General features: G+C 51.3%; 106 protein-coding genes and 5 pseudogenes (1 of these 111 cut by a window edge). 54 read left to right on the top strand and 57 right to left on the bottom strand.

The genetic code is table 11. The annotated features are described in order from the left end of the window. The first annotated feature begins 603 nt into the window (after positions 1–603). The 3 genes from chvE (at position 604) to mmsB (ending at position 4,664) form a co-directional block, all read left to right on the top strand. Positions 604–1,665, top strand: coding sequence for a multiple monosaccharide ABC transporter substrate-binding protein (gene chvE, locus IEW12_RS17335; protein WP_308789145.1), 1,062 nt, complete (start codon positions 604–606; stop codon positions 1,663–1,665). A 187-nt stretch (positions 1,666–1,852) separates the two neighbouring features. After that, entirely contained in the window at positions 1,853–3,394 is a 1,542-nt protein-coding gene (mmsA, locus tag IEW12_RS17330) for a multiple monosaccharide ABC transporter ATP-binding protein (RefSeq protein ID WP_188567323.1), read from the top strand. 70 nt (positions 3,395–3,464) lie between these two features. Continuing rightward, on the top strand, positions 3,465–4,664 hold the full coding sequence (gene mmsB / locus IEW12_RS17325; RefSeq protein ID WP_188567565.1) for a multiple monosaccharide ABC transporter permease: 1,200 nt from the start codon (positions 3,465–3,467) through the stop codon (positions 4,662–4,664). A gap of 78 nt (positions 4,665–4,742) precedes the next feature. On the opposite strand, the gene IEW12_RS17320 is transcribed toward mmsB, so the two are convergent. From IEW12_RS17320 to IEW12_RS17300, 5 genes are all read right to left on the bottom strand, one after another. Further along, on the bottom strand, positions 4,743–5,723 hold the full coding sequence (locus IEW12_RS17320; protein WP_188567322.1) for a sensor domain-containing diguanylate cyclase: 981 nt from the start codon (positions 5,721–5,723) through the stop codon (positions 4,743–4,745). A 140-nt stretch (positions 5,724–5,863) separates the two neighbouring features. Then, a complete protein-coding gene (gene bla, locus IEW12_RS17315; RefSeq protein ID WP_188567321.1) occupies positions 5,864–6,772 on the bottom strand; it encodes a subclass B3 metallo-beta-lactamase in 909 nt (302 codons plus the stop codon). A gap of 113 nt (positions 6,773–6,885) precedes the next feature. After that, the gene (locus IEW12_RS17310; RefSeq protein ID WP_188567320.1) at positions 6,886–7,857 is read right to left on the bottom strand and encodes a PDR/VanB family oxidoreductase; all 972 of its coding nucleotides are present in this window, start codon (positions 7,855–7,857) and stop codon (positions 6,886–6,888) included. Next, positions 7,854–8,816 (bottom strand): pyridoxamine 5'-phosphate oxidase family protein, encoded by a 963-nt coding sequence (locus IEW12_RS17305; protein WP_188567319.1) that lies wholly within the window; start codon positions 8,814–8,816, stop codon positions 7,854–7,856. Before IEW12_RS17305 ends, IEW12_RS17310 begins: the two co-directional genes overlap by 4 nt. Before the next feature lie 61 nt (positions 8,817–8,877). Continuing rightward, positions 8,878–9,252 carry a DsrE family protein gene (locus tag IEW12_RS17300; RefSeq protein ID WP_188567318.1) on the bottom strand — a complete coding sequence of 125 codons (375 nt, stop codon included), beginning with the start codon at positions 9,250–9,252 and terminating at the stop codon, positions 8,878–8,880. A gap of 484 nt (positions 9,253–9,736) precedes the next feature. On the opposite strand from IEW12_RS17300, the gene IEW12_RS17295 reads away from it, so the two are divergent. Next, positions 9,737–11,002 (top strand): cyclic di-GMP phosphodiesterase, encoded by a 1,266-nt coding sequence (locus tag IEW12_RS17295; protein WP_188567317.1) that lies wholly within the window; start codon positions 9,737–9,739, stop codon positions 11,000–11,002. A gap of 25 nt (positions 11,003–11,027) precedes the next feature. Here IEW12_RS17295 and IEW12_RS17290 read toward each other — a convergent pair whose 3' ends face one another. Continuing rightward, positions 11,028–11,939 (bottom strand): LysR family transcriptional regulator, encoded by a 912-nt coding sequence (locus tag IEW12_RS17290; protein WP_188567316.1) that lies wholly within the window; start codon positions 11,937–11,939, stop codon positions 11,028–11,030. Between the two features lie 269 nt (positions 11,940–12,208). Next, positions 12,209–13,219, bottom strand: coding sequence for a GlxA family transcriptional regulator (locus tag IEW12_RS17285; RefSeq protein WP_188567315.1), 1,011 nt, complete (start codon positions 13,217–13,219; stop codon positions 12,209–12,211). Between the two features lie 265 nt (positions 13,220–13,484). Between IEW12_RS17285 and IEW12_RS17280 the strand changes: the two genes are divergently transcribed. The 3 genes from IEW12_RS17280 to IEW12_RS17270 all read left to right on the top strand — a co-directional run bounded on the left by IEW12_RS17280 (position 13,485) and on the right by IEW12_RS17270 (position 18,471). Next, positions 13,485–14,768, top strand: a complete 1,284-nt coding sequence (locus tag IEW12_RS17280) for a parallel beta-helix domain-containing protein (RefSeq protein WP_188567314.1) — start codon at positions 13,485–13,487, stop codon at positions 14,766–14,768. Between the two features lie 3 nt (positions 14,769–14,771). Beyond that, entirely contained in the window at positions 14,772–15,974 is a 1,203-nt protein-coding gene (locus tag IEW12_RS17275) for an SO2930 family diheme c-type cytochrome (protein WP_188567313.1), read from the top strand. Positions 15,975–16,041: 67 nt separating this feature from the next. Then, complete coding sequence (locus IEW12_RS17270) at positions 16,042–18,471, top strand: TonB-dependent receptor (protein WP_188567312.1); 2,430 nt, start codon at positions 16,042–16,044, stop codon at positions 18,469–18,471. A gap of 84 nt (positions 18,472–18,555) precedes the next feature. Here IEW12_RS17270 and lnt read toward each other — a convergent pair whose 3' ends face one another. From lnt to IEW12_RS17235, 7 genes are all read right to left on the bottom strand, one after another. Continuing rightward, the gene (lnt, locus tag IEW12_RS17265) at positions 18,556–20,109 is read right to left on the bottom strand and encodes an apolipoprotein N-acyltransferase (RefSeq protein WP_229751177.1); all 1,554 of its coding nucleotides are present in this window, start codon (positions 20,107–20,109) and stop codon (positions 18,556–18,558) included. Between the two features lie 92 nt (positions 20,110–20,201). Further along, complete coding sequence (locus IEW12_RS17260; protein WP_188567311.1) at positions 20,202–21,092, bottom strand: CorC family transporter; 891 nt, start codon at positions 21,090–21,092, stop codon at positions 20,202–20,204. A 155-nt stretch (positions 21,093–21,247) separates the two neighbouring features. Then, positions 21,248–21,700 carry an rRNA maturation RNase YbeY gene (gene ybeY, locus IEW12_RS17255; protein WP_188567310.1) on the bottom strand — a complete coding sequence of 151 codons (453 nt, stop codon included), beginning with the start codon at positions 21,698–21,700 and terminating at the stop codon, positions 21,248–21,250. Continuing rightward, entirely contained in the window at positions 21,684–22,766 is a 1,083-nt protein-coding gene (locus IEW12_RS17250) for a PhoH family protein (RefSeq protein ID WP_188567309.1), read from the bottom strand. Before IEW12_RS17250 ends, ybeY begins: the two co-directional genes overlap by 17 nt. A gap of 66 nt (positions 22,767–22,832) precedes the next feature. Continuing rightward, entirely contained in the window at positions 22,833–23,165 is a 333-nt protein-coding gene (locus IEW12_RS17245) for a DMT family transporter (protein WP_188567308.1), read from the bottom strand. Between the two features lie 19 nt (positions 23,166–23,184). Next, complete coding sequence (gene miaB, locus IEW12_RS17240) at positions 23,185–24,534, bottom strand: tRNA (N6-isopentenyl adenosine(37)-C2)-methylthiotransferase MiaB (RefSeq protein ID WP_188567307.1); 1,350 nt, start codon at positions 24,532–24,534, stop codon at positions 23,185–23,187. Between the two features lie 55 nt (positions 24,535–24,589). Then, entirely contained in the window at positions 24,590–24,973 is a 384-nt protein-coding gene (locus IEW12_RS17235) for a hypothetical protein (protein WP_188567306.1), read from the bottom strand. 203 nt (positions 24,974–25,176) lie between these two features. Between IEW12_RS17235 and IEW12_RS17230 the strand changes: the two genes are divergently transcribed. Both IEW12_RS17230 and IEW12_RS17225 read left to right on the top strand, forming a co-directional pair. Further along, complete coding sequence (locus IEW12_RS17230) at positions 25,177–25,692, top strand: flavin reductase family protein (protein ID WP_188567305.1); 516 nt, start codon at positions 25,177–25,179, stop codon at positions 25,690–25,692. Then, positions 25,692–25,952, top strand: a complete 261-nt coding sequence (locus tag IEW12_RS17225) for a SemiSWEET transporter (protein ID WP_188567304.1) — start codon at positions 25,692–25,694, stop codon at positions 25,950–25,952. Before IEW12_RS17230 ends, IEW12_RS17225 begins: the two co-directional genes overlap by 1 nt. Before the next feature lie 37 nt (positions 25,953–25,989). On the opposite strand, the gene IEW12_RS17220 is transcribed toward IEW12_RS17225, so the two are convergent. The 9 genes from IEW12_RS17220 to IEW12_RS17180 form a co-directional block, all read right to left on the bottom strand. Continuing rightward, positions 25,990–27,024: an L-threonylcarbamoyladenylate synthase gene (locus tag IEW12_RS17220; RefSeq protein ID WP_188567563.1), complete on the bottom strand. Its 1,035-nt coding sequence runs from the start codon at positions 27,022–27,024 to the stop codon at positions 25,990–25,992. Between the two features lie 31 nt (positions 27,025–27,055). Continuing rightward, entirely contained in the window at positions 27,056–28,264 is a 1,209-nt protein-coding gene (locus IEW12_RS17215; RefSeq protein WP_188567303.1) for a 5-(carboxyamino)imidazole ribonucleotide synthase, read from the bottom strand. Between the two features lie 207 nt (positions 28,265–28,471). Beyond that, on the bottom strand, positions 28,472–28,972 hold the full coding sequence (gene purE / locus IEW12_RS17210; protein WP_188567562.1) for a 5-(carboxyamino)imidazole ribonucleotide mutase: 501 nt from the start codon (positions 28,970–28,972) through the stop codon (positions 28,472–28,474). Positions 28,973–28,974: 2 nt separating this feature from the next. After that, positions 28,975–29,871 carry a phosphoribosylaminoimidazolesuccinocarboxamide synthase gene (locus tag IEW12_RS17205; protein WP_188567302.1) on the bottom strand — a complete coding sequence of 299 codons (897 nt, stop codon included), beginning with the start codon at positions 29,869–29,871 and terminating at the stop codon, positions 28,975–28,977. Between the two features lie 78 nt (positions 29,872–29,949). Further along, a complete protein-coding gene (gene fba, locus IEW12_RS17200) occupies positions 29,950–31,014 on the bottom strand; it encodes a class II fructose-bisphosphate aldolase (RefSeq protein ID WP_188567301.1) in 1,065 nt (354 codons plus the stop codon). Between the two features lie 129 nt (positions 31,015–31,143). Beyond that, positions 31,144–32,574, bottom strand: coding sequence for a pyruvate kinase (gene pyk, locus IEW12_RS17195; RefSeq protein ID WP_188567300.1), 1,431 nt, complete (start codon positions 32,572–32,574; stop codon positions 31,144–31,146). A 100-nt stretch (positions 32,575–32,674) separates the two neighbouring features. Next, a complete protein-coding gene (locus IEW12_RS17190; protein WP_188567299.1) occupies positions 32,675–33,865 on the bottom strand; it encodes a phosphoglycerate kinase in 1,191 nt (396 codons plus the stop codon). Between the two features lie 148 nt (positions 33,866–34,013). Beyond that, the gene (locus tag IEW12_RS17185) at positions 34,014–34,337 is read right to left on the bottom strand and encodes an AzlD domain-containing protein (protein WP_188567298.1); all 324 of its coding nucleotides are present in this window, start codon (positions 34,335–34,337) and stop codon (positions 34,014–34,016) included. Next, on the bottom strand, positions 34,334–35,080 hold the full coding sequence (locus IEW12_RS17180; RefSeq protein ID WP_229751176.1) for an AzlC family ABC transporter permease: 747 nt from the start codon (positions 35,078–35,080) through the stop codon (positions 34,334–34,336). Before IEW12_RS17180 ends, IEW12_RS17185 begins: the two co-directional genes overlap by 4 nt. Before the next feature lie 165 nt (positions 35,081–35,245). On the opposite strand from IEW12_RS17180, the gene IEW12_RS17175 reads away from it, so the two are divergent. From IEW12_RS17175 to IEW12_RS17160, 4 genes are all read left to right on the top strand, one after another. Continuing rightward, positions 35,246–35,446, top strand: a complete 201-nt coding sequence (locus IEW12_RS17175; RefSeq protein WP_188567296.1) for a zinc-finger domain-containing protein — start codon at positions 35,246–35,248, stop codon at positions 35,444–35,446. A 61-nt stretch (positions 35,447–35,507) separates the two neighbouring features. Then, a complete protein-coding gene (locus tag IEW12_RS17170; RefSeq protein WP_188567295.1) occupies positions 35,508–35,939 on the top strand; it encodes a YybH family protein in 432 nt (143 codons plus the stop codon). Between the two features lie 40 nt (positions 35,940–35,979). Continuing rightward, the gene (locus IEW12_RS17165) at positions 35,980–36,936 is read left to right on the top strand and encodes a YheT family hydrolase (protein WP_188567294.1); all 957 of its coding nucleotides are present in this window, start codon (positions 35,980–35,982) and stop codon (positions 36,934–36,936) included. Positions 36,937–36,978: 42 nt separating this feature from the next. After that, on the top strand, positions 36,979–37,611 hold the full coding sequence (locus IEW12_RS17160) for a DUF2946 family protein (RefSeq protein WP_188567293.1): 633 nt from the start codon (positions 36,979–36,981) through the stop codon (positions 37,609–37,611). A gap of 30 nt (positions 37,612–37,641) precedes the next feature. Here IEW12_RS17160 and IEW12_RS17155 read toward each other — a convergent pair whose 3' ends face one another. Then, entirely contained in the window at positions 37,642–39,177 is a 1,536-nt protein-coding gene (locus IEW12_RS17155; RefSeq protein ID WP_229751175.1) for a beta-barrel assembly-enhancing protease, read from the bottom strand. 85 nt (positions 39,178–39,262) lie between these two features. On the opposite strand from IEW12_RS17155, the gene moaC reads away from it, so the two are divergent. After that, positions 39,263–39,787: a cyclic pyranopterin monophosphate synthase MoaC gene (gene moaC / locus IEW12_RS17150; protein WP_188567292.1), complete on the top strand. Its 525-nt coding sequence runs from the start codon at positions 39,263–39,265 to the stop codon at positions 39,785–39,787. Between the two features lie 96 nt (positions 39,788–39,883). On the opposite strand, the gene IEW12_RS17145 is transcribed toward moaC, so the two are convergent. The 3 genes from IEW12_RS17145 to IEW12_RS17135 all read right to left on the bottom strand — a co-directional run bounded on the left by IEW12_RS17145 (position 39,884) and on the right by IEW12_RS17135 (position 44,648). Continuing rightward, complete coding sequence (locus IEW12_RS17145; protein WP_188567291.1) at positions 39,884–42,610, bottom strand: O-linked N-acetylglucosamine transferase, SPINDLY family protein; 2,727 nt, start codon at positions 42,608–42,610, stop codon at positions 39,884–39,886. A 126-nt stretch (positions 42,611–42,736) separates the two neighbouring features. Further along, positions 42,737–43,030, bottom strand: coding sequence for a hypothetical protein (locus IEW12_RS17140; RefSeq protein ID WP_188567290.1), 294 nt, complete (start codon positions 43,028–43,030; stop codon positions 42,737–42,739). Between the two features lie 118 nt (positions 43,031–43,148). Further along, on the bottom strand, positions 43,149–44,648 hold the full coding sequence (locus tag IEW12_RS17135) for a PglL family O-oligosaccharyltransferase (protein ID WP_188567289.1): 1,500 nt from the start codon (positions 44,646–44,648) through the stop codon (positions 43,149–43,151). Positions 44,649–45,285: 637 nt separating this feature from the next. On the opposite strand from IEW12_RS17135, the gene IEW12_RS28890 reads away from it, so the two are divergent. From IEW12_RS28890 to IEW12_RS17110, 5 genes are all read left to right on the top strand, one after another. After that, entirely contained in the window at positions 45,286–45,738 is a 453-nt protein-coding gene (locus IEW12_RS28890) for a pilin (RefSeq protein ID WP_188567560.1), read from the top strand. A gap of 122 nt (positions 45,739–45,860) precedes the next feature. Continuing rightward, a complete protein-coding gene (locus IEW12_RS17125; protein ID WP_188567288.1) occupies positions 45,861–47,816 on the top strand; it encodes a hypothetical protein in 1,956 nt (651 codons plus the stop codon). Between the two features lie 9 nt (positions 47,817–47,825). Continuing rightward, positions 47,826–48,683: a glycosyltransferase family 2 protein gene (locus IEW12_RS17120; protein WP_188567287.1), complete on the top strand. Its 858-nt coding sequence runs from the start codon at positions 47,826–47,828 to the stop codon at positions 48,681–48,683. Positions 48,684–48,692: 9 nt separating this feature from the next. Next, positions 48,693–49,877, top strand: coding sequence for a glycosyltransferase family 4 protein (locus IEW12_RS17115; protein ID WP_188567286.1), 1,185 nt, complete (start codon positions 48,693–48,695; stop codon positions 49,875–49,877). Further along, positions 49,874–50,899, top strand: coding sequence for a glycosyltransferase family 2 protein (locus IEW12_RS17110; protein ID WP_188567285.1), 1,026 nt, complete (start codon positions 49,874–49,876; stop codon positions 50,897–50,899). The genes IEW12_RS17115 and IEW12_RS17110 overlap by 4 nt, the downstream gene beginning before the upstream one ends. A gap of 126 nt (positions 50,900–51,025) precedes the next feature. Here IEW12_RS17110 and IEW12_RS17105 read toward each other — a convergent pair whose 3' ends face one another. From IEW12_RS17105 to IEW12_RS17095, 3 genes are all read right to left on the bottom strand, one after another. Then, complete coding sequence (locus IEW12_RS17105) at positions 51,026–51,988, bottom strand: glycosyltransferase (protein WP_188567284.1); 963 nt, start codon at positions 51,986–51,988, stop codon at positions 51,026–51,028. Next, complete coding sequence (locus IEW12_RS17100; protein WP_188567283.1) at positions 51,970–53,490, bottom strand: oligosaccharide flippase family protein; 1,521 nt, start codon at positions 53,488–53,490, stop codon at positions 51,970–51,972. The genes IEW12_RS17105 and IEW12_RS17100 overlap by 19 nt, the downstream gene beginning before the upstream one ends. 71 nt (positions 53,491–53,561) lie before the next feature. After that, a complete protein-coding gene (locus IEW12_RS17095; RefSeq protein WP_188567282.1) occupies positions 53,562–53,885 on the bottom strand; it encodes a hypothetical protein in 324 nt (107 codons plus the stop codon). Here IEW12_RS17095 and IEW12_RS17090 point away from each other — a divergent pair. The 6 genes and pseudogenes from IEW12_RS17090 (at position 53,884) to IEW12_RS17065 (ending at position 58,655) form a co-directional block, all read left to right on the top strand. Then, on the top strand, positions 53,884–54,906 hold the full coding sequence (locus IEW12_RS17090) for a 3-oxoacyl-ACP synthase III family protein (RefSeq protein WP_188567281.1): 1,023 nt from the start codon (positions 53,884–53,886) through the stop codon (positions 54,904–54,906). The two genes, IEW12_RS17095 and IEW12_RS17090, sit on opposite strands and share 2 nt — an antisense overlap. Positions 54,907–54,937: 31 nt before the next feature. Beyond that, positions 54,938–55,165, top strand: a pseudogene (locus IEW12_RS17085) (acyl carrier protein); the annotation flags it as partial. A 2-nt stretch (positions 55,166–55,167) separates the two neighbouring features. After that, positions 55,168–56,226 (top strand): ketoacyl-ACP synthase III, encoded by a 1,059-nt coding sequence (locus IEW12_RS17080; protein WP_188567279.1) that lies wholly within the window; start codon positions 55,168–55,170, stop codon positions 56,224–56,226. A gap of 14 nt (positions 56,227–56,240) precedes the next feature. After that, positions 56,241–56,999, top strand: a complete 759-nt coding sequence (locus IEW12_RS17075; RefSeq protein WP_371874554.1) for an SDR family NAD(P)-dependent oxidoreductase — start codon at positions 56,241–56,243, stop codon at positions 56,997–56,999. 10 nt (positions 57,000–57,009) lie between these two features. Further along, positions 57,010–57,639, top strand: a complete 630-nt coding sequence (locus tag IEW12_RS17070; RefSeq protein ID WP_188567277.1) for an acetyltransferase — start codon at positions 57,010–57,012, stop codon at positions 57,637–57,639. Continuing rightward, a complete protein-coding gene (locus IEW12_RS17065) occupies positions 57,636–58,655 on the top strand; it encodes an aromatic ring-hydroxylating oxygenase subunit alpha (protein WP_188567276.1) in 1,020 nt (339 codons plus the stop codon). The genes IEW12_RS17070 and IEW12_RS17065 overlap by 4 nt, the downstream gene beginning before the upstream one ends. A gap of 112 nt (positions 58,656–58,767) precedes the next feature. On the opposite strand, the gene IEW12_RS17060 is transcribed toward IEW12_RS17065, so the two are convergent. The 8 genes from IEW12_RS17060 to recA form a co-directional block, all read right to left on the bottom strand. After that, positions 58,768–59,385 (bottom strand): FHA domain-containing protein, encoded by a 618-nt coding sequence (locus tag IEW12_RS17060; RefSeq protein ID WP_188567275.1) that lies wholly within the window; start codon positions 59,383–59,385, stop codon positions 58,768–58,770. Positions 59,386–59,420: 35 nt separating this feature from the next. Beyond that, entirely contained in the window at positions 59,421–60,227 is an 807-nt protein-coding gene (locus tag IEW12_RS17055; protein WP_188567274.1) for a Stp1/IreP family PP2C-type Ser/Thr phosphatase, read from the bottom strand. Between the two features lie 23 nt (positions 60,228–60,250). Then, the gene (locus IEW12_RS17050) at positions 60,251–60,970 is read right to left on the bottom strand and encodes a TerC family protein (protein ID WP_188567273.1); all 720 of its coding nucleotides are present in this window, start codon (positions 60,968–60,970) and stop codon (positions 60,251–60,253) included. Between the two features lie 217 nt (positions 60,971–61,187). After that, positions 61,188–62,069 carry a succinate--CoA ligase subunit alpha gene (gene sucD / locus IEW12_RS17045; protein ID WP_188567272.1) on the bottom strand — a complete coding sequence of 294 codons (882 nt, stop codon included), beginning with the start codon at positions 62,067–62,069 and terminating at the stop codon, positions 61,188–61,190. Between the two features lie 15 nt (positions 62,070–62,084). After that, the gene (sucC, locus tag IEW12_RS17040; RefSeq protein ID WP_268237254.1) at positions 62,085–63,269 is read right to left on the bottom strand and encodes an ADP-forming succinate--CoA ligase subunit beta; all 1,185 of its coding nucleotides are present in this window, start codon (positions 63,267–63,269) and stop codon (positions 62,085–62,087) included. 53 nt (positions 63,270–63,322) lie between these two features. Beyond that, complete coding sequence (locus IEW12_RS17035; protein ID WP_188567270.1) at positions 63,323–63,895, bottom strand: DUF2889 domain-containing protein; 573 nt, start codon at positions 63,893–63,895, stop codon at positions 63,323–63,325. A 235-nt stretch (positions 63,896–64,130) separates the two neighbouring features. After that, positions 64,131–64,589 (bottom strand): recombination regulator RecX, encoded by a 459-nt coding sequence (gene recX / locus IEW12_RS17030; RefSeq protein ID WP_188567269.1) that lies wholly within the window; start codon positions 64,587–64,589, stop codon positions 64,131–64,133. A 111-nt stretch (positions 64,590–64,700) separates the two neighbouring features. Further along, the gene (gene recA / locus IEW12_RS17025) at positions 64,701–65,735 is read right to left on the bottom strand and encodes a recombinase RecA (protein WP_188567268.1); all 1,035 of its coding nucleotides are present in this window, start codon (positions 65,733–65,735) and stop codon (positions 64,701–64,703) included. 627 nt (positions 65,736–66,362) lie between these two features. Between recA and IEW12_RS17020 the strand changes: the two genes are divergently transcribed. The 8 genes from IEW12_RS17020 (at position 66,363) to IEW12_RS16985 (ending at position 73,782) form a co-directional block, all read left to right on the top strand. Then, positions 66,363–67,424, top strand: a complete 1,062-nt coding sequence (locus IEW12_RS17020) for an ABC-three component system protein (RefSeq protein WP_188567267.1) — start codon at positions 66,363–66,365, stop codon at positions 67,422–67,424. Next, positions 67,412–67,909 (top strand): ABC-three component system middle component 2, encoded by a 498-nt coding sequence (locus IEW12_RS17015; RefSeq protein WP_188567266.1) that lies wholly within the window; start codon positions 67,412–67,414, stop codon positions 67,907–67,909. The genes IEW12_RS17020 and IEW12_RS17015 overlap by 13 nt, the downstream gene beginning before the upstream one ends. Beyond that, positions 67,906–69,735 (top strand): AAA family ATPase, encoded by a 1,830-nt coding sequence (locus IEW12_RS17010; RefSeq protein ID WP_188567265.1) that lies wholly within the window; start codon positions 67,906–67,908, stop codon positions 69,733–69,735. Before IEW12_RS17015 ends, IEW12_RS17010 begins: the two co-directional genes overlap by 4 nt. After that, the gene (locus IEW12_RS17005) at positions 69,722–69,949 is read left to right on the top strand and encodes a hypothetical protein (protein ID WP_188567264.1); all 228 of its coding nucleotides are present in this window, start codon (positions 69,722–69,724) and stop codon (positions 69,947–69,949) included. The genes IEW12_RS17010 and IEW12_RS17005 overlap by 14 nt, the downstream gene beginning before the upstream one ends. Before the next feature lie 951 nt (positions 69,950–70,900). Continuing rightward, complete coding sequence (locus IEW12_RS17000) at positions 70,901–71,368, top strand: TIR domain-containing protein (protein WP_188567263.1); 468 nt, start codon at positions 70,901–70,903, stop codon at positions 71,366–71,368. Next, complete coding sequence (locus IEW12_RS16995) at positions 71,368–71,994, top strand: Nmad2 family putative nucleotide modification protein (RefSeq protein ID WP_188567262.1); 627 nt, start codon at positions 71,368–71,370, stop codon at positions 71,992–71,994. Before IEW12_RS17000 ends, IEW12_RS16995 begins: the two co-directional genes overlap by 1 nt. After that, positions 71,987–73,129: a nucleoside triphosphate pyrophosphohydrolase family protein gene (locus IEW12_RS16990; protein WP_229751174.1), complete on the top strand. Its 1,143-nt coding sequence runs from the start codon at positions 71,987–71,989 to the stop codon at positions 73,127–73,129. The genes IEW12_RS16995 and IEW12_RS16990 overlap by 8 nt, the downstream gene beginning before the upstream one ends. Further along, entirely contained in the window at positions 73,126–73,782 is a 657-nt protein-coding gene (locus tag IEW12_RS16985) for a uracil-DNA glycosylase (protein ID WP_188567261.1), read from the top strand. Before IEW12_RS16990 ends, IEW12_RS16985 begins: the two co-directional genes overlap by 4 nt. A 414-nt stretch (positions 73,783–74,196) precedes the next feature. On the opposite strand, the gene IEW12_RS16980 is transcribed toward IEW12_RS16985, so the two are convergent. From IEW12_RS16980 to IEW12_RS16970, 3 genes are all read right to left on the bottom strand, one after another. Next, positions 74,197–74,820: an HAD family hydrolase gene (locus IEW12_RS16980; RefSeq protein ID WP_188567260.1), complete on the bottom strand. Its 624-nt coding sequence runs from the start codon at positions 74,818–74,820 to the stop codon at positions 74,197–74,199. 114 nt (positions 74,821–74,934) lie between these two features. Next, positions 74,935–75,618, bottom strand: a complete 684-nt coding sequence (locus IEW12_RS16975) for a hypothetical protein (protein ID WP_188567259.1) — start codon at positions 75,616–75,618, stop codon at positions 74,935–74,937. Between the two features lie 17 nt (positions 75,619–75,635). Next, the gene (locus IEW12_RS16970; protein WP_188567258.1) at positions 75,636–76,046 is read right to left on the bottom strand and encodes a helix-turn-helix domain-containing protein; all 411 of its coding nucleotides are present in this window, start codon (positions 76,044–76,046) and stop codon (positions 75,636–75,638) included. A 1-nt stretch (position 76,047) separates the two neighbouring features. On the opposite strand from IEW12_RS16970, the gene IEW12_RS16965 reads away from it, so the two are divergent. The 8 genes from IEW12_RS16965 to IEW12_RS16930 all read left to right on the top strand — a co-directional run bounded on the left by IEW12_RS16965 (position 76,048) and on the right by IEW12_RS16930 (position 82,713). Further along, on the top strand, positions 76,048–76,359 hold the full coding sequence (locus IEW12_RS16965; protein ID WP_308789140.1) for a DNA-binding protein: 312 nt from the start codon (positions 76,048–76,050) through the stop codon (positions 76,357–76,359). A gap of 232 nt (positions 76,360–76,591) precedes the next feature. Next, complete coding sequence (locus tag IEW12_RS16960; protein WP_188567257.1) at positions 76,592–77,353, top strand: TnsA endonuclease N-terminal domain-containing protein; 762 nt, start codon at positions 76,592–76,594, stop codon at positions 77,351–77,353. Then, a complete protein-coding gene (locus tag IEW12_RS16955; RefSeq protein WP_188567256.1) occupies positions 77,301–79,169 on the top strand; it encodes a TnsB C-terminal domain-containing protein in 1,869 nt (622 codons plus the stop codon). The genes IEW12_RS16960 and IEW12_RS16955 overlap by 53 nt, the downstream gene beginning before the upstream one ends. A 3-nt stretch (positions 79,170–79,172) precedes the next feature. Then, positions 79,173–80,030 carry a TniB family NTP-binding protein gene (locus IEW12_RS16950; RefSeq protein ID WP_188567255.1) on the top strand — a complete coding sequence of 286 codons (858 nt, stop codon included), beginning with the start codon at positions 79,173–79,175 and terminating at the stop codon, positions 80,028–80,030. After that, entirely contained in the window at positions 80,030–80,992 is a 963-nt protein-coding gene (locus IEW12_RS16945; RefSeq protein WP_268237250.1) for a TniQ family protein, read from the top strand. The genes IEW12_RS16950 and IEW12_RS16945 overlap by 1 nt, the downstream gene beginning before the upstream one ends. Before the next feature lie 9 nt (positions 80,993–81,001). Further along, positions 81,002–81,835 carry a TniQ family protein gene (locus tag IEW12_RS16940; protein WP_188567253.1) on the top strand — a complete coding sequence of 278 codons (834 nt, stop codon included), beginning with the start codon at positions 81,002–81,004 and terminating at the stop codon, positions 81,833–81,835. 135 nt (positions 81,836–81,970) lie between these two features. Beyond that, positions 81,971–82,390, top strand: a complete 420-nt coding sequence (locus IEW12_RS16935) for a type II toxin-antitoxin system HicB family antitoxin (RefSeq protein ID WP_188567252.1) — start codon at positions 81,971–81,973, stop codon at positions 82,388–82,390. 5 nt (positions 82,391–82,395) lie between these two features. Further along, entirely contained in the window at positions 82,396–82,713 is a 318-nt protein-coding gene (locus IEW12_RS16930; protein WP_188567251.1) for a hypothetical protein, read from the top strand. Between the two features lie 188 nt (positions 82,714–82,901). On the opposite strand, the gene IEW12_RS16925 is transcribed toward IEW12_RS16930, so the two are convergent. Both IEW12_RS16925 and IEW12_RS16920 read right to left on the bottom strand, forming a co-directional pair. Then, positions 82,902–83,465: a DUF8453 domain-containing protein gene (locus IEW12_RS16925; protein ID WP_188567250.1), complete on the bottom strand. Its 564-nt coding sequence runs from the start codon at positions 83,463–83,465 to the stop codon at positions 82,902–82,904. Between the two features lie 99 nt (positions 83,466–83,564). Beyond that, the gene (locus IEW12_RS16920) at positions 83,565–86,468 is read right to left on the bottom strand and encodes a tetratricopeptide repeat protein (RefSeq protein WP_188567249.1); all 2,904 of its coding nucleotides are present in this window, start codon (positions 86,466–86,468) and stop codon (positions 83,565–83,567) included. 222 nt (positions 86,469–86,690) lie between these two features. Between IEW12_RS16920 and IEW12_RS16915 the strand changes: the two genes are divergently transcribed. From IEW12_RS16915 to IEW12_RS16900, 4 genes are all read left to right on the top strand, one after another. Next, positions 86,691–88,124 carry an SIR2 family protein gene (locus IEW12_RS16915; protein WP_188567248.1) on the top strand — a complete coding sequence of 478 codons (1,434 nt, stop codon included), beginning with the start codon at positions 86,691–86,693 and terminating at the stop codon, positions 88,122–88,124. Between the two features lie 52 nt (positions 88,125–88,176). Further along, positions 88,177–88,611, top strand: a complete 435-nt coding sequence (locus tag IEW12_RS16910; protein WP_229751172.1) for a TIR domain-containing protein — start codon at positions 88,177–88,179, stop codon at positions 88,609–88,611. A gap of 112 nt (positions 88,612–88,723) precedes the next feature. Next, on the top strand, positions 88,724–89,359 hold the full coding sequence (locus tag IEW12_RS16905) for a TIR domain-containing protein (RefSeq protein ID WP_188567246.1): 636 nt from the start codon (positions 88,724–88,726) through the stop codon (positions 89,357–89,359). 44 nt (positions 89,360–89,403) lie between these two features. After that, positions 89,404–89,979 carry a toll/interleukin-1 receptor domain-containing protein gene (locus IEW12_RS16900; protein WP_188567245.1) on the top strand — a complete coding sequence of 192 codons (576 nt, stop codon included), beginning with the start codon at positions 89,404–89,406 and terminating at the stop codon, positions 89,977–89,979. Positions 89,980–90,351: 372 nt separating this feature from the next. On the opposite strand, the gene IEW12_RS16895 is transcribed toward IEW12_RS16900, so the two are convergent. The 5 genes from IEW12_RS16895 to IEW12_RS16875 form a co-directional block, all read right to left on the bottom strand. After that, positions 90,352–91,233, bottom strand: a complete 882-nt coding sequence (locus IEW12_RS16895; RefSeq protein WP_188567244.1) for a plasmid partitioning protein RepB C-terminal domain-containing protein — start codon at positions 91,231–91,233, stop codon at positions 90,352–90,354. Then, positions 91,230–92,132, bottom strand: coding sequence for a plasmid partitioning protein RepB C-terminal domain-containing protein (locus IEW12_RS16890; protein ID WP_188567243.1), 903 nt, complete (start codon positions 92,130–92,132; stop codon positions 91,230–91,232). The genes IEW12_RS16895 and IEW12_RS16890 overlap by 4 nt, the downstream gene beginning before the upstream one ends. Next, positions 92,129–93,694, bottom strand: a complete 1,566-nt coding sequence (locus IEW12_RS16885) for a recombinase family protein (protein ID WP_188567242.1) — start codon at positions 93,692–93,694, stop codon at positions 92,129–92,131. Before IEW12_RS16885 ends, IEW12_RS16890 begins: the two co-directional genes overlap by 4 nt. A 124-nt stretch (positions 93,695–93,818) precedes the next feature. Then, complete coding sequence (locus tag IEW12_RS16880) at positions 93,819–94,262, bottom strand: hypothetical protein (protein ID WP_188567241.1); 444 nt, start codon at positions 94,260–94,262, stop codon at positions 93,819–93,821. Between the two features lie 676 nt (positions 94,263–94,938). After that, positions 94,939–95,802, bottom strand: coding sequence for a DUF4238 domain-containing protein (locus IEW12_RS16875; protein WP_188567240.1), 864 nt, complete (start codon positions 95,800–95,802; stop codon positions 94,939–94,941). A gap of 542 nt (positions 95,803–96,344) precedes the next feature. Here IEW12_RS16875 and IEW12_RS16870 point away from each other — a divergent pair. Together IEW12_RS16870 and IEW12_RS16865 are read left to right on the top strand one after the other, a co-directional pair. Then, entirely contained in the window at positions 96,345–98,300 is a 1,956-nt protein-coding gene (locus IEW12_RS16870; protein WP_188567239.1) for an LEM-3-like GIY-YIG domain-containing protein, read from the top strand. Between the two features lie 301 nt (positions 98,301–98,601). After that, positions 98,602–99,444 carry an AAA family ATPase gene (locus tag IEW12_RS16865; RefSeq protein ID WP_229751214.1) on the top strand — a complete coding sequence of 281 codons (843 nt, stop codon included), beginning with the start codon at positions 98,602–98,604 and terminating at the stop codon, positions 99,442–99,444. A gap of 81 nt (positions 99,445–99,525) precedes the next feature. On the opposite strand, the pseudogene IEW12_RS16860 reads toward IEW12_RS16865, so the two are convergent. Together IEW12_RS16860 and tnpA are read right to left on the bottom strand one after the other, a co-directional pair. Next, positions 99,526–99,984: pseudogene (locus IEW12_RS16860) on the bottom strand (IS66 family transposase); the annotation flags it as partial. A gap of 20 nt (positions 99,985–100,004) precedes the next feature. Continuing rightward, on the bottom strand, positions 100,005–100,376 hold the full coding sequence (tnpA, locus tag IEW12_RS16855; RefSeq protein WP_229751171.1) for an IS66-like element accessory protein TnpA: 372 nt from the start codon (positions 100,374–100,376) through the stop codon (positions 100,005–100,007). Between the two features lie 47 nt (positions 100,377–100,423). Between tnpA and IEW12_RS29120 the strand changes: the two are divergent. The 4 genes and pseudogenes from IEW12_RS29120 to IEW12_RS16840 all read left to right on the top strand — a co-directional run. Then, positions 100,424–100,624: pseudogene (locus tag IEW12_RS29120) on the top strand (hypothetical protein); the annotation flags it as partial. Positions 100,625–100,729: 105 nt separating this feature from the next. Next, entirely contained in the window at positions 100,730–101,197 is a 468-nt protein-coding gene (locus IEW12_RS28885) for a hypothetical protein (protein WP_229751170.1), read from the top strand. 14 nt (positions 101,198–101,211) lie between these two features. Continuing rightward, positions 101,212–102,117: a TniQ family protein gene (locus IEW12_RS16845; RefSeq protein WP_188567235.1), complete on the top strand. Its 906-nt coding sequence runs from the start codon at positions 101,212–101,214 to the stop codon at positions 102,115–102,117. 279 nt (positions 102,118–102,396) lie between these two features. Continuing rightward, entirely contained in the window at positions 102,397–102,714 is a 318-nt protein-coding gene (locus IEW12_RS16840; protein WP_188567234.1) for a hypothetical protein, read from the top strand. 71 nt (positions 102,715–102,785) lie between these two features. On the opposite strand, the gene IEW12_RS16835 is transcribed toward IEW12_RS16840, so the two are convergent. From IEW12_RS16835 to IEW12_RS29115, 7 genes and pseudogenes are all read right to left on the bottom strand, one after another. Next, positions 102,786–103,124, bottom strand: a complete 339-nt coding sequence (locus tag IEW12_RS16835) for a hypothetical protein (protein ID WP_188567233.1) — start codon at positions 103,122–103,124, stop codon at positions 102,786–102,788. Then, positions 103,111–103,608 (bottom strand): annotated as a pseudogene (locus IEW12_RS29195) (RHS repeat-associated core domain-containing protein); the annotation flags it as partial. The gene IEW12_RS16835 and the pseudogene IEW12_RS29195, both read right to left, overlap by 14 nt. A gap of 191 nt (positions 103,609–103,799) precedes the next feature. Beyond that, on the bottom strand, positions 103,800–104,171 hold the full coding sequence (locus IEW12_RS16825) for an ankyrin repeat domain-containing protein (protein ID WP_188567232.1): 372 nt from the start codon (positions 104,169–104,171) through the stop codon (positions 103,800–103,802). Positions 104,172–104,173: 2 nt separating this feature from the next. After that, positions 104,174–107,707, bottom strand: a complete 3,534-nt coding sequence (locus IEW12_RS16820) for an Ig-like domain-containing protein (protein WP_188567231.1) — start codon at positions 107,705–107,707, stop codon at positions 104,174–104,176. 104 nt (positions 107,708–107,811) lie between these two features. After that, the gene (locus IEW12_RS16815) at positions 107,812–109,227 is read right to left on the bottom strand and encodes an RHS repeat domain-containing protein (protein ID WP_188567230.1); all 1,416 of its coding nucleotides are present in this window, start codon (positions 109,225–109,227) and stop codon (positions 107,812–107,814) included. Continuing rightward, positions 109,224–110,666, bottom strand: coding sequence for an RHS repeat domain-containing protein (locus IEW12_RS16810; RefSeq protein WP_188567229.1), 1,443 nt, complete (start codon positions 110,664–110,666; stop codon positions 109,224–109,226). Before IEW12_RS16810 ends, IEW12_RS16815 begins: the two co-directional genes overlap by 4 nt. 465 nt (positions 110,667–111,131) lie before the next feature. Continuing rightward, positions 111,132–111,497: pseudogene (locus IEW12_RS29115) on the bottom strand (DUF6531 domain-containing protein); the annotation flags it as partial. Between the two features lie 636 nt (positions 111,498–112,133). Here IEW12_RS29115 and gspG point away from each other — a divergent pair. The 3 genes from gspG to IEW12_RS16795 form a co-directional block, all read left to right on the top strand. Beyond that, on the top strand, positions 112,134–112,559 hold the full coding sequence (gene gspG, locus IEW12_RS16805; RefSeq protein ID WP_188567557.1) for a type II secretion system major pseudopilin GspG: 426 nt from the start codon (positions 112,134–112,136) through the stop codon (positions 112,557–112,559). A gap of 87 nt (positions 112,560–112,646) precedes the next feature. Then, on the top strand, positions 112,647–113,849 hold the full coding sequence (locus IEW12_RS16800) for a type II secretion system F family protein (protein WP_188567228.1): 1,203 nt from the start codon (positions 112,647–112,649) through the stop codon (positions 113,847–113,849). Beyond that, a protein-coding gene (locus IEW12_RS16795) for a GspE/PulE family protein (RefSeq protein ID WP_188567227.1) crosses the window boundary here: on the top strand, positions 113,846–115,343 show its 5' portion. The gene runs 206 nt beyond the window's last position; the window shows 1,498 of its 1,704 coding nt (coding positions 1–1,498); it begins with the start codon at positions 113,846–113,848; its stop codon lies beyond the right edge, outside the window. Before IEW12_RS16800 ends, IEW12_RS16795 begins: the two co-directional genes overlap by 4 nt.

The following is a 115,343-nucleotide window of genomic DNA, read 5'->3' as shown; positions in this document are numbered from 1 at the left end:
TGTTTCCAAACTATTTTGTTTTATATTTCGGGTATTTGGCCTTGGCCAGGCCAACTTGCCCGGGCCCAATCACAGCCAGTGTGAAGCGTAAAGTGTACGGATACTAAACAGTCTGAAGATATCTTTCTAATGACTTTTTTCCCCAATTTGATACCGGATTTGATATCAAATTTCAGCCTATCGCCTGTTTTTGCCCAATAAACTGTCAAAAACACCACCCTCATGCCAAGTTTTGAGGCACGTTTGGAATGCTGGCAGCAAAGCTGCGGGCAAAGGTTCATAATTGGCGGCTTTTGCGCGGGGCTTTCAGCGCAGCAGATACCAAATTCGATATCAAATTTAGTTAAAAAGTCATTAGAAAGATATCTTTAGACAATTTAGTATCCACGCATCGAAATGAAGCCCAAAGTACAGGCTCCCTTCCGGCAATATCTGAAGGAGCCTACCGGGCAGTTCACATTGCGATCGCAAAAACAGGTGACGGAGCACAGCTACGCGCCGGTGTCGATGCGGGGGAAGGTAGGCAAGCCAGCTTGACCTGCGCTTGCCTGCTGCAACATATTTAAATGCAGGCATCAAAATAACAGGAGACAGTTTGTGAAAATGATCAAATTTATGGTCGCAGGACTTGCGATCGGTATCGTGGCGGCCGCCCCTCTGGCAGGCGCCCAGGAAAAAGGCCCGATCGGCATTTCCATGCCAACCAAGGCTTCCGCTCGCTGGATTGCTGACGGCGACAATATGGTCAAGGTATTCAAGGAACGCGGCTACAAGACCGATCTGCAATACGCAGACGACGATATTCCTAACCAATTGGCCCAGATCGAAAACATGATCACCAAGAACGTCAAAGTTCTGGTGATTGCTGCGATCGACGGCACCACTCTGTCCAATGCCTTGCAAAAAGCGGCCGACAAGGGCATCAAGGTCATCGCTTACGACAGGCTGATCCGCGGTTCCAAGAACGTGGATTACTACGCCACTTTCGACAACTTCCAGGTTGGCGTCATGCAGGCCAGCTATATTGAAACCGCACTGAACCTGAAAGCAGGCAAAGGTCCTTTCAATATCGAATTGTTCGGCGGTTCCGCGGACGACAACAACGCATTCTTCTTCTACAACGGCGCGATGTCGGTACTGAAGCCCTACATCGACAGCGGCAAGCTGGTCGTACGCAGCAAACAGCTCGGCATGGACAAAGTTTCCACGCTGCGCTGGGATGGCGCTGTTGCACAGGCACGCATGGACAATCTGCTGAGCGCCTATTACACCAACAGCCATGTGGACGCAGTATTGTCCCCATACGACGGCCTGAGCATCGGTATTTTGTCTTCGCTGAAAGGCGTGGGCTATGGCACACCTAAACTGCCTATGCCTATCGTCACCGGCCAGGATGCGGAAGTTGCTTCCGTTAAATCCATCCTGCGCGGCGAACAAAAATCCACCGTGTTCAAAGATACGCGTGAACTGGCTAAAGTCACTGTAGGCATGGTAGACGCTGTCCTGAGCGGTAAAACGCCTCAGATCAACGATACTAAAACCTACAACAACGGTGTGAAGGTAGTACCTTCCTACCTGTTGAAACCAGTCAGCGTGGATGCATCCAACTGGAAGCAGATCCTAGTCACAGGCAGCGGCTACTACACAGAAGCACAGTTCAAATAATAGCGGGCTAACAGCCACTACTATAATGTCCTGAAAACGGATGCAGTGCGCCGCTGCCACTGCATCCGTTGGGTCTGAGCCCAGTCTGCGTCTGATCCATTGTGGCAGGCAAAATAAAATCAAGAGTTTGAGACAAACTGTCCGCTTTCCCGCTATTGGGGAGAACGCGGACTTAAGAGGTTATAAGATGAATACTATCCTGGAAATGCGCGGGATAAGGAAGACCTTCCCCGGTGTGAAAGCGCTGGACAATGTCAATCTTCAAGTTCGTAGCGGCGAGATTCACGCGATAGTCGGAGAGAACGGAGCCGGCAAATCAACGCTGATGAAAGTCCTCAGCGGCGTCTATCCCCACGGCAGCTATTCCGGTGACATTCTGTATCACGGCGAAACAAGGCAGTTCAAGGATATCTCCGATAGCGAAAAAATCGGCATCATCATCATTCACCAGGAACTGGCTCTGGTACCGCTGCTATCCATTGCGGAGAACCTGTTCCTCGGTAACGAACAATCAAAAAACGGCATCATCGACTGGGCGCTGGCGTATACCAAGACACGCGAACTGCTGCAGAAGGTGGGCCTGAATGAATTGCCGAATACCCTGGTCAACAGCCTCGGTGTCGGCAAGCAGCAGCTGATAGAGATTGCGAAGGCGCTCTCCAAGGAAGTCAAACTACTGATCCTGGATGAGCCTACCGCCAGCTTGAATGAAAGCGACAGCGATGCCTTGCTGGAATTGCTGCTGGAACTGAAGCAGCAGGGTATTTCCTCCATCCTGATCTCGCACAAGCTGAATGAAATCTCCAAGGTGGCCGACGCGATCACGGTGCTGCGTGACGGCACGACAGTGGAAAGTTTTGACTGCCGCAAGGAGCCGATCAGCGAAGACAGGATCATCCAGAACATGGTAGGCCGCGAAATGGCGGACCGCTATCCGAAGCGCACTCCGCAGATAGGCGAAACCATCTTTGAAGTGCAGGACTGGCGCGTGCATCATCCCGAGCAGGCGGAACGGCAGGTCATCAAGGGCGTCAGCTTCAATGTCAGAAAAGGCGAGATTGTCGGCATCGCCGGCCTGATGGGTGCCGGCCGCACTGAGTTGGCGATGAGTATCTTCGGCCGCTCCTATGGCCGCAATATCAGCGGCAAGGTATTGAAAAACGGCCAGCAGATCGATGTCAGCAGTATACAAAAGGCCATCCGGCACGGCCTCGCCTATGCAACCGAAGACAGGAAAGGCCTGGGCCTGATCCTGGAAGACGACATCAAGCGCAACGTCAGCCTGGCCAACCTGCCAGGCGTGTCCAGCAAGCTGGTGATCGATGAAGGCCGCGAATACTCAGTCGCTGCAGACTACCGCAGCAAGCTGAAGATACGCAGCTCGAATGTATTCCAGAAGGTATTGAATCTTTCCGGCGGCAACCAGCAAAAGGTCGTGCTGAGCAAATGGCTGTTCTCCAATCCGGACATCCTGATACTGGACGAACCCAGCCGTGGCATCGACGTCGGCGCCAAATATGAAATCTACAGCATCATCAGCCAGCTCGCCGCAGAAGGCAAAGGCATCATCATGATCTCATCCGAGATGCCGGAACTGCTGGGCATGTGCGACCGCATCTATGTGATGAACGAGGGCAATTTCGTCGCGGAATTTCCTATAGCGGAAGCCAGCCAGGAAAAAATCATGCGGGCAATCGTCAAGAATGGAGAAGGCAATCATGGCAAATAAACTGGCTACGGCGGACTCCGCCGGCATTGCATCTGAAGCAGTATCGGAAATTACATCAGGAACGACAAGTATGAAAGACGTAAAGAATATCCCGGCAGAGCAGGATGCCCAAGGCAAGGGCTACGGCAGCTTCCTGAAAAACAATATGCGCGAATACGGCATGCTGATGTCGCTGATCGCGATCATGGCTTTCTTCCAGGTGATGACGGACGGCACGCTGATGCAGCCGCTGAACCTGACCAACCTAGTCTTGCAGAACAGCTATATCGTCATCATGGCGCTGGGCATGCTGATGGTGATCGTGGCAGGCCATATCGATCTGTCGGTGGGCTCGGTGGTCGGTTTTATCGGTGCGCTGGCGGCAGTACTGATCGTCAACTACAACATGAATTTCATGCTGGCCGCGCTGATCTGCCTGGTAGCAGGCGCCATTATCGGCGCTGCGCAGGGATATTTTGTCGCCTTCTTCCGCATACCCGCCTTCATCGTCACGCTGGCCGGCATGCTGGTCTTCAAGGGCCTGACGCTGGCGCTCTTGCAGGGACAATCGGTAGGCCCCTTCCCTGACGGATTCCAGCGCCTGAGCTCGGGCTTTATTCCAGAACTGATAGAAACCGGCGAGTTCCGCGTGACTTCATTGGTCGTTGGCGTGATCGTTGCGGCAATCCTGATCTTTGTCAAACTCCGCAGCCGCCTGAAACAGGCGCGCTATGGCATGGTGGATGAGCCGTATCAGTTTTTTTTCCTGAAGAATGCTGTTTTCGCTGCTGTGATCGTGTACTTCAGCTACCTGCTGGCCTCTTATAAAGGCATGCCTAACGTGCTGATCGTGATGTTTGTGCTGATGGTCGCGTACACCTTCATAGCCAACCGGACGGTACTGGGCCGCCGTGTATATGCAGTGGGCGGCAATGAAAAAGCAGCACGCCTGTCCGGCATCAAGACCGAGCGCGTATCTTTCTATACCTTCGTCAACATGGGCATGCTCGCAGCACTGGCCGGCCTGATCTTTGCGGCTCGCCTGAACACGGCTACGCCAAAGGCAGGTACCGGCTTTGAACTGGACGTGATTGCAGCCTGCTTCATCGGCGGCGCATCCGCATCCGGCGGCGTCGGCAAAGTAATGGGCGCGGTCATCGGCGCCTTTGTGATGGGCGTGATGAACAACGGCATGTCCATCATGGGCATAGGCATCGACTACCAGCAGGTGATCAAGGGACTGGTATTGCTGGCAGCGGTCTTTGTGGACGTGTATAACAAGAACAAATGATTTAGAACCCGAAGAACACAAAACAAAAAGGAGAGGCTGATTACCTCTCCTTTTTTTATGCATGAGGTGCACCGCGCTTCAATGCACCACTAAACGTTTCGCCTTCATTGCCTGCTTGTTGGCATACATGGCAGTATCCGCATCGGCCAGGAGGCTTGCAATGGAGGTATGCCGCTCTGCCGCATACTCGATCTGCCCCACGCTAAAGCGGATATCGTAGCCACGCGCATCTTCTGCATTGCGCGCATCCACCGCATGCTGCAGACGCTGTATGGCAAGCGATGCTTCTTGATAATTGGAATTGGTCAGCAAAGCCACAAACTCGTCACCGCCAAGGCGGCCCACAACATCGCTATCGCGAAACACACTTTGCAATAGGCCGGCAAACGTAGACAGGGCCCTGTCTCCTTCCGCATGGCCGTAGGTATCGTTGATTTTCTTGAAATCGTTCAAGTCGAAGAACAGCAGCGACATCGGCTTTTCCATGCGCTTGCAGACATTCAGCGCATGCTGTGCCAGCGATTCAAAACCCCGGCGATTGGACAAGGCGGTTAATTCATCGATGGTGGCCATCTGGATTGCGGCAATTTCCTGCTCCGCCATCGCGGCAAGATCGCGCAGCAGCTTGCGGTCTTCTTCATCCATGTCGCGCGGCTTGACATCGATCAGGCATAGCGTGCCTATCTTGCTGCCATTAGGCACCGACAATGGGCAGCCGGCATAAAAACGCACGTAAGGATCTCCGGTTACCAAGGGATTATCGTGGAAGCGATCATCGGCCAGTGCATCCGGGATAGTAAAAATGCCGTCATTCAGGATTGCATGCCCGCAAAATGAAATATCGCGCGGCGTCTCGCTGGCAGAGAGCCCGGCACATGATTTGAGCCATTGCCGGTCAGAATCAACCAGGCTCACCAGCGCAATAGGTACGCCAAACAGACGCTTTGCCAGCCGGGTTAGCCGGTCAAAGCGCTCCTCGGCCGGAGTATCCAGGATATTCAGCGAGTGCAGAGTATTGACGCGTAGCGCTTCGTTTTCGGGTTTGGCTGGCGCGAGCATTTGTGTCCTCTATCTAATTTATATTTCGACAATGGCGATCCTGCTGCAGGCATACACTTCCGGCATAACTATTCTACTGTGGAGACCTATTTTTGTGTGAGGTCCGCTCTCCCTGATCAACAACCGTAGCGGCTGGGCGCTCAGCTATGCTCCGCAGCTATCCGTTTGCGCAGGCTTTCTTTGAAAACGCCCACATATTTACGGCATGCCCGTGGAACAAAAAAGCCATTCTTTTCCGACGTCGTCCGAGCTAGTTTTGCCCACATGCCGGAAAACTCCGGATGTACCGATATCAGGATATCGCAGGGTAACTTGGAAAGGGTTGCAAAGCTCCCTTCCAGATCCCGGATCGCGTTCGGATAATTGTCGTTGTCGGTAAATTTGAAATCGGCAACAGATACCGGATTAATGCTGTCTGCATACACGATGCTGGCGCAGCGCTTGCCTTCGCAGGATTTCCAGGTCCAACTGGTTCCGCCTGGCGTATGGCCGGGAGTGAAGTGGGCGGTCACCGCCAGCGGTCCTACAGTCAGAGTTTCTCCGTCATGCACAGCGCGGGTGCCCACCACCGGAGGATAGGGAGTCGCATTGCCGGCTTGAGGATCGTCTTCGCCCACATGCCCCTGCATCATGGCCTGTATGGCCGAGGGGCTGGCGGCGACAGTCGCGCCACTCAAACGCTGCAATTTCGCTATGCCACCGGCATGATCAAAATGCGCGTGGGAATTGAGGATGAATTTGACATCTTCCAGCTTGAACCCCAGTGCGCGTATGCTGGCGGCGATCTTGTCCGCCGATTCCGGCAATGCACCATCCAGCAAGATATGGCCCTGGTCAGAAGTCACCAGCACCGAGCTGAGACCATGCACGCCGACGTAATAGCTATTGCCGAAAATGCGGAAAGGCTCCTGCGGCGTAGTCCAACTGTCCGGCCAGTGGGATGCATGGCCGGCATCGGCCCCAGACCCAGGGCCAGCATATGCCGTAGCGATGCACAACAGGCCGGATAGCAATAATGCTAAGGTCCTGAAGCGTGATTTTTGTGACATGACACAGAACCCCTGGCGATAAGCACCACAATGAATCTACAGTGAATCGACAGATTGTATGCCAAAAGCGGGCCGGTTTGATATACTTGGAGCCTGCCTTTCCCTGTAAAGAACTATAGGTCCAATACTATGCGCCCGCTATTCGCCCAGGACACGCAAGGGCACATTCCGACTGCACGCTGCTGTGCTGTCAGGCACACATCGCGATGCGCTATATCGCCTTCAACAAGCTGGGTGTAGCAATTGCCGCACTCCCCGCGCTTGCAATCAAATGACAAAAATGCACCTGCATCTACCAGGGCATCCAGAATGGATGTGCCTGGCGCCACGTCCACGGTGATATCCGATTGCGCCAGATGGACCTGTACAGGCTTGTCTTCCGTAGTGCCACGAACGCCGAAACTTTCCATGTGGATGGCGGAATCAGGCCAATCGAGTAATGCTGCAATGCGGCGTAGATCTTGCAATAACGAGACCGGACCGCAGGCGTAGACTTGCGCATTGCCGGTGTAATTGCCCAGGATAGCGGCCAGGTCCGCACGCTCTGCGTGACCAGCGTCATCCGTCGTGTCCGGATTGACCTGCGTCAGATGGGTAAACAACTGCTGTGACGGAAGCGCCTTCAAATCGTCCAGCAACACCAGACGCTCCTGGGAGCGGGCCAGGTAGTGAAACTCAAGCTCGGCCCTTTCCTTGTGAAATGCATGCGCTATCGAAACCAGGGGGGTCACGCCTATGCCGCCGGCAATCAACACCACGCGCCCTTGAGCGGGCTTGGCCGGAAAGCTGTTGAACGGTCCGGTGAGCGTGATCGTATCGCCAATCTGCAGTTGCTGATGCAAGTGGCGCGAACCACCCCTGCCTTTCTGATCCAGCAATACCGCGATGCGGTACTCTTGCGTTTCACCGGGGCTGCCTATCAACGAATACTGGCGCTCGACGATGCTGCCGTCAGGCAGCGTAAAACGCAACTGCACATGCGCACCGGCACTCCACGCGGGCAGTGCGCCGCCATCGGGCTTGCGGATGCGAAATTCCTTGACGGCGTCTCCATGCTCGATGATGTCTGAAATGATATGGCTCACGATGTTGCTCCCGGCTTGCCGGCAATAGCCGGATTGAACGGCGACGCATCCACATACTCCCAATGCAAGCCTTGCTTGACCGAGCGAAGCATCCATCGTTCTATTGTGAAATCCCAGTAGCGCCGCGTACCTCCGGTGGCGCCGTCCTGATCATCGACATCCCAGCGTATGACCGCATTTCCCACCAGTTGCAATTGCCTGTTACCGGTGAAATCCTGTATCAGCAAGCCTGTCTTTGGGTTGCTTTCCATATTGCCCAGCGTATTGAACATGCTGTTGCCGTGATAGTCCGGGACCCTGATGGTGCCGTCTTCCAGTATCTGTATGAAGCCGGGATTGCCGCCTCGATGCGATGCATCGCTGCCGCGCTCAGCATGCGAGCTGGCGACAAACAAAGTGTCGGCATTGCGTATCAAAGTATATGCAGCCTCATTTAATTGACGGCCACCGGTAATCATCGCGCTCGTGCTTGCATCCGGCTCCTGGGCAAAGTCCTGCAGGCTTAGCTGACGCCTTTGTATATATTTGGGGCAGTTCGGGTAAGCCTCGCCAACGTCCACTTCCAGGCCCTGGCCGTCAAGACGGCTGACCCTGCCGTTGACGCGATAGCGTCGACGGGTGCCTAGTTCAATAAACAGCATGCCGATCTGGGTACCGACTTCGATGTTGGACCAGAAGGGATCTGCTTGATCGCGCTCTTCTGCAGCGACCTGGATTTGTACCGAGCTTCCATTTTCCGTGCGCAGGAAACCCGGCTTTCCATACAGGACGGAAGCCCAGGCATAGTCATCCACATCGACACTACTGAGTACCACCATGAACTGTTTCTCTATGAAGCCGCGCGCGCCTGCAATGATGCTATCGGCCATCATCGTGCCATTGCGATCGGCAACCGCATCTTCTCCGGCGCGCACCTGCACCGTTCTCTCGCCTTCATGAAACCCTAGTCCTGCACCCATGATGTTCTCCTTCGTCGGTCGCCCGCATCCACCTCTTTGGCCAATGCGGGTCAACTCTTGTTTAGAACGTGAAGACTGTATAGCCGTCGACAGCCAGTTGGCCCAGGCTTGGCAAACCGGATGTGCCCGGCACGCTGTTATCAGTCACCAGATCAAAGCCGTTTTTTACCGCATCTTCACGCGCACCAAAAACATCAGCACAGCCGCAGGAAACGCCGGCTACTTTATCTTCAACGGCCTTGAACAAGGCATGCAGCGGATGTGCGGCTTTGCCCACTTCTGCGGCCCAGCGGGTGCCGGTGCCCTGGAAGTAGATAGCCACTTCGACGCCGCGTTGCTTGAAGTCATACGCGGCGGCAAGGCCATTAAAGGTGCGGCCCAGGGCTTCTTCGCTACCGGTTTTGGGGTCGGACAAGAGAATGATTGCTGCTTTCATGATGAGTATTCCTATAAAAAGTGGTGAGGGTAATTCGCAGATTGCGACGGCAACTAAATTTAGCGCCGTCTGTTGATCATGCTAACTACAACCATTTTTATTAACAATAATCACTATTTGCATTTATATATTCCGATAAATGGAATATTAATATTCAAGCAATCATATTATCGACGCCTGCTCCAGGTCCTACGCAAAGATGCCGGCACGTGTTGTATGCGTTTTGTTAAAGAATGCAAATAGGAAACGCACATTTACCTGTCTGTACAAGCGGAAAAGAAGGAATATCTTCAATGATTTCAATCTCTTAGGTGCCCGAAAGAATCTTGCCACCCACTCGCCTTGTCTATTCGGCAGGCGTCGCCAATATAAGCGACCCCATGTAGAATAAAAGCCAGCACGACAGATCCGCGAGAGCACAGCGTCCGGTCTTTTTATCTGCCTTCACCCGAGCTTCCTTTGGCTCCCGGAAGAAAATCAACAAATGCTGAAAAAAATTGAGGTTGCCCAGTTAAGAACCGGTATGTATATCCATGAGTTGTGCGGCTCATGGATAGACACACCTATCTGGCAAAAATCCTTGCTGCTGGAAGATCCTGCTGTCATAGAAAAAATCAAACGCAGCAAAATACAGCAGGCATGGATAGATACCAGCAAGGGCCTTGATGTCCTCAATGGCGAAGACAAAAAAATCAGCCGGCCACGTCCTGCCGCTGAAACTCCTCCCCCAGAAACTCTGCCTGTTGAAACCATAGCCGAGCCCGCTGCAAGCTTTGACCACATCGAGCAGGTGTCAATGGACGAAGAGATGGGCCGCGCGGCAAAAATAGTCGGTAAGTCCAAGCAGGCAGTGTTCTCAATGTTCAGCGAAGCCCGCATGGGCAAGGCCGTGAACTCTGAAGCGGCGATGGAACTGGTGGAAGATATCGCCACCTCGGTCATGCGCAATCCCGGTGCCTTGATAGGCCTGGCAAGATTGAAGAATGCGGACGACTACACCTACATGCATTCAGTCGCGGTATGCGCGCTGATGATTGCGTTGGCCAGGCAACTGAAGCTGGATGATGAGCAGACTCGCGCCGCCGGCTTTGCAGGCCTGCTGCATGACATAGGCAAGATGGCTGTACCTTCCACGATCCTGAACAAGCCAGGCAAGCTGACGGATGATGAATTCGTCTCTATCAAGGAACATCCGGCAGCTGGCCACAAGATGCTGCTGGATGCAAAAGGGGTAGGCGAGATTGCGCTGGATGTCTGCCTGCATCACCACGAAAAAATGGATGGCAGCGGCTACCCCGAGGGCCTGGCAGGGGAGCAGATCAGCTTGTATGCGCGCATGGGCGCTGTATGCGATGTGTATGATGCCATTACCTCCAACCGCCCTTACAAGGCCGGCTGGTGCCCCGCAGAATCGCTGCGCAAGATGGCGGAATGGAGCAAAGGACATTTTGACGAAAAGGTATTCCAGGCCTTCGTGAAAAGCATAGGCATTTACCCGGTGGGCACGCTGGTCCGCCTGGCCTCCGGGAAATTGGGCGTGGTGGTTGAGCAGCAGGTCGGCAAGTCCCTACTGCAACCCAAGGTAAGGGTATTCTTCTCCACCAAGTCACTGGCCTATATCACGCCCGAATTACTCGACCTGGCTGGCCCCGGCTTGCAGGACAAGATCGTGTCGCGCGAGGATGCGGCCAAATGGGGGCTGAAAGATATAGACCGCTACTGGCTGGGCGCTGCAGCAACACCGGCATAGCTCGTGTTGCTGCGCAGTCTACAGACTATGCTGCAGACTGCGCTACCGCGTGCATCTCGCGCTCAAACGCGGCAATGAAATGGCTGATCATCGCAGGTGCGTCGCGCCTGTAAATCAGTCCTACCACTGAACTGGATTCCTGGTCGGAAAGCGCAATAAAACGCACGCCCTTGGGTGCCACCTCTTGCATGCTGTCTGGAACAATGGCAATCCCCATATTCGCTTCCACCAGGTTCAATAACGAAGTCTTACGGGATATTGCTCTCGCTACCTTGGGGAAAAATCCCTGTTTCAGGCACAAGCTGGTGACCAGGTAACTGAGACCACCCCGGTCCTTATGCGGAATGGAAACAAAATATTCTTCGCGCAGGCTGGCGATGTCGGTGCTCTGCTTGCCGGCCAGAGCGTGCTGCTCCGATACCGCGACCATCAGCTTCTCAGTAAAGAATTCCTTGACGACGATGTTAGGATAATTGCGCAATATGGGGAAACGGATCATGCCGAGGTCTGCCCTTCCCTCTTCGATGTCCATCGCCTGATGGTCCGATGAAGCCTTGGACACATCCAGTGAAACTCCGGGAAACTCTGCCAGCAGGGTATTGAGTACCTTGCCTAGCTCTGCAGTGAGCGTGACAGAGCTGGAATGCAGCAGGCGTATCGTGCCTTGTTCACCCTTGCCTACCTGCTGCACTTGCTGCACGGTTTCAGCGATTTCTTCCAGTATGCGCTTGCTGCGCTCATACAGCAGCCTGCCGGCGTCGGTCAATTCCAGATGGCGCGAATCCCGCTCCATCAGCACTGCCTGCACTTCGCTTTCCAGTTCCTTCATTTGCCGGCTGAGTGCCGACTGCGCGATGTACAAGCGTTCCGACGCGCGCGAATAACTGCCTGCCTCGACGATCTCCACAAAGTACTTTATTTGCTTCAGAGAGATCATGCGTATGCCGTTTTGAGATAGATGAATGCCATATTTGCTATTGGAGTAAACACCGCGCCGGCTGCTACAGTTGGGTCATTGCTGCAGGCATTCCGCAGCACGGATACTTTTGAATGAAGGTGAAAGACCATGTTACTTTTGTTGGCAATAGGCGTCTGTGGAATCGCTGTCAGTATTGCGGTTAAATTACTTTTCGTCCAGAGCAAAGCTAGTGAATAAGCGGCTGCTGCGAAGGCTGGCGGCGCAAGCCAAAGGCACGCACAATACAGCTATGGAGTGGCCGAAGGTTTCTTTTTCATCATACTCGCCTTGCGGTATTGCATTGGGGTCTGTTCGCATATCTGATGAAAAGCGCGGCGGAAAGAGGCTTCATTGTTGAAGCCGCACTCCAGCGCCACCTGCAGTACAGGACCGCCCCTGAGTTCCAGCATTTTTTTTGCATGCTCTACCCGGCAGTGCGAGATATAGTTCAAGGCGGTCATGCCGACCGCAGTGTGAAACCGGCGCGTAAAATTTCGCAAACTCATCGCTGCGCGTCTGGCCGCATCTTCCACAGAAATATCCTGGTTGAAATGCCTCTCAATGAATTCCTGAGCTTGCCGGATGCGATGGTCCGCATGGTTTTTCAGTACAACATCGATCAACTCCGTACGTTCATACACGGGCCTGCGTACCGGATTGGTATAACGGGAAAATTTATGAGCGGCGGCCTCTCCATAAAAATGATTCACCAGATAGGCGCAGGCATCCATGCTGGGAGCGGTGCCGGTAGCAGTGACTATGCGTCCATCTGTCACCAGCGGCACATGCGGTGAAAAGCGTACCGGTGAATAGTGCTGCGCAAACGCTTTCTGATCAGAGAGATTACCGGTAACCTCATGGCCATCCAATAAACCGGATGCCGCCAGCACCCGCACTCCGCCATCAAATCCCAGCAAGATCGCGCCCCGCTCATAGGCACGTACCAGCCAACGCCGGAAATTGGCGCGCACCGGTACCGCCTGCGCATCGAAAAAATAATACGGGGGGATAACGATCACTTGTGGCGGCGGACCGCTATTGCGTATCGCCTGGTCAGGCGTAATCATCGTGCCGGTAAATGATCGCACTGCAGCCTCGCTTGGGCCAGCCAGCGTGATTTGGAATAACGCAGAAGCATCCAGGTCAAAATTGCGTGAGTGCAAGGTTCCTGCAATGACCAGCAATTCCTTGATCAGGATGGCGACGCCCGCCCAACATCCTTCATCCACATAGATACTGACTTGCACCGGCTTTCTCATCTTTCCTCCTGGCTGGCAGAGCGGACGACTGAACACGACAAAAACGCAACAAGACATGGCTGATTTTAACTACAAATTTGGCCGGTAATCACTTATATTTTCAGAAATTAATAGCATAGAATCGAAATGCTCTCAAAAAATAAAACCAATATATTTGAGCATGTGGCGGGCTTTGATTTGCTGTGATGCAACAATCATGCAATAGCGTCGCAGCAATTTCCAGCATATCCACTGCCGCAAAATGGAACACCTGAGGAGACATTCAATGCGTAAATTAGTGATGCCTTTGTCGTATGCTGCACTGCCCTTATTTCTACTATTAGGGGCATGCAGCAAGAGCCCGGATACAGATAGCGCAAAAATGCAGGCAGCCAGCGATGACGCTGCTTTCCAGAAGAAACTGCAGGAACAGTTGCTGGATGCCAAGCCAGGCAGCGTGATAGAAATTCCAGCCGGCAAGCATCACCTGACCAGCGGCCTGACATTGCGCGTGCACGGCGTCACGATACGCGGCGCCGGCATGGACAAAACCGTCCTGTCCTTCAAGGACCAAGTCACCGGGCCAGAGGGACTGCTGGTCTATGCCAATAACTTCACGATAGAAAACCTGACGATAGAAGACAGCAAGGGTGATGGGCTGAAAATCAATGACGGCGAAAACATCACGATACGCGGCGTCAAGGTGCAATGGACAGGCGGCCCCAAGGTAACCAATGGCGCCTACGGCATTTACCCTGTCAAGACCACAAACGTACTGATCGAAGACTCTGCTGCGATAGGCGCATCGGATGCAGGCATCTATGTCGGCCAATCCAAAAATGTAGTCGTGCGCCGTAATCGCGCAGAGCAGAATGTGGCCGGCATAGAAATAGAAAACACGATAGATGCTGACGTGTATGAAAATACAGCCACGAATAATACCGGCGGCATCCTGGTATTCAACATGCCCAACCTGTCGCAAGCCGGGTATGGCACCCGGGTCTACAAGAACAAGGTGTTCGCCAATAACCTGGGCAACTTTGCCGCCAAGGGTGCGGCCGTGGCCAGCGTACCGGCGGGATCCGGAGTCGTCGTCAATTCCAATTCCAAAGTGGAGATTTTCGATAACGACGTGTCCGATAGCCAGACTGCGAATGTGATCATCTCCAGCTATTTTTCCACCGGCTATTTCAGTGAAAAGGGCGTCAGCCCAGATTACGATCCCTACCCGCGCGCAATCTACGTGTATGGCAACCGCTTCAAGGGTGGCGGCGATTCACCGGATGGCCTTGACCTGAAAGCACTGAAGATTGCGATGTTCGGCTTGAACGGCCATTTCCCTGACGTGATCTGGGATGGCTATGTGGATACCAAAACTTTCGTCAACGGCGCAATCCCCGCCAATGACCGCCTGTGCGTGCAAAACGGCGACGTCAGTGTGTTGAACGTGGATGGCCCGAATAAATATAAAAATCCAAAAAACGATTCCGCTGCTTACCGCTGCGAATTGCCCAAGTTAAAACCGGTCAGCATTCCGCAATTGGCAGAGAATGCGACAGCAAAGGGATAGTGCATGTTTAAGAATTTAGTACGCAGCCATTTTTCCCCTTTCAAGAAACAAACGTTTGATTTTGTCCTGTACCTGGCCCTAGCAGTTTTAGTCCTAAGCTCAATTAGCGCCTGCTCTCGCAAGCAAGAGCCGGTCAGCTTCCATGCCGACGGCAGGCCGGAGCGCCTGAGTGAATGGCATCTGATGGCCGCCGACAGCGGCAGACTGATCTTGAACGAAGGAGTAACGCCTTACGATTTGAATACGCCGTTGTTCACCGACTATGCGCACAAGCTGCGCACGATATGGATGCCCAAAGGCACTCCCGCGAACTACAAGGCAGATGCCTCGTTTGATTTCCCGGTAGGCACCATCATCTCCAAGACTTTTTACTATCCGCGCCTGGCGGGAGAGGCGAAGGAATCGCATGCGGTCTTGCGCGTGACGGATACCTCGGGCGACTTTATCAATGCGGACCTGAACCTGGATGGCGTGCGCCTGATAGAAACCCGCTTGCTGGTGCACAGGGCGGACGGCTGGGTCGCCTTGCCCTACATCTGGAATGAAGAACAGACCGAAGCGATCCTGCAAAGGACGGGTGGACAAGTGGCCCTGCAACTAGCCTCGACCGACAGGGTAAAAGTACCTCTGACCTATGTGGTACCTAACGTTAACCAGTGCGCCAGTTGCCACGTCGCGGATATCAAGCTGCGCCAGTTTGAACCCATAGGCCCCAAGGCAAGACACCTGAATCGCAACTACACCTATGACGGCATCGATGAAAACCAGTTGCAGCATCTGGTCAAGATAGGCTACCTGACAGGGCTGCCGGATATCAAGACCGTGCCGCACAATGCCAACTGGAGCGACACCACCCAGACGCTGGACGCGCGCGCCCGGGCCTACCTGGATATCAATTGCGCGCACTGCCACAACTCGAAAGGAGCGGCGAACACCACTGCGCTGCATCTGGAAATCAGCGCGCCGGCCGACCTGCACCTGGGCATCTGCAAACCACCGGTAGCGGCAGGCCGCGGTACTGGCAATAACAAATTCGACATCCTCCCCGGCCAGCCGGAACACTCCATCATGCCCTTTCGCCTGAACTCGGATGAGACCGGCCTGATGATGCCTGAACTGGGAAGAAATAGCGTACACAAGGAAGGAGTTCAACTGATCAAGGAGTGGATCGCCGCCATGCCCGGGCAGTGCCAGCCACAAGACTAGAACTCATTTCATCAGTAGGAGCGAGATATTTTCAGCGTTTTCAAATGACAAAAACCGGAGACACCGTATGAAAATGAATAAGCGCAAACTGGTCATCAGTATTTCACAAGCTCTGCTAGGCTCCGGCATCGCCGGCGTGGCTAGCCTCGGTGTCTCCAGTGCAGCCCTGGCCGACGACGATATTGCTACCGTGGTCGTTACCGCCCAAAGCCGTTCGCAATCGGCGCAGGCCGTGCCGATTGCGATGCAAATTCTCAGCGCAGACCAGATATCCAAGCTGGCGGCAACCAATCTGTCTTCGATCAACGGCTATATCCCCGGCCTAAATGTGGACGGCAACCAGCCTACCCAGCCTTACTATACACTGCGCGGCATAGGCACTTCTGATTTCGGCATAGGCACGGATTCGCCGGTAGGCGTCTATGTGGACGGGGTGTATTCCGGCAAGACCGGCGGCGCGCTGATGACCTTCAATGATGTGCAAAGGGTGGAAGTGCTGAAAGGCCCGCAAGGCACGCTATTCGGCCGCAATAGTGCCGCCGGCGCGATCTCCGTCATCACCAAGGAGCCTACGCGTACTTTCGAAGCCGATATCACTGCCAGGCTGGGTAAATACGGCACGCAGTATGTGGATGGCGTCATCAATGTTCCGCTGGGAGACAAGGCCGCATTGCGCTTCAGCGCGGTCGGCAGCAAAAGCGACGGCTGGAATACTGATGCGGCTACTGGACAAAAGTATAAAGGCGATAACGACTGGGGCACTCGCGCTACCCTGCTGCTGAATGCGCCGGCGGAAACCAAACTGCTGCTTTCATGGGAACATGAATTCCTCAACACCAGGGCGCGCCCGGCGATTTCGCTGATACAGCCGGCAGCGCCCGGCGCCTTGCCAAGCTTCCCGCCTGATCCATCCACTTACGTCGATCCGCGCACCGGCCCCTTGTATAACGACGCAGTCGGCAATCGCGAAGCCAAGAAATTCGACGGCGTCACGCTCAGGATAGAAAAACCATTCGGCTGGGCGACCTTTAATTCCACCACTGCGTATCGCCATTTCAATTCGGTGAACCGCGAAGACGAAGACGGCACCAACCGCATACAAACCTATCTGGATACGGCCAACATAGAAAGCAATACCACCTGGCAGCAAGAGTTCAAATTATCCGGAAAGAACGACACAGTGGACTGGCTGGCAGGCGCCAGCTATTTCTCGGAGAAAGCCAGGCAAAACAGCCAGATCAATACGTATACCGACTCCTTTGATACGCTGTTCAACAATGTGGCAGGCCTGCCGGTCTACAGTTTGCTGAACGGGGCCGCACAGCAGTTCGGCCTGCCGGTCAATCTGTTCGGCAATACCTGGCAAGAGAATATGTTCAATCGCGGCGATAACAAAGCCTATGCCGTCTATGGCGATGCGATCTGGCACCTGACCCCGAAAATGAACCTGACTACCGGCATACGTTTCTCGCGTGACGAAAAAGAATTCAGCTGGTATGCACCGACCCGCATTTCTCCCGGTGTCGACGGCTCGCTGGCTCTGTTCAACCAGGTGGGTTTCTTCCCCGGGCTGGTACAGGCCGGGGCCATTTCGGCGGATCAGGCTGCGCTGATACAGTCGCTGATGAGTACCAACCAGTTGATCTCCAATGCCGGTGCGGCGCTGGCTCCCTACTCCACCAAGCGCCAGTGGAACGATACCAGCCCGCGCGTACTGCTTGACTACCACCTGACGCCCGATGTGATGTTCTACGGCTCGGTATCCAAGGGTTATCAGTCCGGCGGCTACAACACCTTGCAGATAGGCAGCAAATACGATCCGGAAGAAGTGTGGAACTACGAGGCCGGCATCAAGAGTAATTTGCGCGACTACCATCTGGTTCTGAATGCGTCGGTATTCTCGTACAAGTTTACCAATCTGCAATCTCTGAGTCTGGTTGCTGGCGGCAATTCTGTCGGTGTGCCGGCTTATCAGGTCGTCAGCAGCGACCAGAAAGCCAATGGCTTTGACCTGGAAGCACGCTGGCAGCCCATGCCGGCGCTGCGCATGTACCTGACCACCGAATACATAGACCAGAAGTACAAGGACTATGTTGCCAATGACGGTACCAACCTCAGCGGCCAGCCGGTGGGAACACCCAAATGGAGTGCAGCAACAGGTTTCGATTACACCTGGCATAACATCGCCGGTGGCCACCTGAACCTGACCATGCAGCATGCCTACACAGGCGCAACGCGCTGCAATGACGATTCCGTGGCACAAGGCTCCTGCCTGCGCACACCCAGGTTCACCGTCGGCTCCGCCATGCAGCGTACCGATGCCCGCATAGGCTGGACCAATGACAGCCAAAGCTGGGGAGTGTCGATCTTTGCCAATAACCTGTTCGACAAGCGCTATGTGTATAACGTCAGCAATATCACCGCATCCTTCGGCACGCCATTTGCGTCGATCACCGCGCCGCGCATGGTCGGCATAGAGTTCAAGGCGAGTTTATAGGTCACCGGTACGCTCATAAAAAAAAGGAGACCTTGGTCTCCTTTTTTCTTTGCAAAACACTGCGGCCAAGCAATCATCACAAGATCACTGAGATCTGCGGCGTCCGATAAACCAGGCTAAAGCCAGTGCCAGCAAGGCCAGCACGATCACTATCGTATTGCCGCCTAGTAGGATATACGGCGTCATGCCGCTGGTGCCCTGCACGCTGGAGCGCAGGCTGCCCAGCGTGTTGTAATCCAGCTTGGCGCGGACTATGCCTTGTGCATCGATCACGGCGGTCGCGCCGGTATTGGTCGAGCGTATCATCGGCCTGCCGGTTTCCAGTACCCGCATCGTGGATATCTGTAAGTGCTGCGGTATCGCGCTGGAATCACCATACCAGGCCATGTTGGATACATTCAGCAAGATGCTGGCGACCTTGCCGCCGGCAGCACGCTGCGCATTCAACTGCGCTGCGATCTCGCCGCCGAATACGTCTTCATAGCAGATGTTGGGCATCACGCTCTGGTCCTTGACCTGGAAAGGAGCTTGCTGCAAGCCCGCGCTGGTCAGGTCACCGATAGGGATATGCATCAGGTCCACAAACCAGTGGAAACCGGTGGGAATGAATTCGCCAAACGGTACCAAATGATGTTTATCGTAACGGTAGTTCTGATCCGGCTTTGCATCTGGAGAAAAACCCAGCACGCTATTCGAATACTTACCCGGGCCATCGGTAGCAAAGATGCCGAGCACCACATGGCTGTTGGTGGAATGCGCAAAATCCCTGATCAACGGCAGGTAGTCCGGCGGCAATTGGGTGGATGGCAAAGGCATCGCAGTTTCCGGCGTAGCGATCAGATCTGCCGGCGCGGCAACTATCATGTCGCGGTACATTTCCAGTGACTGGACCAGGTGCGCCTCGTCAAACTTCATATCCTGTGCCACATTGCCTTGCAGCAGGCGCACTGAAATAGGATTGCCGCTGGCGTGCGTCCATTGTATGGTTCGCAAACCGGAGCCGACCACCAGGACCAGCATGATCAGCGGCAGCGTCAATTTTTTGTGCGACCAGCAGGCAAGGCAGGCAGCAATAAGCGCCACGACCCAGCCCACACCGTACACGCCGACCACAGCAGCATAGCCTGCCAGCGGACTGCTGGTATGCGCGTAGCCGATTGATACCCAGGGAAAACCAGTAAACAGCCAGTTGCGCAGGCATTCTCCCACGGCCCACAAGGCCGGCATGACCAGCAGCAGGCCGGTGCGGTCGCCTATGCGCCAGCGCTGCCTGAGCCATACTGCGCCGCCCAGCACCAGGCCAGAGTAGATCGCCATATACGCCACCAGCAAGGCCAGCGCAGGCGCCGATATCCAGATCGGCATGCCGCCAAAACGGGTCAGGGCAATCAAGAGCCATGACACGCCCAGGTACAAGTACGCGAAGCCATAGCACCATCCCAACAATAACGCCCGCTTGACCGAGGTACTGCGCCAGCCGAGGTGAAATACCAGCGCCAGGCAAAGTATCTGCACCGGCCACAGATTGTAGGGAGCAAAGGCCAGCACACTGGCACAGCCCGCCAGCAAGGCGGCGGCGAATGGCCAAAGAGGATGGGAGAAACGGCTGCGGGATGCTGGCACAGTCTGGGATGTCAAGGCTGAGCTTTCCTGTTATTTTTGTATTATTTTTGGTAAAGGGCTGTTGTGGCAGCCCCTGGCTTACGATCTTGCTATCGGTTCGCTATGGATTAGTCGTTGTCGTCTATCAGGTCCAGCAGCAACTGGCGTTTTTCCACCAGCAATACCTGTACCTGGCGCGCATCCGCACGCAAGACTTCGAAATGGATATGCTCTATATCGAACTCATCGCCCTTGTGCGGTACCCTGGCCAGATGATTGGCAACAAAACCGCCTATGGTGTCCACATCCTCATCCGAGAAATTGGTTCCCAGCATGGAATTGAACTGCTCTATCTCGGTCAGGCCCTTGACCCTCCAGCGCTTGCCGTGGCCATTGCCGTCAACGGCAATGATATTGTCTTCTTCTTCATCAAAATCATGCTCGTCTTCGATGTCGCCGACAATTTGCTCCAGCACGTCTTCTATCGTGATCAGGCCGGCAATGCCGCCGTATTCATCCACCACCATTGCAATGTGGTTGCGGTTGGCGCGGAAATCGCGCAGCAGGATGTTCAGGCGCTTGGATTCAGGAATATAGACGACCGGGCGCAGCATATCGCGCACCTCAAATGGTTCTTCCGCGTAATAGCGCAGCAGATCCTTGGCCAGCAGGATGCCTATCACCTTGTCCCGGTCGCCATCGACTACCGGAAAACGGGAGTGGGCGGTGGACAACACCTCCGGCATCCACTCTTCTATCGGTTTGGAAAGATCGATCACATCCATCTGCGCGCGGGGCACCATGATGTCGCGGGCAGAAAGATCGGAAACCTGGAATACGCCTTCTATCATCGCCAGGGCATCAGCGTCGATCAGATTGCGTTCGTGCGCATCGTGCAGGACTTCCAGCAGTTCGGTGCGATTCTCTGGTTCAGGGGAAATGAGTGCGGTCAAGCGTTCAAACAATGACCTGTGGGGTTTAACGTCAGAAGTTCTGACGTTACTAGAGTGCTCTTGCATAGTAGGCGGGGCGCCGTTGTTTCAATCCTACAGGATACAACAAATCCCGGTTTGGCCCCGATTGTGACAAAAAAATAGTAAATCGCGTAGCTAATTCCACCATTTTTCCTTCAGGCAACCCAATTTGGTAAGCTGGCGCTCACTTATAGGCTGACTTATTTATAAGGATTGGAAATGCCCAGAGTCTCCAGTATTTCGGCCTCTATACCTTCCATTTCTTCCGCTTCTTCATCCGTTTCATGATCATAACCCTGCGCATGCAATACGCCGTGCACAACCAGATGGATGGCATGATGCTCTACCGACTTCTTTTGCTCTGCCGCTTCTTTTTGCAATACATCGGTACACAGGATGATGTCGGCCTGGGTCACCTCGGCGTCTTCATCTTCGGTATAGGCAAAAGTCAGCACATTGGTTGCATAGTCCTTGCCGCGGTAATCGCGGTTCAGGGTGCGGCCTTCCTCGGCATCGACAAAGCGCAGGGTCAATTCGGCCGGTGCAAACAAGGTGGCCTGGACCGCCTTGCGCAGCAAGGGACGGGGCAAGATCTTCTGCAGGCGGGGATCGGGATATTGGACGGACAGCGTCAGTTTATTTTTTACGGCCATGATGGGCGGAACTTAAAGGGGTAGCTTGTTTCAGGATGCCGATATTGGCAGTGTGGGCACTGGAAGCCTCATACGCGTCAACGATGCGGCCAACCAGAGGGTGGCGCACCACATCGGCGCTGGTAAAGCGGTTGAAGGCGATACCGCGCACGTTTTCCAGTATCTGGCAGGCATCGATCAGGCCGCTTTTTTGGCCGCGCTGCAAATCGATCTGCGTGACGTCGCCGGTGACCACGGCCTTGCTGCCGAAGCCTATACGCGTCAGGAACATCTTCATCTGTTCCGGAGTGGTGTTTTGCGCTTCATCCAGGATGATAAAGGCATGGTTCAGGGTGCGCCCGCGCATATAAGCCAGCGGCGCAATCTCTATCGCCTGCTTCTCAAACATCTTTTGGGTACGGTCGAAACCCAGCAAATCGTACAAGGCATCATACAAGGGACGCAGATAAGGATCGACCTTTTGCGCCAGATCGCCCGGCAGGAAACCCAGGCGCTCGCCAGCCTCTACCGCAGGACGAGTCAGCACGATGCGCTTGACCGCATCGCGTTCCAGCGCATCGACCGCGCAGGCCACCGCCAGATAGGTCTTGCCGGTACCGGCAGGCCCTATGCCGAAAGTAATATCGTGCTCGACGATCGCTTTCAGGTAGTGGTTCTGGTGCGGCGTGCGGCCGCGCAGATCGCTGCGGCGCGTCTTCAGTACCGGACTTTCCACGTCCACATCCGGGTCCAGTTCTTCTGCCGCCACAATCGCTTCGCCGGTATCCACTTTGGGCAATTGCTTCAGCGAATTGCTGGCACGCTGCTCGACCAGGGCCAGTTGCACTTCGTCAATGGAAATGATTTTTTTTGCCAGTGCATAAAAATGCTCCAGCATTTCCAGCGCCTTGTCGGCATTAGTGCCGCTGACGATGAATTTCTCGCCGCGGCGGAAAATGCTGACATCCAGCGCCGCTGATATCTGGCGTAGGTTCTCATCCAGCGGACCGCACAAATGCGCGAGCCTGGTATTGTCCAGAGGCTGGGGAATGAAATGCAGAACAGGAACCGGGGTTTTGGTTTTCAAAAGTGTGAACTCTAGGTATGCGTATCAGGTTAATGTGGCACAGATAGCAGGATGCGTATGCTCTATTTAGTGCTCTATCGATTTCGAAAAGACATTCAATACAATAACACCGGCCACGATCAGGCTCATGCCCAGTATGGCCGGCAAATCCAGTGCCTGTTTATAAAACAGCCAGGCAAACAGCGTGATCAAGGTCACGCCGACGCCGGACCAGATCGCATAAACAATGCCGATAGGCATTACGCGTACCGTCAGTGACAGGCAATAGAACGAAACAGCATAGCCCAGCACGACGATCACCGATGGCCATATGCGGGTAAAACCGTCGGAGGCTTTCAGCATTGATGTCGCCGTGACTTCCGCCACGATGGCCAGCGCCAAGATCAGCCACTGCTTCATGCGGCACCCCGCATGCCGGTCAAGCTGCCGCCTGTTCCACTCCGGACGGCAGCAATTCGCCGCGCAGGGAGTAGTTATAGGACTCTGTAATCCGCGTGTCTACCAGTTGCCCCACCAGGCTGGCCGGGCCGGCAAAATTCACGACGCGATTGTTTTCTGTACGGCCTTGCAGCTCATTCGGGTCTTTGACCGAAGGTCCTTCCACCAGAATGCGCTGCACCGTACCTATCATCGCATTGCTGTATTTTTTGGTATTGCCATCGATGACGGCCTGCAACTGCTGCAAGCGCCTCAGCTTGACGGCATGCGGCGTATCATCCTGCAGATTGGCTGCGGGCGTGCCTGGGCGCGGGCTGAAGATAAAGCTGAAGCTGTTGTCAAAACCGATGTCGTCTATCAGTTTCATCAGCGCGTTGAAATCTTCTTCCGTCTCGCCGGGGAAGCCGACGATGAAGTCGGAGGACACCGACATATCCGGGCGCACCTGGCGCAAGCGGCGCAATACCGATTTATATTCGATCGCCGTATAGCCGCGCTTCATCGCGGACAGGATACGGTCCGATCCATGCTGGGCCGGCAGATACAGGTGATTCACCAGTTTCGGCACTTTGGCATAGGTATCGATCAGGCGCTGCGTAAATTCCTTGGGATGGCTGGTGACAAAGCGTATCCGCTCTATCTGCGGGAACTCGGCAATGTATTCAATCAGCAAGGCAAAATCGGCGATCTCGCCGTCTGCCATCTGGCCGCGATACGCATTAACGTTTTGACCGAGCAAGGAAATTTCCTTGATGCCCTGCTCTGCCAGACCGGCGACTTCCGCCAGCACATCTTCAAAGCGGCGCGATACTTCCTCACCACGGGTGTAAGGGACCACGCAGTAACTGCAATACTTGCTGCAGCCTTCCATGATGGACACGAAGGCAGAGGAACCCTCTACTTTGGCCGGCGGCAGATGGTCGAATTTTTCTATTTCGGGAAAGCTGATGTCCACTTGCGAACGGCCGGTATCACGGCGTGCATCCAGCAGCTGCGGCAAGCGGTGCAAGGTTTGCGGACCAAACACAACATCCACATAAGGCGCGCGCTTGACGATGGCATCACCTTCCTGCGAGGCCACGCAGCCGCCGACACCAATCACCAGATCCGGTTTCTTCAGTTTCAATTCACGCAAACGACCCAGGTCTGAAAACACCTTTTCCTGCGCTTTTTCGCGCACACTGCAAGTGTTAAGCAAGATCACGTCTGCATCTTCCGGCCTGTCGGTCTTGATCATGCCGTCGGAAGCATTCAACACGTCCGCCATCTTGTCCGAGTCATACTCGTTCATCTGGCAGCCGAAGGTCTTGATGTATATCTTTTTTTGCATGTATTTCTTTAATCAAAATGGTGCAACGAACGCGCCGCAGAACGCCTGAGCCAGACTAGTACACCTTAATTTTTTGTACCGGCCTGACCACCGTGGCGGTGTCCGTATCTGTCTTGGGCACTGCGACGCTGGCTTCCGCATCGGTCAATATCCAGATTTTGTCTACCTGGCCTACTGTATTCAATGTGTAGTTGACTACTTTGCTGGCGGACCCAAGGTAGGCCGGCATCACGATCAGGTTGGCGTCGTTGTAGATCCGGGTTGCCGGTGTGGTCGCCATCAATTTATCGTTGATCACGATTTGCGGCGCCGCAGCGGACTTCAATATCCCGCGCTTGACGTTGGCAGGAAAGGTTCTCGCCTCCGCCTGCATGGACAGCAAGCTGCTGCCCATGGCTAATATCAGTATGAAGCGACGAAATAATTGCATTTTAGACATATTTAATGATCCAATTTAACAATGATGCCCGCCGGGCTTCACAATTTGCGCCGGTAAATCAGGGACTTACCCTCATTCCAGACGCCGGCTAAGGGCGCAAGTTTAACATATGCGGCCCATTGCTTCATCCCATGCTTTGCCCGTCCATGTGGCCCAAGTGGCTGTTTCTTTGGCATAATGGCAAAAATAAATCTGGAATTCTGATGCACACTCGCTCCCCTCGCGCCGCAAAACGTGATTTTGACAGCCGGCATTTCCGTAACGCGCTCTCGCAATTTGCCACCGGCATTACCGTCATTACCACCACGCTGGCGGACGGCACGTTTCTGGGGTTGACGGCCAGCTCCTTCAACTCGGTGTCGCTGGACCCGCCGCTGGTGCTGTGGAGCCTGGGCAATGTCGCCAGCAGCATGCCTGCCTTTACCGGCAATTCTCACTATGTCGTGAATGTGCTGTCAGAGAATCAGGCGCATCTGGCCGAGCAGTTTGCCAGCCGCAAGAAAAACCGCTTCGACGGCGTTGAATTTTCGCTATCGCGCACCGGCCACCCCATACTGAACGGTGTATCGGCCTGGTTCGAATGCCACAACCGCAGCCGTTATCCGGAAGGGGATCACGTGATCTTCGTTGGCGAAGTGGAACATTGCGAATTCACGCACCAGGCACCGCTGATCTTCCATGCCGGCCAGTTCCTGCCCCCTAGCGGCAAACCAGCCTGATGAACGCTATCCCTGCCGACCTGGTCGGCTACATCGCCGCTTGCATGACCACGATAGCCTATATCCCACAGGCCTGGCTGACCTGGAAGCGCAAGCGGGCAGAAGGTGTTTCGCTGGGTATGTATATCATCCTGACTACCGGCGTGGCGATGTGGCTGGCCTATGGCGTACTGACCAATTCCTGGCCCATCATCATCGCCAACTTCATCACCTTCATGCTATCGCTGTTTATACTGGGCATGAAGCTCAGGTACAAGTAATACCAGTGGCCTTAGCAGTAACGCTGCACAGTACCGTTCAGGCTAGCAAGCTGCCAAGCACGTCCCTGGAATCAAATGCAGCGCGGCGCAAGCGGTCGTTCACGCCCTGCCATTCCCTATCATCCGGCAATGCCTCTACCAGGATAACGTCGGCATGCGCTGCATCCAGCGCGCGCAGATCGGCATACAAATCATGTGCGTAGCCATGCGGCTCGGCCGGCAGCATCAGGTGTGCCAATGCCTCGGTCTTGCCGTGCTGGCCATGGGACATCAGAGCAAAACTGCGACCGGCTTCCTTCAATTGCTGCATGGTAGATGCCAGCGCATCAGAAGCCACCAGAACCACCGGGGTATTCGGCGCATAGTGCGCATCCAGGGTGCCGGAAGCGCGCGGGGCGGCGAAATCCGGCGCTGCCGGCATCACGCCCAGCACCTCGGCCAATTGCGCAGCGCTGATATCGCCAGGGCGCAACAGCACCGGGCCATGCGTTGCCAGCCGCGTCAGATCGACGATAGTGGATTCGATACCGACCTCGCTCTGGCCGCCATCCAGCACTGCAGCGATCGCGCCACCCACTCCGGTCTCATCAGGAAACTCATCGATCACATGCTGAGCAGTGGTAGGGCTAACATGGCCAAACTTGTTGGCGGAAGGTGCGGCTACCCCGCCCTTGCCCCCTTTGAAGCTGCGCAATAATGCCTGCGCCACCGGATGCGAAGGACAGCGCAAGCCTACCGAATCCTGTCCACCCGACACCGCATCGGGAATATGGCTGGCGCGCTTCAAAATCAGCGTCAGCGGCCCCGGCCAGAATGCCGCAATCAATTGCTGCGCCTGTGGCGGGATATCCGTGGCCCAATAGCTCAGGTCCGCTTCCGGTGTTACATGGACGATGACAGGATGATTCGAGGGTCTGCCCTTGGCGGCATAAATACGCGCCACTGCATCCGGATTTTCCGCATCGGCACCGAGGCCGTATACGGTCTCGGTAGGAAAGGCGACCAGCATGCCGGCCTCCAATTGCCTGGCCGCATGCTGGATAACTTGCTGCTGTTGCTGGTTTTCTTGCATCACGATCTCATTCACACGATCTCATTCGCAATTACGCTGGAATGCCGAGGATGCGGCAAGCCTGCTGCAAATTGGCTTGCGCCAGTTCCATCGTGGTGGCCACGAAGGTCACATGACCCATCTTGCGGCCGCGCCTGGCTTCTGCCTTGCCGTATAAATGCAGATGCGCACCGCGCAAGGCCAGAACCTGGTCCCAGGCCGGCTCACGCGTAGTGTCTGACGCACCTTCAAACCAGATATCGCCCAGGATATTCAGCATCACTGTCGGTGAATGCTGGCGTACATCGCCCAAAGGCAACTGTGCAATCGCGCGCGCCTGCTGCGCAAACTGGCTGGTGATGCACGCGTCCATCGTGTAGTGGCCGCTATTATGCGGACGCGGCGCCATTTCATTGACCACCAGCGAGCCATCCTGCAGCACGAAAAATTCTATGCACAGCACGCCGACATAGCCCATCTCGGCAATGATTTCCAGCGCCGCCTTCTGCGCGGTTTCCGCTATGCTTGCGGACACGTTCTGGCTGGGCACCGTGGTCGTGAACAGAATGCCGTCCCTGTGCACGTTCTCTGCAATCGGATACACCACCGCTTCGCCATCCACGCCGCGCGCTACCAGTACCGAAATCTCATAGGCCAGCGGCAGCATTTTTTCCAGCACGCAGACCACGCCATTCATGCCTGCATATGCCGCATGCAATTCTTCCAGCGTTTTAACCCTGACCTGTCCCTTACCGTCATAGCCCATGCGTGCCGTTTTCAGTATGCCCGGCAACAGTTCGGCGCCGGCAGCATCGATATCACCGCTACTGGTGATCACTGCATGCGGTGCCGGTAACACTTGGGTTGCGGCGCCGACGCGCGTAAAAAACTGTTTCTCAGCCACGCGGTCCTGTGCAATGGAAACACAGGCGGCGCTTGGTGCAACAAAGGTGCGCTCCGCCAGGAAAGCCAGGCTATGTGCCGGCACATTTTCAAATTCCGTCGTGACCGCGACCGACAGCGCAGCCAGTTCCGCCAATGCCGCTTCGTCCGTATAGGCAGCTTGTATGTGCCTGTCCGCAACCTGGCCGGCCGGGCAATCCGCCTGCGGCTCCAGCACAGCGACCTTGTAGCCCATTGCCTGAGCAGCGTGCGCGAACATGCGGCCCAACTGGCCGCCGCCCATAATACCCAGCCAGGTTTGCTCTGATTCGGTAGGGAGATGCGCCGTTCTTGCGGTTTGATTTTGAGTTGTTGCCATTTTCTTGAGCCTGTTCACAAAGGCTATTTGCGAGAAAAAACGTGAGAAAAAATATGTGGAAGAACCCTTGCACCGCGAGCGGAGAGGATTTCCGGATTTCTATTCTTGCAGCAGCACTGCGGTTCCGACTGCTTAGCGGCCAAGTACCCGTTGAATGCCGGCTGCAGTGCTACATGACCACCATGACTACGAACACCAAAGCAGGGATCAGACCGGCAGCTTCATATTCCTGGCAACCTGGGTCTGTCTTTCGCGGTAGTCCAGCAAACGGCTCGCCAGTACAGCATCGGTTGTAGCCAGCATTGCAATCGCAGCCAACGCCGCATTTGCCGCGCCCGCCTCGCCGATTGCGAAGGTCGCTACCGGTATGCCTTTGGGCATTTGCACGATGGACAGCAAGGAGTCTTCGCCGCGCAGGTATTTGGAAGGGACCGGCACGCCGAGTACCGGAACGATGGTCTTTGCCGCAATCATGCCCGGCAGGTGGGCAGCGCCACCGGCACCGGCGATGATTGCACGCAGACCGCGGTCTCTTGCAGTTTCTGCATAGCTGAACATTTCATCCGGCATGCGGTGGGCAGACACGACTTGCGCCTCAAACGCGATGCCGAACTCTTGTAACACGGCGACCGCATTCTGCATCACTTCCCAGTCGGAGGAAGACCCCATGACGATGCCGACCAGCGGCGCGTTAGTTGGCGCTGTCATCATCAATCCTTCAGGGTTTCACCGGTCAGGCGCTCCAGCGCTTCGCGGTATTTGGCTGCAGTCTTGGCGACAACCTCGTCCGGCAAGGCAGGAGCAGGAGCCGATTTTTTCCAGCTGGTGATGGTTTCCAGATAGTCACGTACAAACTGCTTGTCGAAGGAAGGAGGAGACATGCCCGGCGCATAGGAATCGGCAGGCCAGAAACGGGAAGAATCGGCAGTCAGCACTTCATCCATCAGGTGCAGCACGCCATTGTCATCCAGGCCGAACTCAAACTTGGTATCGGCAATAATGATGCCGCGGGTAGCGGCGTAGTCGGCGGCTTCGCTATACAGTTGTATGCTGATGTCGCGCATCTTGGCGGCGAGTTCCTTGCCTATGCGCGCTTCCATGTCGGAAAAGCTGATGTTCTCATCATGCTCACCCATGTCCGCCTTGGCTGCGGGCGTAAAGATGGGAGCGGCAAGCTTGTCGGCCTGACGCAGGCCTTCCGGCAGCTTGATGCCGCAAATGGCGCCGGTTTCCTGGTAATCCTTCCAACCGGAACCAATGATGTAACCGCGCACAACAGCTTCCACCAGGATAGGTTTCAGGCGTTTCGCCACAACTGCGCGGCCGCGCACTTGCGCCACTTCGTCAGCGGAAACCACGGACTCAGGGGCAATACCAGTCAGATGGTTGGGCACGATATGGCCCAGCTTGTCGAACCAGAAATTAGCCATCTGGTTCAGCACGCGGCCCTTGTCAGGGATAGGTTCGGACATGATCACGTCAAAGGCAGACAGGCGATCGCTGGTCACGATCAACAGCTTGTCTTCGCCGACCGCATAGTTGTCGCGTACTTTGCCGCGGCCCAGCAGTGGCAGGGATTTGAGTGTGGATTGAAGTTGCGTAGTCATGGAAATAATTTCAGTAAAACAGAATGCTGCCAAAAATGCCGAGGGCGCAAATTCTTGCGCCCCGGCTTGCTATGCTGCTTAGTTGACGATTTGCGCCAAGCTGCCTTTCTTGTACTGCTCTGCCACTTTTTCCAGTGGCAGCGGCTTGATCTTGCCTGCCTGGCCTTCGCAACCGAAGGACAGGTAGCGCGCCTTGCAGACCAGTTTGGCGGCTTCACGCGCCGGCTTCAGGTAATCGCGCGGATCGAACTTGCCTGGATTTTCAAACAGGTAGCGGCGGATTGCACCGGTCATTGCCAGACGGATATCGGTATCGATATTGATCTTGCGCACGCCGTGCTTGATGCCGATCACGATTTCTTCTACCGGCACACCGTAGGTTTCTTTCATGTCGCCGCCGAATTCGCGGATTTCTTCCAGCAATTCTTGCGGTACAGAGGAAGAACCATGCATCACCAGATGCGTATTCGGGATGCGTGCATGGATTTCCTTGATGCGGTCTATCGCCAGGATATCGCCGGTAGGCTTGCGGGAAAACTTGTAGGCGCCGTGCGAAGTACCGATGGCAATCGCCAAGGCGTCGCATTGAGTCAGCTTGACGAAATCGGCCGCTTGCGCAACGTCGGTCAGCAATTGCTCGCGGGTCATTTTTCCGTCAGCACCGTGGCCGTCTTCCTTGTCGCCCATCATGGTTTCCAGCGAACCGAGCACGCCCAGCTCCGCTTCTACCGTGACGCCGATAGCGTGTGAGAATTCCACGACCTTGCGCGACACTTCCACATTGTATTCATAGCTGGCGACGCTCTTGCCGTCTTCCATCAGGGAGCCGTCCATCATCACCGACGTAAAGCCGGACTTGATCGCCGCCATGCAGACTGCCGGCGACTGGCCGTGATCCTGATGCATGACCACAGGGATATGCGGATACGCTTCTACCGCTGCAGAGATCAGGTGGCGCAGGAAAGCTTCGCCTGCATATTTGCGGGCACCGGCAGACGCCTGCATGATCACCGGTGCGCCGACTTCATCGGCGGCCTGCATGATCGCAGTAACCTGTTCCAGGTTGTTGACGTTAAACGCTGGCAAGCCATAGCCGTTTTCGGCGGCGTGGTCCAGCAATTGGCGCATGGATACGAGTGGCATAGTAATTCTCCCGAGGTACTACAATTAAAAAACCTTTAGAACCAGAGGCAAGCTACTGACGCTGCTATTGCAACTCAGGCGCTATGGCACCTAAGGCACCGTGTGCGCTTCGCTGGCTCTGTATTCCTGCTACTCACCCACCCTGACAATTTTCAGCGAGTTGGTGCCGCCGACTTCGCCCATGGGTTCACCCCAGGTCACGACGATCATGTCGCCCTTGTTGACCACGCCGTTTTCCAGCAACAGATTTTCTGCCGCTTTCAAGACAACATCACGGTCGGTCGAGGCCGGCAATTCAAATGTCTGCACATTGCGGTACAAGGCCGCTTTGCGCTGGGTCGCGATACTTGGCGTCAGCGCAAACAATGGAATATCGATCATGTGCCGGCTCATCCACAGGGTGGTGGAGCCGGACTCTGTCAGCGCAGCAATCGCCTTCACGCGCAGATGGTAAGCCGTGAACAGCGCACCGTAAGCAATCGACTGATCGATGCGGGTAAAGGTCTGGTTCATGAAATCGGCATCCAGCTTGCACTCCTGGAAGGCTTCCGCCTCCAGGCAGATGGCTGCCATCGCTTCCACAGTTTCCACCGGATATTTACCGGACGCTGTTTCCGCCGAAGTCATCACCGCGTCTGTGCCGTCCAGCACCGCATTGGCAACGTCGGACACTTCAGCGCGGGTAGGCACAGCATTGAAAATCATCGACTCCATCATCTGGGTCGCCGTAATCGCCACCTTGTTGGAAGCGCGCGCCATCTTGATCATGCGTTTTTGCAACGCAGGCACAGCGGCATTGCCGACTTCCACCGCCAGATCGCCACGCGCCACCATGATGCCGTCCGACGCATCCAGGATTTCCTGCAGCAGCGGAATCGCTTCGGCGCGCTCTATCTTGGCGATCATCATCGGCTTATGGCCATAGGCCTCGCCGGCGATATTGGACAACTGGCGCGCCATTTCCATGTCAGTCGCATTCTTTGGGAAGGACACGGCGATATAGTCGGCCTGGAAAGACATCGCAGTCTTGATATCTTCCATATCCTTGGCCGTCAGCGCAGGCGCAGTCAATCCGCCGCCCTGGCGGTTGATGCCCTTATTATTGGACAGCTCGCCGCCTATCCTGACCGTCGTATGGATCTCGCTGCCGACGATCTTGTCTACCACCAGCACGATCAAGCCGTCGTTCAACAACAGCACGTCATTAGTCCGCACGTCACGCGGCAGGGCCTTGTAATCCAGGCCTACACGTTCCTGGTTGCCCATCGGGCATTCTGCATCCAGAATGAACTTGTCGCCGTTATTGATTTCTATCTTGCCGTTTTCAAACTTGCCGATGCGAATCTTCGGTCCCTGCAGATCAGCCATGATGGCGATTTCGCGCCCGCACTCTGCCGCCACTGCACGCACCATCGTTGCCCTGTCAATATGGTCCTGCGCCTTGCCGTGCGAGAAATTCAGACGCACGACATTCACGCCTGCCAACAGCATGCGTTTCAATACCGCCGGGTCGCTGGAAGCTGGGCCAATTGTTGCAACGATTTTTGTTCCGCGTAACATCAAGTCTCCTAAATTTTTTGTGCTGTTTGTACTATGTTTTACTGATACCGTACAAAATACCGTACTGAACTCACGCCATAAGCGACATGAGGCGGCGTGATTATTTTGCTCTTTGCAGCAAGATTTCTACTGCCGGCAGGGTCTTGCCTTCCAGGAACTCCAAGAAAGCGCCGCCGCCTGTAGAGATATAGCCGACCTTGTCCGTGACCTTGTATTTGGCAATCGCTGCCAGCGTGTCGCCGCCGCCGGCAATGGAGAAGCCTTTGGATTCTGCAATCGCCTGCGCCAATACCTTGGTACCGTTACCGAACTGGTCAAATTCAAACACGCCTACCGGGCCGTTCCAGACTATCGTGCCGGCCTGCTTGATCTGCGCCGCCAAGGTTGCCGCTGTAGTCGGTCCGATGTCCAGGATCATGTCGTCGGCTTCCACCGCATCAACGGATTTCACCGTTGCCACCGCTGTGGGAGAAAACTCTTTCGCGCAGACGACGTCGCTAGGGATAGGCACCGACGCGCCACGCTTGGCCATCATATCGATAATCGCTTTTGCTTCATCGACCAGATCCGCCTCTGCCAGTGATTTACCTATCTTCAGGCCGGCTGCCAGCATGAAGGTATTGGCAATGCCGCCGCCGACAATCAGGTTATCGACCTTGTCAGCCAGCGATTTCAGGATGGTCAGCTTGCTGGACACCTTGGAACCGGCAACGATCGCCACCAGCGGCCGGGCCGGCTGGCCCAGCGCCTTGCCCAGCGCATCCAGCTCTGCAGAGAGCAGAGGACCGGCACAGGCAATCTTTGCGTATTTGGCAATGCCGTGTGTGGTCGCTTCCGCGCGATGCGCAGTGCCGAACGCGTCGTTCACATAGACATCGCACAGCGCTGCCATTTTTTGCGCCAGCGTGTCGTCATTTTTCTTTTCGCCTTTGTTGACGCGGCAGTTTTCCAGCAATACAACATGGCCGGCAGCTACATCAACGCCGTCTAACCAGTTCTGCAGCAGCGGCACATCCACGCCCAGCAACTCGGACAGGCGCTTGGCGACCGGCGCCAGCGAATCTTCCGGCTTGAACTCGCCTTCGGTCGGACGCCCCAGGTGGGACGTGACCATGACTGCAGCACCTGCCTGCAAGGCCGCCTTGATCGCCGGAACCGATGCCCGTATGCGCGTATCTTCGGTGATATTGCCGCTATCATCTTGTGGAACGTTCAAATCTGCACGGATGAAAACACGCTTGCCCTGGAGTTGATTGGCGGCGATCAGGTCGCTGAGTCGATTGAATTGCATGGAGGTGGCGGTGGGTGAAAAAGGGATAAGACCAGTATTTTACCAAAGCCACCGTCAGGACTACATGGTTTTCGTACTTGCTGCGCAATATTTATTATCACAAAAACAATGAACATTGACTCACAGGCAAAATAGCGGCGAAATCCGGCTATAAGCCCAGGCGCACATAGGTATATACCGCCATGCCGAAGAAGATGGTCATCAGCATATTGCGTTTCACCAGGAAAAAAGCCGTTGCAGCAACACCGGCCACCAGGCGCGGGTTACTGACTGCGACATCGAGCTCGCCGTTGCTCAGCATTAAGTCCGGCAGGATAATCGCCGCCAGCGCGCAGGCAGGCGCATAGCGCAGCGCTTCCTGCACCCGTTTGGGCAGGTTGATATGATGCCCTACCAGCCAGAAAGAGCTGCGGGCGATGAAGGTTGCCACTGCCAGCAGCACAACCACGATCCAGATTTCCAGTTCGCTCATGCCTGCCCCTTGCCGTTATCAACCGCATCGGCATGGCGTTTTTCCAGCCACTCTTCCACTGCCATCGCCACCGCCATGCCGGCCAGTACCGAAATCAGCAAACCCAGCTTGTACGGCATATTGACACTCGCCAGCGCAATCGCACCGGCCACCGCAACGCCGACCAGTGCCGCCTTGTTCATCACCAGCGGCAACATGATGCACAGAATAGCCAGCGTACCGGCAAACCCCAGCCCCCAACTGGTAGGAACCTGGCTACCCAGCAGGATGCCGATCACCGAGCCCACCTGCCACGCAGTCCAGTTAGGAAAGATCAGGCCTTTCAGATACGGCAGCTTGCGCTGGTCGAAACCGGGTTCCGGGTAACGGTACATGAACAGACCCACCGAGATATCCCCTGACAGATAGCCTAGCCATGCGCGCTGCCGCCATGGAAGATAAGAGAAATGCGGCGCCAGGATCGCCGAAAAAATCACGAAGCGCAGATTGACCACCAACGCTGTAAGAAAAATGACCCAGGCAGGCGCATGGGCGGCAATCAGCGGCAGGGATGCCAACTGGGCCGAGCCGGCAAATACCAGAAAGGTCATGCCGAGCGCCAATGGCACGGTCAGCCCGGCCTTGATCATCGCTACACCGACCACCAGGCCCCAGGCGCCGACACCGAATAAGGTAGGAATTCCTGTCTTAACCGCCTCGCGATAGGCAGCCTTCTCCATCTCCGTACTCACAGTCTCCGCCATGCCCGTCCTTATAGTTACCATGCGCCCCGTACTCAGAGGCAAGCAAGGGCAACTTGCTATTTTACCTAGGAAAACAGTTCAATGCTGACTCCGGGTTGGCTATCCGTTAAAATCACGCAATTAGCATATCATGCACTTTTGCCTCAATTGAAACTGGAGAACACCATGCAAGCGACTACCGCGCCTTTAGCCGTTGTAGAACTGAAAGCCAAAGACCTGCCTGCGCATTGCCCCAACCCGGCCATGCCTTTGTGGTCGTCCCACCCGCGCGTTTATCTCGATCTGTCGCACGGCGGCGCCGCAACCTGCGCGTATTGCGGCACCCAGTACAAGCTGGCGGCAGGCGAAGTGATCAAGGGTCACTGATCCCCTGATTCCGGGCCGCCCGACCAGGCGGCCGGTTATCCTAAACCAACGCAGCTACCCCATGCCCGTTAAAAAACAGTTGAATGGAAGCGCCGATGAAGTAGAAGCGGCGTTTTACGATGCACTGAGCCGCGCCGACCTGGATGGCCTGATGGCCTTGTGGGCTGAAGATGAAGAGGTTGTCTGCATCCACCCTGGCGCACCCCGGCTGATCGGTCATGCAGCCATACGCGCATCCTGGGAAGCCATCTTCGAGCGCGGCAGCGTACACATACGGCCGACGCAACTGCATGCCACGCACAACATGCTAAGTTCGGTGCATAGCGTGCTGGAAGAAGTCGATAGCGGCGGCGAAGCACCGCAGGACGCCCATATTCTGGCCACTAACGTGTATGTCAAAACACCGCATGGCTGGAGAATTGCGACCCATCACGCGTCTATTGCCGCCGGCAAGGCACCACCGGATTTATTCAAGGCCAGCGTATTGCATTAATGAGCAAGTCTGCATCAGCATTAGGATTTAGTCTGGAACAATGAATTATCAAGCGCCTCGCTGGTTGCCAACCGGGCATCTGCAAACCATCTACCCTGCCCTGTTCATCCGCAAACCTGTTGTTACATTCCGGCGTGAGCGCTGGGATACGCCGGACGGTGATTTCATCGACGTCGATTTTGTCGACGGCAAACCCGGCCAGCCGTTTGTGGTCCTGTTCCACGGACTCGAAGGTTCTTCCGATAGCCATTACGCGCGTGCACTGATGGCCATGCTGCAGGAGCGTGGCTGGTCCGGCGCGGTGCCGCACTTTCGCGGCTGCTCCGGCCAACTGAATAATGCGCCGCGTTTCTATCATTCCGGCGATGCGCAAGAAGTGGACTGGATCATACGCCGCCTGCACCAGATCTATCGCAGTCAACATCCTGACGGTAAATTCTTCGCCAGCGGCGTATCTCTGGGCGGCAATGCCTTGCTGCGCTGGATAGGCGAATCGCAGCACCAGGCAGAAATGATAGACGCAGCAGTGTCCGTCTCTGCCCCCCTGGATCTGGCGCAAGGCGGTGCATCGCTGTCGCACGGCTTCAATATGGTGTACACCCGCATGTTCCTGAAGACGCTGAAGCCGAAATGCCTGCAGAAACTGGAACAGTTTCCAGGGCTGTTTGACCGCGAAGCGCTGATGCGTGCCAGCAACCTGTACGAATTCGACAATGTCGTGACCGCACCCCTGCATGGCTACCGCAATACCGAGGATTACTGGGACAGGGCCAGCGCAAAGCATATACTGACAGATATCACCTTGCCTACGCTGGTGCTGAATGCACAGAATGATCCCTTCCTGCCCGGAGAACATCTGCCGCGCAAAGCATCTTCAAAAGTCATACTGGAATATCCGGCATATGGCGGCCACGTCGGCTTTGCGGCAGGCAATGTGCCGGGCAGCATAGACTGGTTGCCCCGGAAAATATTGCACTTCTTCGACGGCAAGTCTTAGCGGGCTTGATCTTTGATCCGGAAGTTCGCACAGGAGTTCACCATGGATGAGATAGTCAAACAAGCGATGGCCCGTTGGCCGAATGTGCCTCATTGCTATGGCTGGCTGGCGCTGGATGCGCGCGGCGTATGGCGCATGCGGGATGAGCGCGCGCAGGCGCTGAAACTGCCTGGCGACAAGATTGCGCACGCCACACTATTAGGCTTTATCAATCGCAACTATCAGCATGATGCGCAGGGACGCTGGTATTTCCAGAACGGCCCGCAACGGGTGTATATCAACCTGGAAGCTACACCCTATGTCGCGCACAATACTCCTGACCAGGGCTTTGTCTTGCACACCGGCACGCCATTGGACGACGTGGAGCGAGCCTGGATGACGAAGGAGGGCCGCCTGATTTTGCAAACCGGCGAAATCCTGGCCCAGGTGGATGACCGCGACATGGCGGCCTGCCTGGCCCTGTTAAGGCTGGACGGCAAGCATATCGACGATGAACAATTGCTGGAGTGGCTGAATCTGCAGGACAAGACAGCCGGCGAAGCAGTCGGAGAAGCGGCAGGCGTACTGACAATGAGACTGAATGCGCCCTATCACCGGCAAATTGATGTACAGCATGCAGAACTGCCTGAACTGGCGCAACGCTTTAACTTTGTATCCGCTCCGCAAGCAGATTGAAGCCCGGCAGGAGCTTCCTTCCCTGCACCCCTATTTACGTTTTTTCTCGTCTTCCACTTCCTGCTTGCGCTTTTCTTTCCACTCGCGCTCGCGTGCATCAATGACCGCCTGGTCATAATATTGCGCATCCGGCGAGCGACGGGCGATGTCCAGTTGCTGTATCGCAGCCGGCAGTGCACCGTTCAATGCATAAGACTCTGCCAGCGACATGTGCTCCAGCGCCTGCTTGCCCTGGGCTGAGTAGGCCTTTGCCAGCAGCTTGTACAAGCTGGGCTCTTGCCGGTACAGTTGCACCTGGTCCCGTAAAAAACGGGCCGCATCCTCTTCCCGCTTGGCGGCCAGCAAGGCTTCCGCATATTGCTGGGCAATGCCGCGCGATAAAGGCAACAACTGCATCGCCTCTTCTGCTTCCTTGACGGCCAGGTCAGGCTGCTTGTTGGCGATCTTGATATCGATAGACAGATCCGCAAAAGCGCTGGTTTCCTTGAATACATTCTTGTATTTAGGATTTTGCTGCACCTGTTTAATCACTTCTTTCAGTAAGGTATCGGCCTTCGCATAGTCATGCTGCAGGTAGGCGATAAAAGCCAGGCCATATCTGGCAGTAATCTTGTCTATCTCTCTCTGTCCCTTCAACTGCTGATCAAAAATGACCGCCGTATCAATCAGACCCTGGGTACCTACATCCTGCAAGACCCTTACCCTGGCCTGGATCAGGAAAAAGTCCAGGCCGTCGACGTGCTGCTTGTAGCGCTGGTCCACCTGCCGCGCCTGGATGTCGGCTATCCTCTCCGTGGTCAGCGGATGGCTGCGCAGATAGGCCGGTGCAGTGTCGTTGTAATTGCGGGTGGATGCCTGCAGGCGGCCGAAGAAAGCCACCATGCCCGAGGTGTCATAACCGGCGTCGCGCAAGATCTGGAAGCCGACCCGGTCTGCTTCGCGTTCCGCGTCACGGCTGAAATTGAGCTGGCGCTGAATCGCCACACCCTGGCCACCCATCGCCAGAGCCATCGCCGCATCCGGGCTAGATTTGGCCGCCAGCGCTGCCAATATCAAGGCCGCCAACGGAATCAGCGCATCCCGCCCCTGGCTGCCTATCATGCGCGCGATATGCCGCTGCGCCACGTGGCCGATTTCATGCCCCATGACAGAAGCCAGTTCAGACTCGGTCTGCGCCGCCAGGATCAGGCCGGAATGCATGCCGATGAAGCCTCCGGGCAAGGCAAAGGCATTCAACACCGGGTCACGCACGGCAAAAAACTCAAAGTTGTAAATGGCCTCCCCCCTCGCCTCCGGCCGGGTTGCCAACAGGGAGTTACCGAGCTTGTTCAGATATTCAAGTACCGGGCCATCATCCAGATAATCCGGGTCGACTCTGATGCTCTGCATGATCTGCTCGCCCAGCTTGCGCTCCATCAAGGGAGACAGGTCTTCGCGCTCGGTATCGCCCAGGGTGGGCAGGCTTTGTGCAAATACATTGCCCGGTGCAGTGGCCACCGAGAACAGGCAAACTCCGGCAAGCGCAGCGGCGCTCAGGCATGCCGGCAATAATTTCAATTTAGACATAAGGAATGAGGGTTTCACAGTGCTATGATACTTTCAGAGGCAAGATGTTCCTTATTTATTCACCTATTGTTTCATACTTTCATTGATGGCAACACAATCCAAAAACAATCCAGCCGCGGCCCCGACTGGCGAGCTGAGTCATTTTGACAGCACCGGCCAGGCGCATATGGTCGATGTAGCAGAAAAAAAAGAGACCCATCGCATCGCCATTGCCAGCGGCCATATCCGCATGAAACCGGAAACGCTGTCCATCATCCAGCAGGGCAACGCCAAGAAAGGAGATGTGCTGGGCATCGCGCGCATCGCCGCGATCATGGCCGCCAAACGCACCTCCGACCTGATCCCGCTATGCCATCCGCTGGCCCTGACCCGCGTCGCGGTGGATTTTAGCATCGACGAAGCAAAAGCCAGCGTCATCTGCACCGCCCAAGTGGAGACTGTCGGCAAGACCGGCGTAGAGATGGAAGCCCTGACGGCGGTACAGGTCGGCCTGCTGACCATCTACGATATGTGCAAGGCCGTAGACCGCGGCATGGTGATGGGCGACGTGCGGGTGCTGGAAAAGCATGGTGGCAAATCGGGGGACTGGGTCAGTTTGATTGACCAGTAAGCGCCCACTATAAACCATCATATCGATGCCACTACGGCAGCATGTGCATGCCCCGGAACCCGTTTCACAAGTAAATGAGTTCGAGCTAAATGCATGCTAGCTATTTAGCGGCAGATCAAGCGCAGAGCGCAGATATGCCTCCTCCGGCCGTGCTGCCATGATCTTGAATCCCTGCTCCGCGATGCTCCTGCGTTTTTCTGCATCCTTGAGTAATTCCAGGCAAGTATCTGCGATGCGGGAGTACGGTGTCAAAGCAACCGCATTACGCATATCCGGCTCAATATCTGTCGAATCGCTGCATTCCGATACCACGGTTTTCTGGTTCGCAAGCAAGTAGGAAACGCGGACAATTTCGAAAATATCGCTTTCATAAAGCCGCATATTCAAGATCAGCTTCGCCCTTCCGATCAAGGCGTCTCGCTCCTCTCCATAAACGCCGAATACTGCTTTTACTTTTACGCCGCGGCTCGCCAGCTCATTCAAGATATTCTGGCGCCGCTCATTGACGGAACCATAGAACAATACGTCAATATCTTCTTGCTGCGCAGCCTGTATCCGGGTCAATTCCTTGACATATCCGACAGGAACGTATTTGACTCTCGAACCGGGAACCAGAGCTCGTATTGTTTCCACATTCCTTGGGCTGTAGTCCCAAATTTCAAATTTCCCCAAAATTTCAATCAAATTGGGAGTCAGCCATGGGGAGCCCTGATAAATTTGCTCAAGGTTGTAAATGATGGAACCTGCAGGTATCCAGGCAATCTCATCCGGTGTGAGGAGATTCGAACCGAGAATGATGTTTCGCCCGTTCCGGGAATAAGCGTTGCGGGAGATGGTCGCATGTATTGCCAACCTGCTCAAGCCGTGCTGCAGCGTCTGCGCCACCTCCTCAAACGCCTGACTATGCGCATAATTTGCCGGGCTGACGATCACAATCTGAAAATATCCCTTACTTTCCTTGTGGTCGACAAGCATCGCATCATAAACAGCCTCCAGATTGCGAGTAAATTTTTCGCTATCAAATAGAGGACTGGCGCTCCTGCCGGCGTTGATCTTCTGACGAATGCCGGCGCGCTTCTCTGCATCGGTTGCAAGCTCCAACGCCAGCGCAAAATACTCTTCCAGTGTATAGGTAACAAGCTCTGGAACTCCCAGAGTAGTCAATAAGCTGCCTGCGACCCTGGATGCAAAAGACTCACCGGCACAGGTGACCACGGGCAAGCCCATCCACAAGGCTTCGCTGCAGGTCGTGTGGGCGTTGTAAGGGATAGTGTCCAAGAAGAGATCGGCACACTGCAGGCGCGCAAGATGCTCATCCATTTTGACCCTTGGGGCAAAAATCAGCCGTCCGCTATCCACACCGCGCTTGCTGGCTTCTTGCTTTAGATTTTCTTCTACGACTGAAGTATTGGAGAGCAGCCACAACACGCTGCCCGGCACCGCATCCAGCAATTTGCACCAGACGTCGAACATTCCAGGCGAAATTTTATAGGTTTGATTAAAACAGCAAAACACCATTTCACCCGCAGGCAATTGCTGCGAAGAGCGGCTTGGTGCATCCGGCCTTGGCCTCGTTCTATCATTGGGCTGATAAGAATCGGGCAGATACATGACTTTTTCTGTATAGAACTGCCTGCTGTCGTTTGGAATGATGAAGCGGTCGGCGATCAGGTAATCGACAAAATCAGCCCCCATGGTTCCGGGGTATCCTAGGTAATTGACCTGGACAGGTGCGGGGCGCAAAGCCAATATTCCGCTACGGGTGTCGCCGGTGTATCCCTTCAGGTCTACCAGGATGTCTATATGATCTGCATGAATGCGCTTGGCCGTGTCGACCAGGGACTCATTTCCGACATGGACAAACTCATCGAATGCGCCTTGCAGCCTTGAGCGCATTTCGCTTTGGTCGTCTGGCCCGTAAGAGTAAGCAGTAACGTGAAAACGCTGCTTATCATGCAGCTCAAATATTTCTGCCATCAGCACTGCCGTAGCATGCATATGAAAGTCGGCAGACAAATATCCTATTTTAATCCTGGGGTTGGCGGGCCAGTCGTAGCGAAAGCCAAGCTGAGCACCCTGCACTGCCAGTAGCCGATAACTGCCCTTGGTCCATCTTTCGGCGCACATTTTTTGCTCATAGGCGGTAGTGCCCGGCAAGGCCAAAAATGCAAAGGGAGAGTCGCGGCCGTCCTGGTCGAAAGGAGCTTCTCGCACATATTGACGAACCAGCGCCGTATTTGAATCAATATCTTGCCAATCACATAATTGCTGTAACTGGTGCACCATATTTAGACGTGCAGTGTTGAAAGTAGGCGACAGGGCCAGCGCCCGACGGTAGTAGCCGATTGCCTCACCGCGCCTGCCTTGCTCCTGGATGACGCCGGCAAGATTGTAGAGGGACTGGGCATTATTGGGATTCGTCGAGACAGCGCTGCGATAAGCAGCTTCAGCTTGAGTGCGATCGCCCAATTCCAGCAACAAGTTACCGGCATAATTGAAGGCTTCAGAAAAATCGGATTTAATTTCCGTCGCATTGATCAGGTACCCAACTGCTTCGCGCAACTTGCCCTGTTCATGCGCAATCATTCCTAGAATATAGAATGCGTCGAATAAACGAGGATTTAATTCTACGGCTTTCTTGACGCTGCTTTCGGCTTCGTCAAAGCGGCGTTGCTGCATTAAAACCAGACCCAGATTATTGTATGCAGCGGCATTGCCAGGATCAGCGGCAATCGCCTGCCCGTAATTCGTTTCCGCGCCTCGCAAATCCCCTGCATCAAAGCAATCGTCGCCTTTTTTCTTAAAGGCCGCGGCGTTTGCCAATAGATTATTTATCGGAGGTAGGTCTTTCGATTCCACAACGACAGACTGCCGTTGATCCGGTGATCGCCCTGATTGAAATAAGCTGCCTAGCCATTTAAACATGCGCTGGTTTATCCGGAAAATCGTTCAGAGTCTGACCATCAGCATATGCGTCAGCTCATTGACGAATTCACTGTCGTAACCAGCTTCCAGAAGGCGCCATTTGAACGCATTCCCAAGCTTGGCTTTTTTATAAATGTTCAGCTTATGCGCTGCCCTGAATTGCGCCACCTGCTGAAACATCTTGTCGATAGTTTCACCGGTTTTTTGGCCTTTTTTCTTCTTGCTCGCTTTAAGATGCGCAGCAGAACGTTCGATGTAAAACCCGGCAAGAGAATCGCCAAATGTTTTAGCCTCTGAGGAATCAAACCAATTGAACATAGTGAGCCAGTGTAGTGTGTTAAAAAAAAGACAAATTGATTCTACCGTAACTTAAATAAATACCAAAGTGCAACATTAATTCGTTTCGGATAAACGCCCCCGAATTTCATTGCCTGGACTAATCTTTCATCCTCGCGGGAAGCCGCTCAAATACAAATCCGTATCGAAGAGGATCGACCGCTCCCTTGGCCTTCCAATAATCGTAATAGGCATTATAGGAAAAAGGGTGCAGGTGCTGCAAAGTGATCATCGTGCGTAAGGCCTGCTTGGGCTGGCCGTTTAACACATAGACTTCCGCCATGGTATTGAGCGTATGCACAAAACCAAAGCGACGGCTTGCACCTTCTACAAAAGCGATCTCTGCCGCAGACATGCCTTCGTGCGGCTGCACGCCCATCAGCTTGAAATAATCGAAAAAATAAGGATATAAGGTCCATTCGGGCTTTAGCAAAGCCTGTTTGTCATAGCTATACCCCTCCTTTTGCAGGCGCAGAGCCTTGAAACCATCCTGTACTCTCTGATAATCCAGCGTCATCAGCGCCATGACAAAAATAGCTACGCTGGCCGCCGTAATGACAGCACCGTGTGCGACCTTCACCGGTGCGGTAAGCCAGTGTATTTGATGCACCATCCCCATTAGTACGGCAACGGGGATTAGTACGAAGGCATACCATAAAGGGAACTCCACCATACTGTGTACCAGGGTGGCGCCGAAGATCATGCCGGCAAAACGCAACGAAGCGGAATCGCCTGCATGGCGATAGATGCTGAAAAACCAGGCAAACAACGCCGCGCCCAGCGCTATCGTCGCAGGCCAGCCCAGCTCCGCGGCAAAATTAAGCACCAAGTTATGCGAATGCTCGGCATAGGTTGTCGGCGTGAAGTCAGCAGCGATACGCACCTGCTCCGAACCAAAACCAAACCAGCCGACGCCAAACCAGGGATGCTCCAGACTCATCCGCAAGGCTTGCTGCATCAGTACAGTGCGCTCAGAGCGGCCACCGATATGCTCTGTCACCGAACTGGCATCTACCCCGACCAATGCTGCCAATGCGGGCATCGCCAGCACAAAGCCCATATAAGCAAAGAGCAAACTCAGCAACAGGAATTTGCCGACTGGCTTTTCCTGGGCAGCGCGCGGCCACAATATAAAAATAAACGCAGGGGCAATAATCCAGCCTATGCGGGACTGGGTAAGGCTGAGCCCCCATACTAATAATAAGGCGAGCGTCGCAGCAGCAGCCGCCGGCAGGCGGGCCTGGCGGTACAACCACCAAACGGACGCAAGCGCCATGCACAGCAATAATGCAAGCTGGTTAGGCTGAGCCACGTTGGCATACGGACGGAATACCGCCGCCGTATGGTGGGACATAAACATCACTACAGGCGAAAGATCGAGGCCCAGAAATTGCGTATTCTGCATAATTACAGACAACAATCCCGCCAGCAGGAAGCCGCTTGCCAGCGTCAGGCAGATTTTTCGCTCGCCCTCAGGCGTCGCCGCCACACTGGCGCCATACACCATCGCCAGCGCTGCCAGTGCCAGGTAAACAACGGCAAGCACAAGCTCCCAGCGGTGTTCAATAATGCCAAACAATAACTGGGCAGCAATCAACATCACAATTGCCAGGGGTATCCATACAATTCCCGGTATATGCCAGGCAGTCTTTTGGGGGGCGGTTAAAAACATCAGCCCTAGCAATAGACCCAATATCGCCAACGCGTCGTGGTAATACGTACGGAACGGATGGATATGAATGGGGTGGATATAGGATGCAACTAGCAGCAATCCAAAGAGCGCTAAAGAACGATGGATGTGTTTTTCGGCGGGCATTGTTCTTTAAAGGGCTGTAACGGTCAAAGTCAGCATGATAGCAATATAAGTTTTTCCATACTTAAAGTATTTAAGGTACTTCATCACCTATTTTGAGTCATTGTTTGCAAATATTTCAATGTGCCCAAAACGACTCACAACAGCCGCAGAAGCCCGGCACACCTTTCATGCAGCGCCAAAATTCGTCAGTTGTGACATTTTTTGTCAACTCAATGAGCTGAAAATGAGAAAATCTCAAAAAAACAGCCATGGATATGCTGTTATTTTTGCCAGTTTTTAATAAAAATAAGTAAAAATACATTTAAATGCCTTCAGGCATGGTATTTGCTGACTAAGCTGGGGCAGTAACACATAACAGAATTGTTTCACCATCATCACCTTACAGGAGTTCGCTATGAACGCAACACAACGCAGCCTTTCCATGAAGGCAGTAAAAGCAGCACAAAAGGGCTTCACGCTGATCGAATTGATGATCGTTGTAGCGATTATCGGTATTCTGGCAGCAGTAGCTATTCCTGCTTACCAAGATTACACAGTTAAAGCTAAAGTTTCCGCTGGTCCAAGTCTGGCTAGCCCAGCAATGACAGCAATGGGCGTTGCTTGCAGCGAAGGTACATTGACAGCTACTTTCGGCAATTTATCGCTGGGTCTGCCACAATATACTTCTATCACTGACAATAAATACGTAAAAAATGTTACGGCAGTCGGTTCAGCAGCCAATGCTGGCGGTACTATCACTATCGTATACAATGCTATCGGCAACAACGTACCTGATAATGCAACGATCATCTATAACGGTACTTGCGCAGCAGGTAGCGGCCTGACATGGTCTGTTACAGGTACAGTACCAGCAAAATATCTGCCAAAAGTATAATTAGTTAGCAGCTTTCCTCAAAAAGGAGTCCGTCTGGACTCCTTTTTTTTCGCTTGTAGAAATATACTCTTACGATTTTCATCACCCTAAAATCCGCTTCACCGCGCAAACATATCGGCCCCATGCAAACCGTCAAGTACCGAAGTATTTACCTGTTGATCGCAATGGCAATTTTGATTGGACTGACTTTCCTGGTCTACCAACCCGGATTGTATGGCCCCTTCGTTTTTGACGACGCTCCAAACATCGTTAAGAATCCCGGCATTGCTATCCAGGATCTCCATTTTGCGACTCTGCGGCAGGCAGCATTCTCAAGTGCAAGCGGGCCGCTCAGCCGCCCCATCAGCATGCTGACGTTTGCATTGAATCACTACGCCAACGGCTACAACAATTATTATTTCAAACTCATCAATGTTCTTATTCATTTGTTGTGTGGCTTGGGAATATTCTGCGTCAGCGCATCTATTTTAAGAATTCTTCAAATACGCACGTGCTCATCGCTATCAAAACAACAACAAGACTTGATCAGCATTTTCGTCACGACTGCCTGGCTGCTCCATCCGCTTTGCCTCACCAGCATACTGTATGTTGTGCAACGCATGACTTCACTGTCTGCCTTGTTTTGCATTTGGGGCATGGCCGCCTATCTATATGGGCGATTGAAGCTCCTTGAAGGCGACTCGGGCAAATTGCTGGTTATTGCCAGCGTACTTATTTTTACCCCCTTGGCAACGCTGAGCAAAGAGACAGGGGCGCTACTGCCATTGCTGCTGCTCGTTACTGAACTGACGCTTTTGAATTTTGACGCTAAAGAGCAGGCCGGCCGCAAACTGTTAATCGCCTTATTTACAGTATGCGTTGCCGTTCCGGCCGCTGCCGCCATTGCTTATAGCGCTTTCCATCCTCAGTGGATAACTGCCACCTACCTGATCCGAGACTTCACGCTTGCCGAACGGGTAATGACAGAATCCCGGGTTTTGTGTTTTTACCTGAAGCTGATTCTTCTGCCTAACATCTCCGAGCTAGGCTTGTACCACGACGATATAGCTTACTCACACGGACTGTTTGATCCTGTCACCACAGCGACCTCAATGGCAGTAATAGCCCTGCTGATATTCGGTGCATTCGTGGCAAGAAAAAAGGCACCGGTGCTATCGTTCGGGATATTATTTTTTTTCGCTGGCCACATTCTTGAATCAACTATTTTCGGGCTGGAAATCGCGCATGAACATCGCAACTACCTGCCTATGCTTGGCCCGATTTTCGCCGCGTCTTATTATTTGCTTCTCCCGCAAGTTCACGTCTCTACCCTGCAAATAAGGAGAATTATCGGACTGGCCTTGATTGCCTTGTTTGCGGTTACGACCTATTCCCGTTCAACGGATTGGGCCAACCCTTTCGACTTGTATACGGCAGAAGCCAGACACCACCCCAACTCTGCCCAAGCCAGCCTCGAGATGGGGACCATGTATGGCAGCATCACGACGCCAGATCAAGAGGCCATGGCGAGAAATTATGCGACAGCCCTCAGCTATTACGAGAAAGCGTCGTCTCTCAATCCCAACTCATCAAGCGGCTTGGTCGGAATGATCAAATTAAGCGCGATCAGGAATCACCCGATCGAACCGCAATGGGTAGATCAATTACGGCATCGCCTACAATACTCGCCGCTGGCTTCGAGTACCGCTGATTTATTAATCTCCCTCGTTACCTGTAGAGCGGACAAGATCTGCAAAATCTCCAATGAGCAGATTGAAGGCTTGATGCAGGCCAGTTTAAGCAACGAACTAACAACGCAAAGTAATAGGGCCTCAATACTCTCCGCTTACAGCTACTATCTGGTGAATGTCGCGGCAGACTACCCTAAAGCGCTACAGGTCATGCAAGAGACCGTCAGGAATAATCCGGGGCAACTGGATTACAGGATGACCTTGATTAAATTTTGCATAGCATCCGGCCATACACAGGAGGCAAAGGAGGCATTGGTCGAAATGCGGAAACTTGATAAACTGAAGAAATATGCAACTGAACTTGATATCTTGTCTCAAAAACTCGCCACTATAAACAATAAAATCTGAATCAGGCCAATGACATCGATTAGTATCATTATCCCCGCCAAAAACGAAGCCGCCTCCCTGGTAAGCCTGCTTCCTGCGCTCAAACTTCATGCAGGCTTCGCCGAGGTCATCATTGTTGATGATGGGTCAAGCGATAATACCGTTCAGATTTGCAAGGAACATGGAGTACGTGCGATCTCCCACCCTTATAGCAAAGGAAATGGCGCAGCGATTAAAACAGGTGCGCGCGCAGCGACTGGGGATGTGCTGGTGTTCATGGATGCAGATGGACAGCATAAACCTGAAGATATTCCGAGGCTGCTGGCAAAGCTGGCTGAGGGCTTTGATATGGTTGTGGGTGCGCGCACCAGAAAATCTCAGGCCGGCGTCCATCGTGCTGCGGCAAATGGTTTTTACAACCGCTTGGCCAGTTGGATGGTCGATCAAAAGGTCAGCGACCTGACTTCCGGTTTCCGTGCAGTGAAAGCCGTAAAGTTTAAGCAGTTTCTTTATCTGCTACCAAACGGTTTTTCTTATCCGACCACTATCACGATGAGCTTTTTCAGGGCTGGCTACGGGGTCACCTATATCGAGATAGAAGCGCCGAAGAGGATAGGAAAAAGCCACATTAGCCCGATGAAAGACGGCTTCCGTTTCCTGCTGATTATTTTTAAGATCGGGACACTTTATTCACCGCTGAAGCTTTTTCTGCCTATCAGCCTTTCGTTCTTCATGACGGGAGTAGGCTACTATCTCTATACCTTTCTCAGTTTTCACCGCTTTACCAATATGAGTGCATTGATGTTTCTCTCCGCAATCTTTGTATTCTTGATAGGTTTGGTCTCTGAACAGATCACCGCCTTGAATTACAAAGACAGCAATGATTGAAACCCGCTCATGGCTCTAGCCGATCAACCACGCATCTTGCTGGTCACCCGCAATCTTCCGCCGTTGATCGGCGGTATGGAAAAATTAAATCATCACATCTTTCTGGAGCTCGGCAAGAGATACGCCATGGCCGTTGCCGGGCCGGAAGGCTGCGCCAGTTACCTCAATGCTGAAGCTGCGACAGTCGCCACCTTTCCTACCGCACCCAAAAGCGCCTTTGTGATGGGTAGCATCCGCGCCGCATGGCAAATGGGTATGTCTTTTCGGCCCGACCTGATCTTGTGCGGCAGCGGCGCAACTGCTCCTGCAGGTTTTTTGATCGCACGACGCCTCGGCATACCGCTGATCACTTATTTGCATGGACTGGATATCGTTACCAGCCACGTGCTTTATAAAAGCATATTTTTGCCTGCGATACGGGCAAGCACCACTTTAATCACCAACAGTAGCAACACTGCGAGACTGGCCCTGGCACATAGTATTGATGCAAGGCGGCTTCATATTTTGCATCCAGGGGTAGAGATGGATGTTCCTGAGGATATTGAACCTGCGGCATTTCGACAGGCGATAGAGGCCGGCGACAGGCCCATCTTGCTTTCTGTCGGCAGACTAACAGAGCGCAAGGGTTTATATCAATTTATCGTTAACTGCATGCCGGATCTGGTGCGTCAGCAGCCCGACATCCTGTTGCTAATTGTGGGTGGCGAAGCCACTGATGCTCTCAGTGCGAAACAAGGCATAGGCATTCAACTGACTGAAACGATTCAGCAAATGAATCTCGCCTCCCACGTGAAGCTTCTAGGCAGGATTGACGATGCGCGGCTGTCTCAGGCATATAGTGCAAGCCAATTACTGCTTTTCCCAGTACTTGATTTACCAGGAGATGTCGAAGGTTTTGGGATGGTAGCGGTGGAAGCAGCGGCACACGGCTTACCCACGGTGGGCTTTGCAGCAGGAGGCGTTCCGGACGCAATTGCAGAAGGCGTATCGGGTTATCTGGTGCCTCCAAACGACTATCAGCAAATGAGCAAAACCATACTTCGATACTTGAGTGGCGAAAGCCAGATCAGCAAAGACAGTTGCAAGCAATTCGCCAACGCTTTTAGCTGGGCATCATTTGGGGAAAAACTAAGCAATATCGTCAGCCCCTTGCTAAAACCGAACGACTTGCTTCCGATCACAGAACACCCATGATGTCGCACGGCCCGTCTCCCGTTTGCTCGATTTGCATCGCCAACTATAACGGCATGAAGGTTATCGACAATTGCATTCGTTCGGTAATGGCACAAGATTTTGAACAGGTAGTTGAAATTATTGTGCATGACGATGCTTCGAACGATGGCTCCGCCGACTATATTCGCGAACATTATCCGGATGTCGTATTGATCGTCAGCGAAACAAATGTCGGATTCTGCATTTCCAACAACCGCATGGCAAAGGTCGCCAGAGGCCGTTATATCCTGCTGCTGAATAATGATGCCGAGCTTTTTCCCGATGCACTTTCCGCTTTATATACGGAAGCGGAGCAGGCCGCCACACCGGCAATTCTCGGGCTACCTCAATACGATGCCGCGACTGGGAGCCTGATAGACATCGGAAGCCGGTTCGACCCTTTTTTAAATCCGATACCCAATCTTGATCCGTCACAGCAAGAGATCGGGATGATCATCGGCGCTTGCCTGTGGCTACCCAGCTCCCTCTGGGAGGAGCTGGGAGGCTTCCCGGATTGGTTCGGATCTTTGGCGGAAGACATGTATCTATGCTGTCTGGCAAGATTATACGGTTATACCGTAATGGCGCTACCGGATTCGGGTTTCAGGCATTGGGTGGGCCAAAGCCTGGGAGGCGGGAAGATAGTCAACAATCGTCTGGCAACCAAGCTGACGCGCCGTGTTATCTCTGAGCGCAATAAAACTTTTGTGATGGCCCTCACATATCCGGCCCCGGTATTTCACATCATTTTCCCACTGCATCTTGGCCTGTTGCTGATGGAGGGAGTGATTTTGGCCATGCTGAAGGGCAAGACAAGCCTATACAAAGACATCTATTGGGCTTGCATCAAAGCTCAGTGGATAGAAAGAAAAAGACTGCGGCAACTACGTCGCAAAATCCAGGCACATCCGCATATCGGCATAAAAAAATTCCTGTCGGTATTCGATCTTATCCCCTACAAACTTAGCATGCTTTGGCGACATGGCTTGCCCGAGGTTCGATAGACACAAGCTCAATTACCGGCCAACGCAACTGTCGATATCAATTGACTCGCGAGATAGCTAAAAAGGCCCCGCGAGCTCCGAAAATTGAAACTGGGCTACTCAGGTTTAAACCGTATCACCCACTCATTAACGATCAAATAAAATTTCTGCTCCGCCTTTGAAGATACGCCGCCCCAGCATGCGGTATATTTCTTTAGCCACATAGAATGGTAAAGTCATTGCAGACAAAATGAATAGTTTTCTTGTCACCAAAGGGCATTCTGCAGTCATTGCGTCAGACACCTGTAGTGCCTCTTTAAGCCTGCCTCGTGTCAGGGCAGACCTGATCAGGCTTCTATAAAATCCTATCATGCAATGGCGCAAAGCCTTTTCATCTGCCCCCAGTTTCCAGGCACTCAATATCCCTTTCCAATACAGCTCCATCAATAAATCTCTTCTGGCTGTGGTCATGGATGACGTCGAATTGAGCCTGTAAACCACCAATGACTTATTGACATAGCCAAGATCGCCTTGGCTAGCCAGCAAAACATGTGCGTGGAAATCCAATACTTGGCCCTGCTCTTGCAGATAAATATGCTTGCATTGCGCCCTATACATCAGGGAACTGGCATTGAGGAAATTACCCTTGTTTATCAGGTAGTTCAAGTCAAATTGAGACGGTAATTCGCCATTGAACCTGGCAACCAGTTCGCCGGAATTGTTGATGACAATTGCATTGGCATAGACAGCGGAACAGCGCTGGTTTTTTTCCAGAAAACTTAATTGCGCTTGCAATTTTCCAGGCAGCCAGAAATCGTCTCCATCCAGGTGAGCAATATAATCACCACTGGCTTGATTGACCAAGTATTGGTAATTACGTGTGCTGCCGACGTTTTCTTTGTGAAAAACCGGGTAAATCACATCCGGATATTTTTCAGAAAATTCGCGAATGAGCAATCTTGTTTCATCAGAGGAGCAATCATCTCCAACCAGGATTTCCAGTTCAGCATCGACGTGCTGGGCAAGCACGCTGGACAGGCAATCGTGAATGTAAGCAGCGTGATTGTAAGTGACAATGCAAACTGATATCTTCAAGCGTTCTTTGTGCATAAAAATCTAAGGATCCCTTTTAAGTATGAGGACATCATCCTTTTAGTTTCCTGATGAATTAATAAAGTGAGCCCACTGATAAGCACCACTAACATCACGAGGCCAATAAACGAAGTCAGCCGGGACGACATAGGCCAATCGACCTGGAATCCAATAATAACGACTAAGGCCCCGATAAGCACTGCAGGAAAAACGTCTTTAAACAGCCAGCTATTGGCGATTTCCGGCAGGAATTTTTTATGAACAATGCGAGTCCAGACAATCAAGAAAAAGAGATTCGTCCCCGCCCAGGTGATTGCGGCCCCTATCGCTCCAAACTTCAACGTCAAGACGATTGTAGATGGAACCAAGATAAATACATTCAGCAAATTACCCCTGATGTGCATTCGCAAATCACCCCGTGCATGCTGCAGCACATAAGCCATTCCGGCAAGCGCCATGAAACTGCTGCCTGATACATACCATCTTAATATTTCGGCAGCCCTCGCTGCCACTGTTGCATTGCCCGTCCAGGCAAACAGAACATGCTCTGGATATGCCGCCATGGCGCCGGCAACACCCGCCAAGATAGCCGCCATCAGCATCGTCGTCTGCCGGTACAAAAGAGTAAATTTGTCGTGCTGATTCTGCTCAAAAAGCACGACCAGACGTGGAAGCACTGCTTGCTGTAGCGGAGAGATTAGAGAGTATGCCCCCCAAGCCACCGACGTCGCCAGCATAAATTCACCATAATTCTGCATCGGCAGGATATGGGACAGTATGAGTTTATCGGATTGGCTGATGACGATCCAGACCGCACTCAAGAATGCCAGTCCAGCGCCAAAACGCAAAGGCCCTTGTAATAGCTTCCATCGAAATTTTTCAATTCCGGCACTCGGTATTACCTTGATGAATGCCATTCGCATCAAAAAGATTTCGACAATAGCGGCGATGAGCTGGAACAGGAAAAAAGCAAGTATAGAAGGGGTTATCCAGATCAGCAACGGCAATACCGCAACCGATTTAAGTGTCGCCGCGATGACGGCTATTACGTTGGCGACAACCTGGCGCTCCATGCCCAGCAATCCACCGCGGTAAATGCCCGACAACAGGCGCAAGCTGATGATGCAGGCGACCAAGACCACACATAGAGCCACATCAGAGGGGCTTAGGGACTCCAGCTTGAGCCAGTACGTCGCAATCCATGACCCCAGTATCCACGATAATGCAACGATCAGCAGAGCCGTCAACGAAAACAGTATTTCGAGGAAGCGCAGAAATAACTTCAAAACACCTGGACTTGTTACACCGGCCTTTAATTTACTGGCTTCACGACCCAAGGTCGGAGACAGGCCCAAGTCCAGCAAAGTCATCCACGATTGCAGCATCGCAAAAAAACCAATTACGCCATAAGCCTCCATCCCCATATATTTTATATATAGAGGCACCACCGCCAAGCCAATCAGGATGACGTATAGTTGGCTTGCATAGTTGGCGACTATATTGCGCAGCAATGGAGTCATTTCATGGCACGAATGAGAAGTAATAAGAAAATAGCCACTAGGCAATTAAGTAGAAGAGGATTGTCTGATTTTCATCCGATCTTGTCCATGAAAACAAAATCCGAAAAGTGGTATTTCGTAAGATCCCCAGCATCATGCACCTTTTTTGACACCCGATCAGGTTTATCTGTCTTACAATCAACTATTACGAGGAGCGACAAGTTTTCATGCGCCGATTCGCTGTTGATGGATGCATTAATGCTATCGCTGATCGCGGTCAATTTAGGGTCATTTCTCCTAAAGAAAAATTGATCGCACAGGCAAAGAGTAGCCGCGAACCAGCCGGTGAGTATCGCAGCCTGGAAATCATGGAAATAATAGTAGCCAATTGACGGATATTGCAAAATAAATAACATGCCCACTTCTGCAAAAATTTTGGCGATCGAATACCATCTGCCAAACGGCGTCTTATCCAACCAAGCCTTGGCAGAAGTATTTCACGAGTGGTCGGCAGACAAAATATTTGAGAAAACCGGCATATACGAAAGGCATATTGCGGGAGAAGGTGAGACCGCTGCGGATTTAGCATATTTTGCAGCAAACAAACTTTTTGACTCAAACAATATAGAAAAATCAGGTATTGATTTTCTGATTTTTTGCAGCCAGACCCCTGACCACTTCTTGCCCAGCAGTGCCTGCCTGCTGCAAGACCGCTTGAATCTGCCAACATCCTGTGCAGCACTGGATATCAATATAGGGTGCTCCGGCTATGTATACGGACTGTCGCTGTGCAAGGGACTAATAGAAACAGGCATAGCAAAAAACGTATTGTTACTAACCAGCGATACGTATTCCAAGCTTATCCACCCCCAGGACCGCAGTGTCAGGACCTTATTCGGAGATGGTGCCGCCGCGACACTGATCTCCTCGGTCGAAAGCGCCCATTCAAAGCTGGGGCCATTTGTTCTGGGCACCGATGGAGCTGGCGCAAAAAATCTGATCGTGCCGTCCGGAGGGTTTCGCGAACGGCATCAAATGGGGGTAGCGGCCGAATATACGGATGGCTCAGGCAACACGCGCAGCAAAATGAATTTGTTTATGGATGGTCCGGAAGTCATGAATTTCACCTTATCCTCTGTCCCCAAGGTTTTTCGGCAGCTTCTCGAGTCAGCCGGTAAAACCATGGACGACATCGATCACGTGATCTTCCATCAGGCCAATCAATTCATGCTGGAAGCCTTACGAAAAAAAATAAAAATTCCGCCGGAGAAATTTATAATAGAGATGGATACTGTAGGCAATACCGTCTCTTCGACAATTCCGATTGCTATAGCAAGAGCAAAAGAAAAGGGCCAGGTAAGATCAGGCGACGTCGCCGTACTATTGGGCTTTGGAGTTGGTTACTCATGGGGAGGAACCATAGTCGAACTTTTCTAAACTTGCCAAGAATTTCCAATTTAATGAAGGTCCAGTAATGAATGAATTTTTTGAAGGTATGGCAGAAATTCTCGAAGTTGATGTCGATAAAGTTAATCCACAGTTGAGCCTGGCCGACTATGCATGGGACTCGCTGTCAATCGTCTCGACGATGGCGCTCGTTGACGATATTTATAACACCATGCTTGACGGCCAGTCGCTGGCAAAGTGTGAAAAAATTGCCGATATTCTTGCTTTAGTGGAAAGCAAGAAAGGGTGATCATGCCTGAGCAAAAATTTGCATCCGGGCTTTCAATAAAGCTAGACAAATTTTCTGTAAAAGGCTTGGTATGCGCGCTGCCCAAAGAGGAAATATTCAACGAAGCATTCCATGAAAGCCTGGGCGAGGAAGCGGTAGCCGACATCACCAAAATGATAGGTGTCACCTCACGCCGAAAAGCCCGTGAGGATCAAACAACCGCCGACTTGTGCCAGTCCTCTGCTGAGGTTTTGCTTGAGGATCTTGCATGGTCCAAAGAAAGCGTAGACGCATTAATTTTTGTGACACAGACGCCGGATTATAGATTGCCGGCCACGGCCTGCGCATTGCAGGGACGTCTGCAGCTAGGCAAGGCATGTGTAGCATTTGACGTCAATCTTGGCTGTTCAGGCTATGTTTACGGCTTGTGGCTTGCTGCAAAATTGCTGGATGGGCTATCCATCAAAAGAGTGCTGCTTCTCGTTGGGGATACCATAAGCAAGGTGCTTAGTCCTGAAGACCGGGCAACCGCCTTATTATTCGGCGACGCAGGGTCAGCTACTGCACTTGAGTATGACGAAAGTGCTAAAGATTCCTATTTTATTCTCGGTACAGACGGTGGCGGCGAGCGGCATCTGATGATACCCGAGGGTGCATGCAAAAAATATCAGCATAATGATCCGCGCCTCGCCAACGCTGACACTTCTCGCCTGTTTATGGACGGAAGCGAGGTTTTTAATTTCACGTTGAAGAGCGTGCCTCCTCTGGTGAATGATTTACTCTCTTTTTCCGGTTATTCCAGCATGCAGGTCGATGCCTTCCTTTTTCACCAGGCCAACAATTTCATGCTGAAGCACATCATAAAAAAAACAAAAATTCCGGCTGAGCGTGCACCGATTAATATCAACCGGTTCGGAAATACTTCCAGTGCATCCATTCCTCTGTTGATAGCAGATCAATTGCCGGCAATTGCCAAGACTGGAGGCCCCGTGGCGATGATAGGTTTCGGCGTAGGTTACTCATGGTCTGCCGCCTTGCTGGATATGAACTCAATGTCAGTTAACAAGCTGATAGAAATATAAAGACTATAGCGATGATTTTTAACCGCGAGCTTCTCCAGAATCACCGTATCCTGGTAACCGGAGCCTCATCAGGAATAGGCCGAGCCACTGCAATTTTATTGGCGAGCCATGGTGCAGTATTAGTTATTACCGGCAGGGACCAAATCCGCTTAAATGAAACCCTGTCATTGCTGGAAGGCGATGGACATGTTGCAGAACAATTTGACCTGACCGGAGAAGACAATATTTCCGATTTCATGAAAACGATAACTGCAGACGACCGGCCGCTCTCTGGCATTTTTCATGCCGCCGGGATTGAACTTGTCCGGCCACTAAAATTATCCAAGGCCAAGCAATTCGATGAAGTTTTTTCCTCCAGCGTCAAAAGTGCTTTGGCCCTATCGCGCGGCGCTGCCATGCGAGGAGTAATGCAAGACAATTCAGCCCTGATTTTCATGTCCTCCGTAGCAGCTCAAAGCGGGCAAGCCGGGATGAGCATTTATTCTGCTGCCAAGGCTGCGATTGATGGGATGGTAAAGTCATTGTCGGTCGAATTTGCTCCGCGGCGCATCCGTGTCAACAGCATCGCTGCCGGTGCCGTCGTAACAGAAATGCACCAACGCCTCATTCGTGCAACTCCTGACGCGTCTATACAGACATACGAAGACAAACACTTGCTTGGCTTTGGCCAACCAATCGATATCGCTCAGGTTGCTGCATTTCTCTTCTCAGATGCTGGCCGTTGGATCACAGGATCCACGTGGTCGGTGGACGGCGGCTATCTGGCCCGCTAAGGAATTAAAATTGAAAAATATTGTCATTGCAGGCGCGGGCGGATTTGGCAGAGAAATTGCAAGCCATTTGGAATCGATAGTGTCTGACAAGATACGAATCGCCGGATTTATTGATGACACTTTGGCGATCGCTCCGGCATTGAATCAGAGCTATCCTTACCCTGTATTAGGGAAAATTTCCGATTACTTGCCTCGCATAGATGATGTTTTTATTGTCGCAATAGGCGACCCTAAAGAAAAACTCCGCATTGCCCACGAACTGGAACTACGCGGAGCAGAGTTTTTCAGCTTCATACATCCCACTGCAGTTATCGCGCGCACCGCGAAATTGGGGAGAGGTATAATCCTTTGCCCATTTTCCATGGCATCGGCCGATAGCAGCATTTCCGATTTCGTCACTATAAATTTCTGCTCCAGTATTGGCCATGACGTCTTCGTTGGCGAAGGCTCGACTATTAGTTCCCACGTGGACATTACGGGCTACGTCAAGATAGGCGCCGGAGTTTTTATCGGCTCCAACGCGTCGGTCCTGCCAAAGGTCGAAGTAGGCGCATTTTCAAAAATAGGAGCAGGCGCTATTGTAGTAAGACGCGTCAAGGAAGGCGCCACCGTTTACTCTTCGCCGGCAAAAACTTTATGACGAACAACCAGCAATTGCGTGATGAGTTTTGGCACTTGCTATGCCACAGGACTGAATTGCCCGAACCCGGACACTATCTCAAATTAAACTGGTTGGACCAGGAAGTCTCTTTATTTAATGATGGTGGAGAGATCGTTGTTTTTGATAACTTGTGTCCGCATAGGGGAACGCGGTTTTTTGTGGAATCTCATGGTGTGGGCGCCATTAGCTGTCCCTATCACGGTTGGTCCTATCAAGCCGGCGCCATGCATGTACCCTGTAGAGAAAAGTACGAAGAGACTGAATTAAAAAATGCCCGCTTAAATATTTTAAAATCAGAGTGGTGCGCGGATTTTTTATTTGTTTCAGTAAGCCCGAAACTATCTCTTGAGGAGCAGCTCGGTCCGGAATTCGAGCATATCGCGTCGATCTCCTTCAATATCAGCGGCCGCTCCGACATCGATACCTATGCCTATGAATGTAATTGGAAAATCGCAATTGAAAATGCTTTAGAGCCCTTACACGTATCGTATATCCATCCTAATTCACTAGGCCAATTGGATCTGGCGGACGGAAAAAATGAAATCAATCCTTGGACTTCGGTTTGGTATTCGCCAATAGAAAATGCGGGTATCAATAAGAAATTACGAGCGATCAATAAACTCTTCAAAATCGATGAACAGTACGAGGGATATATGAGCATCTATATGTTCCCTTTTACTATGCTTTCATCTACTTTTGGCTACTCTTACTCGCTGCAGAATTTTTTCCCGTCAGCGGAAAAGAACAGAACCTTTTTCTTTAGCCGTTTGCTCAAGGGCGTTGCCAAGAACGAGGCGGCGGCAAACGCATTGCAGCATTTTTTTGAGTCGTCAGCAGCCATGAACCGGCAGGTATTCAAAGAAGATCACGAAATATGCAAGCGCATCAATCCCGATTTTTACGAAGCTGACAGACCAAAGTTTTTAGCGGCGGATGAAGAAAAAGTCCTGCACTTTAGAAAGCTCCTGGCGGATCAAGTTCGAGCGGGCGATTAATTGTTTACTGTTAGGGAGGGCTAGTACTTGTAAGTGCAGGCGTTCTTGGTATTCAAATATGCTGAGGATATAGAAACATCTAAGCCAGGTGAACCTAGTCCGCCTTATCAACTCACTCCAAGCGAAACGCCATCCGCGTCCCCGAAAAATCAATCACATCGCCATTCTCCAGCTTGAACGGCTGCGTATCGATAGACAGATCATTCACCTTGGGGAAAATAGTTCCCTCTACATGCGCAATGTAATAAGCATCCTGCTGCCGCGTAATCGCGGCGACCAGCACGCCGGGGCTGCCCAAGGTCGTCACCGGCTTATTCAGCGTCAGTTCCCGCCCCTCGTTGGTACCTGTCAGCACTTTAATCTTGGCAATGGGTAGCGTAGCCGCGGATGCCGAGCTTTCATTGACCCTGGATATGACAGGCGCCGGATTGGCCGGTTCGTCCGCCTCTATTTTAAAGCGCAGCTTGTATTTGCCGATATCGACCGTGTCATCAGTTTGCAGCAGATGCTTTTTGATGGGCTGGCCGTTGATCATGGTACCGTTGGTGCTACCCAGGTCGAGAATGAATGATCCCTGCGACGTAGTATCTACCGCCGCATGCTGGCCGCTTACGGTAAGATGGTCGATGACGACATCATTGCTGGCGCGCCGGCCTATCGTAACGCGAGGCTTGAAGAAGCTCAGCTCTTGCTGGATCAGACCGTTATAGGTGACGATGATTTTGACCATTTTTCTCTTATGGGTGTTTTATTGGTGATCAACGCTTAACTGGCAAAAATGTGGTCAATCAAGGAGCGCTGGCGCAGTTCCTTGACGCGGCATAATATGACTGAAATATTGTCGCGGCCTCCGCGGGCATTCGCACCGTGGATCAGCGCTCGGCAACACTCCTCAAGATTTACGGAAAACTGCGTCATGATGGCATGAATTTCATCATGATTGAGCATATCGGTCAATCCGTCGGAGCAAAGCAGATAGATATCCCCCTGCTCCAGCGCATGTTCCATGATATCGATTTCCATCTCATGCTGGACTCCGACCGCGCGGGTGATCAGGTTCTTGATCGGAGAAAACTGGGCGTGCTCTTCGCTGATCAGGCCAGCATCAATCTGTGCCTGCAATACCGAATGGTCATGGGTAATCTGCGTCAGATAATCCGCCCGGTAGCGATAAGCACGCGAATCGCCGACATGCCCGACCAGCAAGACATCCTGATGGAAATGGGCCACGACCACCGTCGTTCCCATGCCCGCATATTCAGAATTAAGCTGCGCTGCATCAATGACACTGTCATTGGCAGCCTGGATGGCATCATGGATCCAGCGCCTCAGCGTATTAGCCGAGGTGGGGAACAAGCTGCTCCATTGCGAACCAAGCTTGGACTTGAGCGCCTTGGCAATGACGTCGGTCGTGATAGTGCTGGCCACTTCGCCCGCGTTATACCCCCCCATGCCATCCGCGAGCACGACAAAGCTCGACTCGGGGCAGATCTCGAAAGCATCTTCATTGTGCGTTCTAACCTGTCCTATGTCGCTCAGTCCGCTGAACTCTAATACGTGCTGAAAAGGCATGAATATGGGTAAATAATTAAAATTTAGGCCGTCTTCCTGTATTTAACGGCAAAAGCACAAACTATTACAGCGATTGCACCCAATAATCCAGGTACGCTAAGCTTACCATCAAGCAAGGGTATTGTTACAAACAGATGATTCAACTTTGCTTCAAGCGCATGCTCTATAACCACATCTGCACATGCCATCGCGGCTCCCAGGTAACCTAGCAAGGCAGCGCCCATCACAATAATGACCGGAAAGCGCTGCATCAGTGCCAATACCAGGGTGCTTCCCCATACCACGATAGGGAGGCTGACGAGGATGCCAAAGATCACCAACGCAAACTGGTTTTCACCCCCCACCTGCTCGGCCGCACTGGCCACTGCCACCACATTGTCCATACTCATCACCACGTCGGCGATCATGATGGTCTTGATGGCTGTCAGCAAACGATCGGAGGCTGTTATCTCATCGTGGCCTGTGCCATCTTCCTGCAACAATTTATACGCAATCCAGAGCAGCAGCATGCCACCGATCAGCTTTACATAGGGCAATTGCAGCACCGTCACGGCAAAAGCCAGCAAGGCAATGCGAAGTGCAATCGCCCCTATCGTGCCCCAGATGATGCCGCGCAAGCGCAGATGCGGCGGCAAGTTGCGGCACGCGAGTGCAATGACGATGGCGTTGTCGCCACCCAGCATGATGTCGATCAAGACAATTTGCCCTACTGCCCACCAGTTGAGATCAAGCAAAAACTCCATGCGTCGTGTACGGCCTGAAAGATGATTGAAAAACCAAGGATAGCGTACTCCGGGCAAAATGAGCGATGCTCAGCCTATCCCATTTAAAGCAAAACGCACTTCGCGGTCTGTACGCTGTACCGCACAAACCAGTTTTTACTGGACGAATTCAATAGCGAGCATAAAAAAACAGGGAGCCTGAGCTCCCTGCTTCTTTCAAACAACAACTAAAAGCAAATTACAGCATCGCTTTCAGCAAACGCGCCATTTCAGACGGGTTCTTGGTTGCTTTGATACCGCATTCTTCCATGATGTCCAGCTTGGCTTGTGCCGTGTCGGCGCCGCCGGAGATCAGCGCACCGGCGTGGCCCATACGTTTGCCTGGAGGCGCAGTCACACCAGCGATGAAACCGACTACCGGCTTCTTCATGTTGTCGCGTACCCAGTAGGAAGCATTGGCTTCGTCCGGGCCGCCGATTTCACCGATCATGATCACAGCATCAGTATCAGGATCATCATTGAATGCTTTCATGATGTCGATATGCTTCAGACCGTTGATAGGATCGCCGCCGATACCAACAGCAGAAGATTGACCCAGACCCAGTGCAGTCAATTGACCCACTGCTTCATAAGTCAATGTACCGGAGCGGGATACCACGCCGATACGGCCTTTACGGTGGATGTGACCTGGCATGATGCCGATCTTGATTTCGTCCGGAGTGATCAGGCCTGGGCAGTTAGGTCCGAGCAGCTTGGTTTTGCTGCCGGCTTTTGCCATGCGGTCTTTCAACATCATCATGTCGCGGACAGGAATGCCTTCAGTGATACAGATGGCCAGATCCAGGTCGGCTTCTACCGCTTCCCAAATTGCTGCCGCAGCGCCTGCTGGCGGAACGTAGATCACGGAAACTGTTGCGCCGGTAGCAGCCTTGGCTTCGCTGACGTTAGCGAAAATAGGAATGCCTTCGAAATCTTCACCCGCTTTTTTCGGGTTTACGCCGGCGACGAAGCAATTCTTGCCGTTAGCGTAATCGCGACACATGCGTGTGTGAAATTGGCCGGTCTTGCCGGTAATACCTTGGGTAATGACTTTTGTGTCTTTATTGATCAGGATAGACATATCTTTTCCTTGCGATTATTTAGCTTGGGCTGCAGCAGCAACAACTTTCTGCGCTGCTTCTTCCATGGTGTCTGCGGCGATGATAGGCAAACCGGAGTCGGCCAGCATTTGCTTACCGATTTCTTCGTTAGTGCCTTTCATGCGAACGACCAGTGGTACTTGCAGGGACACTGCCTTGGATGCAGTGATAACGCCTTCTGCAATCACGTCGCAACGCATGATGCCGCCGAAGATGTTGACCAGGATGGCTTTCAGGCCTGGGTTTTTCAACATGATCTTGAACGCTTCAGTGACTTTCTCTGCAGTCGCGCCGCCGCCTACGTCCAGGAAGTTGGCTGGTTCGCCGCCGAACAACTTGATCGTGTCCATTGTCGCCATCGCCAGGCCTGCGCCATTGACCAGACAGCCGATATTGCCGTCCAGGGAGATGTATGCCAGGTCGAATTTGGATGCTTCGATTTCAGCTGGATCTTCTTCGTCCAGATCGCGGTAGGCAACGATTTCCGGTTGACGGAACAGTGCATTGGCGTCGAAGTTGAACTTGGCGTCCAGAGCGATTACTTTGCCGGAACCGGTCAGGATCAAAGGATTGATCTCAGCCAGCGAGCAGTCGGTTTCCATGAAGGCTTTGTACAGGCCTTGCAATTGCACGCGCGCATCAGCGATAGACGCGTCAGGCACGCCGATCTTGCGGGAGATATCATCGGCTTCTGCATCTTGCAGGCCTGTGCCCGGATCAATCGCGATGGAGTGGATCAGTTCTGGGTGTTTTTCAGCGACTTCTTCAATGTCCATCCCGCCTTCGCTGGATGCCATCAACACAACGCGCTGGCTGACACGGTCAGTCACCATACTGACGTACAGTTCTTTCTTGATGTCCGCGCCTTCTTCGATCAGCAGGCGGCGTACTTTTTGACCTTCAGGGCTGGTCTGATGGGTTACCAGTTGCATGCCGAGAATCGCGTTCGCATATTCCCTGACTTGTTCCAGGGATTTTGCGACTTTAACGCCGCCGCCTTTACCACGGCCACCGGCGTGGATTTGGGCTTTCACAACCCATACTGGGCCGCCTAGCGTTTCTGCCGCTTTGACTGCTTCATCAACGGTCAGACATGGAATACCGCGCGGTACTGTCACTCCGAATTTGCGGAGGATTTCTTTACCCTGATACTCATGGATTTTCATACGAGTTCCCTTCAGACACTGAGGTAGTAATAATAAAAATTAATCGTCTATACAACGAACTAATTGGACTAATTCGCGGAGGATGGTTTAATCGCCCACCGCGGGTAATATTGCGCAACCGCCGGCCCATCCAGGCGCAGCGCATGGCAACGATCGAGTTGAAACGGTTGTTTAGCTTGCTCGGAACTGCTTGCTCCGTCTCGCGTATCAATCACTTCGCCGGCAAATGCCTGCACCGCAGCAGTCGGCAGAATTTGCGCCAACTCTGTCAGGTGCGTGCAGCCATGAATACCAGACATTCTTTCCTTAACACCCTGACGGAACTGTTTTAACAGGTTCAAGCCTATCAGCTTCTTATAATCCGGGCCTATCGTATTGCAAAAACCAGGATAAGGAACGGCATCCGACACAGCCTCGGCATCGACAATGGTCAAGCCAGTGTCGATAGTGATGCGCAGGGTCAGATCATGTAAAGCGGAACCGATAGGACGTATCCCCGATGCGAGTTTGATATCGCGGGTCTTCATATCGGTGATGTGGGCGTCAAGATCCCATAACCCATCGTCGCGAGCAAACGCCTCAATGGTAATTGCGCGCGTATGCTTGAGCGCACGGCGGGTAGTGGAAGGTGATAAGGGCATAATGCCTGCAGGCGGCTATTCAGTATAAAAGAGCCACAATTGCGTGTCGCCACCGCAGCTTCTACGGTAGCAGCCGCTCTTGCGGCGCTGCAAAAAACCATAGGAGTTTAGCACAGCTAGGCGACTAACTCACCTGCTGTGTCAGTTTTCGGCGTTTTGCGCCGCGGAAAACAGCATGTCTGCGAGCTGTTTTGACAAGAATATTTGTCAGGATTTCAAGCGATTGGAGGCAAGGTCAAAATTCATCCACATCGCGCGGTGCGCGCATTGCCGTTTGTATCGCGCGGCTGGAAAATCCACGCTGCTGCAGGAATCTTGCATGTTTTGCACGCTCTGCATGATCTATGGGGGAAGCCGGGAATTTCCTGTGCAGGGTATCAATCGCGCGCTCTGCTTCGGATTCCACCAGCTCGCCTTTGACCCGGCCTATCTCCTCAGCCGGCAAACCATGGCTTTGCAATTCAGCAATGATGCGGTTATTGCCGAAGCGTGCCGAACGGCGATGCACCAAGGAGTCGGAAAAGCGTTCGGCAGACAGATATTTAGCCGCCTCCAGCATATCCAGCAAAGCCTCTATATCGTCGCCCTCTTCTGCATAGCGGGACAGTTTGCGCGCCAGCTCCATGCGGCTGTGCTCACGCATGGATAAATATCTAAGTGCCCTCGCCTTCAGGCTGATCTGCAATTTGGCCATAGTCCAAGATAATTAACGCGACGCCCAAAATCAAACGCCGACCAATCCTGCTAGGGATTGGTCGGCGCCACGATGTTGAAGGCTACTTCAACAACAGTCCGGATTCAACAATCAGGCACTGACATTTTCCGGCAACAAAGGCACGCCCAGGCTTTCACGTACTTTGTTTTCGATTTCATAAGCCAGTTCAGGATGTTCTTTCAGGAAATTACGTGCATTATCCTTGCCCTGTCCGATTTTTTCGCCGTTATAGCTATACCATGCACCCGCTTTTTCCACGATCTTGGCATCGGCACCCAGATCCAGAATTTCACCTTCGCGGGAAGTGCCTTCTCCATAAAGAATATCGAAGTGAGCTTCCTTGAATGGAGGAGCAACTTTATTCTTGACGACTTTGACTTTGGTTTCGTTACCGATCACTTCGTCACCAGCCTTGATAGAGCCGGTACGACGAATATCCAGACGCACGGAAGCGTAGAATTTCAACGCATTACCGCCAGTGGTCGTTTCAGGGCTACCAAACATCACGCCGATCTTCATACGAATCTGGTTAATAAAGATCACCAGTGTATTAGTACGTTTGATGCTGCCGGTCAGCTTACGCAGAGCCTGGGACATCAGACGTGCCTGCAAGCCTGGCAGGGAATCACCCATGTCGCCTTCGATCTCGGCGCGCGGCGTCAATGCCGCTACCGAGTCGATTACCACCAGGTCAACGCTACCGGAGCGAACCAGGGCGTCGGTAATTTCCAAAGCCTGTTCACCGGTGTCCGGCTGAGAAATCAGCAGATCGGACAAATTAACGCCGAGCTTTTGCGCATAGCCAACATCCAGTGCATGTTCTGCATCGATAAACGCGCAAGTGCCGCCCAGTTTTTGCATTTCTGCAATGGCTTGCAATGTCAGCGTCGTTTTACCTGAGGATTCCGGACCGTAGATTTCAACTACGCGGCCACGCGGCAAGCCGCCTACACCCAGTGCGATATCCAAACCAAGGGAACCTGTGGATACAACCTGCACCTCTTCCACAACAGCGCCGTCAGCCATACGCATGACCGAGCCTTTGCCGAACTGCTTTTCTATCTGCGCCAGCGCAGCAGCGAGAGCTTTGCCTTTTTCGGTGTTATCAGGTTTTCTGTCTTCCATAAATTCTTTCAGGTGTGGTGCACGGCGTATCGAGAAAACTTGTCGACCATGCAATTTAATGTAAATCGATCATCAGAGCTAATTGCTTTGCTCAGTTCTTTTGCATCTGGCGACACTGTATAAAAAAACAGTGATTTATGCAAGCACCAAATGAAAAATTTTTGAAAGCCTGTTTTACGTTGTTTTTTGATTTGGATTTGTTGTCGATTTTCACTTAAGTCTGAACTTTGTTCACTTAAGTCTGAACTCATGTACAGCTAAAATTACCTTGGTTGACAGGCGTATCTAAATTCCATCGAATTTTCTCGTTTTGGAAGGCTTTACCCCCCACGTATTCGAGATTTTTCAAAAAGAAATTTTAAAACCAACAAATTGAATCATTACAACGTATCAAATCACTAGAAATGTTTGTAAGACACATTTTGTGAGATTGTGTGATTTTTAAATTTATTTATCTATGGCAAGATACCGTAGCGTCAATTATATTCAAAGACTGCCATTACATATTTATTTGACATGACATTTTGCCAGCATATAATGCACGAACCATCGTACTAACAAGAACAAAAAAGCCGGTACATTAATTAACGGGCTTCTATCATTTCGTTCTGGCAGGATATTAATTAATTGAATCCCCTCTCCAAAAAGCAGAACGTGAAGCGTCGCCAACGGTTAAACCAAGAAAAATATCCACCATCATCTTTAATACTCCTGTTAAGCCCTGACGAATGGGAAGGATTTATTGAGGACTGCTGCCGGATAAATTTAGGTGTGGGTAAAAAATACCAGTTCGTCGCAAAGTTAGGTGGCGCTGGCGATGCTGGGCGTGACGTTGAAGCCAGATACCAATCCGATTTAGTCAAAGATGAATGGGACCTATATCAAGGCAAACGCTACCAAAGCGCCATCGGCGAATCTATTTTATATCCCGAGCTGGCAAAAGTATTCCATCACATTGGCCTAGGGACTTTCCCAGCACCCGCTAACTATTACGTTTGCGCCCCAAAAAATACCACTCCAACATTGCATGATTTGATTGCTAAGCCGACTGCCCTAAAAGCAAAATTTCTGCAGGCTTGGACCGATGGGAAAATGGGTATTGACACAAAAAACTTCCCCCTAGATAAAAATACTATGGATGCTCTCAACGCATTCGAATTTTCAAATATTCGGGAATATCCGGTAAAAGATCTTATCGACCTTCACGCTAAGAATCCTGTCAAACATGAAGCTTTATTCGGCATTGAAGTGCCGCGTGAAGAGGTCCTTGTAGCTCCAGCTGTTCCGGCAGTGATGGAGCAAATTTATTTGACTGAACTTTTGAAGGTTTACGCTGAACATTCCAGTGTTAGTGTCAATATGGAGGCCGCGTTTTCATCAGAAGCGTACGGGGAACATCTCCAAGGTTGCCGAGCTGAATTTTACAGTGCAGAGGGGCTAAAGCGATTTCGCCGTGATATCTATCCAGAAGATTTTGAAAAACTTCTAGAAGCTGTGTATGCCGGCGTGAAGCGAGTGTTGTCCAGCCCGTTGCATCAAAATGGTATGGTCCGACTCGATGCTGTGTTGAACCACGCATCTACCTTACAAATTAGCGATAATCCGCTTTCACGTCGACTGTTTCCGGCTGACCTACCAGGCGCCTGCCATCACTTGGTGAATGAAGAGAAAATGAAATGGGTAAAGTAAAGAAAAGCCAGCCGCCTCCATTCAATTCGCCGTTTGAGCTTGGCGTGCGTATGGTCTATCTTCTTAGTTGTCTTTTCCCACGTGGAGCTGACCTCCAAAAATTAGTATTGCTGGACTACGCAATTGTATATTCTGGTGATTTTGACGGACCAGAAAGCTTGCATACCCCAGTTCCATTTCGTGGGAATGAATTATATAGTCGCAGAGAGCTCATACAATCTGGGCTATATCTGATGAATACAAAGGGTCTGGTTTCTGCGCAACTCGATGAAACAGGGATTACATATTTTGCGGGCGAAAATTCCCGGTCATTGGTGGATTCAATTGGTGCAAAATATGCGCGCCATCTAAGTGATAGATGCGCCTGGGCAGCCAAGACATTCGGAGATACTGACTCTTTAAACCTAACCGAAACCTTTAGTGAGCTTGGTCATCGGTGGGGCGCTGAAATAGAAATGACGGCCGTAAAGGTAAAAAATTCATGACAATCGCATTAGAGCAATTGGTGTGCCGAGGATTTTCTGTGCCGGATGCAGTCATTGAATTTCGCCCCGCTGGCACCCTGATTAGAGGACCAAGCGATACCGGAAAGTCATATATTCGAGATTGTCTATGGTATCTCCTTGGGGGAGAGCGTGGGCCGAAGGAAATTCCACAAGACAAAGGATACGACACCCTGTTCTTGCAAATCCGAAGCGCTGACGGCGGGACCTACACAATAAAAAAAGCACTGAACGGCGGCTCTGAAGAAGTCTATGCCGCGGCAATCCATGAATTGGAATCCACTGAGGCACTCCCTGACGAAATCGGCACATTACTAGTGTCGCTAGCTGGCGCCGCCAAAGTGCAAATTCTTCGATCAATGTCGAAACGTGGCCCTCTAACTTCAGGCGATCTGCGGCACTGGTTTTTGATTTCTCAACCCACAATGATTAGCGAGAACTCAACCGCTGGAAGCCACACCGAACAACCTCAACGTCGTGCCGCATTTTGTGTATTTTTAACTGGCCAAGATGACAAAGCCATAGTCCTGGCGCCAACCAAAGAGGAAAAGTTAAGAACCAGCACGAACATTTTAAGTATTGAGCGGGACCTCCGTCGTGTCAACGCAGATATTCCCGATGGAAGCAGTAAGGCAGATATACAGGATGCTTTAAAACGGGTCGATGCTACGTTAAGTCTCCTTTCGGATCAACAACGGGAGCGTTCGACACAACTGAAAGGGATACGTGAGGCTTTAAACCGAACATCGTCAGAGTTAAGTAACGTCAAAACAAAATTGGCATATTCACAAGCGATGGCCTCCAGATTCATGCTTCTAGAAGAAAAATATCAGAGCGATTTGGACAGACTAGCTGCAATTAGTGACGGAATCGCAGTTTTTGAAACGCTAGACAATTATCCTTGTTCACTCTGCAACACACCGGTAGAGCAGCAGGTGGATAGCAGTTTCTTATCCGCCAGCGCTACGAAGAAACAAAGAGCGGCGATGAAAGCTGAAGCGTCAAAAATTGAAGCATTGAAAAAGGGACTCGCGCTAGCACTCCAGAGGGAAACGACTCTATCATCTGATCTTTCAAACGAAGAGCGTCGGTTACACGACGAACTTCAAGCAATTGAACTATCAGAAAAAAAGGCATTGGAGGCTAGCTTGCAAGAGTTCAGTGTAGACCCTAAAACACTGGCGATTTCTCGAAGTGAATTGTATTCTCAGGAAAAGCTTTTCGAGGAATTAGAAAGACTAAACGCAGAGTTGCAACGCTTAAAAAATCTCGTGCCGGCTAAAAGCGCTCCCCTTTCACGTCATACTGAATCAGACGCTATTGTTGTTGCTGGCATCGTTAAAGAACTCTTGCACCAGTGGGGGCTTCTTGAAATCGATTCAATCCAGGTCGACGCAATTGAATGTGATATCCGAATCGATGGGCGTGCACGACTAAGCTACGGTGCTGGCAAGAGAGCGATCTTCCTTGCTGCTATGTCGATTGCTTTGCTGAGGCATGCCCTGGGTAAGGGATATCCTCACCTAGGCTTTGTGGTACTTGACTCACCGATTAAATCATATTCAGACCCACTTAACAGCTCCGACGTTACTGTGTCACCAACCACTGTACGAGATTCTTTTTATGGCTGGTTGGCTAAATGGAGCGGACCTGGGCAAGTTATCGTTCTTGAAAACGAGCTAATTACAAAAGAGACAGCAGCATTATTAAAACCGACTGAATTCTTCGGTGCGTCCTCCGATGAGAGGCAAGGTTTTTTCCCAAAACAAAGGGATAATATCGAAACAGTAAACGATGGATCAAATTGACTGGAAAAATTCAGAGCTCCAAAATACCCCAACTACAGTTTTCCCAGAACTGGTCGCCGCACTGCGCGATGAAGGCGTGCTGATCGTCGGCAGCAGATTCAGCTACACGATACCAAGGGAATGGCGGCATCTGTTGAACTGGTCTGCGGCGCCGGCAGGCCGTGCCGCGCAAGGATACAGGCATTGTTCAAATACCCAGGAAACAATTCGCTAAATGCGGCCCTGGCTTCAGCGCTTGTGGCGCTTGAAGGACGGCATTGGGCAGCGCTCTTAAAGGCACTGTCGTTGGGCTACTCTCACAGGGCAGCAGCGCCCGTAGCCAACCTCATGGGCGAATTTGCGAAGATGATCGGAGAGCAAAAGAGAAACGCGATCTAGACCATGGTCTATCAGGTATGGACCGAATGGGATTGCGCCAAGGGCGAAACGCCAAGCGCACATATTTGCTCCCGCTATATATGCGCTCGATTACCCTGTAGTCATGCACTACTCGTGCCTTCCCTCTAAAGAACTCAGAGCAGAGGAAATCCCATTAAAAGGAAATATCGAAACGATAGAACAGCAATGGTTCTCCTCGGCATCGGACTAGTAACTGAAGAAACAGGCCCAAGTCCCGCCTGCGTCTGGTCCAGGATGCCATGAGCATTGCGGCTGGAAACCCTCAACTGCTTCCTCCTCCGATACTGCCCGACAACGACTTATACGCCCTCACCCGCTATCACTACCACTATGTAAACATTCACTAACTCTCTTTCCGAAGGGTCACTTCGACCTCCCGCGTAGACACCTATTCGGTCAATGAGCCTATAGTCAGCGATAGGTCGCAACTGTCCCATTTGCGCAAAGCTTGCCGTCTGATTTGGGGAGAATATTAATTCCACTGCCTGACGAACACTGCCACCCGAGCGTACGACCATTCAAATCCCAATTCCTTCGGATCTAGAGGACGACATTTATGACGATGAATTTTAGAATATCTCTCACTTTGCCGTCGGCCCTTAGATTCGCCTGCAGGTGCGTTAGCTACTAAATTGTGATAAACCTACTAATTATTTCTTGCCAACATTTAAAAAATTGTTACAATTGGTTTCATATGTTCTGGAAATACGTCTTAATTAGTCTAAATTATTAACGCTGTTCAGGGGATTCTTGCTCAGGAGAAAACATGGCGGACCAAAAAAACGTATTTATCAGTCATGTCCACAAGGATGATGGCGGCTTAAAAAAGTTGAAGGACCTCTTGGCACCTAAAGGCATGGATATTCGCGACTCGTCCATCCATACTGGAAAATTCAACAACGCACAAGATCCGCACTACATAAAGACCCAGATTCTTGCCCCAGCAATCAATTGGGCGGGTGTTTTTATTTGCTATGTTTCGCCACAGACGAAGAACAGCGACTGGGTCAACTGGGAAATCGAATATGCTGCTAAACAGGGCAAGCGCATTGTCGGCGTCTGGGAGCATGGTGAAAAAGAATGCGATCTTCCGGAAGCATTGAAGGAGTACGCCGACGCGTTAGTAGGATGGAATGGTGACGCCATCGTCGATGCAATTAATGGCAAGGACAGCTGGGAAAAGCCAGATGGCGGCCCATGTGAAGCAGTTTCGCTGAAACGTCACCCCTGCTAATGGCCCGTATCTATTCATATGTAGTACGGTATGACAGTGGGTTTGCACCGAACCCCTTTTATGGCTACTGCACTCTTGCAACGTGCAAACCAGGCATTCGCCAGCATGCGAATGTTGGTGATTGGGTAGTCGGCAGCGGAAGTAATGACCGCAGTATCAGGCGCGGCGGTCACTTGGTATATGCCATGCGAGTAACTGAGGCCATGACATTCGATGCGTATTCGACGGACCCTCGATTTCAAGCGAAACACCCCTTTCGCAATGGAAGTAGGAAACAAAGCTGTGGAGACAACATCTATTTCCGCGATGGACTAGGTGCCGGTTGGCAACAACGTGATTCCTTCCATTCGCTTCAAGATGGACAAATCAACCCCCAACATGTCCGGCGGGATACCGGCGTTAATCGTGTCTTAGTGAGCGATGATTTCGTATACTTCGGCGGCATTGGACCAAAATTTCCATTGGAACTTCGTGATAGTCAGGGCCACTCATTGTGTAAGAGCGGCATAGGGCGCTCTTGTTTCGATGAGCCCAAGTTGCTTGATGCCTTGGCTCAGTGGGTGCGAAACTTTGAAGTTAGCGGCTACCAAGGTCCGCCATACGAATGGATGACACTGCGTGGCTAATTCCATCATTCAAAATAGCGGTTCAATTTTGCTGTCGGACTATGCGATTGAAATCGCCGACACCGATGTAATTGACCCAGCCGATATCAGTCCGATCCTGCAAGGCCTTTATGGCGAAGTGGGCGGCATCATGTCCACCGCAAAGAAACTCATTCGCGAAAAAACAGCTTATCCTCAATATACCAAAGCAGCGGAGGAAGAGTTCGGAGATACACTTTGGTATCTCGCTGCGCTCTGTCGACGCTTGAATATTCATCTTGATGAATTGTTCACCGACGCTACAAGGCTAGATAATTTCAAGGCGGCTGGTGTAGCAAGCGATCTGGCTAAGGGGGGGGTTGCCTATGTGGCAGTGCCAACGTCAACCGACTCAGTAGATACAACACTCTTTCAACTTGGTCGTTCCGCTGCCGCACTGCTAGGAAATTCTCCCAAGCGTGCAGAAATCGTCTGTTTTGCGCGTGACTATCTTCGCGCACTTCACGCCGCGAAACTAAAATTTTCAGATGTTGTGCGGAGCAACTTGTACAAAGCCAGGGGAGCTTTTCTCGATCCAAATTTGGATGAGCTGATAGATTTTGACGCGGATTTTGAAATCGAAGAGCGGTTACCCAGGGAATTCCGAATTCGCATCAATCAGCGAGGCAGTGCAAGAAGTTATCTGCAGTGGCAAGGGGTTTTTATAGGAGATCCATTGACAGACAACATCTCTGACCGAGATGGGTATCGATTTCATGATGTTTTCCATTTTGCATATGCTGCTATTCTTCACTGGTCGCCCGTCATGCGGGCATTGATCAAGCACAAGCGCAAGAGCAAGCCTGCATATGACGAGGAACAAGACGGTGGCCGCGCAATAGTCGTCGAAGAAGGGCTGACTGCTTGGATATTTTCTCGAGCCAAGGAACTCAATTTCTTTGAGAATCAAGACAAAATTTCGCTAGGGATGCTGAAAACTATTAGTGAATTTGTAAGTGGCTATGAAGTGGCAAAGTGTCCGCTGAAGCTCTGGGAAAAGGCTATACTTGACGGTTATTCGGTTTTCCGTCAAATTAAAGATGCACAAGGTGGCTGGATTGTCGGAAACCGTGAGCTTCGCACGATCCGCTATGAGGCGTTTGAGTCAAAAAAATGAAATTACACCCTTTTGTTAAAGCGGTTGCCGCGTTGCGGTTTGAAAACTGCTTTAACCCATATTCCGATCGTTGCGAAGTACATGATCGTGCTGACGCGCCCCGTCGCCGCGCAGCAGCCTTATCGGCGATGCTGAACCAGGCGGAAAATGAACCAGTCGATGCGATTTGGATTGGACGAGACCTCGGATATCGCGGAGGGCGCCGGACGGGACTTGCATTGACAGATGACGTTCATATCGACCAGCATGCCAAGCGTTGGAACTTTGTTGCCAAGCGGTCTACGATGGGCTCCGCCATTGCGGAGCGGACCGCAGCGGTTATCTGGAGCAAGCTAGATCAAATTGATGCGCGGATTTTCTTGTGGAATGTGTTTCCACTTCACCCGCACGAGGCAGACCACCCGTTCACAAACCGTCAGCACAATGCCCGCGAACGCTGCGCTGGCGAGGAGCTTCTCCAGGAACTAATTGGATTGTTGAGGCCATCTCGTATTGTTGCTATCGGCAACGACGCGTCTGCCGCAGCTAATCGTGTTACGGACACCGTACCAGTGATTTGTGTCCGGCATCCTAGTTATGGCGGGCAGACTCAGTTCTTGAGGCAAATCGAAGAGCTTTACGGTTCTCCGCCCCGCACGAGATCGCTGTTCTAGACGAAGCGACTACCTCAGTGATGGCATCAAATTTTAGACTTCTTCCTTTTAATACTGATTAGGTGAGAATGGAAAAGACGGGCAAAATCAATGTCATAAAAATTCACGTCGTCACAGTGTCGAGCGGGAACGTTGGCAGTATCAAAGAAAGGCGCAGTGGCAGACATTCTTTGTTCCGTATTGAATTCTGTAGGACAGACATCCAATCCGACTTCATGGCCAAGTCGCAATCCGAACGCTGCACCGCATGGGCTGCATCTTGTCCAACGTCATGAACTTGTTCGTCTGATGGCTCACAGAGTATGGCAAGTTGGTATAGTCGCACATCTTTCTACGTCTCTCGCACTCTATGGCAATAGAACGATTCTCCAAATTGTAATTCGCTGAGTCAAGAACCGGTGTCAATTCGATCGTTCAAAAGAGAAATTCTCGTACCGGCCCCCGACAATCCAGCCACCATCTGGAGAACTCAATCAAATCGGCATGCTGGGAATGGGCCAGCATTAGATCGGGCCCAACGTTTGGGCTACCGTTAGGCTCCCTAAGCACTAGCGCAGCGTGAACATTATTGGGTATTCCTCGCAGATAGGGCAAATAATCGTCGACGAACGCGACTGGATGCAGTTCCCTCAATGCCGCCGCTTTTGGGCTTATGACACTTTCGAGACTTTCCGTAACGATTACCCGTTCGATTGGAAAACCACAATCTCGCAAGTTTTTCAGACGCGCCGCTTCATATCGTTTGTCCATCGCACTGACGCAAACAAGTTGATAGCCGGCTTTACGCAATGCCAAACATGCCTCGACGGCCCCACTGATAGCGGGAATTTCAGACCAAAATTGTTGATCGAAGTAAGCTCGAAAGTGAGCTAGCTCATTGCCTTCCAATTTAAGCACGTCCCATCGATCGATAGGCCAATATGCCAATGGATCACGCTCCGACGGAAGTGTGTTGAACGCTTTATCCCAAGCGCGCCGGTAGGCCAGGTTGTAATCAAGAAGAACGCCGTCAGCATCAAGAGCAATAATAGGTTTCATTGCACTGCATTACCTATGTCAATATGAACCAACACTTGTTAGACATCGGCATGCGCATGCTAGCGGAGCCGATTCTGCATCTTTGCATCTCGTGTTGACGGTCTACGCGGGAGTTTACTGAAGTATCAGCTTTGACATTTTTGCAAAATCTTTGCAGCGGAAACCTAATTTATAGCCCGCCCAGCTCAAGATGCTTAGTAGCCAAAATAACTCACATGCACCAACGATGGCGCATCGTGGAACGCACTCGTCTCGAAAAACGAAACTTACTCCAATCGACGCACATAGCGCTGCCGGCAATCCTGTAACCAACATGAAACCGAGTCCACCGCGTCTGATAGCAAGAGCATGTGGCGAAATAGATATCGCCCCCTGCCTGGATATCGTCACAACGGTATCACCGAGGAAGTTTCGGACATCTTTCGCTGCGAGTTGAAATTCATGCTGACATCTCGCTATCCTGGCAAGCCATTCGCGATTCAAGCCAACGCCATATCTGCATAGCGCATATGCGTGGATCAACTCACACATTGAAATTTCGAGCCCTTCGGCCCCAGGCGTCTCGTTTAGCAAATCGAAAAATTTAGACCGCTTATAGTAGAAACGTAGAAATCTAATCGGGTGTAAAAGAATTTCAAAACTGGTAGGCACATATTGCTCGGCCCTGGCGAGCACGGTCCGCTCCCAATCCGTGAATGCAGGGAAGGATCCTAATGCATGCAAAAGAGCATTTGATAAAAATCGGGCATCCCGTTGTCTTTTTAAAAGCTGAACAAAACTAAAAAAACGAAATCTCATGGTCCGGCGCCAGATTGTCAGTCCACTTCTACCGTACTAGCGGCAATTGGTGCCGAGCCGAGTTTAGAGTGCTGAGACAGGATAGAACGATAAAAATGTAGAAGCGCCTGGGTCATGACGTGTTTGTCCGGCTGAGCTTCCAGCTTAATGACCAAATCAAGCATCAATTCGACTGCTTGCTCCATTGCTGATATGTCGAACTGCTCATTTGGGCGATCTCCCGTCAGTACGTACACCACATCTACGCCAACCTCTCGGAGCCTCATCAGCACATCAGCAGTAGGGGTTCTATCCCCTAATTCATAGTGAATTCCAGTGAGTCGCCCGACGCCAATCGCGGATGCCATAGCCGCTTGGGTCATACCAAGGCGCTCCCGCTCTTCCTTGAGCCGGCGACCTAGCTTTTGTTGGCGATCGCTTTTTTCCATTATGAGAGTATACCACTTCCTCATTAATATTGATAAAATGAATCCAATTTTATACTTTTGTATTTTTTTGAATTCTTCTATATGGAGTGTGGATATGTATCAGCTTGACCCCGCCCTAGTGCGCCGCGCGCGAGAAGATTTCATATTACGAGGGGAAAGCGTGGCAGATTGGGCGCGATCTAACGGATTTAACCTGCAGATGGTGTACCGGATTCTCAGCGGCAAAAGTAAGGCAATGCGAGGACAAAGTCACCATATCGCAGTAAAACTTGGCATTAAGCCAATATCCGAAGGTAGTAAAAGAGAGGAATAAAAACCTAGCCCAGGCGATGCATGAATCACCTTTAACAGTTTGAAAGGATAAACTATGGTCAGAAAATAAAAACGCCGATCTCCAAAACAGCAAGACCGGCGCAGTATGGAAGCGATGCTCCACGTGTGGTGCGTCAAGTATCTCTTCCTACACTTCCCCTGTCAAGCCCCCTTGCGCCCCAATTTTTCATTGGGGCTGCCCCCTCTTTGTCTAAATTATTGCAAGGCAACATATGAAGCCGAAACGCAAGGTCGTAACGCGCTCGCCGCATCGAACAGTGGGGTTAGTCGCATGTACTTGGCTGCAACCTGAACCCGTTGAGTATGAGAGTCAGTTAGAGCGCCGCTTTGTTCAACGCATGTTACTCACCCCAGGCGTCAGTAGGATAGTTGATCAGCCATTCAAAATCGCCTATGGGGACAACTGCGAAAAATCCTATACACCGGATTTTTTGATCACCTTATCCTCAGGGCAAAAATTTGTCGTCGAAGTTAAGCCAGAAAAATTTGTGGCTAAATTTGCCGATATGTTTGACCAGATCATTCCGATTTTGCGGGAAAAAGACCTCCCTTTCTTAGTCGTGACTGACCAAATGATTGACGTTGGCGATTTACCTGAAACCATCGAACTCTTGCTTCGATACGCTCGAAGTTCTGTCTCGTCGGAGATTTTTGATCGGGTGAAAAAATCTTTCAATACATCAGAACCTCAATCCATCTCGCAACTAGTGAGGTCCGCCGAAGTTAATCTCGCAGTGGTATTTCATTTTCTGGGCAGGCGCCTCCTTACGTTTCTGAATGACATATCTCTCTCGCCTGACACCTTAATCAATCCCTATTTTCTGAAAGAAGATCATGAGAATGTTTGCATTCCAAGTTGGCTTAACGCTGCGGCGTGGAACCCAGACGCTAGAATTCATCAGGCAACTGGAGCAGAATCAAGTGCAGTTCGAAGATACGATCACGCGCCGAAGTTACACATGGCCCATCGCTGACGTCACTAAGCAGATTTTAAACAATGAACTTCACGTCGTAGGCGCTTCAGATTCAAAGGATGTCGCCACCGCCGACGCGCCGTCCTTCTTGACTAGCATTGATTCCTTACCTGCAAAATATAAGGAACAACTGCTTTTCAGAGTACGTATCATAAAATGGATTAAAAAAAATGGCGCATCTCGTGGGCAACGACGAATCATCGAGCGATTGCTGAAAAAATTTCCGATCGAAGAGAGTGACACACAATCTCTACCCACCGCATCGACGGCGATGAGTTGGGTAAGGGACTGGGATGAGTCTGGAGGAAATGTTGCCGCCATTGTCACCAAAAATTTTCAGAGAAAGCGCCTGAAAAAATACTCTGAAAGTGTAGAAGCTGAAATTAACAAGGTACTTCTAAAAAGTTACTTTATTCGTACCAGGCCATCTCTGCAAAACGCGGCAACAATTTTGCGAAGGAATTTGGAAAACCTGGCCCAAAAAGGCGTAATTACTGCAGAAGATACGATCGTGAGCAGCTCAACGCTGCGCCGACGCGTGAACGAGGTTGACCCCTACTATCGAGACGTCCATCGATACGGTGCCAGCTACGCAAAAAATAAATGGCGCTATTCACTGGCTGGAACTCAAGCAGTGCGCGCACTCCAACGTTTGGAGGTAGATCACACTATCCTGGACTTTGTAGTGATAGCCGACTCAACTGGCATACCGCTGGGACGTCCTATCATTACCATCATCGTCGACGCGTTCAGCGGCTATTTGGTCGGATTTTACATTTCGTTCTCGGGCGCGGGTCTGGCGGCGGTCCTCAATGCAATGAAGGTGGGGCTAATGCCGAAGACTGCATTTACCTCCAACGCCCCCTTTCTAACTCAAGAATGGTTCGGCTACGGGGTCGGCGAATTATATGTGGTGGACAACGGACTTGAATTTCATTCAATCCAGTTTGTGTCAGCCGCATTGGAGATAAATACTGATATCCAGTATTGTCCTGTGCGCCAGCCCTGGTTTAAGCCTGGCGTGGAAAGGTTCTTCGGTGAGCTCGGCCACCATCTTCCACCACAAGGGAAAGTGGTCAAGCCTGTCGCGAACTGCATTCCGATGGACCCGAGAGAGAGCGCAAGAATTACTTTTAGCGATCTCTGCAAAGGTCTACTCCAATTCTTTGTCGATGTTCATCCACTTAAAGTTCATTCAAGAACACTAGCCAGGCCTATCGACCTGTTTCGGGAAAGTTTTGAACAGATTCCCCCTCCCCTTCTCCCGACAAATCTTGAAAAATTAGGGCTCATAGCGGCACATCAAAAAATGCTCACTGTCGGAAATGAAGGCATTGTAATGCCGGGTCTCCGATTCAACTCACATGAACTCCAAGCGGAACGAAGAAAGCTGGCACCCAGTTTCAAAACGTCGGTGAAGTACGATCCAGAAAATCTAGGATTCGCCTACGTCCAACATCCAAAGTCTCTGGAATGGCTGCATGTTCCGAATTGCCATCCCGAATACGCAGACAATCTTTCCATGATTCAGCACAAGGCTGTTCGTGTGCACATGAAGCAAATGGCGATCGATAAAGGCCATTACGACGCCTATTTCACCGCTAAGGCAGACCTTATCGACAAATGGCAATCGTTGGCCCGCGGGCAAAAGTTGACTCGGGATACAAAATCTGCAATTCAATTCGCCGGTTTAAGCAGCACTAAATCTCTTCAAGGCGGCGAGCTGCCAGCGCCGCAAACTCAATTGGTCTCCAAGAACGAGATCACTCACGACGATCTTATCGTTCCACAATTTGAAGCCTTTGTCCTGGACTAAATCATGACCACACCAAATTTCGAGCAAATTACCCAGCAAATTAACATGATCACTGTCATGCATACGCAATTTAAAGCCGCCTATGAGGGCATATTACAGCTAGTCGAGCAAAGCATTATGTCTGCCTTGCCACTTGGTGGCAGCGTTGTTGCGCCGACGGGATCTGGGAAAACACACTTAATCAAGAGTATCGAGCGAAAATTCACTCAAAACACGGATTTGATAGATCCTAGCAGCGCCGTGGTCGTTATTTCTGCGTCTTCATCCCCATCAAGTGGCTCGATGATTGATCGTAGCTTGCAACAACTGGGACATCCGCCAGGGATTAGAAGCATAAAATTACAGGACCTCCGGCAGTCGCTATTGATGCAAGCATTTCAGGACCGTGGTGTCAGGCTACTCATCATCGATGAATTTCAACATCTCTTTCGCGGACGACGAGATATTCAGGCCAGCGAGATCACCGATTTACTCAAAGAAATGATGGACGTCACCGGCGTACCTATTTTTGTATTCGGAACCGATGAGTTGGGAGACCTGGCGCATCTCGACGAGCAATTTGCATCTCGTCTGCCGGCGCGTTTCCAGATTCGTCCTTTCGCCAAGGGCGAAGAATGGAAAGGCTTTTTACAGGCGTTTCACGAACAAAGTGAATTTATCAATATCAGCTCCCTGTCCACGTTAGCAAAACAATTGCATTATGCCTCATCAGGCTCGCCTAGAACGCTGAAATTTCTCATCAACGCGGCCGTCAAAGAAGCACTCGTTCAAGGAAAGTTGACAGTTGAGCGTTGTCACTACAGTGAAGCATTTTCGGCAGTATTCGGGCCGTTTGGCGCACTAAAAAATCCATTTAACTAATGGCTAGTCCGATCCTTTCCGTCAGGGATCATCCTCATTCGGATGAGTCTCTGATGGGATTCACCTTACGTTTGTCTGAAGCCAACCATTTCTCTGGAATGCAATGGTTGGCGGAGGTTTTTCACGTAGGGCGAATTCATCACCTATCGGCCCGACATGCACCTTTAATTGCATGGCTATTTGGTTCTGAACCACAGAAATTTCATGCGTTACACGCCACTCTTCACAAAAAAAATGGTCGCTCAATATTATTTGCCTTTGGACATCTCATAACAAGGCCTTATCTCATGCGGTTACGAAGGCCGCAGGTTTGCATAGAATGTTTGGCCGAATTTGGATACGTCAAATGCCTGTGGGATTTTGTCCTTGTAACTTGCTGCCCCATCCACAGAACCATGTTGAAAGAGTCTTGTGACGCATGCAATATGAACTTGAGCTGGAATAGGCCTGGAATATCTAAGTGCCGATGTGGGCACGACATACGTCTTGGATCTTCCGAAGGGGCGAGTAACGCCTGCATCGCCTACTCTCAATGGATGGCGTTACGACTCGTGGACGTCTCGAATTCCCGAAGCGCCATTATTTCAGAGAGCCCCGTACTGTCACTATTTTCTGATATGTCGGTCGACGGCGCCTCCCGGATTATTTGGGCAACCGGCATCAATGCCTCCGCCCTAGAAACCATAGCAGCAGGTAAATCTAAAAAAGATCTGAGTACCCTGCAGGCAAGTCGATGTGTAGAGCGAAGCATCCAACGACTTCATGAAATTCAAAAAACGCAAAATTTCGCAAACATTCGCCCTGCTTTTGTCAGCAGCAGTCTGCTTTCAATATTAGAGGACGGCCTCTGCGACAGTGACATACGGTTTGCAAGAGGATTATTACTGGAAGGAAAACTGCGAGAAAACCCGAAAGCCAGTCTTCTTCATTTAAATCCTTTATCACAAATAAAATTATTCTAAGGAACCGCTTTGAATTCTTATCGCCTATTTGGAGTACCCAAGATATTTCCCACCGAAGCTATTTCTTCATGGCTGCAACGCATATCTCAGCAGCAAGGTGTCCCGATTGCTAGGATTTACGAACTAGTAAAAATAAAACAGTCACGGGACACCGATGTTGACGGATTGTCCGCGCAAATATCAAATCTAATTGAAATGGCAAAATTGAATTTTGACGAATTTCAAGTGGCAAAGATAGTGAGCAAAGCGATTCGCAAAACTCCGCCTCTTCAAAAACAAGTACGCTTGGAGGGGAAAAAAATTCCTATAACTGCATTTTGCTCAAGCTGCCTAAAACATGATCGAGTGCCATACTACCGCATTGAATGGAGGTTTCATTTCTGGAAAATTTGCCCCATTCATTTAGAGGCGATGAAAACAGAATGCTTTTGCTGCAAGCAACGCGTGGTATTAAATCGGTCAATTTTATTTTCGATTTCAGCCGTACCAAATTTGGCGTTCTGCCAATTTTGCAAGGCAGATCTCACCTTCAGTACCGTAGGTCCACTGCAGCTTAACGCTAGAGGCATGGAGAAAGCGGTAACTCAACAAAATATGATGTCTGGGATCTTGAATGGATATTGCTTGATCTCTCCTATAACAAAGAAATTTAGCTTGCATATTATGATGCGGCTTTATCAGCTGGATCTGCTTTTTGCGGCGCAACGAGACGATTTTTCAGGAAATTTCAATTATGAGCAAAGGGTCGCCTTGTTAAAATTTTTAGAAACAATTCAAACTCGTACTAGGGAAAGAGAACGTCTTCATGAAAGGGCAAGTCAAAGGTGGCGGGGCCGCTCCTGAATGGAAAGACCTAAAGCTGAAGTAAGGAGACCCCCGAAAGGGGTTTTCTGAGATACTCGCTGTACAGTAAACGTTCCACTATGCAATACGAATCAAGTAATGCGAGTACATACTACACTCAGAAGAGGTAAAAATATGTTGACCTACCTTGTCACCCTTGAGCGGGATACAAACGGCTCATTCCTGGTCGGATTTCCCGATCTTCCCGAGGCAAATTTCGTTGGCGACGACGAATACGAGGCATTATTAAATGCAGTCGATGCGCTGGAAACAGCTATCGAATTCTATTTCGATGAACGTCAGCCGGTTCCGCTTCCGACAAAACCAAAACGCGGACAGCACGTTGTCGAGCTCCCAGTGGTGGAATCAGCAAAGGTGTTGCTATGGAATGAAATGCTTGCGCAAAACCTCAGAAAATCGAACTTAGCTCGCCTTCTCAAGGTTCATATACCAATGGTTGACCGCTTGTTGGATATTCGCCACTCGTCAAAACTGGAGTTCGTCGAGGAAGCTGCGCACACGATGGGCAAGAAACTATCGGCTACATTGGTGTAATCGCTATGGATTATTTTCTGGACGCCTTTGCCGAGAACCGGGAACTATTTGACCAGCTGGTTTCAAGTCTTAAGAAATACGGTTACGCAACGGATGTTGACCTAAAAATTTCTCGTGTTGCCGTTGATCACAGCAAACAATCGAAATTCAACTCACTTTTTAAGGAATACTACCCAAGGGAAGGCCACGAATTCAAGGTCGCGACGGTAGCTTTTAAAGACCAGGAAGAAGGCTTTTTGTATTTAATATACGATGTCGGCCAATTCGACAACTTCGCAGATTTAAAGATGCAACTCCGGGAAGATGGCCATAACGTCCAGTAACCGCAAACTATTAAGCCCGCGCCGGGCGGGCTTTGGGCGCAATTCATCAACTTATCGGAATGAGGAATATTTTGCCGGAAATGCACGGTTGCCAAATATTTTTTGATAAGCAAGCATGGTAGTCGCGCGCACTCGCGATTCAGCCTGACATTTCCAAGCTGCTTGTTTACAATTCTAGTCGATTACAATCATTTCTTCTTTTCAATGACATTTCGGATACGCTCTAATTCTTCAACCAATGGATCGTGCTCTCCTTCGCTGCCAAGATAGCCGCGCAAGTCGATGTTATGTCGCTCGTCAATTTTCTTTCCTGAGAACTCGTACGAAGCCGCAACAGTAAACTGGGTCGGGCAAAGGTCCAGTTTTGCTTCGTTTCCAAAAATTACCCATCCTTGACCTAATGCAAACAGAAGCTCGGAATCAGGTGGAAGGCTATCCATCGGAGTCGTGAACGCGCTTTTGTTCCTAAGATTTTTATCTACCTGAGTTTCACCAAATTGAAAAAAATCTCGATCCATTTCAAGTCTTAAGTTTTCTGCAGGAGTACGCCCAGTATTCACAATCCGCAGATATAAAATTGGTGTGTTCGGGCGAATAAATGCCGAAACATTAACATACGGCCGCAAGGCTGCTTCAGATTGACGCTGCATCTCCTTAACCGAGGCCTCACTAGTTTTTGCCATACGATAGGTCAAGTACGCGTATATTCCAGTGATTACTGTAAGCGCTCCAGTCAATAACTCAATAATCATAATTTTAAAATACCTAATTGTTAATCGATCTAAATATTTTGAGAGGCATACTGTTATAGAGGGGGACAGGAACTGGAGGATCTCTATTAGACGAGAAGGCTAAAGATTAACTCCAAACTCTACTAAGCGATTTCGCATTTCCTCAATATTTTCCTTGAGTCGTTTTTTTTTGGCATTATTTTCGTATTTTTCGGGTCCTAGTAGACTCAGAAGCCCCGTCTCAGTAAGTACGCGAACAACGGCCTCGATATCTTTACTTTTAAGGTACGATTGAGCTAATCCGAAGGCCGAGGTCAGTGTGTCTGAGTGGTACTTGCCTCTCGATTTGAAGCGCCATTGGTAAACTTCAGTGTCCAGTTCCCTCTCGATTTCGGAGTTACCTAGGTTCATATGCACATTGGCGAGATTATTTTTTATCATCCAATACTCTTCGACCTCAGTACCAACGGTAGCTTGTGCCAATTCCAACGTTTCTTCCAAGAGCTTTCTTGCCTCTTCAAATTTTTGGTCTTTTCGTAAAAATGAAGCAATGCTTGTTTGAACAGTGATATTGTCAGGATGATTTGTTGGCAAATATTTGTCGTTGCTCTCCTTGATTAGGTGCAGTTCGTGATTTGTAGACAGAATCCCTATTTGAGATTGAAGGAAGCTGAGGTTCTTGATTGCAGAATCTAAACTAACTGGGGACATGATTTTCTCATTTTCATTGGTGATTTTCTTAAAACCGTCAATGACTTCTTTGAGCATCTCACAAGCGATGAGCACGTCACCCCTATCGGCGAGAATCAAGGCTAGATCGTTTCGAGCATCAAGACTTATTCCTGCATTTGCACCGTAAATGCTATGAGACAAATCGAATGCTATTTTGGCGTGTTCCAACGCCTCATCTAATGACTCCTCTCGTCTCAGACTTGCTGCTAATTTAAGACGAGCAATTATCACTGTTTCCGGGTCGCCGTCTAGTTCCAATAATGCCGATTCTAGAACTATGCGTTGCAACTCCATGGCTTTTTGATAATCGCCTAACGCTCGCTTTGTATCCGCCAGATTGTTCATCGCGACAATGACAGTATTCTCGTATGGGCCGTACATTTCTTGGGCAGTTCGCAGCGCTTTTTCCTCGTAAGCCTCCGCCACTTTATATTGACCTCTTGCATGCTCGTACATTCCTAGAAAAAGACCGAGTTGAATGCCCAGTACTTTGCTAACTGACGCAACAAGGGGTCTAGCTTGGCTTGCGTAGTAGTAAATATTTTTGTGTTGCTTAGGATCTCTAGCTAGTCTAATTTTCGAAAAAATTTCTACGGCAATGCGATCTCGCAAATCCTGGACCGGCTTAGCTATGGAGCGCAACACGAATTCTGCTAAAAGTGGATGAATCTCAACACAATTGTTCGAACCGCTAGAGCTTGTCGAATCGATTTTCACTAATGAACGGTCTGCGAGCTCAGCTAAGGCTGCATCAAGATTGTCATTTCTTGCATCGTTTGGAAATAGTGCTTTAACTAAGCCCAGCGGAATTGGTACATTAGGAGCAAAAGCGCATAATAATTCGAGAACGTCAATCGCATTCCTGCCAAGTGAATTTACACTCAAGCTAAAACTGGCGACGATGCCTTGTGCTCTGGCACCAAGTCTTGGGCGCAAATAGTTTGCGATGGTTTCAAGTCTTTTTAGAGTTCCAAGATTCTCTAAATCAAACAGCATTTTTTGATAACCCATCGAGGCATTCTTTAATCGATGGCCTATTAGTGTCAATGCCAATGTGTGAGAGCCTACCATTTCAATAATTTGATGAGCTGCCAAAATTTCGGTGCCATCAATGGCTTTAAATTTTCCCAATAGCTTAAGTGCACTGCTCTTTTCAAGGACATCAAGATAAACCTCTGAGAAACCGGCGCAGCCACTACTATCTCGCGTCGTAACTAGTGTGCAGCCCATTGATCTGGGGCCCTGTGACGAGTTGATGACGTCTGTTGGCGCACGCCAAAACGCCAGTATTTTCTCTCTTTCATCCAGGGGCATCAGTACAGGGACATTATCTAGAACCCAAAGATACGAACCGCAACGACTAAGCAATTTTGAAAGCTGAATGCGCACTGTTTCAGCGGGCAATGGTGCTTTGGTCACCGGGTCGAAAAGGGACAATTGAGGATTCAAATCATGAACCCAAGGATGTCGGGAGAGAGCTTGAGTAACGGCATTAAGCCAAGCCTCCTTAGCTGAAGATAGATCGGGCGACATGGGATCATAATCTGCGAAGTTCAGCCAAAAAATACCTCCCGGATAAGCTAATGAGAAATTGAAGGCATAGGCAGAGGCTAATGTGGTTTTTCCGACCCCTCCCATTCCGTGAGTACGGACGGCGACCGCATTACCTGCATCGCTAATTTGTGTCGGGCTGAAGTAGCGGTGGATTTGCCATAGTTCGCGATTTCTTCCGGTAAATTCAACTGGCGGCCTCGGTATATTAGTCAAGTCGGGGCTGCCTATCATAGGAACCCTCATACCGAGAGTTTCACCCTCTGGAACGTTAGCGAGCTTCTGTACTAAGAACGAAACCCATTCCAACTCTTTCCCAGGCAACGGGGGAGACAGAAAATTTTGGGAGTTAAACTCACCGGCGACAATGTGATCCGTGCCACCTTCGCAATTCAAAATCCAGATTTTTTGTCCGACTGATCGACTAAGTGCGTACGCATATTGCCATGCAACCGTCAGTTCCCGCATGCAATGGTCCGATTCTGAGTAATCGGCGCTCCACCAGCAAAGCATGACGTGAGAATCAGCGATTGCCTGTCCAATTTTCACAGGAAAATCCTCTAATAAATCTATCTCTTCAACATCGCAAAAACATTCAACTCCTGCGCGCCGGAGCAATGAGACAGCATGATCTACCTCTTGCTGTCGAGTCCTGCGATAGCTTATAAAGATTCTTTTTGCCATTTTAATAATATTATTGTTTATTGAAGGAAGTAAAAAGAGTTTTACATAGCGATCCAAAAAAAGTTATCAAAACAAAAATATTTATTGTTAATTCAATGCTGCTATTGTAATCTCAGTAACTGATTGTTACGTAATTGCCTAACGGCAAAAGCAATATTTGCGGTGCATTGGTGGGCTAGTTGCGTTCGAGGGACGTACATCCAAACATTTCAAATTGTATTTATATGATCGGCTTCGTAGCTTTGCAGCGTCCTAACTAAGAATCAAGCGGAAGAAATTATGAAATTTGATAAGTCAATTGAAGCGTTTATTAAAGACTTTGTGAAAGACCTGACAGAAAAAAATGTAGCCATATTCGCCGGGGCGGGAATGTCGAAAAGCGTTGGTTACGTTGATTGGCCAAGCCTTTTAACTGATATTGCCGATGAGCTAGGTTTGAGGATCGATCGGGAGCACGATCTTATTTCCTTAGCCCAGTACCATGTGAATCATCGCGGCAACAAGGCGGGGATCACAAAGAAGATTTTAGAAGAGTTTTCTCATCAAGCCGAGGCATCTGAAACGCACAGGATATTGGCGCGTTTGCCCATTCCTACATATTGGACCACTAACTATGACACAGTAATTGAGGACTCTCTCAAGCAAGCGTTCAAGGTTGCCGATGTTAAGCATCAGGTGAAGCAGCTAGCAACCACAAGGCCAAAGCGGGATGTGGTGGTTTATAAAATGCACGGCGATGTTCATTCGCCAGCGGATGCAATAATCGCTAAAGAACAATATGAATCTTACTACCGCACGCACGAAGCATTTATTACTGCGTTGAGTGGTGATCTTATTTCAAAGACCTTCCTATTTATAGGTTTTAGTTTTACTGACCCAAATCTAGACTATGTCCTCAGTAGGCTTAATGCCCAGCCAGTAGATCGGCAGCACTATTGCTTTATGAAAAAAGAAGTAAAGGTTGAAGGTGATGACGATGACATATTTAATTACAAAGTCAGGAAACAAGATTTAAGAATTGCCGACCTAAAGCGCTACAAGATTAGTACCCTATTGATTGACGACTATCCGGTTATTGTCGATGTACTAAGAGAAATCGAGTACCGATTCAGGAAGAAAACTATTTTTGTCTCGGGGAGCGCTGAGGAATACGGAAATTGGGATCGTTTGGCAGCGCAAAAATTTGTACATTCCCTTAGTAAAGGTCTAGTGACATCTGGGCATCGCGTCGTAAATGGCTTTGGCTGGGGAGTTGGAAGCGCAGTTATCAATGGTGCATTGGAAGCAGTTTACGAGAACCCCGAGCGTTATTCCGAAGATCAATTGATTATTCGCCCGTTTCCCCAATACGAAACGGGCGGAAAAAAACTGCAGGATATGTGGGAGGAGTATCGGCAAAGAATGATCGCATTGGCTGGAGTTGCCATTTTTGTTTTTGGAAATAAGCTCGACGAAAAGAAAAACATTGTACTCGCGGGTGGCGTAACTCGTGAATTTGAAATAGCCGTGCAACAGGGGCTAGTTCCAATTCCAATCGGTGCTACCGAATACATCTCCCGTAAGCTATATGAAGCTATTGAGGTAGATCCAAAGAAATTTTACGGCGAACTAGATTGGATTTTTCCTCTTGTGAAAGAGCTGGCAACTATTAAGGCCGAGGCTGACGATATTGTTAAAAAAGTGATTCACATAGTTCAACAACTAAATAGGTAACAACATGCCTAAAAGAAAGACATTCTATAGTTTTCATTTTAAGAACGATGTAATGAGAGTACAACAAATTCGAAACATCGGCTCACTAGAAGATAACAAACCTGTATCTGCCAATGATTGGGAGACCGTCAAAAAAAGTGGAGACGCTTCTATAAAGAAATGGATCGACGATAACATGGACGGCAGAACCTGCGTCGTTGTGCTTATTGGAGAAGAAACCGCTTCAAGACCGTGGGTCAAATACGAAATCGAAAAAGCCTGGAAAGATGGTCGGGGTCTATTGGGCATTCACATTCATAGCCTAAATTGCCCTAACAACGGCAAAGGAAGCATGGGAGCTAGCCCGTTCACTGGACTCAAATTCACTGATTCTGATGGGAAAGTTAAAACCATTCCTTGTAAAAACCCTTCTGTAAATAATGCCTACAACGATATTAAAGACAATCTTGAAAAATGGATTGAAGAGGCAATAGCACTAAGAGCTTAAAGGGTGGTTTACGAGATTAGCTAGTGATCCAGTTTTGATAATTATCGTTCGACTGACGATAGACAAAATATTTTCTGAAGTACTTATCGAGCCTGATGACTAGATGGTCATAGTGTCTAGCATCGAAAAAAAAAGGATTATGGGGAAAATGGGGCGCTGCAATGGTAAAACTAAGGTTGGTCGACAATGTCTCAATTCAGCTACGTCAGGCAAAGAATTTTGCGCTGTTCACAAAGGCCAAATTTCGTCAGCAGAAGCGATGGCATTTGGTGCCGGCGCGCTAATCGGGAATTCGCTCATGCCAGGAATTGGCGGCATGGTATTCGGAGGGATGGCTGGCAGTTTGGCCAGAGGTTTTATGAAAGGAAATAGGATGGTAAAAAAATCTGTTTTTGTCAGTTTCGACTTTGACAATGACCGCGCACTTAAAGAATTTATTTTAGGTCAGGCAAAAAAAGAGGATTCCCCATTTCAAATTACTGATTACTCATTAAAAGAGGCTGCGCCGGAAAAAGATTGGGAATCTAAAGCCAATGCAGCAATTGGTCGCTCAGAAATTGTTTTGGTCATGGTTGGGCCCAAAACGTACAAGGCCCATGGAGTACTAAAGGAAGTTGCGATGGCACGCAAAGCTGGTGTCAAGATTGTTCAGATTATCGGCTATAAAAATGGTGAATATACGGCGGTTCCAGATGCAGGACGGCTTTATGCGTGGAATTGGGATAACCTTAAAAAACTCTTGAGCTGAAGTGGCTGGTTTTGACGATAAGAAAATAATACTAAGAGCATGTAATGGCACTATTTAAAGAATCTGACCTGAGGGCTCGTGCTGATCGAAGTACGCCATATTACAGATCGACAGGAGAAATACTAAACGAGAAAGCCCTGGCTACAGGCCATGTCGGTCATTTTGACATTTTTCTCTCTCACAGCTGGAATGACCAGAAACTAGTACTTGGCATTTGGTTGAGCCTTGAGGATATGGGTTATAGCGTATATGTAGACTGGATTCATGATCGACACTTGAGCAGGGAAAGCGTTTCAAAAGAGACCGCCCAAGTGTTGCGCCAGCGCATGTTAAACAGCAAATGCCTATTCTTCGCCACTACCAGTAACAGCAGTTCCTCTAAATGGATGCCATGGGAGCTCGGATTCAAAGACGGTCACAACAGAAGAGCCGCTATTCTCCCTGTTTCTCAAAATTATGGTAATAGCTACGTTGGCCAAGAATATTTAGGAGTTTATCCATATGTAACGAAAGATCTACAGAACGGTGGTACGGTTGAAAAGCTCTGGATCCAAACATCTTCGACCTGCTATGTTCTCTTCGATCAGTGGCTACAGGGTGCCGAGCCATACTCTCGATAATAGAAATCACAATTACAAACAAAAATGAAAAAAATATTCGCGAGCGTGATCGGGGTGGTCGTGATTTTATCAATTTATTTGAACGTAGGATTCTATTCTATCCAGCCAATCGGAGCGATACCTTCGGGAGCAACTGCGCTTGTATGGCGTCAAGGTAAAGAACCTTTCTTCAACAGTCCCGATGCAATGTGCCTTCTTGCATCCAATTCTGTTTCGCTGATGTGTCGGATGGTAGCGATGGGTGCTTCGCCGCGCGACAGAATAATCATGCGGCTTTCATACCAGGCCTAGGCTTACAGTCTCTCAGTTGACGGAAGGAACTTTGACCAATAGAAGCCGTAGAAAAATAAGTCAAGTCTGCGTTACTACAATTTAGTGATCTAGCGCGACCGTCCGCACAATGGATTCAAATTCAGCGAGTACGTCCGCCTGCCATTTCTGGATGTATTGTGAAGCTGCCTTATTTTCGAGAAGCTTAAGCAGATAGCCGCGTGCTAGTACCAGGTTCAGCACATCCTGGCCGTATGTTTGTTCAACCATCTTGTACTGCCCTTGCAGGCTTGCCATCTCTCGCTCCATCTTGGCCAATTGCTCTTGCGTGACGCCGGCTAGTTTCAATGTCTTCTTGCCCTCTAGGAGTAGTTCGGCCGGCGTGGCGACCAGCATCGCTTCGGCATAGGCGGTCGTTACCGTATTCGCAGCAACCATCAACTCGACGCATTCGACTTGTCGAGTCGGCTTCATTTTCCTCAGCATGCGAGAGATCTCCGTTGAAAACTGCCTGTCCTTGAGCATTTCGGCAGCCTCCGGGCAGATTCCATCCAGCAAATTCATTCTCTTAACGATTTGGCTGACATCCATATTGAGAGCCTTCGCCAAACGATCGGGCGAAACACCGCGCTCCACTGCGCGTCGTATCATCAAGTGCTCCTGAATGGTAGAGAGACGGTTGATACGGGTATTGTACGTATAGCCTTCATCGTCGGTCGCTACCAGGCATGGCGCATCCGAAAAACTCAAATTTCGTAGCGCAATAAGACGAATGTGACCGTCCAACAGCATATGCTGTCCAGAGTCGCGGATTACTGGAGTGACGGAGAGGGGTTCAATTAAACCGATCTCCTCAATAGAGGAACGGATTTGCTTGAATTTCCGGGAAGTGAACAGGCCTTCCGGGGTTTTCCTAGATGGCAGCAGACTGTCCAGAGGCACCGAGAGGGGTTCTAGCGAAAAACCTAGCGAAACTCCCGTCATGGCTTACTCCCATTCGTCCAAACGCGTTCGGCCAGGAATTTGGGGAGAGTGTCCAAGCCTTCAGCGCGCAGCAAGTTCGTAAAATTTTCGTCGGATAGTAGCTGCCGCAACGCGCTCACTACAAATAAGAAGCGCTGCTGGGCGAATTCCGCTTTCTTCACCATCAGCCTTTGCCGATCCACTTCCTTTTGATAGGTGCGCACTAGGCTGGACGTGGTGATGTCGGCGCGCTTGCGGGGTGTTCCCCGCGCGGCCGACCGGCCTAAGGTTTGTCGGCGTTCAATGACGCGACGCGCTTCCTTCAAATGCTTGCCGCGCAACTTACCAGTCTCATACGCATCTTGCAGCGCCGTTTGCACCGATTTATTGTCGTCGCCAGCGCCGGCTATGGTCATGGCAGTATTCAGTGGAATTTTCCCTTTCTGCACTGCAATCAATAGGCGCTCTTCGCCGCGTTCCAGCAAAACAGTGATACCGCAAACGTATTCGGTGGTCAAGCCGGTCTTTTGAGCAATGGCTTTCTTGTCGTAGCCCTGGTCGTACAAGCTCTTGATACTGGTTAGCAGTTCCAGCGGACGGTACTGGCGGCGGGCGATATTCTCAGCCAGGCTCATAATAGCGGCGTCTTCATCGCTGATCTGAATCACCAACGCTGGGATCATGGTCTCTCCCAGAGATTTGAACGCCTTCATTCTTCCTTCTCCACATACCAGCAAGTAGCGCTCCTGGTCATCCGGACCAGTACGCGGTGTGACGGTGATCGGCTTTTTGAGACCGATCGCGCGGATATTGCCGATGATTTCCTCAAACACTTTGAGATTGCGCTCACGCGGATTCAGCACGTCGATCCGGTCCAGCGGAATCAATCGCAGTTCCCCAGATTGATGTTCTTGCGTCATGCCGCTCTCCGCATACGTGCGCGCTCGGCCATGCCATAGAGGTAGTCCAGCGTGTCAAAGCGGTAGCTCTCATATTCGATGGCGTTTTGATCGGCGAGGTTGACGCGCGCCTGGCCGAAGTCGAGGCGCGGCATTAGGTAGTAGTCGAGCGGCGATTGATTATCCTGTTCCAGCCGCACAACCACAGTAATGTCGGGAGCCAGACTAGTGTCGAAACGCACTTTCCAGCAATTCCGGCCAGAGCCCATAACGTGGCAACGCGCCAACACCAGGGAAGTGCTGAACTCACGGTTCAGCCTCAGCAGGTCGGTGGCTGGGTCACGCTCGACTTGGCCACCCAGCTCGGCGATTTGGCTTTCGGTCTGGAGTACGATTTTGGGATAGAGGCGCCGCAGATAACGGTTTATCTCTAAATAGCGATAGTCGCGGTCCGGGGTGAAGCCGACCATCTCGTATGCGCGGATCAGGCTGCCGAAGCGGTGCGCATAGACGCATGATGATGGCATGCCATCCATTTCGTCGATGATCAAACCAGACAGTAAGCCGCGATTCTTATATAGAGAGCGCAGCCGCTCGATCAATTCTTCATTCGTGAATCGTCGACACCGCGCACGAATCATGCCCTGGGCTGTGTAGAACATGTCTGACGGCACGATGGGCGCAAATGCGCCTTCCTTCTTGATCCACATGTCGGGCGTGTTGACGACACGCATCTTCTTGAGCTTAAAGGAGGTCCGGTTGTAGATGTTATTACCGATGTATTTTTCGTTGGTTAATACTTCGTGTACTGTGGCGCGGGTCCAAGTCCGCCCTAGATCGGTACATATCGCCATACCATTGAGCCGCTCGGCGATTTCCGACTCCGCCAGGCTGTCGTCGATGAACCACTTATATATAGTGTGGACCACCTTGACCTCGTCTTCCGGGCCTGGCACCAGAATGACGCGGTCGGTTTGCAGGCTCTTATGTTCACCGCAGGAAAGCTCAGCCTTCATGACGCCGTGCTGGTCGATCAGCACGCGGCGCAGGCCGTATCCGGCCAAACCACCCTGCCGGTAACCCAGCTCGATCAGCCGGCATTGACCAGCGAAGACCTTGGCCGATAGCTCGCGGCTGTATTCACCGGCCATTGCCCGTTTGACGCCCTTAACGATGGTAGAGACAGGAGAGCCATCGTTCTCGAATTGCTCGGCACAGTAGGCAACCTGGATGCCTGCCCTGCGGCAAATATATTCGTAATAGGCGCTCTCGTCAGCGTCCTGGAATCGGCCCCAACGGCTGACGTCGTATACCAAGATCATTGTGAAGGCGGTCGTGCCGCTTTCGACATCCTTAATCAGTTGCTGTAGCGCCAGTCGGCCGTCAATGCGCAGGCCGCTTTTGCCTTCGTCGGCATAGGTCTTGACGACATTGATATTGCGCTGCTCAGCGTATTCCCTGATTTTTTGGCGCTGGTTGTCGGTCGAGTATTGTTGGTGCTCGGTGGACATGCGTACGTATTCGGCAGCCTGGAATCGTATCGGCTGCGCGAGGGAGGTAAAGCTTTCTGGATTTATTTTCATTTGCCGTCGTTCCATAGGGTCCGCCGAGGCAATTTAAGGCGGTGAACACGCACTTCCTGCAGCAAAATGCATTTATCAAATTAGCATAGAGAATGTCACTCTGCCACGCGTCCTCTCTTTGCAATCAGGGGACATACATGAGATTGCTGCGAGAACAGGGGCTAAGAAAGACCATCCACGCGTTCTTCTTTGCAATCAATGGCCCCGGCAGAATGACCATCTTGTAAAGACCTGCATGCATGGAATTGTGCTGTGTTGACGCGTCCATCTTTGCAATCAGGATGGAGCAATTCTTGTAGTTACGTACCAGTTGCTGGGCACGATTGGCCTCCGCATATTGCGGATGGAGGCGGCGGTAGTCGCGCCAGTAACTTGGATTTTGTGTTTTCCAGGCTTGTTGGGCGCGCTTTTGGTTGTCGCGATAGTCCTCGTCGTTTTCGCGCTTGGCTTGCTGCCAGCGGCGTCGGCGTTCTTGCTGACAACCTTTACTGGAGCAATAGGCTTGGGAAGGATTTTGAGGACGCGGTAGAAATAGTTTGCCGCAAGCAGGACAGGCGTGAGTTTCCATTGCTGCGTTCTAACAGTTTCACTAGTTGTGGTCGAGAGTGTATTGGCTATCGTTGAATTATTTCTTGTGTGATGAGACTCTGCAAAGCGACCATTGGATGTGAGACTACTATTATTTCAATGTAGTTTCGGCGTAATTAATATCTTCTTCCGAAAATTTTTAAGCTCAATCTGGGCTGAAACCCTGACAGATCTCTAGATTCGCGTCGTATTAACAATCGTTGATAGTACTTCTGCCTGTAGCCTGTGTAAGTTAGCGTTTGATTTGGCGCCGATTTGCGCACCTTTTGGCACGGCGTCTCATTCATGCAAAATCCTCATTTTTTCAATGACTTAGTTGCCCGCCTCCTACACTAGTTGCGATTTCTAGTGCCAAATGACCCGCAAAACCTCCGAGTCTGGCTGATTCTGTGCCAAATAACCTGTAAATTCATTCCATCTCAAAATTCCGCATAGCGCTCGCCGTTATTGGGTTTCTGGATTTTTCCTCCAACAGGGCCAAGTGCCAAAACAAACGTTAACTCGCACTGGCAACGGTTTGAGCGTGTGCCGGAAAGGGACGTTTTACTGCATTTTTGGATTGGCTGGCAAACATCGAACATCTCACGGAATATCGAACAAGGCCCTGCGATGCGTGAGCACGTCAATAAGGTGTAAGGAATCCCATCTTTCCGCACTTACAGCGCCGCCAGAATCGGCTTGCTTGAGCCCACAACAACACGACGTGAGTTATCCCACTGAGTCCTATTGATTGCATCCACCTCTGCTGTTGTCGCGCTGCGCCGTGCTATCGTCGCTTGAGGAGCAGTCGCCGGCTCCGCCAAAACTGCCACCGACTTTGATAAGGGCACAGAAAATCCGTGACTGAGGTCCTGCTGTGGGATTGGTGTGTCACCCAGCACAAACTCGGCACCGGGCGGCGCATCAAGCAAAGTGAACTCCATTTTCTGTAGCTGTGCACAAACTACTGGTTGAGCGCGTAGCGCCTCCTGCTCCGGAAGCTGAGGGTCTTGAGGGGAGAGCGCATTGAGCTCATCCAACTCTCGAGCGAGTTGCTCAGGGGGACTTGCGATCAAAATGTTATAAGCCGCTAGAGCTTCGGTAGCTGCGACACCAAAATCCGCCATTTCCTTTGTGAAATCGGAAAGTGAAAGGTCGGATGCCCTCGCGATTAACGCACCAAGATCCTTCCCTCGTCGGTGTCCTCGCCCCATGATATCTGGGTGGCGACACGCCTGTAAGGCGAGCGCCGAACACAGCTCGTTGCGATCGGCCGCTGAGCTAACGCTGCCGGGTGCGCCGATCCGACGAAATAGTGCTGCGGTCGCTCCCTCAAGGACCGAAAGCGCATCCTCAAGCGAATCCGACGGGTTCCACTGGTTGTCGAATACTGTGTAGAGCCAATCTCCTTGCATCGTCGTTCGTGGCGAAACCAATTTTACCGTCGCCCCCATCCGTCCAAAAAGTTGGCCATTCTGGTCGCGAAAGCCACGTTGCCAGAATTGGGGCACGTAGTGATGATTCTGTTTTTCAAATGTCATGGTTCACATGTAGGGTTTGTTCTTCGTTAGGGATTTCCCTCTTGATTCAGAGAGATGCGATCAATAATACGACTCAGGTGCAGAAAATCCAAGCCGTCCCTGTTCCTGCCACTCCAGCGGTTCGTCTGAGCGCGTTGGGGTATGCGGATCCGGAAGGGTTCTTCTGGACATTACATCATCCGCTACGTACACTGGCAAGGTACTTTTTTGCCAATGGATAGCCATGCTGTAGCGAAAGCGTCGGATGAAAATTCAAGTTGCGACAATTATTTGCGGAACGAAAAACCTTGCTAGCGACGGAGTGACCGGTGCATTACGCTGCATTCTTACGCTACCTGATGGCACGAGGCGCCGGGAAAGATGCGGCCCCTCAGCATAACTTCACACCGCCCGCGCAGCCAGCAAACTTCATTGATGGAATGCGAAGCGGCCGGTACGCGCGGGCATACGGTAGCGGAAATATCGCAGGGAGCCAGATGAACCCAGGCGAAACGTTTTACGCTGCTGCCGACTCCCTATAAAGTGCCATTCAGGCCATGACAATGGAAAACACCACTACAGCCCCAGAAAGCGCGCAGCGCAATCTTCACGATTATGTTCAGCAACACTACGTCGTTCCTGTCGTCGGCACGCTGCCGGCATTCAAATATTCGGACTTGATCAAGGATGTGAGCCTAGCGTTGAACGAGTCGGTGCTCGACTATGTCTATATTCTCCGGCGTCCGGATAAGCAGCATGACGGAGTGCCTCAACCTTTTTATGTCGGAAAAGGGGCGGGGAGACGGTTCGCCCACCATTTCTACGAGGCGGCAGCAGAAAAAGAATATAACCAGTCCCTGAATAAACACAAGATTCGCGTCATCAGGTCCGTGGGCCGTGAAAACGTCCTCGTACAAATGATTCCATGTCACACCCACGAATACGCGCTAGCACTCGAGAAGAAACTCATTGCGCAGTGGGGGCGTAGGGCCATCAAGACGGGAATCCTCACGAACCTGACGGAAGGGGGCGAAGGGGTGGCGGGTCTGGCTATGCCGCCCCACGTCAAGGCAATACTAAGCGAAATGGCGAGCCAGCCCGTCAGGTTCAACGGTAACCTTTACACGTCCATCAAGGCTGCATTCCATGCCAACGAAGCAGCTACCATCTCGACAGCACTTAGGGTGAGCAAGGATTCCAAGTATTGCACCGACTACAATGCCTTCAAGAGCTGGTACAGCCACCGGGCACAGCTCGAACTTTTTCCGCTTGGCTTCAACTACATGGTTGACGAAAAACCATTTTTTATCGAGACGTCCTGGAGCGAAATCGATGCAAAAAAAGGGGAAAACATATCTGCCGGCTACGGGAAAGCTTGGGACACGCGCTACCCCTATGCCCGCTATCTCGTAAATGGGAATGCTTATCATACATTATCCGACGCGACAGAAAACGAAGATGGCACAGGGACCCCTTCCAATCTGGCGGCGCGATTCCGGAGAATGGTCGAACAGAACCACTTCTCAGAAGGCTTTAACATCCTCGATGAACAGGGAACGAAGTTATTCAAAGAACACGACGAGACGCTGCAGGAGGCCTCCAAGCGCAAAAGCGCCGACCAACTGCGAACCCTGGTTGCCGAACCGGTCATGCTCGATAGCGTAGTTTATGCCAATACACTGCAAGCATACGAAGCGTCGCCGCACTGGCGGAAAATTGCATACGGCAGCTTCAGAAGCCAGATATTGAGGTACGAGAACGCAGGGGTTTTCCCGTGCGGCCTGAACATACCGGATGCCAAAGGGCAGCCGCGTTACCCGGAGATTGATCCTTTCCTACTGGGAAGTGGACCGTTAGAAAGCTACGTCAAAGTTGCGGATCGCTTCTTTCCGAGCATGCAGGCAGCGGACACCTTCTTCAAGCTGAGCCGCGGCACCGTCCATGCGTACTTCACGAAATGGAAGAAAGACGCGGAAAACGAGGAAAACCCACAAGCTTTTCCAAAAGGGTTCAATGTCTACTCTACGAGATTGCAGGCCCCGCTGTATGCCGAGATGACCAAGGTGGATCTCCGTGTACCCGTGTCAGGATATCTCTTTGATGGGAAGGTATTCGGGACCACTAGGGCAGTCGACATATTCAGGGGCCGCGCCAAAAACTCAAGCGCTCCACTGTATCGAAAGCGACGCAAGGCGTACCTGGAGAAAAACCAGTCTTTCGACCCCCTGATGAATGTACTCGGGTGGGATGAGCTTCCTCTCTACCCTGTCGATTTGGAAGGAAAACACTCGACGCTCATTGCACGATCGAATGGCAGTGGCACCCAGCTCCATAACGCCGCCCGCGCAGTAGAGATCTTCGACGCTGGCATTTGGAAAAGGTTTGATTCGAAGTCGTCTGCCTGGCGTTCACTACCGTTCTTGCAGCAAAAATATTCGACAGCAGATAGTTTTATTTCCTCCACAACAAAAAAAGCCTTGTCACGGGGATTACCTGCCTGGATAAGATTGGTGCTGTAATACTGCGCTCCTGTTACCGGATCTGGAACCGGAAAATGAAGGGTGTAAGGTAGAATATGTTGATGCGGCCCTTACTTCCCAGCGAATCAAATACATACTTCAAAATGATAGTGATTTCGCTACCGTGACAGAAGGTGCACCTCATTCCTTTGACCCCGAGACCATAATTGCTCTCCGCAGAGAGATAAGCGGTAGAGGCTATGAGTCGTTCCAAACTTACGAGATAGATGACTATAATGGTGAACCGCCATTCCCATATTTTGTGGTAACGGTCGGCAACGTTACTTATAATTCAGAAGACATGGGCCAAGGGGAGCTATGTATAAATTACTTAATTTGGGCACTTAGCCGGTTAAGCGAAAATAGTATCCTCCTAATCGAAGAGCCGGAATCTCACCTACCGCCGCGTGCTCAGAACGCGTTAATGAATTATATCGCGGAAGCTTCCATCGACAGATCTCTGTCCGTGGTTGTGTCGACACATTCACAGCATACGTTGGAAAATTTTGCGGCGGCAAATATAACGTTGCTCACCCGGGAGGGTATCAACTTTGTATTAAACCATAAGCCAGTGAGAACTCTCTTGCACGAAAGCCTGCGGATAGTAAACCTGACGCCAACGATTATCATTACGGAGGATAATAGTGCGGGCGCTTTTCTCAAATATCTTATTTTTCACTTAGATGAAAGTCTCCTAGAGCTAGTAGATATTGGGTGGGCGAACGGGTGGACAGATCTTGACGAAATTTTGAAGCGTTTCCCATCTGAACTGAAAAAAATTCATATCCGCCTTGTTTACGACGGAGACCAACGAGGTATAGATAGGCCGAATGTAAATTTTCCGTTTCACTATTTGCCAGACGCAGACGATCCTGCGAAGCTTATGGCCGACGCAGTCAAAGCTAACATAGCTAAATTTTCTGAATCATTCCCAGCTGACACGCAAAGAGTTAGATCTGCATTAGCAATTCAGGCTCAAACTGATGCAAAAGATTACTTTCATAACGTTGTGCGTGCTTTAGGCGAAATTGCCGACTTAAAAACAGTGTATAAAGTCGCGACACTTGTCTGGCTATCAATTCCCGAAAATAAGATTAAGGCAGAAAAATTCCTTGCTGATTTAAGCAAAAGCCTTGAGATTTAACGACGTAGCACGTAGTTCTTAGGAGAAAAGTAACCGCCCGGCGAACACATATTGACTGGCCGGCTTGATGGTGGTGAGGAATTATTGCGCGCTGTCCCAAAGATGGGGAAGCAGTTCGCCGATCCGGCTGAACGGTTGCAATGGCAAGCGCTCAAGAATGTCCCGAAGGTAGGCGTAAGGATCGTGGCCATTGAGCCGTGCGGAATGGATCAGGCTCATGATGGCCGCCGCACGTTTTCCGGCACGCAAGCTGCCGGCAAACATCCAGTTTTTTCGGCCCAGCGCGATCGGACGGATTTGGTTCTCGACCCAGTTGTTATCGATCGGAACCAACGGATCGCTGAGGTAGTGCGTCAGGGCCGACCAGCGGTTCAGGCTGTAATCGATCGCCTTGGCCGTGGCACCGCCGGTGGGTACCCGTTGGCGCTGAGTCTGCAACCACTTGTGCAGCGCTTGCGCCGCCGGACTGGCCTGCTGTTGACGCAGTGCGAGACGTTGTTTCCCATCGAGTGACGCGGCGGTCCTTTCCACCTCATACAGCCAGATCGCATCGATGCGGATCATCGCAGCCAGTGTTGCAGCCACTGCGCACATTCGACGGCGGCCACACCTGGCCAGCGCACTGTTACTGTAGCTGAACCACGCTTGACTTCGATCACGATATCCGGCGTGGTGGCCACCTCTGGTGGTGCAGGCAGTTGAATTGGGATGAATTCCGGGACAGGAGCAATCGGGTCCCTATGCACCGGTTCGATCGTTCTCTGGTCGTGGGCTTTGATCCAATTCCGGACCAGATTGGCGTTCAGGCGATGATGCAATGCAGTCGCGGCAATCGATACGCCAGGCTGTTTGCAGGCATTGATCACCTGGGCTTTGAATTCGGCGCTGTAGCGCCTGCGCCGGTTCGGCGCCATGATTGCGTCATCTATCATGTACACATGTCCACTAATTACGTGGACACGATGCTCTATTCGGAGCATTGCCGAGCGCGCTGGCACAAACCACGGCAACATTGAAACGCGATTCTAACGGGAACCATTTTGAGGTGTATGGGCAGGTGATTCAGCGACCGTTTTTTCTCCGACTTCGAAGGCCGCAACTATGTGCTCCATGCGTCGTCGAAAACCGCTACGTAAAAAAGGTGTGGGACTTTTCAGCTGTCACTTGCTGCCCGCACCATCAGATTCGGTTGATCGAATCCTGCCCCCACTGCAAGAAAACGCTGAGCTGGAATAGACCTGGTATCTCGCTCTGCACTTGCGGGCGTGAATTGGGCGACACACCCATGCTACGCCCCAGCCAAAGCGCACTTGAATTTTCCTATTGGTTTGAAAATCGCATTAACGATTTTTTGGTGTCAAATCGGCCGGCTAGCAGCCTCAATCCAGCCTTTGATCCTCTCGCTCAATTGTCTGTAGACGGAGTTTTGCGTGTCATATGGGCTCTCGGAATAAAGAAATCTTCAAAAGATATGCCAGGCGCTGGAACCGCGAAGAAAGCTCTCAGCATTGGCGAGATGGAGGCTTGCCTCGATCGCGCTATCCATAGGATGGCAGAAGTTATCTCACATCAGTCGATTGAAGCCATCAGACCAACATTTTTGTTGAGCGCACTAGAAACCATGGTGGAGGATGGTTTATCTGAATTTGATCGGCAATTTTCTAGCCAGCTGATTTTAGTAGGAAAGCAGCGGGAAAACCCTAAAGCAAGCTTGCTTCATCTCAATCCACATTCTCAAATAAAACTCTTCTAGAGGAAATTTAGCAAATGGATTACTTTCTTTATGGTGCACCCAAAATATTACCTGGTGAAGCGCTATCTTCATGGATACATCGTCTTTGCCAGCAGCAAGGATTTTCTATGTCTAATTTATTCGAGATACTTGGAGCAAAGAAACCCAAAGATGTGGACCGTGAACTCTTCTCAATTTGGGTATCAAACCTGATGCAACTTTGCAGAATAGCCCCCCACAGCTTTGACATTCCAATTGCGGTATCAAAAGCGGTTGGAAAAACACGGCCCTTACGACAACACCTACGGATAACAAACAATAAAGCCCCATGGACTGCTTTCTGTCCGCAGTGTCTCAAACATGACGCTATCCCCTACTTCCGTATCGAATGGCGCTTTCGCTTTTGGGAGTCATGTCCGAGACATTTGATACCCCTGTTCACAGAATGCCCTAACTGTAAAAGTAAACTTCAGTTGGATAAGGCTATCCTCACTTCGATCGAGGTTTTGCCAACTCTGGCATTCTGCTACTTCTGCCACGCCGAATTAAAAAGTGGAGGCGAAGACATGTCTTTATTAGCTGACGATGAACTAGAAGTGAAAGTGCATACCCAAAGGAATATGATGGCTAGCATAGTCAACGGATATTGCCTGGTTTCGCCACTTCAAGAGAAATTGTCACTGCATGTCATGATGCGACTGTACCAGACAGGCCTCTTGATGCCCGCGAGTCGACTGGATTTCGATCGTCCGTGCCAGCCCCGGCAGAAAGAAGTATTGCTTCGATTTGTGAGAACGGCGCAAATTAAGCTACGTAAGAGAGAACTTCTGCACGAGCGGGCCGGAAGAAGAAGGAAAACGTTCAGGAATAACCACGTCGCTCAACAAAGTACCATTGAAGAGCTTGTTCGATTGCCAAATTGGGCCTATAAAATGAGATAGTTAATTTGGCTGATGCTGGCGAGGCTCGCCTACCACAGCTCCCGCAATAGCGTTAATACCTTTCTAGGTGCACAATCCCTTAGAATTTGCTGTTCCGAGCACTGCTCTCTAATAACTGTATTGCAAGGACCTATGCACTAAGCGGATGCTGAAGGCCGCGCTCGTCGCATCGTAGGATGAAGCTTCCCAGAACGGCACGGAGCTAAATCATACAAATACCTGAAAACGAAATGACAAACTCTGTAATTAGATGAGAAGACCTGCAACGAATAGAATTTTATGCATAAAGACAAAATTCGGAGCAAAGCTCAAATAGTGTCGCTGGAAGCGGCATGGGAGCGGTCCAAGTTCATCGCGATTGCTCATGAGGATGAGGATTGGCGGCAGACCGTTGCAAGTTTTGCGCTAGAGGGGATCGTGTCACCGATGACGATGCGGAACGAGCGAGACGCATGCTGTCCGGTGACAGCGTGTTGGAGCAAGCATTGGAACAGGTACGAACTTCCTATCGGGATTGGTAGACTGGCGGCGTTTTTCTTTGTCATTCAACCAATAAAAAAGCCGGTGGGGAGGATTTTCCCGACCGGCTTTTTTTAGCGACCGCATAAGGCGCAATTTTATTGCCATATCTAGTGTGGGTGGTGGCGCTCGTAGATACGGCCTTTAAGTCATTTTTCAGCGTGATTCCCATTATTACTTATTTCAAATGGATTAACATTTTGACCAATGAAACGAAGTACCGGTGCAACATGCAAAAACATTATAGGAATAGCGTGACTTTTATCCGATAACAAAGAAGACAGGAAATCCAAGTCATCCGCTAGGCTCCCAATACGTGGACTTGGCGGATCCTGATCAAATTTGTAAAGAGAGGACTCTAAAATTTCCCAATAATAGTCTTCAGTCAACTCAATCTCTTTAATTTTTAAATCATCAATTAAATGAGAAAAAATTGCATTTACTACCGACCTAAACTCTTCTAAGTTTATTGTCTTATTTTTTCCCATGTTCTCTTTCACATTTAGCTAAAAGATTGCGAAAATTTATAATTTGATACCATAAAACTTCAAGTCGCGCATTAAAAATTTGAGTATAACGTTCCATATTTCCTGCATTGTACGCAGCAGCAAGATGGCCTTTATTATCGCCAGCGCTAGGATTTTCGACATAGTCAGCATATTTTTTCTCATGCTCTCTCAACTGATCTCTATATCCTTTACATGGATCTTTATCAGGAGGTTCAGGAGTACAAGAATTAGTGTCAGGACTTGGCTTGTATGGCGGCAGTTTGACATCTGGATCTATGGGAATATCCGGCGTATTTGAACAGATAACCGTCAGGCCATACCATTGACACCCCCAGGACAGTCCTGATGCATCTGTTCGACCAACTGGATTTCCTCCTGTGTACGCAAAAGTGTTAATACCTCCTTGCAGCCCAATCGGGTCGGATTGAAGGTATCGTCCGGTACTCGGATCGTAATCCCTAAAGTAGTTGTAGTATGTTTACCCTGACACACTTCCGTCGTACAGACTGCCTTTTTTCCTAGTCCATTCAACGGCTTAGCTCGATTTTTCCTAACCCCACCCCTCAGTTTCGTAAATTTTTCCTAGACACGATTTTCGCCTGCACGTGGAGGCCAGCTTAAATTTAGCGATTCATTCGGCACAATATTATTGCTTTACGATCCTGAATAGTGAGCAAGATGTTCAGCAACTGCGCGCTTCCCTAAGATAGTCGCTAATTGCATTGGGGTGTTTCCGCCGGCATCTCTGGCCATTGCGTCGGCGCCGAAATTGAGTAGCGTCTCAACAGCAGATAAATGTCCAGCGGCAGCAGCTCGATGTAAAGGTGTCATTTTTTCCTCTCCTTTAACATTTACATCCGCCCCATTTTTCACCAACATAGTAATAGCCTGCACGTCGCCCCATCCCGCTGCAACGTGCAGGGGAGCATTCCCAAAATTGCCAATAGAATTCACCTGGTCCAAGGGTTTACCCAAAAATTCTGGGATATCCGCCATCCGCTCAAATACTTCATTTAAAGTAGTCATATTTAAGGGCATTCTTTTGAACAAAATCTGCTGATTTTGTCATTTAAGTTTTCGATTGCCTGACGCAAGTTACTGATGACGTTCACATGGCCAGGCTCTTCACTACCGGGATACCATTTTTTACTGTATTGATCGCGATCTGCAATACATTGTTTTGCTCGATCTCTCCGCCACTTCCACTTTTCACAGTTGGACAGGCCCGGCGGCTCTGGCTCATCACAACGTTTGTGATATTGCTGCCGCTCCCAAACGCGTTGCGCTTCATCCACTTTATCAAGTAGCGACGCAATCCAAGGCTGCACCGTAGGATTTATATACTGACCAATTTGCCAGCCGCCATAACCTGCACCGGCTACCGCTGCTGCGGCTCCAAAACCGATAGCTCCGCCACCTGCGCCAGCGGCCCCCGCCCATCCATTACCCAGAGCAATAACACTGGTCCCATTAGGATCAACATTGGAAACTGGATCACCATAAACATAGCCAAACGTATTAATACCGCCGCTCAATCCAATGGGGTCACTCTCCAGATACCTCCCCGTCTGCGGATCGTAGTCCCTAAAGTAGTTGTAATGGGTATTGGTTTCCTTATCAAAGTACTGCCCCGGGAAACGCAGGTTGAACTCCGTCTGCTTCCCTGAGTTGGCCGGATCTTGATTCGCTACAGTGGCGCCAAACGGTTCATCCTGCCCCCACTGCCACACGACTCCATTGTCCTTGTCTGTCAGGAGTCGCGGCGTATTCAAATGATCTGCCTGGATATAATACACCTGCTCTGACCCACCTGTTCCGTTGCCATTGTTTGCATTGACGATCACGGTTACTGCAGAGGATGTGGTGGCTCCTCCAAGGTTATCCGTCGCCTTCACGGTCAGAGTGTAAGTTCCAGCCGCTACATTAACCCAGTTGAAACTGAACGGTGCCTGCGTGACGATACCCAATGAGGTAGAGCCATTGAAGAATTCCACCTGGCTGATGCTGCCGTCCGAGTCGGCGGCTGTGGCCGTCAGTGCAACAGTCGCCGGAGCGGTCGCATTGCTGGGGCTGGCCACTAGATGTATCGTCGGCGGTACATCGACCACGATGCCTGCAGGGCTGGTAGTAGTACTGGCTCCCTGATTGTCTGTGGCAACTGCGGTAATGCTGTAACTGCCAGTGGCCAGGTTAGGGACAGTCACCGTGTACGGCGCCTGGGTAACAGTGCCGAGTAAGCTGCCGCCGTTGAAGAAGGCAACCTGAGCCACTGTACCGTCGCTATCGGAAGCCGTCGCATTGAGCGTCAAGTTGGCCGGTGGCGTAATGCGTTGGCCGTTAGTTGGGCTGGTCAACGTGACACTCGGCGGCAGGTTGGCCGCTACCGTCACGGTTACAGGAGTGCTGACACTGCTAGCGCCCAGGTTATCGGTGGCCTTGGCCGTGATAATGTGACTGCCTACGGAGATATTACTCCAACTCAACACGTAAGGAGACTGTGAGACTACGCCGAGCGACGTACTTCCATCGAAAAATTCTACTTGCGCTATCGCTCCGTCGCTATCGAAGGCATAGGCCGCCAACGTGGCATTGGTATTCGGTGGGGGCAAAGTTAGATTTGTGCTCGGACTCACCAGACTGATACTTGGTGGCACGTTGGCCCGTATTGTTAAAGTTTTGATCAGGCTGCTTACGCTGTTGCCCGAACCATCGGTTACCTTTGCGGTAACTTTGTAGCTACCAGGAACCACATTGCTCCAATTCAGTACGTACGGAGCTGAGCTTGCTATGCCAAGAGATGTGCTGTCATTAAAGAACTCCGCTTGCGAAACAACCATGGTGGGATTCGTAACACTAGCGTTCAGTACGATATTCGCAGGAGCGAATAGTGTTGCTCCGTTCAAGTTGCTGGTGTTTCCTGTGCCGATCGCGTTTAGTTTTTTTAAACCGGCACCGTTAAGAGCTACAAAGATGACAGAGCCATCGGCCAATGCCACTAATTTATCTGCGCGATCAGATACTAATTTAGTCATTTGCCACTGCGCATCAAGGTAATAGATACCATTGTCGGCGCCCAGTAACCAACCGGATTCGAATTGTATCAATGCGATTGGTCCTGCACCAACACTGGTGGTCGTTATGAGTTGTTGCAACGTTTTATCTTGCTTAATTAAGTACAGGGTCTTGTTGTCGTACGATGGCATCAACATTTCGCCCGCAGCGGTGAACGTAAATGCTGCTGGTCCATGTATCACGCCCGACGGTATGTAGACGCTATCGTGGCCCGCATCGTCTATCTGATAGATATTTCCTGATGCATAGCTCGCCGAGTACAGTTGCCCGGTTGGGCTATATTTTAAAAAGTTCAGGTCGGCGTTTGTATTGAGGACCTGCTTCGTACCGTCGAATGACAGACGGGTTAGGCCGCTTGACGTTTGCACCAGAATACCATTGCCGCCTTTGGCCATGACGAGGCTGCGAGGATTAGAAAGACCGGTCCATTGTATGCCAATTGAACCATCCGGCTTGATCTGCACCACTTTGCCGGTATTGGTTGGCGTCGTATACAGATTGCCAGCCTGGTCTACCACAAGAGCATCCGACTGGGTCGCAGTAATCCCTGGGAAATATACCGCGCTTTGGTAACCCCCGGTCGCTGGATTCGCGCTGAAGCTGGTGTTAAGCCGGGTATTCGCTGGGCCTGTCAGGGGGGAACTCAGTGTCAGAGTGACTGGTGGAGGGGTTGTTGTTCCAACCGGGGCACCCACAAGCTGCTTGATTCCAGCCGTGTTATAGGCAACAAACAAGTTGGTGCCATTATCCAGAGTAATGAGGTTGTCCGCGCGATCGCTAACCAACTTGCTCTGCAAATGCCATTGTTCATCATACACGTATATTCCATCAGTGGTACCAACCAGCCAACCTTGCCCATAATATCTTCTCACCATGATGGGGCCGGAAATCGTCAGCAAGGTCTGAATGCTCTTGTCTTTCTTGATGAGCAATATCCTGCCGCTGCCGTAACTCGGTATCACCAAGTCACCATTGTCGTCAAAGCTGAAGGATGTCGGTTGTGAGACGGTCCCTGTTGGAACAAATTCGCTGACCTGACCTGCATCATTAATTTGGTAGACTTTGCCTGCGCCGTAGACAGTGCTATATAAAGTCCCATCCGGTGCGTAGCCGATATACCCAAGATCAGTCTGGGAATTAATAGAAGTGATAGTGCCGTCAAAGCCCAGTTTCCTTAAGCCGGACGCAGTGCTGGTCACGATTCCACTGCCGTCTTTGGCTTCCGCCAAGCCACCGGGTCCATTAAGTCCCGTCCACTGCATCCCTGCTGTGCCATCAGGTTTGATCTGCTGTACATAACCTTGGTTCATGAAGGTCATATAGGCATTGCCGGCATGATCCCTGACTAACGCACCGCTACTTGCTTGCGTATACGCTGGCCAGTAAGGCGCAGTAGAAGCTGCTGCGGCTGCTGAACTGACCGTTGCCAGCATCACAGCTGCTATTGTCAGCGAGATCCAAATCCGTTTCAGTATGGTGAATGGTGACACTACTTTCCCCTTTGCCGTATCCCATCCTGTGGGATACGCGCCTTCATTTTTAGTGATATTGATGCTGTTGTCGGTACCGCGTGGTCATTGGCGTTGTTGATGGCCTAATGCTGGAACATGGCCACAGGCATGTCCCCCAGATAGACATAGTCCTTGCCGTTGCTGCCGCTGGTCTCGGCAATCAACTTGCCGCCACTGTCGTAGTGGTACTGCGTGCTGCCGGCAGGACTGCTCTTCTGGATGCGCTGGCCCAGCGCATTGACGGTGTATTGCACCGTGCCCACACTGGTCACCGCGCTGGTCAGGCGGCCGCGGGCGTCATAGGTGAACTGGTTGCTGCCGTTGTTGGTGATGCTGCCGTTCAGGTCGGTGGCGATGCTGGTGGTTTGCGTGCCGGTGATCTGGGTCAGCTTGTTGCTGTTGGCGGCGTAACTAAGGGTGGAACTGGTGCTGCCGGTGGCCTGGCTGGTGCGGTTGCCGGTGGCGTCGTAGCCATAGGTACGGCTGCTGGTGGCGGTCAGGGCGCTGGTGAGGCGGTCCAGTCCATCGTAACCGAGAGTCGTGGCGACGTTGTTGACGTCGGTCAGGCTGGTGATATTGCTGGCCGGGTCATAGCCGAGCGCCTTGGTCTGGTTGTTCAGCGTATAGCTATTGATACGGCCATCCAGGTCGTAGCTGCGGCTGATGGTCTGGCCGGCGCCGTTGATATACGACTTCACGCCGCCAAACGGCTGGTAGTTCACTTGGGTGACGACGATGGTGATGGTACCGTTGTTGTTGCTGTCGATCTGGCTGATGCGGCCCATGCTGTCACGGGTATAGACCAGGCTGCGTCCGCTAGGATAGGTGATGCCGGCCAGGCGCCCTGCACTATCGTAGCTGTAGCCTGTGGTGTAGCTGATCGCACTGATGGTCCGCACTTCGGTGAGAACGCGACCGCGCTGGTCGTAGATGTACTGGATGCTGCCGCTGGCGTCACTGACCTGGCTTAGCCGGCCCAGGCCGTTGATACCTTGATCGTAGGTGTAGGTCACCGCGCTGTTGTCGGCATAGGTAATACTTGTGACACGGTTCAGCGCGTCATAGGTGTAGCGGGTGAGCTGGCCTTTGGCATCGGTGCTGGTCTTCAGGTTGCCGGCCACATCATAGGTATTGACCGTGGCGCCGGTATCGGGACTTTGCTGCTGGGTCAGGTTGCCCAGACCATCGCGGGTGTAACTGGTGATGAGGTTCCTGGGATCAGTGACACTAACAACCTGACCTTGTCCGTCGTAGCCGGTCACGATGATTGGACGCGCGGCGCCGCTGGTCGGCGCCGGCAGGGTCTGCTGCGTTAGCCGGTTCAGTGGATCATAGACTTGGTTGGTGACCCGGCCCAGAGGATCGGTGATCTGGGTCAGGTTGCCGACGACATCGTACTGATAGTTATAGGTCGTGTTCTGCGTTTGCGCAAAGGCAGTGCCGGAGGCTAGCAGCGCGATGGCAATGGTCAAGGGTGAGAGTGGCGTGCGGCACTTCATTGGGCGGCTCCGGTGACTTGTTGCAGGCGGTTGAGGTTGTCGTAGACGCGGCTGATCTGGCGGGCCAAATTGCCATTAGGATCCTTGATTTGTTCCTGAGTGCGATTGCCTCGCAGGTCCAGTGTGTAGATGATGCTGTTGCCCAGACTGTCGCTGACCTGGGTCAGGCGATGGGCGTCGTCATATACATAGCTCACCGAAGATCTATCGGGCAGCGTCACCAATTTGATCTGACCGACGCCGTCATAGTCGTAGTTGGTGCTCTCTACCGTGTTGCCGGACGTCACGACCCGGCTGGTGAGCCAGCCGCGTGGGCTGTAAGCCAGGTCGGTGGTGGCGCCATTAGGCTCGGTGATGTGCCCTACCCGGCCGTTGGCGTCGTAATTGGTTAAACTAGTGACGTGCCCCAGCGCATTGGTGACGGTAGACAGATTGCCGCTACCGTCATAGGTATAGGTGGTCACGTCCGTGACATCGGTGCGTGGGCCGGTGACCGTCAAGACCTGGCCGAGGTTGTTGTAGGTGTAGGTCCAGGTGCGGGGACTGCCGGTCAGCGTGGCACCGAAACCGGCGGCGCCATTGGCATCTGTTGTGGCCTGTTCAGTCTTGGTCAGGACATTGCCGGAAACATCGTAGGTGTAGGTGGTGCGCAGCAGTGGTTCGCTGATCGACAGCGGCAGACGGTAGGTAGTGTACCAGCTCGTCATTACCGTCCGGGCTTGTGGTGTGCCAGAAGCCTCAACCCGACTTGTTTCCAGATTACGGCCCAGGTCATAGCCGTACGTCGTGACGATGCCGTTCCAGTCTGTTGACGACGTTACGTTTCCATTTCCGTCGTAGGTTCTTGCTTTGGCCGGCCCACACTCGACGCAGGGCTGGTCGATGCCGGCGTTCTTGGCAACACCCAGTACGAGCTGATAGTTGTAGCTGCGAGTCGTCGTTTGTGGGTTCGACGGCGTACCGAGATAGTGGGTAATCGTATTAATACTTTTGCCGGACGAGTCTACAGTACCGTACGCCAGGCTGACTTTTTCGACTCCGCCGGCGTGCTGCGATGAGGTGGCTAGGCCTTGGCAGTCATAAGTCCAGCTAGCGTAGCGCACACCGTTCTCGTCTGTAATGCCGGTCAGGCTGTTAAGCAAGCTGCCGAAACCGTTGCCGATCTGGACGGTGTTGGCGCAGGCTGTTCCGCCATTGATCTGGGCAGCTTCGTTGTAGTGGTAGGTCTTAGTTTTACCGTCCGGATAAGTGATGCGGGTCAGATTGTTCGCTGCACATGCACGATTATTTGCATCTGGTGTCGTACACCCACCTGAGGCGCCATCATACTCGTAGCTGTAGACCAGATTGGCAGGGTCATAGAATTTCGCAATGCGGCTTTTGGCGTCATACTCGAACTGAACCTGACGACCCCAGCTATCGGTAACACATAGAAGCAATCCGGCAGGTAATACGTCTCCGGTCTGGACATGCGGGCAAACAGGGGCACTGGCCGGAACTCGGCCTACACTGCTGTTATTGCTGATGCCGTCGCTGTAAGTCAATTGACGTACGCGCCCGTTTTGACTCGTGATCGACAGCAGCAGTCCTTTCGCATCATAGGTCTCTACGGACTCGTTTTGTGAAACATATAATTGCCAGCTCGTGAGCTTACCGTTACCGTCTCTGGTGGCTGTCAACCTATCGTTATTATCCGGATCTTGTATGTAGACGGAATTGGGACCAACGACGACGATCGATTTGTTGCCATTGGCTCTTTGAATCGAGAGGACTCGCTGCGTTTCATCGATAGAGGTTGAAGGGTAAATGCAGTAGCGATAATTATTATCGGTACGTATCCAGCAGGAATACCATTGATAGGGAGAAGGTAGTGTGCTCACACCACCTAGATCTGTCACTGTGGCGTCATATGCGTAGGTCCAGTTGGCTCCGAAGGACCTGGACTGCGATGCATTGATGGCCAGCGGATTGCTGTTATAGGTGCGGCGAACACTCAATTCCCCAGAGGATGAACTGTCTAGATAGTCGATCTCAGTCTGGTATTTATTGCCATTGCCAGGATTAATGGGATTGCCGCAATCTTGTTGGTCTTTGTTCGGGTCAACATGGCAGGAAGGACCTCCCTTATCGTAATTGATTTTAGGGGTACCGCCATTATCTTCTCTTACAACTACACATTTTTTGACGTCATCGAAATATTGCGTACCGCTCGGACACTCGCACGACTTCCCGTCCAAAGATAATTGGCTTCCGATTGGACAATTTAGCATCGTAAACGCGAAGGTCTGACAGCCAGTCCCACTGTCGCCATTGCAAGCATATTGATTTCGGAGTTGAGCCCCAAATGGCCCCAACCCACAGGTCGGATACGACTGGTTGGGATTGGTATGCGCGGCAAAATAAGTACAGGATGCTGTTGGGTCAGGTAGGTCGGACGCCATCATCCCGCCAGTTCTCCACAATCCCTTTACTGTACTAGTTGAAGCAATACTGGCTCCCGAATAGAGTATGAATAGCACGCTTAAGATAAGCATAAAGATTATCTTTTGTATGTTGATACTAAGGGAGTCAACACTGGTTTTCGCGTGAATACGTCGATTATTTGAAGCTGTGACCCAGCCAAGTTGTAACGCCAAAAAATTCATATGCATTTAGTTCCCCGGAACTAGTTTCTTGTGGTTAATTGAATTTCGATAACCCGATTAAAATTGGCTAATGCCATATTGCTATTTCATTTTTTGTGAATGTTATCATTAATGACAATATTTCCAAAGAGAAATTAATTCCACGCAACTTGTTTTTCTTGCTAAACTCCGTTTTTTGAAAGATATGCCAGTAAGTAGAGAGCCATGAATCACCGCCAGTTGCCCCCCCCCCTTTTCACAGCAAAGAGGTCTTTATATCTAATGGGCAATCGCTCCGCTAATACTTTGAATCGAGGATTCACACTGCTCGAATTGCTCGTGGTCATTGTCATCATTGGTTTGCTGGCTGCCTATGTCGGCCCAAAATACTTTTCCCAGCTAGGCAAATCCGAAGTGACCATCGCCAAAGCGCAAATAGAAGCTTTCGAAAAGGCCCTCGATACATACCGCCTTGACGTTGGTCATTACCCTACTTCTGAGGAAGGTCTAGCTGCCCTGCTAGTAAAACCAGCTGCCGCAGCAAATTGGAATGGCCCATACCTAAAAAAGAATGTCCCTCTTGACCCGTGGGGCCATGCCTATGTGTATAAGGTGCCAGGTACCAAAACTGAATTCGACATCTTGTCCTATGGTAAAGACGGGCAACCCGGCGGATCCGGGGAAGATACAGATATCACCAATAACTAAATTGGTACAGACGCTGCCTCGCTCAGTCGAGGTCTGACATTACCCATACATCTCCTCTACTCTAAGCTCAACGAAGCGTAAAACCTTATGCAGTACCAAATACGCGCCCTTTCACCTGACCGCTTGCTGACACAGCTCGTTATCGATGCCGTTGATGAAAGCGATGCACGCCGTCAGGTCGAGGCGAGAGGCTTATTTGTGGCGGCGATTCAACCCACGCGCAACTCCCTGCTGAGCGGCAATCGCTTGACAAGTTCTGGCAGTCGACACTTGCCCTTGGTATTGTTCAGCCAAGAATTGCTCGCACTCTTGAATGCCGGCCTGTCTATTGTTGAAGGGCTGGAGGCACTACTAGAAAAAGAATCCAATCAGGCTACGCGCGCCATTCTTGAGCGATTGTTGGGGGGACTGCGAGAAGGTAAACGTTTTTCCGCTGTGCTGGCGGAACAGCCTGGGCTATTCCCTCCGTTGTATATCGGCATTGTCAAAGCGGCGGAAGGTACCAGCGATTTGCCGCGCTCGTTGTCCCGCTTTATTGATTACCAGCAGAGAATCGACAGCGTACGCAGCAAAATCGTCAGCGCAGCCATCTACCCGATGATCTTGCTGTTGGTCGGAGGCGGCGTTTCCTTCTTTTTGATCGGCTACGTCGTACCGCGCTTTGCAGAGGTCTATCAAGGTGCCGGCCGCGACCTGCCTTGGATGTCGCAATTGCTGCTGGATTGGGGGCAATTCGCGGCGACGCGCACCAAAACTTTGCTGGCAGGTCTCAGTTGCGTGTTACTAATATCCGCCGCTGCGTTTCGCCAGTTGTTGGCCAAAGGCGGGCTGATGCAATTGATTGCGCGCTTGCCAGGCATTGGTGAACGGATAAGGATTTACCAGCTTGCACGCTTGTATTTGACCTTAGGCATGTTGCTGGAAGGCGGCATTCCTATCGTGACAGCGATGACCACGGTGCTGGGCATCGTTTCCAAGGATATACAGATCGGCGTGCAGCGTGCAATCGACACTATTCAATCTGGCGCTCAATTGTCGGAAGCTTTTGCCAACAATAATCTGACCACGCCGATATCACTACGCATGTTACGTGTGGGAGAAAGATCGGGGGAGCTTGGCTCTATGCTCACCCAGTCCGCCGCATTTTATGACGGTGAAATCAGCCGCTGGATAGACAGGTTTACACGCACCTTTGAGCCACTGTTGATGGCAGCGATAGGCATCATTGTCGGTACCATTGTTGTCTTGCTGTACATGCCTATTTTTGATCTGGCAGGCAGTCTGTCATGAGTGCTTTGATCAAGTCATTGGAGGCTCAGCCCTTATTCACATTGGATCCTAGCTTGTTGCAACAGGCTCGCTCGCTCGCGACGGCATCCCGGCGTTCAGTCATGTCGGAGCTTGAAGATCTGAGCAAAGTGGATTTACGTCAACTTGTGCCAGCGGTGGCTCTCGCCTTCGACATGCTGACAATGGAAACTGCCGACATGCTGGCCCTGCTTCCGGCGTTTGACCTGATGCCTTTGTCCAAAGCCATGCAGCGTCACTGCGCCTTGCTGCGCCATAGCCAAGGCGAGCTGATTGGTGTCGTAGCGGATCCCTTCGATGCGGACCTACAAACCTGGATTGAGACCCAGGCGCGCAGACCATTGTCGCTGCGCTTGGCCTTGGCTGCCGACATACAGGCCTATTTGTCCAAGCAGGAAGAGTCAGCGCGCGCAGTCGACAATCTGGCACCGACAGCGAATGATGCAAGACGGGATGGAAAAACCGCAGCGGTGCTGTCCTTTGCCTCCGTCAGCGAAGCCGCCAGCCCCGCAGTTAAACTGGTCAACTCCACTTTGTATGACGCATTGAAAGCCGCCGCATCCGATATCCACCTAGAAAGCACTGCCGAAGGACTAGCCGTTAAATATAGAGTAGACGGGGTCCTAGACCATGCGACGACAGTCAATGGCATTGAGCTGGCAGAGCAAGTCATATCGCGGTTGAAAATTCTGGCAGAGCTGGATATTGCTGAGCGACGTATTCCCCAAGACGGCAGTTTTCGTGTCGAGGCTACGGGACGGGAAATAGACTTGCGCGTTTCCATCATGCCCAGCATTCACGGAGAAGATGCAGTTATCCGTATTCTCGATAAGCGGGCCATGATCGAGGCGTATGGATCCTTGACGCTGGAAGCATTGGGATTCGACGCTGAATCGCTAGTCAGCCTACGCAACCTTGCCGAAGAGGCCTATGGCATGCTGCTGGTGACCGGGCCAACCGGCTCCGGTAAGACCACCACGCTGTATGCGGCGCTGACGGAAATTCACAATGGCCGCGATAAAATCATTACGATTGAAGACCCGGTGGAATACCAGTTGCCGGGTATTTTACAAATTCCCGTGAACGAAAAAAAAGGACTGACCTTCGCCAAAGGCCTGCGTTCCATATTGAGGCATGACCCGGACAAGATCATGGTCGGCGAAATACGCGATCGCGAAACCGCAGAGATCGCTGTGCAATCGGCATTGACGGGCCATTTGGTGCTAACCACCGTGCACGCCAACAATGTATTTGATGTATTCGGCCGCTTTACCCACATGGGCATTGACCCCTATTCCTTTGTCTCTGCGTTGAACGGCATCTGGGCGCAGCGCTTGATAAGGCTGAACTGCCCTCATTGCGCAGTTGCACATATCCCAACGGATGCTGAACTGGCTCGCGTCAATTTGAGCAAGGATGATGTAGTTGCTTATCGTTTCAAGCAAGGTGCCGGCTGTGGTGACTGCCGCGGTACCG

This window comes from Parundibacterium terreum (genome assembly GCF_014636315.1).
GTDB classification, from domain to species: Bacteria; Pseudomonadota; Gammaproteobacteria; order Burkholderiales; family Burkholderiaceae_D; genus Undibacterium; species Undibacterium terreum.
Note: the sequence above shows the minus strand (reverse complement) of the source record. Positions and strands in the feature narration are given on the sequence as shown.

What these genes read in the sequence shown, in the direction of transcription:
- IEW12_RS16995 (WP_188567262.1), top strand. Translation starts at nt 71,368, where the DNA reads ATGGCCCGTATCTATTCATATGTAGTACGGTATGACAGTGGGTTTGCA.
- IEW12_RS17305 (WP_188567319.1), bottom strand. Translation starts at nt 8,816, where the DNA reads ATGGGTGCAGGACTAGGGTTTCATGAAGGCGAGAGAACGGTGCAGGTG.
- IEW12_RS16870 (WP_188567239.1), top strand. Translation starts at nt 96,345, where the DNA reads ATGGAAAACACCACTACAGCCCCAGAAAGCGCGCAGCGCAATCTTCAC.
- IEW12_RS16800 (WP_188567228.1), top strand. Translation starts at nt 112,647, where the DNA reads ATGCAGTACCAAATACGCGCCCTTTCACCTGACCGCTTGCTGACACAG.
- IEW12_RS17190 (WP_188567299.1), bottom strand. Translation starts at nt 33,865, where the DNA reads ATGCAATTCAATCGACTCAGCGACCTGATCGCCGCCAATCAACTCCAG.
- IEW12_RS17050 (WP_188567273.1), bottom strand. Translation starts at nt 60,970, where the DNA reads ATGGAGTTTTTGCTTGATCTCAACTGGTGGGCAGTAGGGCAAATTGTC.
- recX (WP_188567269.1), bottom strand. Translation starts at nt 64,589, where the DNA reads ATGGCCAAATTGCAGATCAGCCTGAAGGCGAGGGCACTTAGATATTTA.
- IEW12_RS16945 (WP_268237250.1), top strand. Translation starts at nt 80,030, where the DNA reads ATGGCTAGTCCGATCCTTTCCGTCAGGGATCATCCTCATTCGGATGAG.
- IEW12_RS17230 (WP_188567305.1), top strand. Translation starts at nt 25,177, where the DNA reads ATGCACACTCGCTCCCCTCGCGCCGCAAAACGTGATTTTGACAGCCGG.
- IEW12_RS17010 (WP_188567265.1), top strand. Translation starts at nt 67,906, where the DNA reads ATGACAATCGCATTAGAGCAATTGGTGTGCCGAGGATTTTCTGTGCCG.
- mmsB (WP_188567565.1), top strand. Translation starts at nt 3,465, where the DNA reads ATGAAAGACGTAAAGAATATCCCGGCAGAGCAGGATGCCCAAGGCAAG.
- IEW12_RS17270 (WP_188567312.1), top strand. Translation starts at nt 16,042, where the DNA reads ATGAAAATGAATAAGCGCAAACTGGTCATCAGTATTTCACAAGCTCTG.
- IEW12_RS28890 (WP_188567560.1), top strand. Translation starts at nt 45,286, where the DNA reads ATGAAGGCAGTAAAAGCAGCACAAAAGGGCTTCACGCTGATCGAATTG.
- IEW12_RS17260 (WP_188567311.1), bottom strand. Translation starts at nt 21,092, where the DNA reads ATGCAAGAGCACTCTAGTAACGTCAGAACTTCTGACGTTAAACCCCAC.
- IEW12_RS17055 (WP_188567274.1), bottom strand. Translation starts at nt 60,227, where the DNA reads ATGCCTTTTCAGCACGTATTAGAGTTCAGCGGACTGAGCGACATAGGA.
- IEW12_RS17320 (WP_188567322.1), bottom strand. Translation starts at nt 5,723, where the DNA reads ATGCTCGCGCCAGCCAAACCCGAAAACGAAGCGCTACGCGTCAATACT.
- miaB (WP_188567307.1), bottom strand. Translation starts at nt 24,534, where the DNA reads ATGCAAAAAAAGATATACATCAAGACCTTCGGCTGCCAGATGAACGAG.
- IEW12_RS16900 (WP_188567245.1), top strand. Translation starts at nt 89,404, where the DNA reads ATGGCACTATTTAAAGAATCTGACCTGAGGGCTCGTGCTGATCGAAGT.
- IEW12_RS17170 (WP_188567295.1), top strand. Translation starts at nt 35,508, where the DNA reads ATGCCCGTTAAAAAACAGTTGAATGGAAGCGCCGATGAAGTAGAAGCG.
- IEW12_RS17290 (WP_188567316.1), bottom strand. Translation starts at nt 11,939, where the DNA reads ATGATCTCTCTGAAGCAAATAAAGTACTTTGTGGAGATCGTCGAGGCA.
- IEW12_RS16840 (WP_188567234.1), top strand. Translation starts at nt 102,397, where the DNA reads ATGCATAAAGACAAAATTCGGAGCAAAGCTCAAATAGTGTCGCTGGAA.
- IEW12_RS16895 (WP_188567244.1), bottom strand. Translation starts at nt 91,233, where the DNA reads ATGACGGGAGTTTCGCTAGGTTTTTCGCTAGAACCCCTCTCGGTGCCT.
- recA (WP_188567268.1), bottom strand. Translation starts at nt 65,735, where the DNA reads ATGGAAGACAGAAAACCTGATAACACCGAAAAAGGCAAAGCTCTCGCT.
- IEW12_RS17160 (WP_188567293.1), top strand. Translation starts at nt 36,979, where the DNA reads ATGGATGAGATAGTCAAACAAGCGATGGCCCGTTGGCCGAATGTGCCT.
- IEW12_RS16965 (WP_308789140.1), top strand. Translation starts at nt 76,048, where the DNA reads ATGAGAGTATACCACTTCCTCATTAATATTGATAAAATGAATCCAATT.
- IEW12_RS16930 (WP_188567251.1), top strand. Translation starts at nt 82,396, where the DNA reads ATGGATTATTTTCTGGACGCCTTTGCCGAGAACCGGGAACTATTTGAC.
- IEW12_RS16975 (WP_188567259.1), bottom strand. Translation starts at nt 75,618, where the DNA reads ATGAGATTTCGTTTTTTTAGTTTTGTTCAGCTTTTAAAAAGACAACGG.
- IEW12_RS17000 (WP_188567263.1), top strand. Translation starts at nt 70,901, where the DNA reads ATGGCGGACCAAAAAAACGTATTTATCAGTCATGTCCACAAGGATGAT.
- IEW12_RS17180 (WP_229751176.1), bottom strand. Translation starts at nt 35,080, where the DNA reads ATGGCGGAGACTGTGAGTACGGAGATGGAGAAGGCTGCCTATCGCGAG.
- IEW12_RS17125 (WP_188567288.1), top strand. Translation starts at nt 45,861, where the DNA reads ATGCAAACCGTCAAGTACCGAAGTATTTACCTGTTGATCGCAATGGCA.
- IEW12_RS17300 (WP_188567318.1), bottom strand. Translation starts at nt 9,252, where the DNA reads ATGAAAGCAGCAATCATTCTCTTGTCCGACCCCAAAACCGGTAGCGAA.
- IEW12_RS16835 (WP_188567233.1), bottom strand. Translation starts at nt 103,124, where the DNA reads ATGGGAAAAAATAAGACAATAAACTTAGAAGAGTTTAGGTCGGTAGTA.
- IEW12_RS17165 (WP_188567294.1), top strand. Translation starts at nt 35,980, where the DNA reads ATGAATTATCAAGCGCCTCGCTGGTTGCCAACCGGGCATCTGCAAACC.
- bla (WP_188567321.1), bottom strand. Translation starts at nt 6,772, where the DNA reads ATGTCACAAAAATCACGCTTCAGGACCTTAGCATTATTGCTATCCGGC.
- IEW12_RS17105 (WP_188567284.1), bottom strand. Translation starts at nt 51,988, where the DNA reads ATGCACAAAGAACGCTTGAAGATATCAGTTTGCATTGTCACTTACAAT.
- IEW12_RS16960 (WP_188567257.1), top strand. Translation starts at nt 76,592, where the DNA reads ATGAAGCCGAAACGCAAGGTCGTAACGCGCTCGCCGCATCGAACAGTG.
- IEW12_RS17155 (WP_229751175.1), bottom strand. Translation starts at nt 39,177, where the DNA reads ATGTCTAAATTGAAATTATTGCCGGCATGCCTGAGCGCCGCTGCGCTT.
- IEW12_RS17275 (WP_188567313.1), top strand. Translation starts at nt 14,772, where the DNA reads ATGTTTAAGAATTTAGTACGCAGCCATTTTTCCCCTTTCAAGAAACAA.
- IEW12_RS16950 (WP_188567255.1), top strand. Translation starts at nt 79,173, where the DNA reads ATGACCACACCAAATTTCGAGCAAATTACCCAGCAAATTAACATGATC.
- IEW12_RS17080 (WP_188567279.1), top strand. Translation starts at nt 55,168, where the DNA reads ATGCCTGAGCAAAAATTTGCATCCGGGCTTTCAATAAAGCTAGACAAA.
- IEW12_RS17095 (WP_188567282.1), bottom strand. Translation starts at nt 53,885, where the DNA reads ATGTTATTTATTTTGCAATATCCGTCAATTGGCTACTATTATTTCCAT.
- IEW12_RS16865 (WP_229751214.1), top strand. Translation starts at nt 98,602, where the DNA reads ATGGGCCAAGGGGAGCTATGTATAAATTACTTAATTTGGGCACTTAGC.
- IEW12_RS16890 (WP_188567243.1), bottom strand. Translation starts at nt 92,132, where the DNA reads ATGACGCAAGAACATCAATCTGGGGAACTGCGATTGATTCCGCTGGAC.
- IEW12_RS17225 (WP_188567304.1), top strand. Translation starts at nt 25,692, where the DNA reads ATGAACGCTATCCCTGCCGACCTGGTCGGCTACATCGCCGCTTGCATG.
- IEW12_RS16875 (WP_188567240.1), bottom strand. Translation starts at nt 95,802, where the DNA reads ATGACATTTGAAAAACAGAATCATCACTACGTGCCCCAATTCTGGCAA.
- IEW12_RS17205 (WP_188567302.1), bottom strand. Translation starts at nt 29,871, where the DNA reads ATGACTACGCAACTTCAATCCACACTCAAATCCCTGCCACTGCTGGGC.
- IEW12_RS17035 (WP_188567270.1), bottom strand. Translation starts at nt 63,895, where the DNA reads ATGCCCTTATCACCTTCCACTACCCGCCGTGCGCTCAAGCATACGCGC.
- IEW12_RS28885 (WP_229751170.1), top strand. Translation starts at nt 100,730, where the DNA reads ATGCTACGCCCCAGCCAAAGCGCACTTGAATTTTCCTATTGGTTTGAA.
- IEW12_RS16935 (WP_188567252.1), top strand. Translation starts at nt 81,971, where the DNA reads ATGTTGACCTACCTTGTCACCCTTGAGCGGGATACAAACGGCTCATTC.
- IEW12_RS16880 (WP_188567241.1), bottom strand. Translation starts at nt 94,262, where the DNA reads ATGGAAACTCACGCCTGTCCTGCTTGCGGCAAACTATTTCTACCGCGT.
- IEW12_RS17220 (WP_188567563.1), bottom strand. Translation starts at nt 27,024, where the DNA reads ATGCAAGAAAACCAGCAACAGCAGCAAGTTATCCAGCATGCGGCCAGG.
- IEW12_RS16985 (WP_188567261.1), top strand. Translation starts at nt 73,126, where the DNA reads ATGAAATTACACCCTTTTGTTAAAGCGGTTGCCGCGTTGCGGTTTGAA.
- IEW12_RS17245 (WP_188567308.1), bottom strand. Translation starts at nt 23,165, where the DNA reads ATGAAGCAGTGGCTGATCTTGGCGCTGGCCATCGTGGCGGAAGTCACG.
- IEW12_RS17185 (WP_188567298.1), bottom strand. Translation starts at nt 34,337, where the DNA reads ATGAGCGAACTGGAAATCTGGATCGTGGTTGTGCTGCTGGCAGTGGCA.
- IEW12_RS17110 (WP_188567285.1), top strand. Translation starts at nt 49,874, where the DNA reads ATGATGTCGCACGGCCCGTCTCCCGTTTGCTCGATTTGCATCGCCAAC.
- IEW12_RS17090 (WP_188567281.1), top strand. Translation starts at nt 53,884, where the DNA reads ATGCCCACTTCTGCAAAAATTTTGGCGATCGAATACCATCTGCCAAAC.
- sucD (WP_188567272.1), bottom strand. Translation starts at nt 62,069, where the DNA reads ATGTCTATCCTGATCAATAAAGACACAAAAGTCATTACCCAAGGTATT.
- IEW12_RS16815 (WP_188567230.1), bottom strand. Translation starts at nt 109,227, where the DNA reads ATGAAGTGCCGCACGCCACTCTCACCCTTGACCATTGCCATCGCGCTG.
- IEW12_RS16825 (WP_188567232.1), bottom strand. Translation starts at nt 104,171, where the DNA reads ATGACTACTTTAAATGAAGTATTTGAGCGGATGGCGGATATCCCAGAA.
- pyk (WP_188567300.1), bottom strand. Translation starts at nt 32,574, where the DNA reads ATGTTACGCGGAACAAAAATCGTTGCAACAATTGGCCCAGCTTCCAGC.
- IEW12_RS17015 (WP_188567266.1), top strand. Translation starts at nt 67,412, where the DNA reads ATGGGTAAAGTAAAGAAAAGCCAGCCGCCTCCATTCAATTCGCCGTTT.
- moaC (WP_188567292.1), top strand. Translation starts at nt 39,263, where the DNA reads ATGGCAACACAATCCAAAAACAATCCAGCCGCGGCCCCGACTGGCGAG.
- IEW12_RS17100 (WP_188567283.1), bottom strand. Translation starts at nt 53,490, where the DNA reads ATGACTCCATTGCTGCGCAATATAGTCGCCAACTATGCAAGCCAACTA.
- IEW12_RS16925 (WP_188567250.1), bottom strand. Translation starts at nt 83,465, where the DNA reads ATGATTATTGAGTTATTGACTGGAGCGCTTACAGTAATCACTGGAATA.
- IEW12_RS17060 (WP_188567275.1), bottom strand. Translation starts at nt 59,385, where the DNA reads ATGGTCAAAATCATCGTCACCTATAACGGTCTGATCCAGCAAGAGCTG.
- gspG (WP_188567557.1), top strand. Translation starts at nt 112,134, where the DNA reads ATGGGCAATCGCTCCGCTAATACTTTGAATCGAGGATTCACACTGCTC.
- IEW12_RS17295 (WP_188567317.1), top strand. Translation starts at nt 9,737, where the DNA reads ATGCTGAAAAAAATTGAGGTTGCCCAGTTAAGAACCGGTATGTATATC.
- IEW12_RS16980 (WP_188567260.1), bottom strand. Translation starts at nt 74,820, where the DNA reads ATGAAACCTATTATTGCTCTTGATGCTGACGGCGTTCTTCTTGATTAC.
- IEW12_RS17175 (WP_188567296.1), top strand. Translation starts at nt 35,246, where the DNA reads ATGCAAGCGACTACCGCGCCTTTAGCCGTTGTAGAACTGAAAGCCAAA.
- ybeY (WP_188567310.1), bottom strand. Translation starts at nt 21,700, where the DNA reads ATGGCCGTAAAAAATAAACTGACGCTGTCCGTCCAATATCCCGATCCC.
- mmsA (WP_188567323.1), top strand. Translation starts at nt 1,853, where the DNA reads ATGAATACTATCCTGGAAATGCGCGGGATAAGGAAGACCTTCCCCGGT.
- IEW12_RS16970 (WP_188567258.1), bottom strand. Translation starts at nt 76,046, where the DNA reads ATGGAAAAAAGCGATCGCCAACAAAAGCTAGGTCGCCGGCTCAAGGAA.
- IEW12_RS17120 (WP_188567287.1), top strand. Translation starts at nt 47,826, where the DNA reads ATGACATCGATTAGTATCATTATCCCCGCCAAAAACGAAGCCGCCTCC.
- IEW12_RS17140 (WP_188567290.1), bottom strand. Translation starts at nt 43,030, where the DNA reads ATGTTCAATTGGTTTGATTCCTCAGAGGCTAAAACATTTGGCGATTCT.
- IEW12_RS16910 (WP_229751172.1), top strand. Translation starts at nt 88,177, where the DNA reads ATGAGAGTACAACAAATTCGAAACATCGGCTCACTAGAAGATAACAAA.
- tnpA (WP_229751171.1), bottom strand. Translation starts at nt 100,376, where the DNA reads ATGATAGATGACGCAATCATGGCGCCGAACCGGCGCAGGCGCTACAGC.
- IEW12_RS17280 (WP_188567314.1), top strand. Translation starts at nt 13,485, where the DNA reads ATGCGTAAATTAGTGATGCCTTTGTCGTATGCTGCACTGCCCTTATTT.
- IEW12_RS17005 (WP_188567264.1), top strand. Translation starts at nt 69,722, where the DNA reads ATGGATCAAATTGACTGGAAAAATTCAGAGCTCCAAAATACCCCAACT.
- IEW12_RS17285 (WP_188567315.1), bottom strand. Translation starts at nt 13,219, where the DNA reads ATGAGAAAGCCGGTGCAAGTCAGTATCTATGTGGATGAAGGATGTTGG.
- IEW12_RS17115 (WP_188567286.1), top strand. Translation starts at nt 48,693, where the DNA reads ATGGCTCTAGCCGATCAACCACGCATCTTGCTGGTCACCCGCAATCTT.
- IEW12_RS17215 (WP_188567303.1), bottom strand. Translation starts at nt 28,264, where the DNA reads ATGGCAACAACTCAAAATCAAACCGCAAGAACGGCGCATCTCCCTACC.
- IEW12_RS16885 (WP_188567242.1), bottom strand. Translation starts at nt 93,694, where the DNA reads ATGAAAATAAATCCAGAAAGCTTTACCTCCCTCGCGCAGCCGATACGA.
- IEW12_RS17065 (WP_188567276.1), top strand. Translation starts at nt 57,636, where the DNA reads ATGACGAACAACCAGCAATTGCGTGATGAGTTTTGGCACTTGCTATGC.
- IEW12_RS16915 (WP_188567248.1), top strand. Translation starts at nt 86,691, where the DNA reads ATGAAATTTGATAAGTCAATTGAAGCGTTTATTAAAGACTTTGTGAAA.
- purE (WP_188567562.1), bottom strand. Translation starts at nt 28,972, where the DNA reads ATGACAGCGCCAACTAACGCGCCGCTGGTCGGCATCGTCATGGGGTCT.
- IEW12_RS17235 (WP_188567306.1), bottom strand. Translation starts at nt 24,973, where the DNA reads ATGTCTAAAATGCAATTATTTCGTCGCTTCATACTGATATTAGCCATG.
- IEW12_RS16845 (WP_188567235.1), top strand. Translation starts at nt 101,212, where the DNA reads ATGGATTACTTTCTTTATGGTGCACCCAAAATATTACCTGGTGAAGCG.
- IEW12_RS17135 (WP_188567289.1), bottom strand. Translation starts at nt 44,648, where the DNA reads ATGTTGATTGCTGCCCAGTTATTGTTTGGCATTATTGAACACCGCTGG.
- fba (WP_188567301.1), bottom strand. Translation starts at nt 31,014, where the DNA reads ATGCCACTCGTATCCATGCGCCAATTGCTGGACCACGCCGCCGAAAAC.
- chvE (WP_308789145.1), top strand. Translation starts at nt 604, where the DNA reads ATGATCAAATTTATGGTCGCAGGACTTGCGATCGGTATCGTGGCGGCC.